84 protein-coding genes, 2 tRNA genes and 2 pseudogenes are annotated in these 102493 nt (G+C 50.0%); 25 read left to right on the forward strand and 63 right to left on the reverse strand.

Features of this window, described 5'->3' with window-relative positions; genetic code table 11:
* Positions 1-504: 504 nt before the first annotated feature.
* Positions 505-1914: a D-alanyl-D-alanine carboxypeptidase/D-alanyl-D-alanine endopeptidase gene (gene dacB, locus CX664_RS09855; RefSeq protein WP_101746574.1), complete on the reverse strand. Its 1410-nt coding sequence runs from the start codon at positions 1912-1914 to the stop codon at positions 505-507.
* A 462-nt stretch (positions 1915-2376) separates the two neighbouring features.
* Here dacB and CX664_RS09860 point away from each other — a divergent pair, with 462 nt between their 5' ends.
* Positions 2377-4710 (forward strand): Lon protease family protein, encoded by a 2334-nt coding sequence (locus CX664_RS09860; protein WP_338063476.1) that lies wholly within the window; start codon positions 2377-2379, stop codon positions 4708-4710.
* A 58-nt stretch (positions 4711-4768) separates the two neighbouring features.
* On the opposite strand, the gene CX664_RS09865 is transcribed toward CX664_RS09860, so the two are convergent.
* The gene (locus CX664_RS09865; protein ID WP_145999928.1) at positions 4769-7594 is read right to left on the reverse strand and encodes a hypothetical protein; all 2826 of its coding nucleotides are present in this window, start codon (positions 7592-7594) and stop codon (positions 4769-4771) included.
* Positions 7595-8061: 467 nt separating this feature from the next.
* Here CX664_RS09865 and tcdA point away from each other — a divergent pair, with 467 nt between their 5' ends.
* Positions 8062-8889, forward strand: coding sequence for a tRNA cyclic N6-threonylcarbamoyladenosine(37) synthase TcdA (gene tcdA, locus CX664_RS09870; protein ID WP_101746577.1), 828 nt, complete (start codon positions 8062-8064; stop codon positions 8887-8889).
* A gap of 10 nt (positions 8890-8899) precedes the next feature.
* Here the strand turns inward: tcdA and CX664_RS09875 are convergent, their stop codons facing one another.
* Positions 8900-10672, reverse strand: coding sequence for a SufS family cysteine desulfurase (locus CX664_RS09875; RefSeq protein ID WP_244910641.1), 1773 nt, complete (start codon positions 10670-10672; stop codon positions 8900-8902).
* A gap of 330 nt (positions 10673-11002) precedes the next feature.
* On the opposite strand from CX664_RS09875, the gene ilvG reads away from it, so the two are divergent.
* Entirely contained in the window at positions 11003-12658 is a 1656-nt protein-coding gene (gene ilvG / locus CX664_RS09880; RefSeq protein ID WP_101746578.1) for an acetolactate synthase 2 catalytic subunit, read from the forward strand.
* Entirely contained in the window at positions 12655-12915 is a 261-nt protein-coding gene (gene ilvM, locus CX664_RS09885) for an acetolactate synthase 2 small subunit (RefSeq protein WP_101746579.1), read from the forward strand. Before ilvG ends, ilvM begins: the two co-directional genes overlap by 4 nt.
* A 59-nt stretch (positions 12916-12974) precedes the next feature.
* Here the strand turns inward: ilvM and CX664_RS09890 are convergent, their stop codons facing one another.
* Entirely contained in the window at positions 12975-13934 is a 960-nt protein-coding gene (locus CX664_RS09890) for a LysR family transcriptional regulator (protein ID WP_101746580.1), read from the reverse strand.
* A 367-nt stretch (positions 13935-14301) separates the two neighbouring features.
* Here CX664_RS09890 and CX664_RS09895 point away from each other — a divergent pair, with 367 nt between their 5' ends.
* On the forward strand, positions 14302-14766 hold the full coding sequence (locus CX664_RS09895) for a hypothetical protein (RefSeq protein WP_101746581.1): 465 nt from the start codon (positions 14302-14304) through the stop codon (positions 14764-14766).
* A gap of 338 nt (positions 14767-15104) precedes the next feature.
* Here CX664_RS09895 and CX664_RS26335 read toward each other — a convergent pair whose 3' ends face one another.
* Positions 15105-17690, reverse strand: coding sequence for a hypothetical protein (locus CX664_RS26335; protein WP_180966445.1), 2586 nt, complete (start codon positions 17688-17690; stop codon positions 15105-15107).
* A gap of 584 nt (positions 17691-18274) precedes the next feature.
* Entirely contained in the window at positions 18275-19600 is a 1326-nt protein-coding gene (locus tag CX664_RS09905) for a hypothetical protein (RefSeq protein WP_101746582.1), read from the reverse strand.
* A 186-nt stretch (positions 19601-19786) separates the two neighbouring features.
* Here CX664_RS09905 and CX664_RS09910 point away from each other — a divergent pair, with 186 nt between their 5' ends.
* The 4 genes from CX664_RS09910 (at position 19787) to pilB (ending at position 25565) form a co-directional block, all read left to right on the forward strand.
* The gene (locus CX664_RS09910) at positions 19787-21145 is read left to right on the forward strand and encodes an ankyrin repeat domain-containing protein (RefSeq protein ID WP_101746583.1); all 1359 of its coding nucleotides are present in this window, start codon (positions 19787-19789) and stop codon (positions 21143-21145) included.
* Between the two features lie 403 nt (positions 21146-21548).
* Positions 21549-23492 (forward strand): DUF1302 domain-containing protein, encoded by a 1944-nt coding sequence (locus tag CX664_RS09915; RefSeq protein WP_101746584.1) that lies wholly within the window; start codon positions 21549-21551, stop codon positions 23490-23492.
* A 101-nt stretch (positions 23493-23593) separates the two neighbouring features.
* Positions 23594-23800 (forward strand): hypothetical protein, encoded by a 207-nt coding sequence (locus CX664_RS09920; RefSeq protein ID WP_101746585.1) that lies wholly within the window; start codon positions 23594-23596, stop codon positions 23798-23800.
* Positions 23801-23852: 52 nt separating this feature from the next.
* A complete protein-coding gene (gene pilB, locus CX664_RS09925; protein WP_101746645.1) occupies positions 23853-25565 on the forward strand; it encodes a type IV-A pilus assembly ATPase PilB in 1713 nt (570 codons plus the stop codon).
* A gap of 225 nt (positions 25566-25790) precedes the next feature.
* Here the strand turns inward: pilB and putA are convergent, their stop codons facing one another.
* Positions 25791-28970, reverse strand: a complete 3180-nt coding sequence (gene putA / locus CX664_RS09930) for a bifunctional proline dehydrogenase/L-glutamate gamma-semialdehyde dehydrogenase PutA (RefSeq protein WP_101746646.1) — start codon at positions 28968-28970, stop codon at positions 25791-25793.
* A 403-nt stretch (positions 28971-29373) separates the two neighbouring features.
* On the opposite strand from putA, the gene CX664_RS09935 reads away from it, so the two are divergent.
* Entirely contained in the window at positions 29374-30693 is a 1320-nt protein-coding gene (locus tag CX664_RS09935; protein WP_101746586.1) for a hypothetical protein, read from the forward strand.
* Between the two features lie 73 nt (positions 30694-30766).
* On the opposite strand, the gene CX664_RS09940 is transcribed toward CX664_RS09935, so the two are convergent.
* A complete protein-coding gene (locus tag CX664_RS09940) occupies positions 30767-31819 on the reverse strand; it encodes a PLP-dependent cysteine synthase family protein (protein ID WP_101746587.1) in 1053 nt (350 codons plus the stop codon).
* Between the two features lie 288 nt (positions 31820-32107).
* On the opposite strand from CX664_RS09940, the gene CX664_RS09945 reads away from it, so the two are divergent.
* Together CX664_RS09945 and CX664_RS09950 are read left to right on the forward strand one after the other, a co-directional pair.
* Positions 32108-33247, forward strand: coding sequence for a tRNA nucleotidyltransferase/poly(A) polymerase-related protein (locus CX664_RS09945; protein ID WP_101746588.1), 1140 nt, complete (start codon positions 32108-32110; stop codon positions 33245-33247).
* Positions 33248-33460: 213 nt separating this feature from the next.
* Entirely contained in the window at positions 33461-36502 is a 3042-nt protein-coding gene (locus CX664_RS09950) for a hypothetical protein (protein WP_101746589.1), read from the forward strand.
* Positions 36503-36593: 91 nt separating this feature from the next.
* Here CX664_RS09950 and CX664_RS09955 read toward each other — a convergent pair whose 3' ends face one another.
* The 3 genes from CX664_RS09955 to tsaD all read right to left on the reverse strand — a co-directional run bounded on the left by CX664_RS09955 (position 36594) and on the right by tsaD (position 38604).
* The gene (locus CX664_RS09955) at positions 36594-36992 is read right to left on the reverse strand and encodes a 2-amino-4-hydroxy-6-hydroxymethyldihydropteridine diphosphokinase (protein ID WP_101746590.1); all 399 of its coding nucleotides are present in this window, start codon (positions 36990-36992) and stop codon (positions 36594-36596) included.
* Positions 36993-36998: 6 nt separating this feature from the next.
* Positions 36999-37367 carry a dihydroneopterin aldolase gene (gene folB / locus CX664_RS09960; RefSeq protein ID WP_101746591.1) on the reverse strand — a complete coding sequence of 123 codons (369 nt, stop codon included), beginning with the start codon at positions 37365-37367 and terminating at the stop codon, positions 36999-37001.
* Between the two features lie 199 nt (positions 37368-37566).
* The gene (tsaD, locus tag CX664_RS09965; RefSeq protein ID WP_101746592.1) at positions 37567-38604 is read right to left on the reverse strand and encodes a tRNA (adenosine(37)-N6)-threonylcarbamoyltransferase complex transferase subunit TsaD; all 1038 of its coding nucleotides are present in this window, start codon (positions 38602-38604) and stop codon (positions 37567-37569) included.
* A gap of 360 nt (positions 38605-38964) precedes the next feature.
* Here tsaD and rpsU point away from each other — a divergent pair, with 360 nt between their 5' ends.
* The 4 genes from rpsU to rpoD all read left to right on the forward strand — a co-directional run bounded on the left by rpsU (position 38965) and on the right by rpoD (position 43955).
* Positions 38965-39180 carry a 30S ribosomal protein S21 gene (gene rpsU / locus CX664_RS09970; protein WP_020582360.1) on the forward strand — a complete coding sequence of 72 codons (216 nt, stop codon included), beginning with the start codon at positions 38965-38967 and terminating at the stop codon, positions 39178-39180.
* Positions 39181-39284: 104 nt separating this feature from the next.
* Entirely contained in the window at positions 39285-39734 is a 450-nt protein-coding gene (locus tag CX664_RS09975; protein ID WP_101746593.1) for a GatB/YqeY domain-containing protein, read from the forward strand.
* A 72-nt stretch (positions 39735-39806) separates the two neighbouring features.
* Complete coding sequence (gene dnaG, locus CX664_RS09980; protein WP_101746594.1) at positions 39807-41807, forward strand: DNA primase; 2001 nt, start codon at positions 39807-39809, stop codon at positions 41805-41807.
* 315 nt (positions 41808-42122) lie between these two features.
* Positions 42123-43955: an RNA polymerase sigma factor RpoD gene (rpoD, locus tag CX664_RS09985; protein ID WP_101746595.1), complete on the forward strand. Its 1833-nt coding sequence runs from the start codon at positions 42123-42125 to the stop codon at positions 43953-43955.
* A gap of 255 nt (positions 43956-44210) precedes the next feature.
* On the opposite strand, the gene CX664_RS09990 is transcribed toward rpoD, so the two are convergent.
* A complete protein-coding gene (locus tag CX664_RS09990) occupies positions 44211-47360 on the reverse strand; it encodes a hypothetical protein (protein ID WP_145999929.1) in 3150 nt (1049 codons plus the stop codon).
* Positions 47361-47740: 380 nt separating this feature from the next.
* Complete coding sequence (gene pnp / locus CX664_RS09995) at positions 47741-49870, reverse strand: polyribonucleotide nucleotidyltransferase (RefSeq protein ID WP_101746597.1); 2130 nt, start codon at positions 49868-49870, stop codon at positions 47741-47743.
* Between the two features lie 126 nt (positions 49871-49996).
* On the opposite strand from pnp, the gene CX664_RS26340 reads away from it, so the two are divergent.
* Positions 49997-50143, forward strand: a complete 147-nt coding sequence (locus CX664_RS26340; RefSeq protein ID WP_163370465.1) for a hypothetical protein — start codon at positions 49997-49999, stop codon at positions 50141-50143.
* 52 nt (positions 50144-50195) lie between these two features.
* On the opposite strand, the gene rpsO is transcribed toward CX664_RS26340, so the two are convergent.
* From rpsO to CX664_RS10045, 9 genes are all read right to left on the reverse strand, one after another.
* Positions 50196-50465, reverse strand: coding sequence for a 30S ribosomal protein S15 (gene rpsO, locus CX664_RS10000; RefSeq protein WP_101746598.1), 270 nt, complete (start codon positions 50463-50465; stop codon positions 50196-50198).
* A gap of 162 nt (positions 50466-50627) precedes the next feature.
* Positions 50628-51704, reverse strand: a complete 1077-nt coding sequence (truB, locus tag CX664_RS10005; RefSeq protein ID WP_101746599.1) for a tRNA pseudouridine(55) synthase TruB — start codon at positions 51702-51704, stop codon at positions 50628-50630.
* A gap of 3 nt (positions 51705-51707) precedes the next feature.
* Positions 51708-52106 carry a 30S ribosome-binding factor RbfA gene (gene rbfA, locus CX664_RS10010; RefSeq protein ID WP_101746600.1) on the reverse strand — a complete coding sequence of 133 codons (399 nt, stop codon included), beginning with the start codon at positions 52104-52106 and terminating at the stop codon, positions 51708-51710.
* Positions 52107-52265: 159 nt separating this feature from the next.
* A complete protein-coding gene (infB, locus tag CX664_RS10015) occupies positions 52266-54869 on the reverse strand; it encodes a translation initiation factor IF-2 (RefSeq protein ID WP_101746601.1) in 2604 nt (867 codons plus the stop codon).
* Between the two features lie 26 nt (positions 54870-54895).
* Complete coding sequence (nusA, locus tag CX664_RS10020; protein ID WP_101746602.1) at positions 54896-56389, reverse strand: transcription termination factor NusA; 1494 nt, start codon at positions 56387-56389, stop codon at positions 54896-54898.
* Between the two features lie 253 nt (positions 56390-56642).
* A complete protein-coding gene (rimP, locus tag CX664_RS10025; RefSeq protein WP_101746603.1) occupies positions 56643-57101 on the reverse strand; it encodes a ribosome maturation factor RimP in 459 nt (152 codons plus the stop codon).
* Positions 57102-57232: 131 nt separating this feature from the next.
* Positions 57233-57309, reverse strand: a tRNA-Met gene (locus tag CX664_RS10030).
* Positions 57310-57568: 259 nt separating this feature from the next.
* Complete coding sequence (locus CX664_RS10040; protein ID WP_101746605.1) at positions 57569-58483, reverse strand: CARD domain-containing protein; 915 nt, start codon at positions 58481-58483, stop codon at positions 57569-57571.
* A gap of 259 nt (positions 58484-58742) precedes the next feature.
* Positions 58743-59819 (reverse strand): hypothetical protein, encoded by a 1077-nt coding sequence (locus tag CX664_RS10045; protein WP_145999930.1) that lies wholly within the window; start codon positions 59817-59819, stop codon positions 58743-58745.
* 106 nt (positions 59820-59925) lie between these two features.
* Here CX664_RS10045 and CX664_RS10050 point away from each other — a divergent pair, with 106 nt between their 5' ends.
* The 3 genes from CX664_RS10050 to CX664_RS10060 all read left to right on the forward strand — a co-directional run bounded on the left by CX664_RS10050 (position 59926) and on the right by CX664_RS10060 (position 65746).
* Positions 59926-62841: a UvrD-helicase domain-containing protein gene (locus CX664_RS10050; protein ID WP_101746607.1), complete on the forward strand. Its 2916-nt coding sequence runs from the start codon at positions 59926-59928 to the stop codon at positions 62839-62841.
* Between the two features lie 188 nt (positions 62842-63029).
* Complete coding sequence (locus CX664_RS10055; protein WP_101746608.1) at positions 63030-64268, forward strand: glycosyltransferase; 1239 nt, start codon at positions 63030-63032, stop codon at positions 64266-64268.
* Between the two features lie 242 nt (positions 64269-64510).
* Positions 64511-65746, forward strand: a complete 1236-nt coding sequence (locus tag CX664_RS10060) for a glycosyltransferase (RefSeq protein ID WP_101746609.1) — start codon at positions 64511-64513, stop codon at positions 65744-65746.
* 51 nt (positions 65747-65797) lie between these two features.
* Here the strand turns inward: CX664_RS10060 and CX664_RS28105 are convergent.
* Both CX664_RS28105 and CX664_RS27415 read right to left on the reverse strand, forming a co-directional pair.
* Positions 65798-65875: pseudogene (locus tag CX664_RS28105) on the reverse strand (SEC-C metal-binding domain-containing protein); the annotation flags it as partial.
* A 213-nt stretch (positions 65876-66088) separates the two neighbouring features.
* A pseudogene (locus tag CX664_RS27415) lies at positions 66089-66853 on the reverse strand (DUF1186 domain-containing protein); the annotation flags it as partial.
* Between the two features lie 550 nt (positions 66854-67403).
* Here CX664_RS27415 and CX664_RS10070 point away from each other — a divergent pair.
* Together CX664_RS10070 and CX664_RS10075 are read left to right on the forward strand one after the other, a co-directional pair.
* A complete protein-coding gene (locus CX664_RS10070) occupies positions 67404-67736 on the forward strand; it encodes a DUF3024 domain-containing protein (RefSeq protein WP_101746610.1) in 333 nt (110 codons plus the stop codon).
* 172 nt (positions 67737-67908) lie between these two features.
* Positions 67909-68334, forward strand: a complete 426-nt coding sequence (locus tag CX664_RS10075) for a hypothetical protein (RefSeq protein WP_101746611.1) — start codon at positions 67909-67911, stop codon at positions 68332-68334.
* A gap of 411 nt (positions 68335-68745) precedes the next feature.
* Here CX664_RS10075 and CX664_RS10080 read toward each other — a convergent pair.
* The 8 genes from CX664_RS10080 to rlmE all read right to left on the reverse strand — a co-directional run bounded on the left by CX664_RS10080 (position 68746) and on the right by rlmE (position 76892).
* Positions 68746-68832: transfer RNA gene (locus CX664_RS10080), tRNA-Leu, on the reverse strand.
* 71 nt (positions 68833-68903) lie between these two features.
* Positions 68904-69311 carry a preprotein translocase subunit SecG gene (gene secG / locus CX664_RS10085; RefSeq protein WP_101746612.1) on the reverse strand — a complete coding sequence of 136 codons (408 nt, stop codon included), beginning with the start codon at positions 69309-69311 and terminating at the stop codon, positions 68904-68906.
* Complete coding sequence (gene tpiA, locus CX664_RS10090; RefSeq protein ID WP_101746613.1) at positions 69311-70060, reverse strand: triose-phosphate isomerase; 750 nt, start codon at positions 70058-70060, stop codon at positions 69311-69313. Before tpiA ends, secG begins: the two co-directional genes overlap by 1 nt.
* A gap of 136 nt (positions 70061-70196) precedes the next feature.
* Positions 70197-71534 (reverse strand): phosphoglucosamine mutase, encoded by a 1338-nt coding sequence (gene glmM, locus CX664_RS10095; RefSeq protein ID WP_101746614.1) that lies wholly within the window; start codon positions 71532-71534, stop codon positions 70197-70199.
* A 598-nt stretch (positions 71535-72132) separates the two neighbouring features.
* Positions 72133-72588: an RING finger domain-containing protein gene (locus CX664_RS10100; RefSeq protein ID WP_101746615.1), complete on the reverse strand. Its 456-nt coding sequence runs from the start codon at positions 72586-72588 to the stop codon at positions 72133-72135.
* Positions 72589-72942: 354 nt separating this feature from the next.
* Positions 72943-73788 (reverse strand): dihydropteroate synthase, encoded by an 846-nt coding sequence (gene folP / locus CX664_RS10105; protein ID WP_101746616.1) that lies wholly within the window; start codon positions 73786-73788, stop codon positions 72943-72945.
* 343 nt (positions 73789-74131) lie between these two features.
* Complete coding sequence (gene ftsH, locus CX664_RS10110) at positions 74132-76090, reverse strand: ATP-dependent zinc metalloprotease FtsH (RefSeq protein WP_219622157.1); 1959 nt, start codon at positions 76088-76090, stop codon at positions 74132-74134.
* 181 nt (positions 76091-76271) lie between these two features.
* Positions 76272-76892 (reverse strand): 23S rRNA (uridine(2552)-2'-O)-methyltransferase RlmE, encoded by a 621-nt coding sequence (rlmE, locus tag CX664_RS10115; RefSeq protein ID WP_101746617.1) that lies wholly within the window; start codon positions 76890-76892, stop codon positions 76272-76274.
* A gap of 140 nt (positions 76893-77032) precedes the next feature.
* Here rlmE and CX664_RS10120 point away from each other — a divergent pair, with 140 nt between their 5' ends.
* Both CX664_RS10120 and CX664_RS10125 read left to right on the forward strand, forming a co-directional pair.
* On the forward strand, positions 77033-77290 hold the full coding sequence (locus CX664_RS10120) for a hypothetical protein (protein ID WP_101746618.1): 258 nt from the start codon (positions 77033-77035) through the stop codon (positions 77288-77290).
* 222 nt (positions 77291-77512) lie between these two features.
* Positions 77513-77824 (forward strand): YhbY family RNA-binding protein, encoded by a 312-nt coding sequence (locus tag CX664_RS10125; RefSeq protein ID WP_101746619.1) that lies wholly within the window; start codon positions 77513-77515, stop codon positions 77822-77824.
* A gap of 50 nt (positions 77825-77874) precedes the next feature.
* Here the strand turns inward: CX664_RS10125 and CX664_RS10130 are convergent, their stop codons facing one another.
* From CX664_RS10130 to rpsJ, 31 genes are all read right to left on the reverse strand, one after another.
* On the reverse strand, positions 77875-78255 hold the full coding sequence (locus CX664_RS10130) for a PH domain-containing protein (RefSeq protein WP_101746620.1): 381 nt from the start codon (positions 78253-78255) through the stop codon (positions 77875-77877).
* Positions 78256-78509: 254 nt separating this feature from the next.
* Positions 78510-82262, reverse strand: a complete 3753-nt coding sequence (locus tag CX664_RS10135; RefSeq protein WP_101746621.1) for a hypothetical protein — start codon at positions 82260-82262, stop codon at positions 78510-78512.
* A 131-nt stretch (positions 82263-82393) separates the two neighbouring features.
* Positions 82394-85246, reverse strand: coding sequence for a protein kinase domain-containing protein (locus CX664_RS10140; RefSeq protein ID WP_101746622.1), 2853 nt, complete (start codon positions 85244-85246; stop codon positions 82394-82396).
* A 357-nt stretch (positions 85247-85603) separates the two neighbouring features.
* Complete coding sequence (gene rplQ / locus CX664_RS10145) at positions 85604-85996, reverse strand: 50S ribosomal protein L17 (protein ID WP_101746623.1); 393 nt, start codon at positions 85994-85996, stop codon at positions 85604-85606.
* Positions 85997-86064: 68 nt separating this feature from the next.
* Complete coding sequence (locus CX664_RS10150) at positions 86065-87066, reverse strand: DNA-directed RNA polymerase subunit alpha (RefSeq protein WP_101746624.1); 1002 nt, start codon at positions 87064-87066, stop codon at positions 86065-86067.
* 31 nt (positions 87067-87097) lie between these two features.
* Positions 87098-87718 carry a 30S ribosomal protein S4 gene (gene rpsD / locus CX664_RS10155; RefSeq protein ID WP_101746625.1) on the reverse strand — a complete coding sequence of 207 codons (621 nt, stop codon included), beginning with the start codon at positions 87716-87718 and terminating at the stop codon, positions 87098-87100.
* 15 nt (positions 87719-87733) lie between these two features.
* Entirely contained in the window at positions 87734-88123 is a 390-nt protein-coding gene (gene rpsK, locus CX664_RS10160; RefSeq protein ID WP_020582394.1) for a 30S ribosomal protein S11, read from the reverse strand.
* 103 nt (positions 88124-88226) lie between these two features.
* Positions 88227-88583, reverse strand: a complete 357-nt coding sequence (rpsM, locus tag CX664_RS10165; RefSeq protein ID WP_101746626.1) for a 30S ribosomal protein S13 — start codon at positions 88581-88583, stop codon at positions 88227-88229.
* 361 nt (positions 88584-88944) lie between these two features.
* Positions 88945-89058, reverse strand: coding sequence for a 50S ribosomal protein L36 (rpmJ, locus tag CX664_RS10170; protein WP_081622108.1), 114 nt, complete (start codon positions 89056-89058; stop codon positions 88945-88947).
* A 45-nt stretch (positions 89059-89103) separates the two neighbouring features.
* Positions 89104-90429, reverse strand: a complete 1326-nt coding sequence (gene secY, locus CX664_RS10175) for a preprotein translocase subunit SecY (protein ID WP_101746627.1) — start codon at positions 90427-90429, stop codon at positions 89104-89106.
* The gene (gene rplO, locus CX664_RS10180) at positions 90430-90864 is read right to left on the reverse strand and encodes a 50S ribosomal protein L15 (protein ID WP_101746628.1); all 435 of its coding nucleotides are present in this window, start codon (positions 90862-90864) and stop codon (positions 90430-90432) included.
* A gap of 1 nt (position 90865) precedes the next feature.
* Positions 90866-91051: a 50S ribosomal protein L30 gene (gene rpmD, locus CX664_RS10185; protein ID WP_101746629.1), complete on the reverse strand. Its 186-nt coding sequence runs from the start codon at positions 91049-91051 to the stop codon at positions 90866-90868.
* A gap of 3 nt (positions 91052-91054) precedes the next feature.
* Positions 91055-91570, reverse strand: a complete 516-nt coding sequence (rpsE, locus tag CX664_RS10190; RefSeq protein WP_101746630.1) for a 30S ribosomal protein S5 — start codon at positions 91568-91570, stop codon at positions 91055-91057.
* Between the two features lie 12 nt (positions 91571-91582).
* Positions 91583-91933: a 50S ribosomal protein L18 gene (gene rplR / locus CX664_RS10195; RefSeq protein WP_101746631.1), complete on the reverse strand. Its 351-nt coding sequence runs from the start codon at positions 91931-91933 to the stop codon at positions 91583-91585.
* Between the two features lie 14 nt (positions 91934-91947).
* Positions 91948-92481: a 50S ribosomal protein L6 gene (gene rplF, locus CX664_RS10200; RefSeq protein ID WP_101746632.1), complete on the reverse strand. Its 534-nt coding sequence runs from the start codon at positions 92479-92481 to the stop codon at positions 91948-91950.
* A 12-nt stretch (positions 92482-92493) separates the two neighbouring features.
* Entirely contained in the window at positions 92494-92886 is a 393-nt protein-coding gene (gene rpsH, locus CX664_RS10205; RefSeq protein WP_101746633.1) for a 30S ribosomal protein S8, read from the reverse strand.
* A gap of 29 nt (positions 92887-92915) precedes the next feature.
* Complete coding sequence (gene rpsN, locus CX664_RS10210; protein ID WP_101746634.1) at positions 92916-93221, reverse strand: 30S ribosomal protein S14; 306 nt, start codon at positions 93219-93221, stop codon at positions 92916-92918.
* A 16-nt stretch (positions 93222-93237) separates the two neighbouring features.
* Complete coding sequence (gene rplE / locus CX664_RS10215) at positions 93238-93777, reverse strand: 50S ribosomal protein L5 (protein ID WP_101746635.1); 540 nt, start codon at positions 93775-93777, stop codon at positions 93238-93240.
* Positions 93778-93787: 10 nt separating this feature from the next.
* On the reverse strand, positions 93788-94102 hold the full coding sequence (gene rplX, locus CX664_RS10220) for a 50S ribosomal protein L24 (protein ID WP_101746636.1): 315 nt from the start codon (positions 94100-94102) through the stop codon (positions 93788-93790).
* Between the two features lie 12 nt (positions 94103-94114).
* The gene (gene rplN / locus CX664_RS10225) at positions 94115-94483 is read right to left on the reverse strand and encodes a 50S ribosomal protein L14 (protein WP_066014875.1); all 369 of its coding nucleotides are present in this window, start codon (positions 94481-94483) and stop codon (positions 94115-94117) included.
* Positions 94484-94610: 127 nt separating this feature from the next.
* Entirely contained in the window at positions 94611-94886 is a 276-nt protein-coding gene (gene rpsQ / locus CX664_RS10230) for a 30S ribosomal protein S17 (protein ID WP_101746637.1), read from the reverse strand.
* Between the two features lies 1 nt (position 94887).
* Entirely contained in the window at positions 94888-95079 is a 192-nt protein-coding gene (rpmC, locus tag CX664_RS10235) for a 50S ribosomal protein L29 (protein WP_020582408.1), read from the reverse strand.
* Positions 95079-95492, reverse strand: a complete 414-nt coding sequence (gene rplP / locus CX664_RS10240; protein ID WP_020582409.1) for a 50S ribosomal protein L16 — start codon at positions 95490-95492, stop codon at positions 95079-95081. The genes rpmC and rplP overlap by 1 nt, the downstream gene beginning before the upstream one ends.
* An 11-nt stretch (positions 95493-95503) precedes the next feature.
* Complete coding sequence (gene rpsC / locus CX664_RS10245) at positions 95504-96211, reverse strand: 30S ribosomal protein S3 (protein ID WP_101746638.1); 708 nt, start codon at positions 96209-96211, stop codon at positions 95504-95506.
* A gap of 11 nt (positions 96212-96222) precedes the next feature.
* Positions 96223-96558 (reverse strand): 50S ribosomal protein L22, encoded by a 336-nt coding sequence (rplV, locus tag CX664_RS10250; protein WP_066014872.1) that lies wholly within the window; start codon positions 96556-96558, stop codon positions 96223-96225.
* A 12-nt stretch (positions 96559-96570) separates the two neighbouring features.
* Positions 96571-96849 (reverse strand): 30S ribosomal protein S19, encoded by a 279-nt coding sequence (gene rpsS / locus CX664_RS10255; RefSeq protein WP_066014871.1) that lies wholly within the window; start codon positions 96847-96849, stop codon positions 96571-96573.
* 21 nt (positions 96850-96870) lie between these two features.
* Positions 96871-97698: a 50S ribosomal protein L2 gene (gene rplB, locus CX664_RS10260; protein ID WP_101746639.1), complete on the reverse strand. Its 828-nt coding sequence runs from the start codon at positions 97696-97698 to the stop codon at positions 96871-96873.
* Between the two features lie 11 nt (positions 97699-97709).
* Positions 97710-98006, reverse strand: a complete 297-nt coding sequence (gene rplW, locus CX664_RS10265) for a 50S ribosomal protein L23 (RefSeq protein WP_101746640.1) — start codon at positions 98004-98006, stop codon at positions 97710-97712.
* Positions 98003-98605 (reverse strand): 50S ribosomal protein L4, encoded by a 603-nt coding sequence (gene rplD / locus CX664_RS10270; protein WP_101746641.1) that lies wholly within the window; start codon positions 98603-98605, stop codon positions 98003-98005. The genes rplW and rplD overlap by 4 nt, the downstream gene beginning before the upstream one ends.
* A gap of 12 nt (positions 98606-98617) precedes the next feature.
* Entirely contained in the window at positions 98618-99262 is a 645-nt protein-coding gene (gene rplC, locus CX664_RS10275; RefSeq protein ID WP_101746642.1) for a 50S ribosomal protein L3, read from the reverse strand.
* Between the two features lie 101 nt (positions 99263-99363).
* Positions 99364-99699 carry a 30S ribosomal protein S10 gene (rpsJ, locus tag CX664_RS10280; protein ID WP_066014867.1) on the reverse strand — a complete coding sequence of 112 codons (336 nt, stop codon included), beginning with the start codon at positions 99697-99699 and terminating at the stop codon, positions 99364-99366.
* A 546-nt stretch (positions 99700-100245) separates the two neighbouring features.
* Between rpsJ and mbhE the strand changes: the two genes are divergently transcribed.
* Positions 100246-102465, forward strand: coding sequence for a hydrogen gas-evolving membrane-bound hydrogenase subunit E (mbhE, locus tag CX664_RS10285; RefSeq protein WP_101746643.1), 2220 nt, complete (start codon positions 100246-100248; stop codon positions 102463-102465).
* The last annotated feature ends 28 nt before the right edge of the window (positions 102466-102493 follow it).

Genomic DNA, 102493 nt, shown 5'->3' on the forward strand with positions numbered 1-102493 from the left:
AGGTATGTTCGCTTGATCAATTAAGCATCTTAAAGTGTTTTCAGCCGAAGCTGATTAACCGATGCAATCGCACAAGCGCCCACACGAATTGTCTGATATCTTGTTAAAGAACTGATTAAATCGTGGTGATTTAATCGCTGATTCAGCAGTCAGTGCCGATCAGCAAGGCCGCCTATCTTACCGTGGCGGCTTTCGTTGTCAAGCGATCATTTTTCAGAAGCTTTCCAACTCGCTAACGTTGCCCGAAGCCCTGTCAGCGGAGGCGCGTATTACCGCGCCAGCTTGATTTGTCAACCGGTTGTTTTTCGTTCATCTCCAAACAACCCATTTTCAAACCGCACTTCCCGGTCAGCAATGAACATTTATTCTGCTGATCTCTGACAATCTTTTGGGAATGCCTTGGGAAGAGCCGCGTATTATAAAGAGAAAACGGACGAAGGCAATACTTCATCCGTTAATTTTCAGAACAATATACGACAACCCTCCAACAAGCTGATGCCTTCTTTATTGTGTGTCCGTCAGTCGCTCAAGAAATGCCCGGTGGAACAGCCTGATTTCATGATGAAAGGCTCTTACCTCTTCATTCGTCGCTGGCTGAACAGGTCTCAGCCCATTCAGCAGTACAGCGAATATCAAAGGTGAGTTATTTTCCGGAAAGGCATAACCCACCATACTGTTTACCCCACTCATATAACCAGTCTTTAGCCAGCTACGCTCATCATCCCGTGAGGCCAGCCAGGGTGCATTCTCCCCCCAGCTTTTCCAACCGGTTTGCAACACTTCAGTAAAGTCATCAGCACTGAGCATGTTATATCGGGACAACCCTGAACCATCCACCAATCGCCCCCTGGTCAAGTCAACGCCCTCTTCCCGTAACATAGCCAGAACCGCCTCTGTGCCTGAAGAGTAAGAGCCCTTTTCACCCTTTACCGACGACCCTATGGTTTTCAGCAGGCTATCAGCGTACAGGTTGTCTGACTTATCCAGCACTCGCTGTAAAAGATCGGGCACCGGCGCAGAATGATGACTGGCCATAAGCCAGGTAAAATCCCCCTGTGGTTTCTCAACCACAACCCTGCCTTCAAGCCTGATGTTGTTTGCCTGCAAAAAAGACTCAACAAACCTTGCGGCAGCCCGCTCCGGATCACGCACTGAAAATGCCATGCGCATGGGTTTGGCATCAGGGGCAATACACCCTTCCAGGCGGTACTCATGGTTTGATGATGGCCACACTTCCTGAACACACCCGTCTGGCTCATGGGCCTGAGGTTTTCTAATCGCTATGCGATTATCAACAGAGAGCTGCCAGTGTGGCTCATCGTAAACCATCTTTGACAACTGCCCCTCTGTTCCAGAAGGCACCAGCCAGCCAAAAAAACAGTTACGATCCAGTATCATGGCACTGACCGGCGCGGCAAAGCAGATATTATGGTCATCCCAACTTGCACCACCAGCTCTTGGATAACCACTATATATAGAACCATCAAGCCAGATATTGCCGCGTATTACTTTTACACCTTTATTAATCAGTTTTCCCAGTAGCTCAGAAAGGTCATGCCTGGTCAGCGATGGGTCGCCTGAAAAGGTTAACACCAGGTCTCCGGCATATTCCTTTGCCCCTGCCAGGGGTTTGTTACCCAGCAAGCGGGTTTGGTACCGATACTCTTCTCCCAACACCCGATAAGCCGAGATAGCCGTGATGGCTTTGACCGTGCTTGCTGGCAGCAAGTTAAAGCGGCTGTTCCGGTCAAACAGCACCTTTCCGGTTTCAGCTTCAATAACTTTTATGGAATGAATATGCCCGGGTGGTAATGTGGAGATCAGTCGATCCAGGTCATCATTGATGGACGCAAAACCCTGGTTAATTCCAAAAGCTATAAAAGTAATAGACAGCCATTTTTTCCAGACGTTCATAAAAAAGCTCTGCAGCCTCTGACCACACTAAAATCACTGTGTAATTTATAGATTCTCAGTTCAACACACTGGTCTCAAGGCCGACAAACCATTCTAATGAGAGTACCATAGGGCCTGTTGACGTTTCGTTTTGAGCTCAGCGGGATGTCCAGGAGGCTGTCCGAGAATAGCGCCCGACTGGGCGTCCCCGTAGCGAGGATTGCGAGAAATTGAGGATAAAAATTTCTGATTCTGAGGAGAATAGCGGGGCTATTTGACGAAGAAGCAGGAATTTTTAGACCAATTTATCGCAACCGCAGTAGGGCAGTCTATTCTCGGTCAGCCTCCTAGTATGGCTCAAAAAGCGTCATTTATATAACAAAAGCTTCACTCCACTCTTATGGTGTAAGCAATTTGCGGGAAATGGCAAGACTTGTGAAAAAACTCAAACTAACAGCGAATCAGCTTATTGCTAAGCAACCAGTGAAGGATTTGGGTTTCAAGTCCACAGAAGAGCTGGAAAATTACGTCGGTATCCTGGGTCAGGAGCGAGCTACCAGTGCGATTCAGTTTGGTGTCGCCATGCACCGCTCGGGCTATAACATCTATGTCATGGGCGAGTCCGGAACAGGCCGGATGTCTTACCTCCGTAAATACCTTGAAACAGAAGCCAAGCGACAGAGCTCCTCGGATGACTGGGCCTATGTCAATAACTTTGATAACCCCCGTGAGCCGAAAGCCCTGAAGTTACCCGCCGGTCTGGGCAGTGACCTGCAGAAGGACTTTGAGAGTTTTATTGATAAACTGCTGATGACCTTCCCGGCGGCGTTTGAAAACCCCACTTATCAACAAAAGAAAAGCGCCATTGAGCGTAGCTTTAATAAACGTTATGACCAGGCCATTGATCAAATTGAACAGGAAGCGCTGAAGCGGGATATCGCCTTGTACCGGGATACCGGTGCCTTGAGCTTCACGCCAATGTCCAGCGGTAAGGCGATGGATGAAACCGAGTTCGCGCAATTGCCGGATAAAAAGCGGGAAAAGTTCAATAACGATATCAGTGAACTGGAAACCAAACTCAATGAGTCTCTGGTGGAACTGCCCCAGTGGAAACGGGAATCCAACGAAAAGTTGCAGGATCTGAATCAGGACACCATTGACCAGGCTCTGGCTCCCCTGATGAAGCCTATGCTGAAAAAATACAGCAAAGAGCAGAATGTTCTGGATTACCTGGAAGCCGTCAAACAGCACCTGCACAGAACGGTAATTGAATACCTGGCGGATGAACGGGCAATGGAGTCCAAAGAAGATGCCAGCAAACGATCAGCATTAGAAGAACTCTACGCCCCCAACCTGGTGGTCGGCCATAAGAACGATGCCGCTGCGCCGGTTATTTATGAGTCTCATCCCAACTACAAGAACCTCTTTGGCCGCATCGAATACGCCAGTGAGATGGGAGCCCTGGTAACCAACTTCCGTCAGATCTGCCCCGGCTCTCTGCACCAGGCCAATGGTGGTTATCTATTGCTGGAAGCCAACAAGCTGCTGGAAGAGCCTTTCGTCTGGGAAGCCCTGAAACGGGCGCTGAAAGAGCGGCAGTTGAAAATTGAATCCCCTTACTCCGAGATGGGGTTGATGAACACCATCACCCTCACCCCGGAAATTATTCCACTGCATGTGAAGGTGATTCTGGTTGGCTCCCGGGATATCTATTACATCCTTCAGCAGCTCGACCCGGATTTCCACGAAATGTTCCGGGTACTGGTGGACTTTGATGACCAGCTGCCACGCTCCCCTGAAACCGTTCAGGCGTTTGCCCAGCTGCTGAAAAACCGGGCAGACGATGAAAACTATCCACCACTGTCTGCATCGGCGGTTGCCCGGATGATCGAACAAAGCTCCCGGATGACCGAAAACCAGACTCAACTGTCGGCAAAAATCGGCGAACTCTTCGACTTGCTGGCCGAGGCTGATTTTATCCGACGCACCGGCAATGGCCGTAAAATCAACCACGAGCACATTGACCGGGCGCTGGATGCTAAGGCCGAGCGTACTGGCCGGGTCAGTAAGCAGATTCTGGATGATATGCTGGAAGGCAGCATTCTGATTGATACTGACGGTGAGCAGATTGGTAAGATCAATGGTTTAACCGTGCTCTCTGTGGGAGATGCCTGTTTTGGCTCTCCTGCCCGGATTACCGCAGCGGTTTATCCCGGCAGCCAGGGTATTGTGGATATTGAGCGGGAGGTCGCCCTGGGTCAGGCCATACACTCTAAAGGGGTTATGATCCTCACCGGTTATCTTGGCAGCCGTTATGCGCAAAAATTCCCACTGGCGATTTCTGCCAGTCTGGCGATGGAACAATCCTACGGTTATATCGATGGCGACAGCGCCTCTATGGCTGAGCTTTGCTGTCTGCTCTCAGCATTGACCAATACTCCGATCAAGCAATGCTATGCCGTCACCGGCTCCATGAACCAGCACGGCGAAGTTCAGGCCATTGGTGGTGTTAACGAGAAAATCGAAGGTTTCTTTGATCTCTGTAATGCCAGGGGTCTGACAGGTGAGCAGGGGGTAATCATCCCTCAGGCGAACGTTCGGAACCTGATGCTGCACAGCAAGGTAGTAGATGCGGTAAAAGCCAAGAAGTTTAATGTTTATGCGGTTTCTCATGTTGAAGAGGCACTTGAGCTGCTGACCGGCCATCGTCCGGGCGTTATGAACAGCAAAGGCAATTATCCAAAAGGCTCCATCAACCAGAAAGTACTGGAACGCCTGAAAGAAATCGCTGATCTGACCAAAGAAAACCAAAGTTAAGCGTACACACTGATACACGGTCAAGCCAGACAGTTGTCTGGCTTTTTTATTGCAAGATTCATTGCGCCTCCCCGGGAAGCTGCAACATTTCAAGCACTAATTTGATCAAGTCCTTCCGTTCGATATCGTCATCACTTTCAGTCTGAATTGTCGGTAGCAAGCCTTTCACTATTTGCTCAAAATCATCACGATAAGCGTGGCTATTCAGTTGCGTTTGCAGAGTTGCAGTGAGTGTATGCAAGCGTTGATATGCTTCTTGAAGCGAGTCAGGCGGTAAGTCGGGTTTGCCTCCAGAAGAGTGCCGGGCAATAAACTCCCTGGCGTAACTCAGGGACATCAGAGCACAGGTAAGCAAGCCATAAATACGCTCATCAGGGTTTTTGGGGTTATTAAAAAGAAGGGTTTCAGGTAATTCATATACTGCTCCTTTTTGGAATTCCACGGTCAGCAGATCAAGGTAATCAACGAGGAATACCAGCATATCGTTCAGGGATCTGGTTTGTTCAGCAAACGACAAATCGCTGAACGTTCTCTCAACACCAGGAGCGGCCATTTGTGCTGCCTTCTCATGGGTCACCCCGGTATCAACACTGATGTGAAGCCCCATTAATTTGGCACCCAGATCACCGTAATTTAGATGAACATTGTAGACTTTTGGTTGCTTAGTCGCCTGACACCCCGGAATTGCCCAAATGACGATGCTTTGGGGAATGTCTGTATCACTGTCGGTGTTGAGTGCCTGCAATTTTTCCAGGAGTTTTCTGGCAGACTCGTCTGACGTGCATTGAATGTCAATATCGATAAATAATGAGCAGCGGTTCTGTAAAAAGCGCGCGTATGAACCGGTAATCAGGATGGGTGGATCAGCATACAAACTATTAACTTCCTCAATAATCTCCAATGCTTTCAGCTTTAGCGCATGTAACCGGGGAAACTGAATGTCGGGGAGCCCCGGTTCGCCGACACTTAACCATTGTTTTGACGAAGATTGCAGAGCCCCACTGCCAGCAACTGCCGCGGCGGCGGAGCTGTGTTGACTGGCAGAGATTGCGTATCGGTAAACACCATCACTGTCCCATCTTGCAGGAACGACAGCTTTCAGGTTGTGGAGTATATTTTCCATTAAATTGGCTTCACAGATGCTTTGTTCAAACCAGAAGCCTAAAGCATGGCGCAAAGCGGTTCCTGCCGGAAAACTTTGCAGGCATTCCAGCACCTGCCCCTTATGGATATGCCGTCCATTAACAGACTGTCTCGTGATATGGCAGTGTGACAGGAAGAAGAAATGCAGGCGTGAATTCTGAAAGGAACTCCGCAGCAGTGTGAGGGATCGATATACCTGTTCTGCTGACACTCTCTGACCATCAATTGGCAGCTCATGGTACATAGCCATGAATTGCAAAAGACATTGAAGTCGATATTGCTCATCGTCTTTGATTGATACGTTGTTTAAGATTTGCCAGGCCGTTTGAAGTATCTCGCGGGCTTCATTGGTTTCATGGTATTGCTCGGGGTGTTTCAACCTTTGTATCAGATACCTGACTTGCCTTGAAGAATTATCCCCGGGTAATTTATTAAATGCTTCCAATACTTTCTGGTTATCCAGAAGGCTGCCATTCAATTCTCTTGCATTCAGCGCCAGCTGGGCATAAAAAATAGCGCGTTCGAGCCACCAGCCACCGCGTTCATAGTCCTTGATTACTGCTTGCGGTGTGACTTGCTGATCGTTCAACAGCAGCCCCGTCAGGCAACATTGTGACTTAAAACGCGCTATGCCCAGTTTGCCCTCCGGACTATCGGGAAAATCCTTAATCACGGCGTCCGGTGTCACCTGCTGGTTATTCAACAGCAAGCCCCTCAGGCAACATTGTTCCTTAAAGCGCGCTATCCCCAGCTTGCCTTCCGGACTCTCCGGAAAAGCCTTAACCACCTCAGCCGGTGTAACTTGCCGATCATTCACCACCAGTCCTCTCAGGCAGCACTCGGCTTTAAAGTGGACCAGTTCCAGAGTTGCCCCGATAAACTGAAAACCCTTAATCACCGTATATGGCGTTATCTGGTGGCCATTCAAGGCAAGACCCTTCAGACAACATTGCTCCGTAAAGTGCACCAGCTCCAGTGTTGCCCTGATGGCCTGAAAATCTTTCACTACCTCATCCGTTGTGACTTGCCCCCCCTTCAACAGCAGCCCCCTCAGGCAACATTTTTCCTTAAAGCGTGCTATCCCCAGTTTGCCTTCCGGACTATTCGGGAAACCCTGAACCACCTCATCCGGTGTGACCTCCCGGCCATTCAACGTCAGGCCCCTCAGGCAACACTGTTCCTTAAAGTGCGCTAATTCCAGAAATACCCCCACCGCCTGAAAATCCTTAACCACCTCATCCGCAGTGACCTGCTGGCCATTCAACGCCAAGCCATTCAGGCAACAGTCCGCTTTGAAGCGGGCCAGCCCCAGTTTGCCTCTCGGATTATCCGGAAAGTCCTTAACCACCTCATCCGGAAGGATCCTCTGGCCATTCACCACCCCCCCTTTAAGACAACATTCCGCTTTGAAGCGCGCCAGCTCTAAGTTTGCCCTGGCGGCCTGATAATCCTGAACCACCTCGTTCGGTGTAACCTGCTGGCCATTCAACGCCAGGCCTCTCAGGCAACATAACTCCTTAAAGCGCGCCAGGTCCAATATTGCCCTGACTGACTGAAACCCCTGAACCACGGCATTCGTTGTGACTTGCTGACCCTTCAGCGGCAGCCCCCTCAGACAACACTCCTCTTTGAAACGCACTATCGCTAATTTGTATTTATAATGTCGATCCGGATCTCGGTTGAATTCTTGAATAACCTCATCCGGGGTAACTTTTCTGTTGTTTAGCAGTATGTTCTGCAAGCAAAGTTTTTGCAGGAAGAACCCACTTCTGAGGGACGTTGTATCTTTTTCAAAGGCTGAAAGCACATCAGCCGAGGTGATTTGACGTCCATGTAATGGTTCTTTATTCCAAAAGGCATCCTCTATAGATTTGCCGCTACCCCGGATGCTGGCTGTGCTTCTATAGGGCCAATTATATGAGACTCTTTTACCATTAAATGCGGTTCCGGCACGGTCAGGAACCACGCCTGGCCCGGCTTGCCGGTCAGCGCGGCGAGCAGGCTCTGAGCGGTGGTGGGTTGATGTTGCTGCTTTCAGAGTTAAGCCCCGCTCACTTGGACAATAAATACCGCAGTTTGACCTCAAAATAATTATTAGGTTCCATTGATGGCAGGTCATTCAGATTCAAAGCAGGGCAAAATTTGATTAAAACAATGCCACTTTGGGTTGTATAATCGGCGGCTAATGTTATATCTCAGTCGTTTCCAATGCCAGCAGCCTCTTCCCCCAGCAACAGCTTCAATGACCGGTTCGGCGGTATTCGCCGCTTGTATGGCAACCGTGCTGTTGAACAGCTTCGTCAATCCCATGTCTGCGTCATCGGTATCGGTGGTGTTGGCTCCTGGGCAGCAGAAGCCCTGGCCAGAACGGCGGTGGGTAACATCACCCTGATCGATCTGGACGACATTTGTATAACCAACACCAATCGCCAATTGCATGCGCTTACGGACACCATTGGCCGCTCAAAAGTTGAGGTGATTGCCGAACGCATTACCCGGATAAACCCCGAGTGTCAGTGTCAGACCATTGAAGACTTTATTACAGAAGATAATCTTCAGGAACTGATCACCAGCGAGTTTGACTATGTGCTGGATGCCATCGACAGCTTCCGGGTTAAGGCGGCGCTGATCGCTCACTGCAAACGTCACAAAATCAAAATCATCACCACTGGTGGTGCTGGCGGACAGATGGATCCAACCCGGATTCAGATCACCGATCTGACCAAAACCTGGCACGATCCTCTGGCAAGAAAAGTGCGCAACCAGCTTCGTGACCGTCATGGCTTCAGCAAGAATACCAAACGAAAGTTTGGGGTAGACTGTGTGTTTTCCACCGAGCAGGCAGTTTATCCACAGGCTGATGGCACCATCTGCCAGACCAAACCCACCGGTGAAGGCTCAATGAAAATGGACTGTGCCAGTGGTTTTGGCGCGGCCACCGCAGTGACTGCGACCTTCGGTTTTGCTGCGGCTGCGCGAATTATTGAGAAGTTGACCAGAACTAGGAGGCTGTCCGAGAATAGACTGCCTGAATAGTCGCTTGGCGCTATCGATAACGATGGGCAACCGCCTGAATCTCCCTGACAATCGCCTTAAGCCCATTGCCCCTGGATGGGCTTAAATGATTGAACAGATCCAACTCACGGAACCACAGGTCAATATCTTCCTGTTCAATCTCTGTCGGTGTTTTCCCTGAGAATACCGCCAGAACAATGGCTATCAGCCCCCGGATCACTCTCGCATCGGAGTCAGCGATAAAGTACAGGCGCATGGTTTCATCGTCATAGTGATGATGCAGCCAGGCGCTGCTTTCGCAACCATGAAGTCGTGCATCATCACTTCTCCATTCCCCCGACAGCACAGGCAGCTCTTTGCCCAGCAGCATGATCTGGCGGTAACGTTCCTGCCAGCCTGAAAGCCCATTCAACCGTTCTGTTATCGTGGCAAGGTTCGGAGCCTGCTGACCAAAGATCTCTGGCAGGTCAGTTGCTGCACTGATCATTGCCTGCGTCTTGCCCGGCTCTTCATCCTGATCACTGTTCATTTCAGGGTGAGCAATATACAGCGGTGAATGGTGGAGCTTGTCCATGGCATCCACAAAAGCCCTGGCTTCATCGATGGTGTTATAGAGCGCAAAAGAAGCTCTGACCGTTCCATTGAGGTTCAGGCCCTCCATCAAGGGCATGGCACAATGATGCCCGGTTCTCACGGCAATCCCCTGCTGGTCAAGCATCAGCCCGATGTCCTGATTATGATGCTCACTGGAGACAAACGACACGACGGGCGCTTTCCACTCTGCCTGACCAATCAGACGGATACCGCTTATCTGGCTTAATCCCTCCTCCACCAGTTGACGCAGCTGATGTTCATGGGCCTGCATGGCGGCAACATCAATATCCGCTAAAAACGTCAGTGCTTTGCCTAAACCAATGGCACCGGCAATATTGGGGGTTCCTGCCTCAAATTTGAACGGCAGGCGATTAAAGCGGGTGCCGGAAAAGCTGACATGCTCAATCATCTCACCACCGCCCTGCCAGGGAGGCATGTTTTCCAACAGTTCCCTTCGCCCGTACAGCACACCGATACCCGTAGGACCGTAGACCTTATGGCCGGAAAACACATAAAAGTCCGCCCCTAGCGCCTGAACATCCACTTTCTGGTGAGCAACAGCCTGAGAACCGTCCACCAGAACCAGGGCACCGGCATGATGGGCAAGCTCAATAACCTCTTTAATGGGGGTGATCGTACCAATGGCATTGGAGGTATGGGTCATTGCCACCAGCCTGGTCTTATCCGACAGCAATTGCCGGAACTGTTGCATATCCAGATTGCCAGCATCATCCAGCTCAACCACCCTGATGGTTGCCCCGGTGACTTCAGTCAGCAGTTGCCAGGGAACGATATTGGCATGGTGCTCAAGGCGGCTAAGGATAATCTCATCGCCAGCCTTCAGCTGGCTTCGTCCCCAGCTGCTGGCCACCAGATTGATGGCTTCAGTCGCTCCCCGGGTCCAGATAATCTCTTCCGTAAAACGGGCATTAATAAAGTGGCGGGTGGTTTCTCTGGCGGCTTCAAACCCATGGGTCGTGCAGGCACTCAGGAAGTGCGCTGCCCGATGCACATTGGCATTCTGCTCCCGATAATAGCGGTCTAGCGACTCAATAACTGACACCGGCTTCTGTGTGGTTGCCGCATTGTCCAGGTAGACCAGCGGATAGCCATGCACGGTCTGTGACAACAGGGGAAACTGCTGCCGGAGATTATCAACATCCAGCACAGTGGATTGAGTGTCGTCATGGCCTTTCATAGTGACCTTCATGGTGATCATGCCTCTGAGTTTCTGGCACTGCAAATAATGCTGTGCTATAAAACCTGTACATTAAACATTTAAAACTGATAAACCTATGACGCCTTCAGCCCTGAACCAACCAGTCATTCTTATCGTGGTGATTATTATCACCGCGGGTGGCTTTGTGGGCTGAATAAACAGCTGTTACAAAACCCCCGCACCGAAAGGTCCGGGGGTTTTTTTATACCTGATAAAGGAGAAAAGTCATGCTTAACCTGATCGTGCTATCTGTCATTATCGTGCCTGTCATTCTATCTACAGCTATTACCCTCAACATCTGGCAGTCGGGGGATCATCGATATGAATGGTGCTAAAGCAATCGTCCAAACCCTGGTTCACCACGGTGTTGATACCGTTTTTGGTTACCCCGGCGGCACCATTATGCCGGTGTATGACACCCTGCTTGACGCCCCTGTTGAGCACCTGCTCTGCCGCCATGAGCAGGGAGCCGGTTTCGCCGCTATTGGCTATGCCCGCTCAAGCCAGCGAACCGGTGTCTGTATTGCCACCTCAGGCCCTGGCGCAACCAACCTGATCACTGCCCTGGCAGATGCCATGATGGACTCTGTCCCCATTGTTGCCATTACCGGCCAGGTACCCACCAGTGCCATGGGTACCGATGCCTTTCAGGAGATTGATATGCTGGGGCTTTCCATGGCCTGCACCAAGCACAGTTTCCTGGTGACAGAGCCGGACCGGCTCTGCCAAACCCTTCATCAGGCATTTACTCTGGCCAATTCCGGACGACCGGGCCCTGTCCTGGTGGATATTCCCAAAGATATACAACAGGCTCCCGCCAGTTGGCAGCCACCACTCGACCTGATTGAGAACAGTTTTCACCCTGATCAGGCAGCCCATAACAGCGTTGATCAAGCGCTGCAACTTATGCGCTCAGCATCCCGCCCCATCGCCTATATCGGTGGTGGTGTGAATATGGCTGGTGCCACACCAGCGTTGCGCCATTTTCTGCAAATGACCGGCCTGCCCAGTGTCTGCACATTGAAAGGGCTTGGTACTGTACCTCCAGACAACGAGGCCTATCTTGGCATGCTGGGGATGCATGGCAACCGGGCGGCGAACACGGCAGTACAACTGTGTGACTTATTGGTTGTTGTGGGTGCCCGTTTCGATGACCGGGTGACTGGCAAGCTGGACACGTTTGCCCCTGATGCAAAAGTTATCCACATCGACATTGATCCGGCTGAAGTGCACAAACGCAGAGCGGCACATGTCGTCTTTCATCAGCCCATGCCCTGGATACTGAAAGAACTGTCCATCGCTTTACCCATCAACGATTGGTCCGGCCACTGTCAGCGACTCAAAGAAGAACATCAATGGCGATACGACAAACCCGGTGAGGCGATTTATGCGCCCCTTATGCTCAACCAGCTATCCCGACAGCTGCCGAATAATGCCATTATCAGCTGTGATGTCGGGCAGCATCAAATGTGGGTTGCCCAGCATATGGCTTTTCACCACACCCGTAATCACCTGACCAGTGGGGGTCTGGGCACCATGGGCTTTGGTCTGCCCGCCGCCATCGGTGCTGCCATGGCACGGCCGGATGATACCGTTATTCTGGTATCCGGTGATGGTTCATTTATGATGAATGTTCAAGAGCTGAACACCATAAAAAGAAGACAGCTGCCGATTAAAATAGTCCTGCTGGATAACCAGAAGCTGGGCATGGTTCGCCAGTGGCAGGCGCTGTTTTATCAGGGCCGTTACAGCGAAACCGATCTTTCCGATAACCCGGACTTTATTTCGCTGGCCAAGGCCTTTGGTATTGGTGGCAGAACCATCACCCATCGGAATGAGGTAACGTCAGCCCTGGATGAGATGTTGAGTGTGAGTGGCCCATGGTTGCTCCATGTGCGCATTGATGCCATGGAAAACGTATGGCCCCTGGTACCACCGGGAGCCGCTAACCATGAAATGTTGGAGCAACACTCATGAGCTTCCAGTTATACCTGCAATGCCATCAACAACCTGATGTAGTGGAGCGGATACTCAGAGTTATCAGACACCGGGGCTTTACTGTGAACACCATGAGCATGACGCCTTCCCGCTGCGGTGGCAAAATTGAGTTATCCATGACTGTTTCCAGCTCACGACCTGTGCATCTTCTGATGACCCAGGTTGAGAAACTCCATGATGTGCTGGCACTGAGATGCATTGATACAACGTCCAATACTGATGTCGGCAGCTATTGATACACCCGGCCAGCCTGGCCAGGAGGCTGGCCGGATGAATCATGCTCTTACCGGCGAGTTCAGTGAGTCAGCACATCCACTTCACCATTGATAATAGCCTCCTGTCGTTCCATCTCTTTCAACTTGAGACGGAAACGATTAATGATGAACTCCCTGAACCAGCGATGCGCCCGGTTATGCTCCCAGTACTCCGGCCACACTACGTAGTAGCTGACTCTGGGAGGTTTACCGGGCAGGGTTTTCATCGTCATATCCTGGACATAAGTATTGTAACGAGCCGCTCTCTCCATTGTGATCAGAATATGATGGGTGTCCTTTACCAGCTGCAAACCGATAGGCAGATTGGGTGTTTTCGCAACCACCCGGATATTCTCACTGAGGCCTTCCAGGTAGTCCCTGATGAAATGAGGACTTCCCATCCACGAAGAGTGGCGAATCACCGGGTACTGTTCAAGGTCTTCAATGGTCACCTCCTGATCAACGAGAGGATGATCCTCATGCACCAGGGCACAGATACTATCCTCCATTAATAGCTCATAACTGAAACCGGCAGGTGGCTTGCCAACGTACCCAAGCACCAGATCGACCTGACCGGCCTCCAGCTTTTTATCCAACTGCGGGCTGAACTGTAACAGTTCAAAATTAAAATGCGGTGCCTGTTTCCAGAACTGGTGCAGGATTTGCGGCAGGATTTGCTCAAGAACAATATAAGTCCCGGCAATGGTAAAGTTTTTTTCGGTAATCCAGGGATCAAACTGCTGGTTCTCAAATATGGTGCTGGCTTCCGTCACCACACGGTTCACGTCGTCTTTCAACGCCAGCGCTTTTTCGGAGAGAAAAATACGGTTGCCCTGCCTGACCAGAATCGGATCATTCAGTGCTTCACGCAACTGAGCCAGGGTCCGGCTCATGGCGGACTGGGTAACATGCATCTGCTTCGCAGCCAGGGAAACACTTTGAGTATCGAGTAACGCCTTGAGGCCCGGCAAAAGGTTCAGGTTAAGTCTGTACAAGTTCATACTTTGCTAACAGGCACCCCAAAGATTGAAAGCACCATCTAAAACAAAAGAGCCTGATCAATCAGCTCAGAGAGAAAAAAACAGCTGACCTGTAAAAGCCCAGGCCAATTTGACCACGAGACTATAGTTATACCACTTTAACTTCATCAGTATTATTCCCTATACATTCATCGCTAATCAGGTACACTGGAAACAGGAATCAGTGTCAGAGGACATTCTCAATCAGGCAAATGGCCATGTCTGAATACACGTTTGAAGTACTGGTCTCATGGCTAATTGAGAACGCCCCGTGGCTCTGGTGAATCTGGCCTTGGCGCCTGACAAACAACGGGTCAGGCATCCGCTGAAACAGCTTTCAGGAGGGTCTATGAGCCAAAACAAGTACAAGAGTATTCAAGATCTGGTAGATAACTACATTGCCTCTGGCCTTTCTGCCAGAGAGTACGTTGAAGCCCGTGTAGATGCCGGAGATCTTAGTGCTGCCGAAGCCCTGAAACTGCTGTCTATTCTTCGAGAAGCACAGTCTATTACCTTTAAACTGGCCGAAGTCAGTGATGACGAGTTTTCCGGCCTGCACATGGTCCTTGTTCGCAAGGAAGAGGATGAGCTTGCGGATGACGCCTCTCCTCTGTTCAGTATTGAAATCGATGAAAGCCTGAACAGTAATCGTGATGATGTTATTAACCTGTTGCAAAAATTTGCCAAAGAGCTGGCTGTGCTGGCGACACGAGGAGAGCTTGAAGAAGCAGAAGCCATAGATACCATTGATGACAACCCTGAAGACTGGCTGGATCATCCCAACATTCTCCCCGCCAGTGAAACCCGTCACTGATAAGGAAGCGGTCTCACCCTGCCCTCTTAACACTTGAAAAAATAAGCCCGGCAAGTTCCGGGCTTATTTTTTGATGGATAAAAGTGAATAACTATTTCTGATTATATAGCTCAATCTTTAGTCATCAACAGATTCATTGATCAAACCATTGAATGACCTGTGGATAACTGACTGCACCGCACTATTTTCAAGCCTCACAAAACTCTGGTTGTTTTTTGTACAGTACAGCCAAATTGATCAGCGATTTCCCTGAAAAACTCCGGAACCCGTTCGCTTAAAACAGCTATTGATCTCTAAGTAAGGGGTATTATAGGGTTACGTTGTAATCACCTCAGCAATCAATCATCCCCACCGAAACCGCCTCCACCAAAACCGCCGCCACCGTGATCACCTCCATCATAATCACTTAGACTGTGCCCACCTCCACTGTACCCACCTCCGCTGTAACCACCTCCACTGTACTCATCTTCACTGTACCCACCTCCACTGTACCCACCTCCACTGTAGCCACCACTGTACTCACCTCTACTGTGCCCACCTCCACTGTTCCCATCTCTATCGAGACTACTTATGCTGAGACTACTTATACCGAGACCACCTCCTGAATCGAAACCAGCAACATCATCTACAACGTCTCCAATGTCTGGCGAAGAAACGACTAATTCAGAAAAGAGATCAACGTTGTCTAATGATAAGCCTGCGCCTATATCAAGTGGCAGGCGGGCAAAATCCCCAACATCAATATCACCTGAAAAGCTGGAAGCGGGTATGGATAAATTTTCTGTACACGTAGACGGAGGAAGATCTACACGCAATTCACCAGAATCAGATCCATAAGCCGTATTGAATGTACGTTCCGGAGTGAGGAATAAAGCAACATACAGATGCGGCATCCAAAAGCCGTCTACCAGAAAATATCTTTCGGTGGGCTTAATTTGAGTCAAGTCAGAGTAATAACTGTCAAGTTGCTGGTGGAACAACTGCAATGAGAGACTTAGTTCTTCCTTTTTCCGTTTCACATTTTCATGGATTTCGCATAATTTATTTGACACCTCAGAGTTTAACTGGGTCTCGAGATTACCAATAGCAGTGGTTTTTATATTCTGATATTTGCATTCTATAGTTTGACTATCTTTGATTTTATTAATGATTTCAACTATTTCACTTGGCTTACGAATCATTTTTTTATAACCACCCCATGCCCTGTGAGCTTTATCAAAATATGAGTTGATCAGTTTTTCACCTTTATCCCTCATTTCGTCTTTGGGCGCTAAGATCATAGCCTCTATGACAAGCCGAATAGCTTTTTTTAAATTTTCTTGAAATTTTTTCATGTAATTATCATCACGACTGCTGACGATAACACCTCTGAAATACCGATCAGCATCTTCAAATGCAGCCTTGGCCTCCATAATTTTTTCATCATAGAGCTTAATTGGCTCATGGATTGTTTCGCAATATTGATTCTGGTACTCGGTTTCGTGTAATTCAACAATCCCCTGAATCTGTGACTGACAATTTTCAATAAAAGCATTTACTGATTTCTCAGCAGCTTTATCAAACTGCTGGAAGATTTTCTTTTCAATTAGATTCTTATGAAGTTTTTTAAGCTCAATATGGCATGGATACTTTGCTAAACCTTCCAGGCATAACTTGCTATGATCTTTATCAAAAGCAGGGTTCAAGGCGAGCTGATAAAAATGATCTGCACTGACAACACAGGACATCACTTTTTCATATAAGCCATCAAAGAACTCCTTACGAATACTGGGGCTTAATTGACTGAATTGCTTAAATGCCTCCAGAGCATCATCAAAGTTGTTAATAGATGCATGCATTTTGCTGAATATTCTTTCGGCTACCTCATCCTGGCCTAGTCCAGCGATATTTACTCTGTAAAAAGCCGCCTTACTATCAACTAATGTTTGGGCCTCATCACACAGTACAGAAAATGCCTTTTTGAGTATTGCTTTTTCATCATCTTTAACAAGGCTTTCCATTTTTTCATTAAGTAAAAATAGTGAATCAGCACGTACCTTCTCTTTTGGTAAACGCTCTACTCTGTTTATCAAATGCTGGACAAGTGCTTTGTGCCCTGAAGTTGACAGAATGCTGATATAACAGTGATTATTTTCAACGAATTTTTTTAATGACTCCGTAGTATCGAGTGAATCAAGATCACAGCCCATAGTCTTGACGGCCATGACACTCAGTATTTCCTTCAATCCCTGTGGAGCACCTGACTCACCATGTTCCCGCACTGATTCCTGATTGATCCGCCAGTAAAGCAGGTATATCAACCGAAGAGTCTCGGCATTACCGGGGTGCTGGCCCTTGTCAAATAACGTTATTAATGATTCCTGTAACGAACTGAACGTATTGGGCAATACCATAAACTCAGACAACTCTGATTCGACGAAGTCAAGCAAGGGAACAATATTGGAAAATGATTGGATGGCACACTTTAAATTATCTTCCAGAAGTGCATTTATTCTCTGTGTTTGCTCTCCAACTCTGGTCTTTAGCGCTTCGTATCTTGTGTTATTATGCCTGAGTATGGGTAACCGAAGATTTTCATTGGTTTTGGACTCCAGATCTCTGAACCTGGATTTGTTGCTACGATAAGTATCTAACGGATTATTCTGATCAGCATAATTTGCAAATTCACGGCGACAGGTATCAATCTTGCGATTATTGTCACTGAGAAGTAAATCCAATCGATAAGGTTTGGTAAGCAGGTATCGCAGGGGAAATTTGTTAACCACTTCTATTTTGGAGCGTCTATGCAGCTCGATACCTTGTGGTGCTGATGTTAATTCCGATGAATCAATGTTCACCAGGGGGAACGTAGGACTGGCCGTTTGTTCTTCTTGCTGTTCTGGATAGTGTGTCGAAAGGGAATTTTCAAATGAAGCGGGTATCATAATAAAATCCAACTAGAGAGGTCAGCCAGGCTTGCACAATGAGTCAGGCAGCTTTACTCAATTATTGTTAATGTAGTAGAGCAGATGTTTCAAAAATTTCTGATCGATTAGTCAGGTTGGACTATGACTTTGCAAGAACGTTCCGTGATTTTCACATTATTTGAAATCTTTGCAGCATTTCTGATAAAAGCTGTCCTTCCAATTGAATGGATCAATGGAAGGACAGCGGCCCCGGAGGTGGCAACGGTATAAAACTCACCGATGTTATAGGGATAAATATCTGCCGACTCAATCCAACCTGGGCTGATCGTTCTAGTGCAGCTAAGGAGTTGTCTGGAAATAACTTCCCTATTTTCATTGCCTGACTCCGTTCGGACTGAGCTTGTCGAAGTTCGGTGGCACGACCCTTCGATACTTCGACAAGCTCAGCACTCAGGGTGAACGGAAATCGGGAACTTATTAAAAGACAATTCCTAAACGTTGATACCCACACCGTTCGTTCTGGGCTTGTCGAAGTACGGTGGCACCATCCTTCGACAAGCTTCAGGATGAACGGGGTGTACGGGCATTAACGCTTTTCTGCACTAGCGTGTATTGGCAGACAGAATAGCCTCCACATAGGAAGCGCCATTCTCAGAAAACCCACCCAGCAAATCGGTGATAACCGCTATCAGCCGGTTATAGCCATCCTCCCCGGAAGTCTTTAACACCGTTGCCTGCAACGAAGATCTGTTATTCAGTTCAGAATATTCCACCATGGGATCATCAACGTAGTGTTCCGGCATGGTCTGCTCCAGCACCTCGTGAATATCATGAGCTTTCTCATAAGCCTGCCTGGAAATGACCGTAACAATATGATCATCCTCATAAACTCTGGCGGTTGTTTGTCTCGTTAATGCCTGAATGGTCGGGTGTTGCTGGTTTTTCTCTGCATAAGCCTGACTCATCACCTGGCTTTGAAAATCTTCAAGGACTGTGTGCCGGTTGGATGCCAGTTGGATCGCCTCTTTCTGCCCTTGTGGGAAACCCACAAGATTCATTAAACCAACCCACAGGGTTGCCACGGTATTATTGCCCGGTACCGGCATCACATGATACGGGTTGGAAAAATCACTGAGATAGTGGAGCCCCCATCCCATAAAACGCCATCCCCAGTAATCATGCCCCTGACTGAAGGCAAACTCGGAAAGCTGCTTAAAGGACTGGATGCGATACTCCGGATACGTCTGCTTTAAAAAACCACCCAGGGCATAAAGCACCGATGACTCATGGTAAAAGCCCATATGGAAAGGTGCCTGTGTACCATATTCCAGGTTTGGATTACCAAACGGCTGCTTACCAAACCCATAGATCTTGCCGTAGTCGGTATTGCTGTCGGTAAACAGGCCTATATCCAGCCCGTGATCCGGTTCGTCCGTGGCCGTTGTGACGATATCAATGGCTGAGGCCTTATCCCCCGGTTGCAGCTGAACCAACTGCACAGACACCAGATGATCAAAATTCTTCAGAGTGCTCACAGACTGCGGCTTAATGGGTGGAGACAATCGTTTTTCCCCGGGAAGAAGCTGTAAATACAGAGGCCATTTGGTATTTGGGTTAACACGAATGGCATGGGCAAAGCGGGTACGAATATCGTCTTTGCTGCCCGTGGCCCTGAAGGCCAGATCTTGCGGACGGGGCGCATAGTGCCATAAATTTTCCTGCATCCACTGCTCCTGCTGATCCAGAAACGCTTCCAGCGCCTCTTCATTAGCCAGCAGAAAGCTTTCCAGACTTTCCACTGTCACCGGGGCAGCATCCCGAACCGGCGGCAGTGTCGCCAGCATCTGGTGAGTGACCAGAGTGTGGTTGGACCAGGAAAACGCCTGGGCAGAGATCAGCAAAGACAGCAGAAAACATAAGGTACGCATAGGCAGGCTCGGTAAAGTAACGTTTTTATTAAATTTATTGCGCGTATACCATAACGATAATGACGGGTTGATGGCAATCAGCTATCGACAACACAATAGGAAAAAAAGTACGGAACTTTAAAACAGTTTTATGGCCTAAGTTATTTGGTGATTGGATATATATGGCATTATCTGATCAATCACTGAATGGCCGAAAAATCCCCAGTTACCCGTATGTATTTAACCAAACCCATCTTCCTCTCTGACTCTGTTGACAGGGTTTATGGTGCTCATCAAAAACATTATGACCATAAACGATTTGCATCCGACGACAGTGAATTCATCCCGGATATAGCAGGCCTTAAAACCACTCTCAACGGTGTATCCGTTCGGGCGATCTATCACCCCCCTCACCTGTATATGACTAAAACGGGTACTTTAAATTCAGTCATCTATGACGGCACCAGTAGCAATAATCCCTATGATTACCACATCGCTAAAGATGCCAAGATAATCATTCCCTCAAGCGTTTTTCCCATGTTCAGAAGTGAAATGAAAGATGGAGACAGACTGGTAATCAGCACCAAAACAATGAAGTACAAATATCAGATTGCTGAAGCAGATCATTCGCCAAAGAAAAAAGAAGTAACCGGGATAGCTGTTCTTGGTTCAGAAGAACCGGCTAACACGACCGAAATTGAATACCTTAAGTCTCTGGTTGAAAAACATGTTTTACAGCCCAGAGATACAGCATTTGTCCCTACCATGCTGCCCATCAGTACCAGGGAACTGATTTATTTTTTTGATAAAGCCTACCGCTGTAAGGATAAATTATTTGACAGTGATTCCGGACAACAAACATTACTGACCATCGTCTCAAACCGCCAGCAGTGGGATGTCTGCTTCAAGCTACTGGAACTGGGGGCCACTCCTGATGCCGGTCATCACGGTGATAGCATGACGCCGCTTCACATGGCGGCAAAAGCGGGACAGTCCGATCTGCTGGAAGCCCTGTTGCTTCATAACGCCAACCCCAACATGACTACCGGGCCCTGGTCCTACAAGGGCGAGTGCAAGAGGATGACGGCATTAAGGTTTACCCTGCTGTATAAAGGCACAGATAAAGAAGAAAGCGCAAACATCAGAAAATCAATGATTCAAACACTGCTGGAAAGCGGTGCCGACCCAATGACCATCGATACGACAGAGTTAGCTGAATTCATTGAACCGTTAGAATTAATGTTAGAGACCCTTCTGGTAGCCCCAACAAACTCAGTAAAACACACCAGACTCCGGCAAAGATACCAACAATATCTGGAAAAATTAGCAGCCGATGGTTCAGATATTCAAAAAAAACTGGGGTCCGGTTGCACGTTTGCGCAGCGGAAATCAATGGAGAATCTATTGAGGTTACTGGATAAGCTGGCCAGCAGGGCAGACACAGTGCCAACACTTCAGAACGTATGCCGTGCCGTCATTCGTCCCGAACTGAATTTCCCAATCCGCAGAAGCATCAAGGACCTCAATCTTCCCGGAAAATTCGAAAAATTCATCTCTGACAGATAGTGAATTCTGATGAAAACCATGTACTCGTTGTCGCATCACAGGTGACCACCAGACAGCTCGCTCTGACAGGAAGAAAAACCCTGTAAAAAAAAGGGGAAAAAGATCAAGAAGGAAATGACCAGACCGGGTATAAATTTCTTGCATACCACTATGCTCTTTAGTACAAATAGACAGGCCGAAACACAGAACAATAAAAATAATACCAAGAGCACTTTCTAAACATCGTCGTATATATAGCCAACTGCGGTGCAAAATATGGTCAGGTAGCCGATGATAGTGGGGACTATTATCAGGTGTTCCAAGGCTGTAAAGGAATCCGGGTTACCAGCGCTACAGCGCCGTTAGAATGCTCCATTGGTGGAAAAAATAACTCTAATAATAAACGGCAAGGACACACCATCTCATGTTGACACCACAAAAACGACTGCAGCTCGCACCTGCAACCGCTGGTTTTGTCTTATCCGGTACACTGCTTTTCGCTGCTTCTACCCAGGCTTATGAGTTTGAGGCAATGGATGGTGAAGTGCAGGGGACTCTCAATACCACAATTACTTTGGGGGCCAAGTACGATCTTGAAGGCTATGAAACGCCAGATGGCTCTGAGAAAAATGAGAACGACGGTGATCGTTCTTTTGATAAAGGCTTTGTTAGCAAGGCTCTCAAGCTGACTTCTGAGCTGGACCTGAAAAAAGATAACTACGGTTTCTATGGTCGTGCTACGGCTTTTTACGACCATGTACTGATGAATGGCAGCAATAAGTGGGAGTCCAATAACGCTAAGGATGTTGCAAAAGGCTTCGACGATGAGACTGGAACATTTAACGGCTGGTCTGATGAAGTAAAAGATAATCAAGGCCGGGGGGTCAAGTTACAAAGCGCTTATTTATACGGTGACTGGACATTTGAAGGCGGTCAGAAACTCAGTCTTAAATTGGGTGATCAGACCCATAACTGGGGGGAATCCATTTTCTACGCAGGTGGTTTGAGAGATCTGAACGCCTATGATGTTGCACTCTCTTCTCTTCCTGGCTCTGATGGCGATCTGAACATTGCCCAGGGCATGCTGATGGCCGATCTCCAGTTCAATGATGAAATGAAACTGTCAGCCTTTGCCCAATATGATTGGGAACGTTCAATTATGTTAGGGCGTGGTACTTACGGTTCTGGCTCAGATCTCTTTGTTCCCGGTTCTGATTTTGCCTACTATGAACTGGCGGACTTCGGGCTGAAAGGCCAGGATGCTGTATTGGAGCAAGCTGGTATCCTGCAAGCTGCCGACTATGGAAAGGTGGCAAATGTAGGCGGTGTCGAAGCAGCCAGGGATTCTGGCCAGTGGGGAGTGAAGTTTACCTTCACGCCAGAGGCATTACCTGATACAGAATTTGCTTTATATTACGCAAACTACCATTCAAGCCTTCCGTTCTTTGAAGCTAAAGTTTCTCAAAGCGAAACTGCACGTGGCATTGGATTAGTTGGCGGTTTCGACCCAATGACAGGCTTTGATATTGCAAACTCAGCTGCAGGAGCGATAAATAGTTTACTTACAACAGTTAGCGGAAATGCATTACTAGGAGGACCCGCTGCAGCTCAAGGACTTGCGGGTGGCATTGCAACTCTTAATATGCTTGCCAATGGAGTTGATGCCCGAGTGATTTACCCGGAAGACATTAAACTCTGGGGTGCCAGCTTTAATACTAAAGTCTGGGGCTATACACAAATTGCCGGTGAAATCACCTATAGAGAAAATGCACCAATCTGGCTTGATCATCCAGACGATATCCTTGGCAGTGCTTCGGATGCTCTTATAAAAATTGCTAACGGTCTGGACTTTGAGGCTTCAAAGTCAACCGGTGCTATGGCGAGTACAGATCAGTGGCATCAAAACATTGAAAGAGTTCCTATGTGGGATGCCTCCTTATCTGTCATCCAACCATTTGGTGCCGTTCTTGGCACAGACCTGATGTACGTTGTTGCTGAAGCTGCGTTTGAGCAAGTAGCGGGTCTGAAGGATGAATACTATGGCAAAATCTTAGGAAAAGGCGCTGAATCAGGCATCAATGCGGAAGAACGCCTCGACCGAAACAGCTGGGGCTACAACATGATGGTTGGTGCCAACTGGAATGATGTCGCAATGCAAGGCCTGAACCTTGAGTCCACTTTCCGCTTTACTCATGACGTTAATGGCAACTCCCATTTTACTGGTCGCTTTGAAGAAGGCGAGAAAAGGATCAACATGGGCCTGACCGCCAAATACGACGATATGATGGCCAAAGTGACCTGGGGTGGCGATGCCGACAACGTTCTGCGTAAAGGCACCATTACCGGAACGGTTGGTTATACCTTCTAGCCTGGTTCCCACAGTCTCCAGTCCACCATTTCAATGAGTTTGATGTGTACAATCTCCGTTCACCCTGAGCGCCCTTCGACTCCGCTCAGGACGAACGGAGTTTGGGCATCATTGATAACCCCATCAACCGTGCCCCCCCATTAAAGCCCCACGATACCCAGCCAACACCAAAGCCGATAAAATCCCGACGATTCCCGGCAAAAACCCAGGCCGATAAAATCCCCCCGCACAAAACCACCCTTAACCATCCGCCATTTATGCTGATATATTACAAAGAGCCTGCTGATGCCCCGTTGCCAGTTCAGTGAAACATCATCAGGCCCTGACAATGAATTCAATATCCAGGGACAGAAACAGGTTATGGCAAACAAACCTCTGACCGGGCTGGCTGCCCGCCTGCTGGCCGATCAATTGATGGAAGAGGCCGACATTCACAACGCTGAAGCCGCTGCAGCCAAGGCCAACAAACCGCTCGCCCGATATCTGCTGGAAAAAAAACTGGTCAACGGTAATGCCCTGACGCTCGCCACTGCCGAAGAGTTTGGCCTGCCAGTGATCGATCTCAGAGCCTTTGACAAAGAGCATTTCGTCAAAGACGTCGTCGAAGAAAAACTGATGCGAAAGCACAATGTGCTGCCGCTGATCAAGCGGGGCTCACACCTGTTTGCCGCCGTTTCTGATCCGTCCAACCTTCAGGGTCTGGATGAAATCCGCTTTAATACCGGCCTGACCATTCATACGGTCCTGTCGGAGCCCGAAATTCTAGAGAAAATGATTGATACTGCCCTGGATGATACCGGTGGCATGTTTGCCGACGACGATGGGATGGTCGGTCTTGAAGATCTTGAAGTCAGTGCGGTTGATGATTCAGGAGATGATGCCCTGGGAACCTCCGGCGGCGACGGAGAGGATGACACGCCGGTGGTGAAGTTCGTCAATAAAATGCTGCTGTCCGCCATCAAAGGCGGTGCATCGGATCTGCACTTTGAGCCCTATGAAAGAACCTATCGGGTTCGTTTCAGAACCGACGGCGTGCTCCATGAAGTCAATCGTCCCCCGGTCAGCCTCGGGTCCAGGATTGCTTCACGACTGAAGATCATGTCGGCCATGGATATTTCCGAGCGCAGAAAGCCTCAGGATGGCCGGATAAAAATGAAGCTGTCGAAAAGCAAGGCCATCGACTTTCGGGTCAACACGCTGCCGACGCTCTGGGGCGAGAAAATCGTACTTCGTATCCTCGATCCTTCCAGCGCCAAAATGGGGATTGATGCCCTGGGCTACGAAGAAGAGCAGAAAGAGATGTATATGACCGCCCTGCACCAGCCACAGGGCATGATTCTGGTTACCGGACCCACCGGTTCGGGAAAAACGGTATCGCTCTATACCGGTTTGAATATTCTCAATACCAATGAGCGAAACATATCCACCGCGGAGGACCCGGTGGAAATTAACCTGGAAGGTATTAACCAGGTTAACGTCAATCCCAAACAGGGTATGGACTTCAGCCAGGCGTTGCGGGCTTTCCTGCGTCAGGATCCGGATATCATCATGGTGGGTGAGATACGGGACCTGGAAACCGCCAATATTGCCATCAAGGCGGCCCAGACCGGCCATATGGTGATGTCCACCCTGCACACCAACAGTGCGGCAGAGACCCTGACCCGTTTGCAGAACATGGGGGTGCCATCATTTAACATCGCAACCTCGGTCAGTCTGATTATTGCCCAGCGTCTGGCACGAAGACTGTGCAGCCAGTGCAAGGTAAAGGTTGAAATCCCGAAAGAAACACTGCTGGAAGAGGGCTTTACCGAAGCGCAGGCGGACTCCGCCGAGATTTTTGGCCCTAAAGGCTGTGACAGCTGCAAGAGTGGCTACAAAGGTCGTGTGGGTATTTATGAGGTAGTGTCGATCACCCCAGGTATGCAGCAGATCATTATGGCCGAAGGTAACTCCCTGGAAATCTCGGAACAGGCCCAGAAAGAAGGCTTTAACAACCTTCGCCAATCGGGGCTATTGAAGGCACTGCAAGGGGTTACCAGCCTTGAAGAGGTCAACCGGGTAACACAGGATTAACCAGGCGCTGCTGGCTTTTCGCTACTCCACGGTCCTTGAGGGTGTTGCGGGAGGTATAAAAGCATTGAACCACAAAGACACCAAGACACAAAGGAAGCCTTTTTTGTTTGCTGAGCGCAGCTCAGGCAAACCCAAAAAACTTTGTGCCTTTGTGCCTTTGTGGTTCAAGGCTTTTTGAGGCCTTTCGCAACACCCTCATAGCATGTGAACGAGGGCTTTCGCCGCTTACAGAGACTCACTTCCCAAAGACAGCAACGTGGCGTTTCCGCCAACAGCCGTGGTATTGATCGACAACGTCTGTTCGGTTGCAAACCGCTGCAGGTAGTTTGGCCCACCCGCTTTTGGACCGGTGCCTGACAGCCCCTGGCCACCAAATGGCTGAACACCGACGACAGCGCCAGTCTGGTTCCTGTTGATATAGATATTACCTACCTTGACCCGCTGCTCAATAAACGTCGCCGTCACTTCGTTTCTACTGTGAATTCCCAGGGTAAGGCCATACCCGGTACTGTTGATCTGCTTAATCACTTCAGGTAACGCTTTTGCATCGTAACGAATCATATGGAGAACAGGGCCGAAGTGCTCCTTCTCCAGTTGGCCAATATGGTCAATTTCAAAGGCAACCGGCGCAACAAAGCTGCCGTTAGCGCAATCTGCTGGCAGTTGGCATTCAAACAGCAGCCTGGCTTCTTGTTTCATTCGTTGGATATGTGCCTGTAGTGACTGGCGAGCCTTTTCATCAATCACCGGGCCAATATCGGTAGAATGAAAACTCGGGTTACCGATAGACAGCTCCTTCATTGCCCCCTGCAACAGAGCGATCACCCGGTCAGCAATATCTTTCTGCACATAAAGTACCCTGAGCGCTGAACAGCGCTGCCCGGCACTGCCAAAGGCGGACAAAAGAACATCATTTACCACCTGCTCAGGCAGTGCGGTGGAATCGACGATCATGGCATTCTGACCACCGGTTTCAGCAATCAGCGGTATCATCGCGCCAGGGCGATTCGCCAGCGTCTGATTAATCAACCGGGCGGTTTCCGTGGAGCCGGTGAAAGCGACACCGGCAATCCGGGCATCAGCCACCAGTTGACGACCCACCGTGGCACCCTCGCCGGGCAATAATTGAATCACATCCCCGGGAATACCCGCTGCCAGCATCAGTTCAACTGCCCTGCCTGCAATCAGGCCGGTCTGCTCAGCAGGTTTGGCAATCACCGTATTCCCGGCACCAAGCGCTGCGGTAATCTGCCCGAGGAAAATAGCCAGGGGAAAGTTCCAGGGGCTGATACAGAGAAAAACCCCGCGCCCACAGAGCCGCAGCTCGTTAGACTCCCCCGTGGGCCCCGGCATCATGATGGACGATGAAAACCGCTCCCGGGCCTGACCTGCGTAATAGCGGCAAAAATCCACCGCCTCCCGCACTTCATCAATGGCATCGTGCACGGTTTTGCCAGCTTCCTGATGGCACAGGGCCACCAGCTCCTCACGATTTTCCTCCAGTAAGTCTGCCAGTTTCTCCAGACAGTCTGCCCGCTGTTCTGCGGGTGTGGAATTCCAGCGTTCAAAGGCCGCTTCAGCAATGCCAATGGCCGTACCGGTCTGGGTTTCATCACTCCATCCCAAGTGGCCTGCAATCTGAGAGCGGTCATAGGGGCAGGTTATTTCAGAGGTCTCTGTTGACGGTACAAGCTGACCATCAATCCATGGCCCCTGAGTCCATTTATGCCCCATAAAGCTCTGTACTTTTTGCTGAAATGGCTGCCACTGACTGTCAATATCCACATTCACACCCAGTGAGTTTTTCCGTGACCGGCCGTAAATAGCCGGTGGCAACGGGATCTGGTCGTTCTGCAAACAAACCCGGCCTGTCAACGTCTCCACCGGATGCTGAACCAGCGCAGCAACCGGGGTTTTCGCATCCACCAGGCGGTGAACAAAGGAGGAATTGGCACCATTCTCAAGTAAACGACGAACCAGATAAGGCAGCAGATCCTTATGACTGCCAACAGGCGCATAAATACGCACCGGACGACGATGGTCACTCAGGATGAAATTATAGAGTGCATCCCCCATACCGTGGAGGCGCTGGAACTCAAAATCAGCGGCACCTTCACGTTCTGCCATGGTAAGAATACTGGCAACAGTGTGGGCATTATGACTGGCAAACTGAGGGTAGAGCGCCGACCTGACAGGCTCGGATAACAGAAACCTGGCGCACACCAGGTAGGCAACATCTGTCGCTTCCTTGCGGGTATAAACCGGATAACCGCTCAGCCCCTGTTGCTGGCAAAGCTTTACTTCACTGTCCCAGTAAGCTCCCTTTACCAGCCGAACCGGGATGCGGTCTCCCTGCTCACGGGCCAGGGCAGCAAGCCAGCACAACGATGGCAGTGCCCGTTTGCCGTACGCCTGGATCACCAGACCGAGCCCACCCCAGCCACGGCAATCCGGGTGTCGGTAAACCCGCTCAAACACTTCCAGAAACAGCTCATGACGATCCTGTTCCTCAGCGTCCATATTGATAGCTACATTGCCCGCCCTGGCTTCGCGCACCAGATCCACCAGTGCAGGTACCAGTTCCCGGAAAACCCGCGCTTTATGGGCCACGTCATAGCGCGGATGAAGCGCAGAGAGCTTGATGGAAATGCCGGCACGGGGGGAGTTTTCGTGATCAGGTTCCGTAGCAACCGCTCTGATCGCCGCCAGGTATTCATCGTGATAACGCCGGGCATCCTCCATGGTCAGGGCAGACTCTCCCAACATATCGAAAGAGTAGGTGTACCCCTTTTCCCGTTGTTTCAGGCCATTCTTTAACGCTTCTGAAATATTCCGCCCCAGGACAAAATGACGCCCCATAATCTTCATGGCCTGGTTAACCGCCTGGCGAATAACCGGCTCCCCCATCCGGTTCACCAGTTTGCCAATAACCCCTCCGGCAGAACCATCTTCCCCGGCGTCAAGGTTGACCACCTTGCCGGTCAGCAGCAACCCCCAGGTGGAGGCATTGACCAGCAGAGAGTCACTTTGGCTCAGGTGTTTTTTCCAGTCAGCCACACTGAGCTTGTCGCGGATCAGGGCATCGGCAGTCCGATCATCGGGAATGCGCATCAGGGCTTCGGCCAGGCACATCAGCAAAATACCTTCCCGGGTATCCAGGCTGTACTGCAATAACAATGCATCAATCATATGAATGCCATTGTCACTGCTCCTGACCTGCTCAATCATTCTGGTGGCCTGACTGGCTGTCTCAGGGTAATCTCCGGACTGTTCATCCAGGATCTGCACCAGTTCCTGTAACCAGGAAGCCTCATCCACGGAGTAATGAGGAGAGATCATCGACCAGAGTTCAGCTGGCTTTTGCCGGACAATACCTTCGTTGAATGCATCTTTCGCCTGGAACATACCCTTCTCCATTGCCTTTCTCCAATTTGGGGCGTGCAGGATGAACAACCAGACTGCAGCCAATGATCCTGACTGGTTATTTAGAATATCTATCGCTCTTCCTGAGTACTTGAATAATACTCACCAGTTCTGCACGTCGATACCAGGTTTACTGCACTCGCAGCAGAGACCACACTCCTTAAATGGTCACCCGGAATCAATCATGGATGTATTCTCATTTTGTAGACTGATAAAACCCTACGATAGTTCACCAAAAAGTGTATATCTTTATAAAAAAATAATTACTAATTGATATAGAACCAATAACACTTCCACTTGTCGAATGTTGTCGCCATATCGGCAAAATGAGATCCGCAAAATTTTTAACCCCCTACTTCTCCATCAATTTAACAAGGATTAAATAATGGCGACCCCATTATCACCATCGGTCACACAACCAATCTACACTCCACCGGCAGCGGGTGGGCTTCAGACCGGACAGCCATCCGGGCCGACTGGCCACTATGTTGGGCATAATGTCGGCACACATGATCCGGCAACTCAATTACACGGTTCCGGAACAGGGGCTCCAGCCCTGCCCTATCAGCAACAGGGCGGTCAGCCCCCCTTCAGCTCTGTTGCACAGCACCCTGCTACCAGTTACATGACGCCTCAATCTCCAGCGGGAGCGCCAACTGCCGCAGAAACTGCCCCTGCAACTCCGGAAGAGGCTAAAACTAACGGCGAGCAGAAAGCTGCTGAAGGTGAAAAGAAAGCTGCCGAAGGTGAAAAGAAAGCTGCCGAAGGCGAAAAGAAAGCTGCCGAAGGTGAACAGAAATCAGCTGGCGGTAAAACCCTTTTTCAACGCTTGAATTTGGGGGATTTCTTTAAGAATACGAGGAATGCACGGGAGTCATCTGAAGCAAAATCATCAGAGCAAGCTGCTGAAAAAGGAAAAACGCCTGACTCGGAAAAGAGTGCTGAGCAGAAAGCGCCGGAAAAAGCCCCTGACCAGGGAGCGAAACAATCTGCAGCACCGCCTGCGCCCGCGCCTGCACCCGCTGCCCATCAGCCAGTGAGCAGTCAATCACCCCATACAGGCCATCAACAAGACCCACACCGTTCGGCAATGCCGCCATATACCCCGGCTCCCACGCACACACCTGCAACTCCCGGGAATGTGCAGACTCCAGCTTATGGGGCGCATCCTCAGACCTCGGTAACCGGGTCAACTCAACATGCTCAATTTGATAGCCGCTCCGTTCCTCCTGACAGCAAAGAGTCTGCTCCAACACCACAACGTTCATTTCTTGAACAGAGAGTTGACAGCGAAATTCAAAACATGCGTAGCTTAGTGGGTGAAGGTGTTTCTCATTATGGCCAGCAGGGACCTACAAGGGATCGGCTGGAAGCCGATGCCCGCCGGGATCTTGATTTCCATCGCGAGCAAGTCGCTAAATGCGAAGAGTTCCTTCAACCTTCTACAAAACCGGAAACACAGCAACGGTTAACTGGAGAACTGGCCAGCCAACAAACGAATGAGGTCAGGACCAGTGAGCAATCCAGAACTCAACAAACGGGCCAGCAATCCGGACTGTCTCCCTCACTTCAGGATGCCATGCAGGAGGTATTTTTAATGGCCAAACGAGGTGCAATTGAAGGTGCTCGTGAAGCCTTAAATGCTCAAGCCAGGGGATTGGAGGAGGAATACGGACCTCTCGGGCAGCGAGGTACCAACGTTTAATCTTCTGACGTTTAACTCTCAACGGTCGCATCTGCGGCCGTTTTATTTTGGAGGCAGCCTAGGAGGGTTGGTATTATTTGCCACACAAGCGACATAAATCGTCTATCCATGGCTGTATATCCCCAACCTGGGCAGCAACCCAGTCAGGGTTATAACAGGTATCCAGATAACGATCACCCGGATCACACAACAGGGTAACGATGGATCCTTCCTGACCATCGGACTTCATCTGTGCAGCAATTTGCAAGGCACCATATAAATTAGTCCCGGTACTCGGGCCAGCCTTGCGACCCAGTATCCTTTCCAGCCAGTGAATGGTTGCAATAGCGGCCACATCAGGCACTCGACGCATGTCGTCAATCACACCAGGAATAAATGATGGTTCGACTCTCGGCCGCCCAATACCCTCTATACGAGAGCCCTGGTCAATCGTCAGGCTTGAGTCGCCACTGGCGTAGTAGTCCATGAAAACAGAGTGATCGGGGTCCACAACACATAACCGGGTATTCAGCTTTTGGTATCGAATGTAGCGTCCAATGGTGGCCGATGTTCCTCCGGTTCCCGGGCTCATGACAATCCAGCTGGGCACCGGGTATTTCTCAGCCCGCATCTGTCGAAAAATGGAATCGGCAATATTGTTGTTACCCCGCCAGTCTGTTGCCCTCTCGGCATAAGTAAACTGGTCCATATAGTGTCCATTCAGCTCCCTGGCCAACCATTGGGATTCGGCATAAATCTCACTGGAGCAATTGACCAGGTGACACTGACCACCGTAAAACCTGATCTGTTGTATCTTGTGCATGGAGGTCGATCTGGGCATTACGGCGATAAATGGCAAGCCCAGCAGCCGGGCAAAGTAGGCTTCAGAAACGGCTGTACTTCCTGAAGAGGACTCAATAATGGTGGTATTCTCATCAACCCAACCATTACAGATGGCATAAAGAAATAAAGATCGCGCCAGACGGTGCTTGAGGCTGCCCGTCGGGTGCGTGCTTTCATCTTTCAGATACACCTCGACACCGTTGATTCCCGGTAATTCAAGCCGTATCAGATGTGTATCTGCACTGCGCTGGAAATCCGCCTCAATTTTGCTGATGGCTTCATTAACCCATTGATGACCACTCATGACCTTCCCCCAAGTCCGTCCATATAAATTTATCGGGTGGGAAAAACGCCTCATCAGGCGCTATTGATATGAATGCTTTCGTACCTTCCTCTATACCCAACACATTGTTAAAGATATTTTATGGCTTTGAACAGAGAAAAGTATTTCAAAAAGCATCAAAAGAACTCTTTTTATAAAACAATATTCTCTTATAGATGAAAAAATTAAAATAAAATTTTAAAAAGAGAAAAAAATACACCATTTTGCTATAAACAATTCTTACTTTTATATCTGGAATAGTCCTCGTTTATGCAAGTCTATCGGGTAGGTGGTGCGGTCAGAGATCAATTACTGGGTTTGCCTGTTAAGGACAATGACTGGGTTGTCGTTGGTGCAACGCCCGGGCAGATGAAGGATCTGGGCTATCAGCCGGTTGGCCGGGATTTCCCGGTTTTCCTTCACCCGCAAACCAAAGAGGAATACGCACTGGCCCGAACGGAACGCAAAACCGGGCATGGTTATGCGGGTTTCAGCTTTCACACATCCGTTGATATATCCCTGGAGGAAGACTTACTGAGACGGGATTTAACCATTAATGCCATGGCAGAGGACCAGCACGGGAACATTATTGACCCATATGGAGGTCAGGAGGACCTGAAAAACCGCCGACTTCGCCACATATCGCCTGCTTTTCAGGAAGATCCTCTTAGAATCCTCAGGGTTGCCCGGTTCGCCGCGAGACTTGCCCCCCTCGGCTTTCTGGTGGCAGAAGAGACGCTGGAATTAATGAGCAACATGGTGAATAACGGCGAAGCATCCCATCTGGTACCCGAAAGAGTGTGGCAGGAAACATCAAGGGCCTTGATGGAACCAAGCCCTTCGGTCTACTTTCAAACGCTGGAAAGCTGCGGTGCTCTTAAAGCCGTACTGCCCGAGTTCCGATCCCTGATTCATAACCAGACCTTATTGCACCTCAACATGGCCGCCCGGGACAACAGCACTGCTCTGATCCGGTTTGGCTGCCTGTTCTCGCCTCTACTGCCTCAGGCCGAAGCGGAAATAACCAATGGCATACTGACGGTTCAGGGTGTTTCATCCAGAATGCGATTACCTTCAGAATATGCCGATATGGCCCTTCTGGTCACAGAGCACGCCCAAAGCGTTACGTCGGTTATTCACCGCAACGATGCAGAGTCCCTGATGTCCCTGTTTGAAGCCACCGATGCCCTGCGCCGCCCTGAACGCTTTATCAGCCTGATTACGATTCTTTCCTACAGCTGCGCAATAGTTAAATTGAAAAAAAGCCAGATCATTGAACTATTAACTGGCTGTTTATCCATTAAAGCCAGAGATTTGATGACTGAAAACATCACAGGAAAAGCCCTCGGCGAAGCATTAAGACAGAAGCGGCTTCAGCAAATTCAATCAAAAATACTTCTTAACGAATAAAATCAGCGATTAAAGCCCCAACAATCTATGATACAGCGTTATGAGCTATTGATAGTAATTTCAATCTCTTAACGCATTCCAAAACACATTCTGGTTACTGACACTTCATTAATTAGTATTAAACTGGAACAAAACTCCAAATAAAGTGTCCAAATGTTCAGTCAATACTTTATTGATGTAATTAATCATACAAACTGAATAAGGACATAAACCATGGCAAACACAGGTCCAGTTGGAACATCACAGGTAACTACGGCTCACATCCCACCGGTACCGCCGCCTCCACCGGGCGTCAAATCGTCTGCGGTTGTTAATGGCCAGCCTGTGGCAACATCCACAACAACCCGGGTAGACAAGCAAACCCAAACATCGCAGCGGCAGCCAGAACCTTTTAAGCTGTCTGACAGAATTAAACAAGGCATCGCTGCTATAGGTGGCACACCGGCAAGGTCTGCGCAAAAATCTGTCCAGACAGAGCCTGCTCCGGTGAAACCTGCTGAGAAGATCCCGGTAGAAAAAACCGCAGATGGCAAAGTCGCTGAAAACCCAGCGAAAACCGCTGAAAAAGCTGCCGGAAACCCAGCGAAAACTGATGAAAAAACTTCCGGAAACCCAGCAAAAACAGATGAAAAAACTTCCGGAAACCCAGCGAAAACCGCTGAAAAAACTGCTGAAAAAAAATCTGAAATAAAAGATCAGCCAATTACTGTCATTCACAAGCTCAGCCTGAGTGAGCGGGTAATTGAGAAGTTGAAAGTCGTGGGCTCATATCTTGTTGCCCCCTTAAAGCTCCTCTTTAACGCTGTTAAATTTGTTACCAAACCTCTGCAAGATTACGTGATTACCCCTGCTTACGAAGGGTTACTCTATGTATTCCATCCGGCCAAGTATAATGCCAGAAAGCTGGAGCAGAAAACCGCTGCACAGCAGGCTGTGGATGCTCTCAAGCAGGAAAAAAATCAGGCATTTGACAAGCTCTGTATGTCAGAGGCCAAGCAACGGCACAACAAACTTCGCGAGGAATTGCATTGCGCAAGGCTGGCCGAGCACTTCGGTGTTACCGACAAGGAAGTTCAAGAAAAGGTAGACAGTCAAAAAGCTCGCGCTGAAGCCAACCACTTGTTCAATAAGCAACTGGCGGATGAGAAGCTGAAGCTGCACAAAGAAAAAGTGCTCCACGAAGATCCAAAAACCGGTGAAAAGTACTACTATACCCCGACCCGGACCCTGACTGTAGCTGATGAAAATAGTCGGGCAACAGTGACAGTTAAAGAGAAGACCCCGGGCGGTAAGGTTGTAGATCATTTACTGGATGCTGACCATGCATCAGTAGCCATGAGACTGGGTAACGACCCTGCGCTGGCCACCGCTCTGTATGATTACAACAAAGAAATGGCAGCTTACGAACAGTTATTGGCAGCCTTCATCAAGGACGATGCAAAATACCAGAAAGCCAAGCAGAAAGCGGCGAAGAAAGGTAAAGCACTTGATCAAAAAGCGCCTGTTCACCCTGGCGAGCCTCCCAAACGTCCTGTATTTAAATGCACTGACGAGAACGTGATCGCAGCATTCAAGCTGGTCAGAGAACAATATCACGCCAAGCTTCACGCAGCAGTACAAACGCTTGACAAAGACGTGGCGACAATGATGGCTGATTTTGATGCGGCCTACCCGAACAACGGGGATACCAAAAAGTTCATCAAAAAAGAGTCGAATCCTGAAGCCTATAAAGCGGAAGTGCAGGCATGGGTTAAACAGTTAGAATCCTCGCTTGGAGAAATGCACAAAGATCTGAAGAAGGCAGAAGAAGGCGGACACCAGTCTTCGGTTAAGTCATTAAATGAGTTCATCAGCAATCAGCAAAAGGATATCGATATCAACAAGCGCCACCTGGCAATCTATGCCAAAGAGTGCGAGAAGGCCTCGATCCAACAAGAGCTTGAATACCTGAACCAGATGTGCCCGAACCTTCAGGAACACCGTGCACAAGACATCGATGACTGGAAAAACGGTGCACTTGTTCGTGACCCTCAAGATCCTGATTTCGATAAAAGGGTATCAGACAAACGCGACAGGCTGGACATTGGTCGTTTGAAAAACTGGGTTTACAAAGATGCCAAGGGTAACGTCCTGGATATCTTCACCAAAGATGCCGGCGGCAATGTCACTGGTGTCGATAAAACCATGTACGCCCAGGTGAACGATGTGATCATCCCCACGCCTGACAGGAAGCTGACCCTGGCTTACAACGGAAGAGTGTCTGCCCCTGATTACCAGAATCAGGAAGGCATGAAGTGGAGCAAGATGAGCCAGGCTTCCTATCAAGGCTATGTTGCCCAGAGAGATGAAAATGGCAAAGTCCTGAAAGACAGTGATGGCAAGGTCAAATGGGAAGAGGCACCTGGCCGACTCAGCAACCACTGGGTGGTTAAGTACAGTGACGTTGATGGCAGGCATGAGGGCTACGATAAGTCCCAAACCATTGTCAAGAACAGAGCACTGGTCAGCCAACCGGAAGCTCCTGTTGTTGAATCCAAAGTTCCCGTTGTTGAACCAGAAGTTCCTGTTGTCATTAAACCCAAAGCTTCTTTTGAACCAACACCGGAACAAGCTGCCAGCCTGGCAGCCGCGATTGGAGAAAAACTCTTCGCTCTGACCGAGGAAAATGTGCATTCTCACAATGAGCTACTGGACGCAAAAAGCAGCAAACCAAGAGCTCTTACAGACGATGGTGATGTCTTCGAATTCTCTGCGAACAGTTCAGAGTCAGAGGCTGACGATGGCAAAAGCCGTACTGTCATGGCCAGAGAATTTTTCAGGCAGATGGAACGAGAACGGCAGATCAGCGAATTAAGGCAGATCAGTGACCAGTGGTTCTCTGAATTGCAGCGAACAAAGCCAACAGTGAGGCCTGTACAAGTTAATCCCGAGCGCCAAGGTTTGCTGCTGGAGGAGATTTTCGATGACTCGCCAGAGGCAGAAGAATTTCTCGCCAACAGTCGGTTCGTTGAAACCACAAAAGCTGAGCTTGATGGCCGCCGCCACAGCATTGATAGTGCACCGCAGTTTGACAATGCTTCTGTACTTAATGACGACGACGATGATGCTTCTTCCGTATATAGTGACCAAGAGCCCTTGGTTGAGCATACCATTTTACCTCAAGCTCGAACACCTGAGCAGTGCATGGTAGCTCACGATCAATTACGTACTTTGACCAAAGGGGAGGAGAGGAGCGCTCAACAAGTTCGCACATAAGCACAGGCTTTTTGCCATGTTTTTTTCAGGCTTACCCCTGAATACTCTGGCCGTCTTTTCAAGACGGCCTTTTTTTATGGTAATTAAGTCGTTAACCAGATGAAATCAGATTCCTGTTTAACAGCTCTGTTACCAGGGGCCGAAACCAGGGTTCTTGAACCTGATCGATCAACTTTTCCACTGCAAGGGCACCAGAACAGTCCAACGCCAGCAAAAGGTCAATATCCGCAGCACAAAGGTGCTGTTCGCGATCCCTTCCCAGTTGCTCTTCAAGCCTCTTGCACCATTGCTGCAATGTCTCAGCACTCATATCTGACTCAACGCAAACCACCCCGTTAATATAATCGGGAGCCTCAAGACCAACTGCTTTCGTGGTCACCAGCTCACTGACCCTGACCTTACCAAATCGCTGCTCCAGCGCAGCGATCATCTGACGACACTGATACTCAGCGTTAATATTGGAGCCAATACCCAGCACATAGACAGTCACTGCCCGCTATTCCTGTCCCATCATCTGTGTACGGGTTCGCTCACACCAGACAGTAGCAAGCGCATTGGTCAAAGCCTTCGGCTTGCGAATGGTGACAGCCACTTTATCCACCGGATAATGCTCCAGCACCTGAGTGATGATACCGCCAGCCAGTGCCTCAATCAGCTGATACCGGGAGGCCTCACAAAATGCCCTGACCTGTCGGGTAATAGCGTCGTAATCCAGCGCATCCTGCAAGTCGTCACTGGTGAACGCGCGGGTAAAATCAGTCGTCAGTTCCAGGTCCAGCACCAATGGCTGCGGTGCTTCATGCTCAAACTCATAAACACCGATGACCGCCCGGGTTTCAATGGCTTCTATTCGTACTTTATCCATGGGAGTCACACTCACGTTCTTTTAATCATGAAAACAGTGGCGCAGAAAACGAAATCTAAAGAGGTTGTCGCTAATAAACATCAAACCACAAAGACACAGAGGCACAAAGGTAAAGATGGGCGCGACCTGCTCGACAGGTAACATCAGAACAAAAACTTTGTGCCTCCGTGCCTTTGTGGTTCCCTTCTTTAAAAGGCTTCTAGCCAACCGGCTCCAGCTCTTCCATAGGCCAGCGGGGCACAGGCACTACTTCAGGCCCATCGCTCTGACCAGCAAGCAGCCGCTGACAGCCAGCATAAGCGATCATGGCACCATTATCCGTACAGAACTGTGGGCGGGCATAACGCAGTACCGCACCTTCTTTTTCCACCATGGATTCCAGGGCAGCCCGCAGTGACTGATTGGCACTGACGCCTCCGGCAATAACCAGCTGCTTCATACCGGTCTGCTGCAGGGCACGGCGACATTTGATGGTCAGGGTTGCCACCACAGCCTGTTCAAAGGCACGGGCAATATCCGCACGATCCTGATCCGAAGGCTCTTTGGCTATCGCTTCTTGACGGCATTTTGCCACGGTATTAAGGGTATAGGTTTTCAAGCCACTGAAGCTGAAATCCAGTCCCGGGCGATCGGTCATGGGCCGTGGGAAACGAAAACGCCCTTCCTGCCCCTGTTCTGCCAGCCGGGCAATGGCAGGACCGCCAGGGTAATCCAGACCCAGCATCGCGGCCACTTTATCAAAAGCTTCTCCGGCGGCATCGTCAACCGACTCGCCCAGCAGGGTGTAACGACCAATACCAGCCACCTGCACCAGCTGAGTGTGGCCACCGGATACCAGCAGCGCCACAAATGGAAACGCTACGGGTGTTTCTTCCAGCATGGGTGCCAGCAAATGACCTTCCATGTGGTGAACCCCCACCGATGGAATGCCCCAGGCCCAGGCCAGTGCCTTGCCAATACAGGCGCCCACCATTAGGGCCCCCACCAGCCCGGGGCCACGGGTGTAGGCTATGGCATCGATCTGATCTTTATTGATGCCTGCCTGCTCAAGCACCTGGTTAATCAGGGGCAATACTCTCTGGATATGGTCTCTGGAAGCCAGTTCAGGTACCACACCACCGTAATCGATGTGCATATCAATCTGACTGAACAGGGCATCGCTCAGCAGACCTTTCCCGCTGTCATAGAGGGCAATGCCGGTCTCATCGCAGGAAGTTTCTATCCCGAGAACAATCATTCAACCAACCTGTGAAACAATGTGTGCAAAAAAGAGTCAGTGAAATTCCCGAATCCGGGTATTTCATAAAGGGGAAGAATCATACGTTAAGTGGGCGTTTTTTGCATTTTTGCTGAATAAGCTTTAAAATTCGCGCCCTTGAAAAACTGCGACTAATCTGTCCTGTTAGTGTGAGTATTAACGTACTGCTTTGGGTAAAGACCTGTCTTTTCAAAGCACGATACTGGTAATCACAGAGGTGATTTATCGCATTCGCGCAGCATTGGCTGTAATCCAGCCGTGAGTTTTTTAGCCTTCAGTCGCACTGACCGGGGCGGATTCATGGTCAACATTTGTTATTAAAAGGAAGGTGATCTCTGCATGCCTGCTGTTAAAGTTAAAGAGAATGAACCGTTTGACGTAGCCCTGCGCCGTTTCAAGCGCTCTTGTGAAAAAGCTGGTATCCTGGCTGAAGTTCGTCGTCGTGAGCACTACGAGAAGCCAACTACCGTTCGCAAGCGCAAGGCCGCTGCTGCTGTTAAGCGTCATCTTAAAAAACTGCAGCGCGAGCAGCGTCGTCGTGAGCGTCTGTATTGATCAACTGCCCCTAACGTCGGTTGCTTCAATCCGGTGATTTACGCGTTGACTACCATTGAGCTTTGAACCCACCAACCTTAACATCAGGTAAAAAGGAACGTGTCATGAGTGATTGCATTGTCAGGGATCAACTGACAGAAGCCATGAAGGATGCCATGCGCAATCGCGACAAACCACGACTGGGTACTATCCGTTTGGCTCTGGCCGAACTGAAGCGAATTGAAGTCGATGAAAAATCACTAGACGATCAACGCGCCCTGGCAGTGCTGGACAAAATGGTAAAGCAGCGTCGCGATGCCATTGAACAGTTCGAGTCTGCCGGGCGCACCGATCTTGCCGAACAGGAAAAGCTGGAACTTGAGGTTCTTGCTGACTTTCTCCCCACCCCACTATCAGAAACAGAAATCTCCGAACTGGTCGACCTCGCCATTAACAGCACCGGTGCCTCCGGCATGGCCGACATGGGCAAGGTGATGGGCATTGTTAAACCACAGGCGCAGGGTCGGGCGGACATGTCATCCATCAGCAAAATCGTTAAATCCCGGTTAAGCTGACACTCACCCTGACGGGTGATAGTATCTATCCAATAGTTATTTTCTTTTCTGTTTCAGGCGCAGCACTCCACCATGGCCGGACGGATTCCCCAGTATTTTATTGATGACCTCCTGACCCGCATTGATATCGTCGATGTTATCGATCACCGGGTTAAGCTGAAAAAAACCGGTCGCAACTACTCTGCCTGCTGCCCTTTCCATAAAGAAAAGACCCCATCCTTTACGGTAAGTCCTGACAAGCAGTTCTACTACTGCTTTGGCTGCGGAGCCAGTGGCAACGCCGTTGGCTTTGTTATGGACCACGACCACCTGGACTTTCCTGAAGCGGTTGACACCCTGGCAGGACAGCTGGGCCTGGAAGTCCCCAGGGAAGAAAACCCGCACCGGCAACGGGGCCCGGACCACAGCGAACTCTACAATCTGCTGGATCGCGCAGTGGACTTCTATAGCCGCCAGCTGAAACAGCATGAACAATCCCCAAGGGCATCCCACTATCTGAAAAACCGGGGGCTTGATCCACAAACCTGCCAGCACTTTGCCATCGGCTTTGCACCGCCGGGCTGGGACAACCTGAAAAAAGAGCTGGCCACCTCACCAGAAAAAGAGCAACAGCTGATCACCACCGGCATGCTGGTCAAAAATGAAGACCGCAATACGGTGTATGATCGCTTCCGGGAACGCATCATTTTCCCTATCCGGGATAGCCGGGGGCGCTACATTGCGTTTGGCGGCCGGGTTCTGGGCGATGAGAAACCCAAGTATCTGAACTCTCCCGAGTCCCCGGTTTTTCACAAAGGCAAAGAGCTTTACGGGCTGTTTGAAGCCCGGCAGGCCAACCGCAAGCTGAGCCGGATCCTGGTGGTTGAAGGGTATATGGATGTGGTGGCACTGGCCCAACAGGGAATCACCAACACGGTGGCAACCCTTGGCACAGCCACCACCCCTGACCATATGCAGCGACTGTTCAAAGTGGTGCCTGAAGTTATTTTCTGCTTTGATGGCGATGATGCCGGTCGACGGGCGGCGTGGCGTGCACTGGAATCGACACTGTCCAACATGCAGGATGGTCGTCAGGCCCGTTTCCTGTTTCTGCCACAGGGCGAAGATCCGGATAGCATGGTTCGCAAGGAAGGCTCCGAAAGCTTTATTGAGCGAATCAAGAGCCAGGCCATCAGCCTGGATAACTTACTGTTCCGGGAACTGGAGTCAGAGCTGGATCTGACCACCATGGATGGTCGTGCCCGTTTGGCCAAACTGGCTCAACCTTATCTTGATAAACTGCCGGAAGGCTTGTTTCGTCAGTTGCTGGTGAAAAAGCTCTCAGACCGAACAGGACTGGATACACACTACCTGGAAGCTCACTTTCAGGAAAGTGCCCGCACCAGAGAGTTATCCACAAGCCGACCAGAGCCGGAAACACGCAACGTCAGCCAGGAAGCACAGGTGCATCATGGTCATTATGAGCCAGCGCCTTTCTACAATGCAGACTACGAAGAAAGACAGTACGCACCAGAAGAACACCCGAGCTATAACACACCTGAGATTTCACGCAGGCCTTCAACCCGCCATCTGACCAACTCAGCCAGACTGGTGACCTGCGGTTATGCCATACGACAGTTATTGTGTAATCCGGAGTTTGCCCGGGAAGTTTCCGAGCCATTTGACCACCTGAAACTGGAAAACGACAGTGACAGTCAATTACTGATCGACCTGTTAACCATCCTGAAAAAAGAGCCGTCACTGAAAGCCAGCACGCTTATTGCCCAATGGTACGACACAGAGAAAGGACAACGCCTGCAAGCCCTCGCAGCCCTGGATCACGGCACCACCGCGCACCGGGATGAGTTTCTGGAAACCCTGGCCAGCATTCGCAGGAAAGCAGGATTAAACCATCAGAAGAACCTGTACAAATCACTTATCCAGAGCTTCCAGAACAAAAAGCCGGGACAAATTAACGAAGAACTTCGCCAGCAGTTCCGTCAACATCAGGAAGCGTTCAGAGAGCAGATGACCCAGCAGCAGGCAACCGACAAATCACCCGGCAACCACCACGAAAAAAATGGGGAAAGTTAATCTTTTTTTGGTAGTGTCAGACAAATGCAACCGATTCCTCGAATCCATGCATAAAAAAATAACTGCACAACAAAAAATATTAGGTATACTTGAATTTCACTGTGTCCCGTGGAACTGCATTATTGGCCACATTTCTAATTCAAACCCGGTCTGAAAACACCAAGGAAAGGTAACCCGCGTCATGGAATGCATTCCGGTACCTCGTCCAACCAAGTCGGGCCGCTGCCCTGTGGTACTATACCCAGTTTATGAGCTATAATTGCCTGCTTACGTTTTTTTGTCCGGTTCGTCAATATCCGCTGTTGAAGGGTTGATATGTCAGCAAATTCGCAACAACAATCCAGATTAAAAGAGCTTATCGCCCGTGGTAAGGAACAGGGGTACCTGACTTACGCGGAGGTTAATGACCATCTTCCGGAAGATATTTCCGATCCTGATCAGGTGGAAGATATTATCCGCATGATCAATGACATGGGTATCAGCGTCTACGAGACCGCTCCCGACGCCGATACCCTGCTCATGGCTGAAGCCGACACCGATGAAGCTGCCGCCGAAGAAGCAGCCGCAGCGCTTGCCGCCGTCGAACAGGAAGCAGGAAGAACCACTGATCCTGTCCGCATGTACATGCGGGAAATGGGTACCGTAGAGCTGTTAACCCGTGAGGGCGAAATCCAGATTGCCAAGCGCATCGAGGAAGGCTGGCGTGAAGTCATGTCGGCACTGGCTCAATTCCCCGGTTCTGCCCAGATTGTCCTCGACGAGTATGACCGCCTTACCGAAGAAGAAGGTCGCCTCACCGACGTTATCAGCGGCTATATAGATCCCGACGACAATACTGAGATCACCAATACCGATGATAACGATATCGAAATCGACGATTCACTTGATGACGATGATGGTGATGGTGATGGTGATGAAGATAGCGAAGAAGAGGGCGATAGCGGACTCGACCCGGAAGAGGCCAGAGAGCGCTTCACCCTTCTGAGAGATGCCCTGGAAAAAGCCACCAAGGCTATTGCCACTCATGGTCGTGATAACAGCCAGGCAGCACTTGAAGAACTGGCCGAAGCTTTCATGCCGCTGAAGCTGGTGCCACGCATCTTCGACATGCTGGTGTTCCGAATCCGCAATGCCGTGGAGCGCATCCGTGATAACGAACGCGCGGTCATGCAGCTGTGTGTTCGCAAATCCAAAATGCCCCGCAAGATCTTCCTTAAGGCATTTCCGGGCAACGAAACCAACCTTGGCTGGATCGATGAACTGGCCGCTGGCAGCGGCGGTTACATAGATGCTTTGCAGAACTATCGCGAAGAGATTGTTCGTGCCCAGAAAAAGCTGGCCAATATTGAGAAAGAGTTTGATCTTTCCCTGGTCCAGATAAAAGACATCAACCGTAAAATGTCCCTTGGCGAAGCCCGTGCCCGCCGCGCCAAAAAAGAGATGGTTGAGGCCAACCTTCGTCTGGTTATTTCTATTGCCAAGAAATACACCAACCGCGGCCTGCAGTTCCTTGACCTGATTCAGGAAGGCAACATCGGTCTGATGAAGGCGGTGGACAAGTTCGAATATCGCCGTGGTTACAAGTTTTCGACCTATGCCACCTGGTGGATTCGTCAGGCGATTACCCGATCGATCGCAGACCAGGCCCGCACCATCCGTATTCCGGTTCACATGATTGAAACCATCAACAAGCTGAACCGGATCTCACGACAGATGTTGCAGGAGATGGGCCGGGAACCCACACCGGACGAACTGGCTGTACGCATGGATATGCCCGAAGACAAGATTCGTAAGGTACTGAAGATCTCCAAAGAGCCTATCTCCATGGAGACACCCATTGGTGATGATGAAGATTCGCACCTGGGTGACTTTATTGAAGATGCTACCATGCAGTCGCCTATCGACCGGGCAACCGGTGAAGGCCTGAAGGAATCTACCCGCATGGTTCTGGCTGGCCTCACCGCTCGTGAAGCCAAGGTACTGAGAATGCGCTTCGGTATCGATATGAACACCGACCACACGCTGGAAGAAGTGGGCAAGCAGTTCGACGTTACCCGTGAGCGTATTCGTCAGATTGAAGCCAAGGCCCTGAGAAAACTGCGTCATCCAACGCGCTCGGATCACCTCCGCAGCTTCCTTGATGAGTAATCATCAGCCATAAAAAAAGCACCACACGGTGCTTTTTTTATGGCTTGCACCTAGGAGGCTGTCCGAGAATAGACTGCCCTACTGCGGTGACAGCAAATTGGTCTAGAAAGTCGGAAATTTTTAGTAAATAGAACCACTATTCACTAAAAATTTCCGACTTTTTATCATCAATTTTCTGCCATCCTCGCTATGGGCGCTATTCTCGGACAGCCTCCTAGTGTGACCAAATGCTCAATGAGTGGAATCTAGCCGCTCTTATGCAGGCTTCATCAGCGTAAGCAGTTCCTCGACAGTCTCCTTCCTCTTGACCTCACACTCATTCACAGGCCGGGTTGTTGATAACCAGTCGTTAACTCTGTGCTCAAAATCATGACGGCAAACATGGTGAGCCAATTTCATTTGCAGATGCTCAGTCAGCGCATGAAGGCGTTGATATTCTTCCTGAAGCTGGCTAGGTCGGCAGCCAGGTTTTCCTTCAGAGTGCAGGGCAATAAACTGTTTGGCTTTATTCAGGATAAGCAGACAGCCTATCAGCAAACCATAAATACGCTCCCCGGTGTTTTGGGGGTTGTGAAACAGAATGGTTCGAGGCAGGTCGAATGCTGCGCCTTTGTGCAATTGCTCTGTCAGCTGATCAAGGTTATCCGTGAGATATTGCAGCGTATCGTTCAGCAATCTGGTCTCTTCAGCAAACAACAAACACCATACCGGCCTCTCAACGCCAGGAACGAGAACGGGCAATCGTGATGCCTTTCCATCGGTTACTCTGGCGTCAACATAAACCTCAAAACCCATTGCCTTTATCCCCAGATCACCGTCTTTAAGATGAATACTGTAGGCCTTTGGCAATTTCATCGCCTGACATTCCGGGACAGGCCAGATGATGACACTTTGAGGGATGTCTGACTCACTGTCGGTATTCAGTGCCTGCAGCTTGTCAAAAAGGGTTCTGACAGATGCTTCTTTCGTGCAGATAATGTCAATCTCATCAAATGATGAGTGGAGATTCTGTAAAAAGCGTGCGTATGAACCGGTAACCAGAATGGGAGGGTCGGTATAAGAATTATTGATTTCCTGAATAATCTCCAGTGTTTTCAGCGTTATTGAATTTAAATAAGTATCCTGACAAGGAAGTGGGCCTCCTTTGTCAAGATTGGCTGAACACCCGTTTCCATCTGTGGAAAAACAGTCAAGCCAGGCGTTGTCAGTATACTGTTCAGGTGATCCGGGGTGCTCTCTACTGACAGCAACAGAAGCCTCAGCTTGACTGACACAGGCTGAGCATTCTTGATGACTATCACGACCACGGACAACGGTATTTTCTCGTTTAAACAGCATATTATCCATTATATTGGCTTCACAGCTGCATTGTTCAAACCAGAAGCCCAGAGCATGGCGTATCTTGCTTCCTTCAGAAAAACGCTGAAGACACTCCAGAACCTGATTCTTATGGACGTATCGCCCATTAACCGACTGTCTTGTAATACAACAATGCGCCAGGAAGAAGAAATGGATGCGTGAATTCTGAAACGAGTTTCTCAGTCGTTTGATGGATTGCAATACCTGCTCTGCTGACACTCTCTGATGATCAATTGACAGCCCATAGTGCATAGCCATGAATTGCAATTGACATTGCAGTCGTTGTTGCTGGTCGTCTTTATGGGATGCGTTGTTTAAGATTCGCCAGGCCTCTTGAAGCATCTCCTGAGCTGCATTGTTTTCATCATAATGCCTGGGTTGTTGCAACTTTTGAATCAGATACCCGGCTTGCTTTACAGCATGACCGCCGGGTACTTCATTAAATGCTTCTAACACTTGCCGGTTATCCAGACAGGCACCGTTCAATTCTCTTGCCGTCAATGCCAGCTGTACATAAAAAAAAGCTCTTTCCATTAACCAGCCACCGTCTTCATAATCCTTAACCACTGCCTCCGCTTCAACCAGTCGGCCATTCAACGCCACCCCCCTAAGGCAACATTCCTGTTTGAAGCGCGCTATCCCCAGCCTGCCTCTCGAATTGTCCGGGAAATCCTTAATGACCGTATCCGGTGTAACCGGCTGGCCATTCAACGGCAGCCCTCTCAGGCAGCATTCCTCTTTGAAGCGCGGCAGCTCCAGTGTTGCTCTGGCCTCCTCAAACCCCTTAACCACCTCATCGGGTGTGACCTGCTGCCCCATTAACGGCACGCCGTTCAAGCAACATCGCTCTTTGAAGCGCGTCAAATCCAATGCTGCCTTGGCTGCCTGATAACCGTTAACGACCGCCTCAGGTTTGACCTGCTGGCCTTTCAACAGCAAGCCCTTCAGGCAACATGCCTCTTTGAAGCGCGCCTGCTCCAATGTTGCACTGGCAGCCTGATAACCCTTAAACACCACATCCGGTGAGATCCGCTTGCCATTCAATCGCAGGCCTCTCAGGCAACACTCCGATTTAAAGCGAGCCAGCTCCAGTGTTGCCTTGATTGCCTGATAATCCTTAACCACCGCCTCCGGTGTGACCGGTCGGCCATTCAATGGCAACCCCCTCAGGCAACATTCCACTTTAAAGCGCACTATCCCCAGCTTGCCTTGCGGGCCACACGGGAAAGCCTTAACCACTTCATCCGGTGTGACTTGCTGGCCATTCAACGGTAGTCCCCTCAAGCAACACTCCGCCTTAAAACGCGCCAACTCAAGTGTTGCACTGACTGCCTGATAATCCTTAACAACCGCATCCGGAGTGACTTGCTGGCCATTCAATAACAGGCCCCTCAAGCAACATTCCGCTTTGAAGCGCGCCAGTCCCAGTTTGCCTTCGGGACTACCCGAAAAATCCTTAGCCACTGCATCCGGCCTGACCTGATGACCATTCAATAGCAACCCCCTCAGGCAACAGAGTTGCTTGAAACGGGCCAGTTCCAGTGATGCTTTGGCTGCCTGATAATCTTTCACCACCACATCCGGCGTGACCTGCTGGCCATGCAATAGCCGCCCCCTCATACAACATTCCGATTTGAAGCGCGCTATCGCTAATTTGTACTTATTTAAATCTGGCTTCCGGTTGAATTCCTGAATGACCTGATCCGGGATAACTTTTCGATTGTTATAAAGAGTGTTCTTTAAGCAAAGCCTCTCAAGGAATAACCCCCCCCTGAGAGACGTTGTATCATTGCTATAAGCTGTGAGCACATCAGCCGGGGTGATTTGACGTCCTTGCAATAGTTTTTTTTGCCAAAAGGCATCCTCAATATCCTTGCCATCATTCAGCGTTGAGGCTGCATTTTTATGAGTCTGATAGACTCTTTTACCGTTAAATCTGTTTCTGGAGCTTTCAGGAATACCGCTTGAACCGACTTGCTGGTCAACTCTAGCTGCTTTTGGATGGGGGTCGGTTGATGATGATGCCTTCAGAATAAAGCCCTGCACGCCTGGACTATAAATACCGAAGTTTGACCTCAAGAGGATTATTAGGTTCCACTGCCTGTGGGTTAAACACAGGCAGACTAACCTTAGTCGGGGAAAAAGTGACTCTCATTTTTCTCGCGGGTCACAGAATAATACCAATTCCGCCTTCTAAATATGAGATCGAGCAAGTCATTTTGGACAGCTGGGCAAGGCGGAATGACGAGTAATAGCAGAGCTATTGCGAGGAATTCCAACGAAGATCCAGCTGTTCAAAATGGCTGCGCAGTTCATATTTAGAAGGTGGAATTGGTATAACCCCATCAGGGAGCAGGAGAAAATTCTAATATGTAACCAGAGATTGAGAGAGACTGGCACTGAGGCCAGCCTCTTTGCAGCGGTGATTACTCAGCCGCTGCAGCCTGCTGCTCTTTAATACGAGCAACTTCTTTCATGCTCAGCTTAATACGACCACGGTTATCCAGATCCATCACAACCACTTCAAGCTTCTGTCCCATCTTGACGTAGTCAGCAACGTTCTCAACCCGATGATCAGCAATCTGGGAAATATGCACCAGACCATCCTGACCTGGCAGGATATTAACAAAAGCACCAAACTCGACAATGCGAGTTACCGTACCGTTGTAAATCTTGCCGATTTCCGCTTCAGCAGTGACGCCGTAGACACGGTCATAAGCTGCCTGACAGGCTTCCCGGGTCTCACCATAAATTTTAACGGTGCCGTCGTCAGCAATATCAACCGATGCACCGGTATCTTCACAGATAGAACGGATAGTGGCACCACCCTTACCAATAACATCACGAATCTTGTCCTGATCAATCTTCAGGGTCATGGTCATTGGTGCGTTTGGCGACAGTTCACTGCGGGAACGGGCGATGACTTTATTCATCTCGGCCAGGATATGCAGACGCGCATGCAGAGCCTGGTCAAGGGCGATATCCATGATCTCTTCAGTGATACCGGCAATCTTGATGTCCATCTGCAGCGCCGTAACGCCGTGGGCAGTTCCGGCCACTTTAAAGTCCATATCACCCAGGTGATCTTCATCACCCAGAATATCGGTCAGAACTGCAAACTGCTCGCCTTCCTTAACCAGACCCATGGCGATACCGGCAACCGGTGCTTTCAGCGGCACACCGGCATCCATCAGCGCCAGGGAAGAGCCACAGACGGAAGCCATGGAGCTGGAACCATTGGATTCGGTAATTTCAGACACCACACGGATGGTATAAGGGAACTCTTCTTCACCGGGCAGTACTGCCTGAATACCACGACGGGCAAGACGACCATGGCCGATTTCACGGCGTCCCGGAGGACCCATACGACCAGCCTCGCCTACAGAGTAGGGAGGGAAGTTGTAATGCAGCATGAACGGGTCACGGCTTTCACCTTCCAGGGCATCGATAAACTGCGCATCACGGGCAGTACCCAGCGTGGTGGTGACGATAGCCTGAGTTTCACCACGGGTGAACAGGGCGGAACCGTGGGTCTTTTTCAGAACGCCCACTTCGACTGTGATCGGGCGAACGGTTTTGGTATCACGACCATCGATACGTGGCTGACCGTTAATGATGTTGCCACGGACGACGGACTTCTCCAGTTTGCTGAAGTAGGTCTGAACATCATCCGCACTGAATTTGCCCTGGTCTTCGCCAACCAGCTCAGCTTCAGCTTCAGCGCGCAGTTCCGCCAGCTTGTTGCTGCGCTCCTGCTTGATGGTGATGCCATAGGCCTCTCGAATTTTCTGCTCAAAGCCAGCAGCAACGGCTTCTTTCACTGCCGTTTTTTCTGGCTCTGGCTGCCAGTCCCAGGTTGGCTTACCGGCTTCTGCAGCAAACTCTTTAATGGCAGCAATAACCGCCTGATACTCCTGCTGGGCAAACAGAACCGCACCCAGCATTTCATCTTCTGTCAGTTCCTGCGCTTCGGACTCAACCATCAGCACAGCTTCGCTGGTACCGGCAACCACCATGTCCAGCTCAGACTTTTTCATCTGCTCGAAAGATGGGTTGAGAATGTAACCGTCGTCTTCAGTGAAACCAACACGGGCAGCACCCACAGGACCGGCAAAGGGAATACCGGAAATAGCCAGGGCCGCAGATGTGGCAATCATGCCCAGAATGTCAGGATCGTTCTTTTTATCCACCGACATTACCGTGATGATCACCTGAACTTCGTTCATGAAACCTTTCGGGAACAGCGGACGGATAGGACGGTCAATCAGACGGGAAGTCAGCGTCTCTTTTTCGCTGGCCTTACCTTCACGCTTCAGGAAACCGCCGGGAATTTTACCCGCCGCGTACACCTTTTCCTGGTAGTGAACGGATAACGGGAAAAAGTCCTGACCATCACGGGCACTTTTAGCGCCCACTACCGTTGCCAGAACCTGCAGCTCACCCATGGTTGCCAGCACGGCACCGGTGGCCTGACGGGCAACCCGTCCAGTTTCCAGCGTCACGGTGTGTTCACCGAACTGGAAAGTCTTTGTCAATGCTTTTGGAGCAATACTCACGTTATTTTCCTTTATTACCAAACGATATCACCCCACCTGCATCCACACTGTCATAGAGATGGATGCAATTCAGAGACCTCTGAATCGAAGTCTCTGAATTGCACCCCATGCAGACAGAGTGCAGGCATGAGTAATTCTTGTCCAAGACTACCAGAGAAAACAGAGCCCGGCAGTCGCAACCCGCAGAGAGATAATGCCCGGGCTGACAACATTCTCAACCCGCAAATAACAAAACACCGCCAGCCACAGATAGTGCAGCTCGCGGTGCCTTGACTGTGGGAGGTGATATCAAGACACCACCACCCAATATGACTGTATCAAACGATTAGCGACGCAGACCCAGAAGCTGGATCAGGCTGCGGTAACGTTCAACATCCTTACGCTTCAGGTAGTCCAGCAGGTTACGACGCTGGTTTACCATGCGAATCAGACCACGACGAGAGTGATGATCCTTGTGATTCGCCTTGAAGTGTCCCTGCAGACCTTCGATGTTAGCGGTCAGCAGAGCCACCTGAACTTCAGGGGAACCGGTGTCGCCTTCAGTGCGAGCGAATTTCTTCAGGATTTCAGCTTTCTGTTCAGCAGTCAAAGCCATTGTTCAATCTCCAGATAATATGCAATACAGATAACCGGCATGACCGTGCATATTTACAGCCAGCCATTTAAACAAGCGACGAATTCTATCACTATGTTGTGAACGCGTCCAAAAAAACTATTTAAGTAGTGGGGCAAATGGAATCGCGTATTTCAGGCTGAATCAGCCTTTGACCAGACGCTTGGGTGCGACCAGGCCATCATCGGTAATTTCGCCAATACCCAGGAACACCACGCCTTCAACACCTTCAGCAACGCCATAGATGCGGACATTGCCGGATGTCGGCGCCTGAGGCACCTGGACCGGATTCCCCTGGGAAACATAATAACTGCTGGTTGCACCCAGTTTGACCTGCGGCCAGTCACTGACAGCGCTGTCCTGAGGCAACAACAGGTCATCAATAACACGATCACCGGCCTTATTGCGGATTTTCGACAACTCCCTCAGGCGCTCTGACTGCGCTGGTTCCAGCTTGTCACGACCCAGCTCCTCCGCCAGTCCGGACAGCTCGGCAAACTCAATACGCTGATCAACATCCAGGGCCGACTCACGGGCTTCATCCCGCATGGCCGCCAGCTCATCCAGGGAGTGCGCCTGATGCTCAGTGTAAGGGCCTGCCTTGAGGCGCTTCAGCTCAGCAACATGACCAAGGCAGCCCAGGGCCTCACCAATATCTTCAACCAGCGTGCGGATATAGGTTCCCTTGGTGCAATCCACCTCGAAGACACACTCATCCCCATCAAAGTCCAGCAGCTCCAGACGATGAATGGTAATGGTGCGCGAAGGGCGCTCAATTTCGATCCCTTCCCGGGCATATTCGTACAATGGTCTGCCGTTGTGCTTGAGCGCAGAGAACATGCTGGGTACCTGCTCAACGTCACCCCGGAACTGGTGCAGAATGGCCTCTACATCAGAACGGGTAACCGTCACCGGGCGCTCTTCGACGATCTCCCCCTCCCGATCACCCGTGGTGGTTCTCACTCCCATTTTCATGGTGGTGCGGTAGGATTTATCAGAATCCAGCAAATACTGGGAAAACTTGGTAGCCTCCCCCAGACAGATGGGTAAAACGCCCGTTGCCAGCGGATCAAGACTGCCGGTATGGCCCGCCTTGGCGGCATTAAACAACCGCTTCACCCGCTGGAGCACCTCGTTGGAAGAAGCGCCATACACTTTATCAACCACAATAATGCCGTCCACCGGACGGCCACGATTAGCGCGTCGACCTCTTCTGGCCATGACTTACTCCTCGGTACCTTCTTCTGAGCCTTTATCCGCTTTAGCGTCTTTGGCAACTGCCTGATCGATCAGCGAGGACAGATAAGCCCCGCGCCGCAGACTGTTGTCATAGTAAAAGCGGAGTCGCGGGGTAAACCTCAGCTTGATGGCCCTGGCCAGCTGAGAACGCAGAAAACCCGCCGCCTGACTTAATATCTCCAGGGATTGATCAATTTTTTCCTGGTCATCCACCCCAAGAAACGAGACATAAACATCTGCAAAGGCGAGATCCCGACTCACTTCGACCACACTGACCGTGACCATGCCAAGACGAGGATCTTTCATTTCCAGCTGAATCAGCTGAGCCAGTTCTTTCTGAATCTGGTCGGCTACTCGCTGGGTACGACTGTACTCTTTAGCCATTGAATACTCACTCCGAAAACCACAATACCCAAAAGGCACAAAAGGCACAGAGACACAAAGCAATCCTTCCCTTTGTGACTTTGTGCCTTTGTGGTTAAAAAAGCCTGCGGGAAAAACCGCAGGCTCTGGCGTCTATTTCACATTCACACGCGTAACGAATTAAAGCGTACGCTGTACTTCAATCGTCTTGTAAACCTCGATCTTGTCACCAGGCTTAACGTCGTTGTAGCTCTTAACGGCGATACCACACTCCATACCGTTACGAACTTCGTTGACATCATCCTTGTAACGACGCAGAGACTCCAGCTCACCTTCGTAGATCACCACGTTATCACGCAGCACGCGGATACGGTCGTTGCGGTACACGGTACCTTCAATAACCATACAGCCAGCCACAGCGCCAAACTTCGGTGAACGGAATACTTCACGAACTTCGGCAGTACCCACGATCTGTTCACGGGTATCGGAGCCCAGCATACCGGTCAGCGCTTTCTTAACGTCATCAATGATGTCGTAGATAACACTGTAGTAACGCAGATCCAGCTCTTCAGTCTCTACCACTTTACGGGCAGAAGCATCGGCACGAACGTTAAAGCCGACAATAACGGCGTTGGAAGCCAGGGCCAGGTTAGCATCGGTTTCGGTAATACCACCAACACCGCCAGAGATAACCCTTACTTCGACCTCATCGTTACCCTGCTCTTCCAGAGAAGCGGTCAGCGCCTCCAGGGAGCCTCGTACGTCTGCCTTGAGGACGATGTTGAGCGTCTTCTTATCTTCAGTACCCATTCTGGAGAACATATTCTCCAGCTTGGAAGCCTGCTGACGAGCCAGCTTGACTTCGCGGAACTTGCCTTGACGGAACAGGGCGATTTCACGGGCTTTACGCTCATCGCGAACCACCAGCATTTCATCACCGGCATCCGGCGTACCATCCAGACCCAGAATCTCTACCGGGATAGAAGGACCTGCTTCCTTGATAGGCTGGCCGTTCTCATCCAGCATCGCACGTACACGACCGTACTGCTGACCCACCAGGATATTATCACCCTGATTCAGCTTACCGCCCTGAACCAGAACGGTGGCCACAGGACCACGACCTTTATCCAGTCGGGACTCAACAACGACGCCACGGGCAGGACCTTCATCCGGAGCGGTCAGCTCAAGCACTTCGGCCTGAAGAATAACCGCTTCCAGCAGATCTTCAACACCTTCACCGGTCAGGGCAGATACTGGCATAAACTGCGTATCGCCACCCCACTCTTCAGGAATAACGTCACGGGCAGACAGCTCGTTTTTCACCCGATCCGGATCCGCTTCCGGCTTATCCATCTTGTTCACGGCAACCACGATAGGTACGCCAGCCGCTTTCGCGTGTTGCACCGCTTCTTCGGTCTGCGGCATGACACCGTCGTCTGCTGCAACAACCAGGATAACGATATCCGTCGCCTTGGCACCACGGGCACGCATGGCGGTAAACGCCGCGTGTCCAGGCGTATCCAGGAAGGACACCATGCCACGATCTGTTTCTACGTGGTAGGCACCAATGTGCTGGGTAATACCACCGGCTTCGCCAGCCTGAACGCGACTCTTACGAATGTAGTCCAGCAGCGAGGTCTTACCGTGGTCAACGTGACCCATAACGGTCACTACCGGCGCACGGGGCCTGGCTTCGTAAGCAACATCTTCCAGCTGATCATCCACCAGGGTATCTTCGATGGCGTCCGCCTTGGTCAGCTTGTATTTGTGGCCCATTTCTTCAACCACGATACTGGCAGTATCCTGATCGATAACCTGGTTGATGGTTACCATGGAGCCCATTTTGAACATGGCCTTGATAACGTCCGCCGCTTTGATGGCCATCTTGCTGGCCAGCTCTGCAACCGTGATGGTTTCCGGGATGGAAACTTCACGAACAACCGGCGCTGTTGGCTTGGTAAAGCCGTGAGCCGCCATGGACTCAGGTGCCATGGTACGGGCAAACTTGCGACTGCCGCCACGGCGATCATCACGCTCGTTGCGACCACCTTTACCACGGCGCGGCAGATCGTCATTGTCATTACGACGATCTTTACCCTTGCTGCCACGCTTGTTGCGGGACTTGCGGTCATCTGCCGGCGGTGGTGTATCACCAAAAGAAGGTGCTGCCGAAGGTGCCGGAGCGCCACCGGTGCGCTGACCTCGATCACCACCCGGACGTGGTCCACGGTCGCCACCCGGACGTGGGCCACGATCGCTGCCAGAACGCTCACCACCCTGGCGGGCACTGCGCTCACCGGAACGGGAGCCACGGTCATCACTGCGCGCACCGCGCTCATCTTTCTGACCACGATCATCCCGGCGTGGGCCGCGATCATCTTTACGCTGAACACGGTCATCCCGACGCTGGCCACGCTCTTCCTGCTTTTCGGGACGAGCCGCCGCTTCATCAGCTTTTGGTGTTTCTTCAGCGGCTTCGCGCTTGACGTAAGTGCGCTTTTTACGCACTTCTACGTTCACCACTTTGTTTTTGCCTGAACTGCCACCAGACACTTTCATGCGGCTGACCGTCTTACGCTTCAGCGTAATCCTGGTCGGTTCAGAACCGGTACCGGCATCACCATGAGTTCGCTTCAGGTGGGCCAGCAGCTGCTGTTTTTCTGCATCGGACACAGACTCTTTGGCGCTGCTTTTGGTGAGACCAGCGTCTTTCATCTGCTGCAACAACCGCTCCACTGGAGCGCCGACCACTGCTGCGAGTTGCTCTACGGTTACATCTGCCATTCACACTTCTCCTCTCAGTGGCCCGCTCAGTTACCCGCTTCTTCAAACCACGGTTTTCGTGCCGTCATGATCAGCTCACCAGCCCGATCTTCATCCATTCCGTCAATATCCAGAAGGTCATCGATCGATTGTTCAGCCAGGTCTTCCATCGTAACGACACCGCGACTGGCCAGCTCATAGGCCAGTTGCTGCTCCATACCTTCCATATTCAGAAGGTCATCAGCAGGCTGGGTACCATCGAGCTTTTCTTCCTGGGCAATGGCCTGAGTCAATAACTGATCCTTGGCCCTTGAGCGCAACTGTTCAACGATATCTTCATCAAAGCCTTCAATGGCCAACATCTCCTCAAGAGGGACGTATGCAATCTCTTCCATGGAGGTAAAACCTTCTGCCACCAGCAGTCCAGCCAGATCATCATCGACATCCAGCTTTTCCCTGAAGGTCTGAACCACACGACCGGCTTCCTGCTGCTGTTTGGCGGCGGCATCCTCTTCAGTCATGACGTTCAGGATCCAGCCCGTCAGCTCACTGGCAAGGCGGACATTCTGGCCACCACGGCCAATAGCCTGAGCCAGATTATCTTCACTGACCGCAATATCCATCGTGCCTTTGTCTTCATCGACAACGATTGAAGCCACTTCGGCCGGCTGCATGGCATTAATCACGTACTGCACCGGGTTGTCATCGTAAAGCACGATATCAACACGCTCATTACCCAGCTCACCGGAGACCGCCTGAACACGGGCACCACGCATACCGACACAGGCACCGACCGGATCAATCCGGCCATCATTGGTTTTCACGGCAATCTTGGCCCGTGAACCCGGATCTCTGGCAGCACCTTTGATCTCAATCACTTCTTCGGAAATTTCAGGAACTTCAATACGGAACAGCTCAACCAGCATCGCTGGCGCTGTTCTTGACAGCATCAACTGCGGACCACGCCCCTCGGTGGACACTTCATGGAGCAGGGCCCGAACATGGGCGCTCATTCTGAAGTTCTCGCGAGGCAATACCTGATCTTTCTTTAAAACCGCCTCAGCGTTATTGCCAAGATCAACAATAATGCTGTCACGGGTTGTCTTCTTGACGGTACCGGAAATCAGGGTGCCCATTTTGTCACGGTACTGCTCAACCATCTGCAGGCGCTCGGCTTCACGCACCTTCTGGACAATCACCTGCTTGGCTGTCTGAGCGGCAATGCGGCCAAAGCCTACCGACTCAACCGGCTCTTCCCAGATACCACCAATTTCAAGAGACTCGTCGTGCTCCTTGCCTTCATCCAGAGTCAGATGCATGCCGGGAAACTCAAAATCCTCGTCAGCGACCACAGTCCAGCGACGGAATGTATCGTATTCCCCATTAGCCCGGTTGATCGCAACCCGGATATCCACTTCGGTTTCGTACCGTTTTTTGGTCGCTGTCGCCAGAGCGGTTTCCAACGCCTCAAAGATGACCTCGGGCGGTACTCCCTTCTCATTGGATACGGACTCTACGACCAACAGAATCTCTTTACTCATGCTCTGCCTCGCCTATGCTGAACCAGTCCATGCCTATGGAGCCTGCCGGACTCACTTCTGACCTGCGGCGAAAAGCCTGATTTGGTCACGATCCATGCTGCTTTTGGTCAAATAGCCCTGCTATTCTCCTCAAACCAGCATGAAAAATGTCTCAAACCAGGCTTTTCTCTCTATGGTCAGCCAAGTCCGACAGGCTCCTGCCAACACATCCCTGGCTGCTAAACCGGGATATCCGCCCGGCCTGAAGGATAATTCAGTCGAACTGTGGTATCACCTGCGCCTTATCGATGCTTTCGATTGGCAACAGAAGCTCATGGCCATCGGCCTCTATAACAACATCCTGATCTTCAATTCCCTTGATGATGCCCCGATACTTTCTGCGCCCTTCAAAAGGCACCCTCAGGCGTATACTGACCGTATGGCCAGTCATCATCTCGTACTGCTCAAGCCGGAACAGCGGCCTGTCCAATCCCGGAGAAGATACTTCCAGGGTATATTCGTCCGCAATTGGGTCTTCTACATCCATAACGGCACTCACCTGGCGACTGACCTTTTCGCAATCTTCCAGGGTGATGCCATCTTCTGCGTCGATATAGACCCGAAGCAGCGAATTCCGCCCACGGGAAACAAACTCAATACCCCAGAGACGGTAATCAAGCGACTCCACGATCGGCTCGATAAGTGTCTCCAGCTGCGACTGCTTACCTGCCACGACTGAATACCTGCCAAAAAAACAAAAAAAGGGCTATAAAGCCCCATATATTCGCACAATGACCAGAACGGCCATCACACATAATTACTCGCTACCTAATAAAAAACCCCGCAAAGGGGGTTTTCAGGATTTGGTAGCGGGGGCTGGATTCGAACCAACGACCTTCGGGTTATGAGCCCGACGAGCTACCAGGCTGCTCCACCCCGCATCAAATTGTTCATCAGTATACTTCGGCAAGAGCCAGCTGACAACCTCTCCACAATATCAAATACACTGACCCTGAAGCGAAGAATCAGCACTGAATTTGACTCACTAATCGTTACAAAAGCTGGCTACAAAACAGTAATGGTAAAACTCTACACCACAAAAACCGCTCTATTATCTACCTTTTCCCAGTGCTGTCAACTCGCCCGAAGCACTCCCTGCCATGGATGGAGAATTTTACCAATTCATCAGATTATCACCGGTCATGGGTAAAACCGGAGTGGTGCCTGCAATGATGGCTGTTGTGGTACTGAAGTTTCCTGAACAGGAAAACTGTCTTTCACATTGGAAAATTTGTTGTTTGTATCATCTTTTGGACCTTTACCGTCTTTCTTCAATAATCCTTGATCATCATGCTCACAGCCTTGTCTTGTTTCACCTCTGTACGCACATCCCCGTCCTGCGGCTGCATACTGTGCATTACGCCTATCCACAGACGCTGATCGTTGATTACCAGATGAAGTATTGGATTTAAGACTGCCGGGATGGGTTTCCAGATATTCCTTGTTGAGACAATCCTGCAAGAATGACTGGTGTTGACCGAGGGCTGTAAAAATTGTTCCCAGAATTTTCTCCTTAGTCAAACCAAAAAGGCCAGGATTTTTGTATTTTTTTTCTAACATCTGAACTAATGTCTCGGCTCTGGGTCTTCGTATACGTAATGCTCTTAATTCATGCATTTCATCCTCCTTTATAACACCCTCCTGAAATAAGTAGCTCCAGTATTTTTTTGGCAAAAGATTTTCTAAGAGATACTCCATTTTATCTTTTTGATACCAGTGATCTTCAATTGGCGGTTTATCCCGCTCCGAGGTAACTTTACCTGCCGAAGCAAGGCTGGTTTGAGAAACAAAATCAAAAGTGCCGGAGCCTGAAAAATGAGCAGGACCAGGTATATTGGGGATAAATGACTCACTATCAGTCTCCCGGGGTTGCACAGCAGGACCAACCGCTCCTGGCTGGAGAGAAGCCACATGCCTGCACATCCGGGAAAATGTGCCAGAGGCGTTGTTTTCATCAGGACTATCGGGACGCTGAGGTCTTACCGGGTTATTCAAATCATTCGAGCCGTTGAAACCGTTCAAATTGAAATCGGCATACACATTTATTGAATCCATAGTTTTAACTACTACACATATACACAGCTACTTTAACCGGGTGGTTGCCAGCAAAAGAAGGAGGGTTGGACAGATCAGAGATGTTCCTGCGAATAATCTGTCCACAGGAGCAATCTCCGGATTAGCGAATAAAGCTTTAGTCAACAATTTCTGCATAAAGTTCCCAGCTGTAAACATTAATCTGGCCAAATAGTCAGGAACTAATAGCGACAATCCAAAACAGCTTGCTCAAAACGCTCTTCAGAAGGCGGAGTTGGTATTACTTTATCAGTACACACAAAACCAATAGCGCCATTGCCATCATCCCCAGGGCAACGATTAATCCAGACAAAAGTTCCGAAGCCGAAGGGCTGGCGAAAGAGACCGAACCACGAAGACCGGTAAAGGCTTCCAGAACGGTAATAAGAAGAAAGAATAAAAACAAAGCGGTTAACAGCTTGATGCTCCAAAATCCGATCCGGAATTTTCTGAACATAACACCACCGGAATCGCCGCCCTTGCCATAAAAGTAAGTGCCATTGAAAAGGCAGGGATGCTTCCCCGGGCTCTCGCATTGCCTTCCCGGCCCCTCTGGCAAGCATCGGCCAGAGCATTCCTCAGGGCAGTCCATTACCTGACCATATGCATGGTCACCACAGGACAGATCACAGTACGGTCGGTGTAGCGGATCATATTGGGAGTGTGCCCCGGGCTGGGCTGAATAATTTGCGTTTTTGGCGTAGTTGGCATAGTAGTCAAGACACAACTGAAAGAAGACCAGATCACTGTCCGGAAAAATGGCTTTACCGCCGACAATCTTACCGTGACCAACTTGCCAGGCTGTCTCTTTCGTGACAGTTTTTTTTGTGGCTTTCCAAAACCGCCTTTTTCTGGCAACTGCCGGGAACCCTTGCATGACCCTGCCAGTCTGCCCAAAAACAACCACACCACCCATCGTTTGAGGATAGTGGCTGCTGAATGGTGGTCGATGAGCCGGGTAACTGTTCGGCCAGTAGCGCCTGCGAAGCTTATGAGGACGGAATAAAAAAGGATGAAATAAAAAAGGGCGAATAACACTCTGCAGAGGATATATACGACGAGACCTTAATGACCGGTGAACAATCTCATTCTGCCCGGGCAGATCTTTATTGTTATCCTGCTCACCCTGCCTGGCAGGAAGCGCCAGAGACCGGCCACGCCCTTTATAACGCGCAATTGCAAACCCGGTAAAGCCACCCCGTTTGCCAATAACGGGAAACCCGGAAGAATAGCCCTGCCCTGAACGGTCAATTCCGTCAACCGCATAAAACCCTGACAGGATTTCTGATTTACCACCAACACCAATCGAATTAGACATCTCTGAACATTTGCTGGCCAACGGCCACCCATTCATAATACTGCCATCTACTCATCAGAGCATTCGGAGCTCGCAAAAGCACATCAGGTTTTCTACCCTATTGCCCATGAATATACTTTTATACAACGATCTCAATGCAGATCAGATACCCGGCTTTGCCAAAGTTCGCAAAGCTCTTGAGAACAATAATTTCCAGCAGGCGGATGTGCGCAAGATCGGGGATAACCTTTACCGCGCACGGCTGAACCGTAACGACCGGCTGTTATTCTCCCTGCACCGATACAACGGCGAGCCCTACTGCCTGATTCTGGAGTATATCCGCAATCACGCCTATGAAAAGTCCCGTTTCCTGGAACGGGGCGTAACCATTGATGAGGAAAAAATTCCGGCGATTGATGCTCAGGAAACTGAGTCCTCACCAGAACTGACTTATCTCAATACCGACCACGACCGCTTTAACCTGCTGGACAAGATAATCTCCTTCGACGGCGAACAGCAGTCCGTTTATCAGCTACCGCCGCCCCTGGTGATTATCGGCAGCGCCGGTAGCGGCAAAACCGCCCTGACCCTGGAGAAAATGAAACAAGCGACGGGCGACGTACTCTATGTCAGTCACTCCCCCTTTCTGGTACAAAGCGCCCGTAATCTTTACTACGCTCACCACTACGATAATGAAGAACAGAATGTGGAATTTCTCTCCTTTCGGGAGTTCCTGGAAAGCATTCGGGTACCCGCCGGTCGGGAAGTAACGCTGAAAGACTTTGAAGGCTGGTTCCAGCGCCATAAGGGCAACAGCAAACAGAAAGACCCTCACAAACTCTTTGAGGAGTTCCGGGGCGTGCTGACCGGCCCTTCCACCGAGTCACCCTGGCTCTCCCGCGAGGAGTACCTGAAGCTGGGGGTGAAACAATCCATCTTCAGTGAAGAAGAGCGTTCGGGCGTTTACGACCTGTTCGATAAATACCGGCAGTTCCTGGAAAAGGAACAGCTATACGACACTAACATTATCAGCCACCGCTACCTGGCCAGCGCCGAACCCCAATACGACTTTATCGTGGTGGACGAGGTGCAGGACATTACCAACATTCAGCTCTACCTGATACTGAAGACCCTCAGGTATCCGGGCCACTTTATTCTCTGTGGTGACTCCAACCAGATTGTCCACCCGAACTTTTTCTCCTGGTCCAAGGTCAAAACCCTGTTTTTCGAGCAGCAGGGCCTGACCGGCGAGGGTGAGATAATCCGGATACTCCAATCCAATTACCGCAATGCGCCGGTGATCAGCCATATTGCCAACCGGATTCTGAAACTGAAGCATGCCCGCTTTGGCTCCATCGACAAAGAGAGCAACTACCTGGTCGACAGCATTGGCGAACACCGGGGGCAGTTGCAGTTGCTGGCCAACAGCCAAAAAGTCAAACAGGATCTGGACAGCAAAACCGCCCGCTCTACCCGCTTTGCCGTGCTGGTGATGCACCCGGACCAGAAAGCCGCCGCCCGTCAGTGGTTTAATACACCGCTGGTCTTCTCCATCCAGGAGGCCAAGGGGCTGGAATACGACAATATCATTCTTTACAACTTTATCAGCGATGAAGAAAAGAGCTTCCGGGATATTGCCGCAGGTGTAGACCCCGCCGCGCTGGAAAAAGAGACACTGGAATACGCCAGGGCGAAAAACAAACAGGACAAATCCCTGGAAGTCTACAAGTTCTATATCAACGCCCTCTACGTTGCCATTACCCGGGCGGTGAGCAACCTCTACATTATTGAAGCCAACCAGAAGCATCCGTTAATGCGGCTACTGGACCTGGAACGATTTACCGGTGACCTGCAGATGGATAAGCAGGACTCCAGCCTGGATGAGTGGCAGAAAGAGGCCCGCAAGCTGGAACTGCAGGGCAAGCAGGAACAGGCCGATGAGATCCGCAGCCGGATACTGCAGCAAAAGCCGGTACCCTGGCCGGTACTCGATCGCAGCGCCTTCACGGAACTGCAGAAAGAAGCCACAAGCGGTAATAACAAGAAAAAGCAGCTGCTGGCTCTGGAATACGCCCTGATCCACTGGCATCAGCCCATGCTCAATCAGTTGCTCACCAGCGGCTTTAAACCCGCCACACAGACGGAAGAAAAAGCGGTCAAACAGCTGCATCAAAAGCACTACATGACCTACGACCTCAATAACCCCGGCAGTGTACTGCGCGACACGGAGAAATACGGCATCGACCACCGCACCATCTTCAACCTGACCCCGTTGATGGTCGCCGCCCGTCTTGGCAATGCTGGCCTGGTCAGGGAACTGATGGAGCGCGGTGCCAACCCGGATCTGTCTGGCAGCCATGGTCTCAACGCCCTGCAGATGGCACTGGAACAGGCACTGATGGATGAGCGCTATGCCCGCCATAAACTGGCACCGGTCTACAGCAACCTGGAACCGGACAGCCTGTCCATCCAGACCCAAGGCCGTTTGATCAAGCTGGACAAGCGCCTGATGGGACTGTTTGTACTGAACCTGATGTTTGCCATGTTTTATCGCAAACTGGGGGAACTGGCAGGCAGAGGCGAGGGTTTCTCGGCCAAAGACATTACCGAATGGGTGCAAACCTTGCCGGACGAGGTCTTACCGGAACGCCGGAAAAAGCAGAGCTACATCAGCAGTATTCTCTCCGGCAATGAGGTCGATCGGGACGCACCCTATAACCGCAAGTTATTCAAGCGCATCCGTCGCGGCCATTACATTATCAACCCCGGCATGAAACTTCGCCAAGGCGAAGAATGGGTTGCTGTGCACGACCTGTTAAACCCGGAAGACCTGGGTTTCAGACCAGGCTGGATGAACCTGGGCAAAGAGGATCAGCTGATCTTTAAACATCGTTTTGAACAATTCGACCAGAACCGCAGGCAAAATCTGACGGCCTATTGTGAGTACATTGGAAAACTGCAAGAACAGGCAGAAAAAGAACTGGAAGAACGCCGGGTGAAGTCCCGGCTGGACATCCAAAGTGAGGAAGTTACCACCGGATAGGTGTTTTATCGCCTGTGATCTGCTGTACGTTACCCGCACAACCAGAACAGTTTTTGCGGGTAGTGCTCTTTTCTCATCAAACTTATGGAACTTTTTATTGACCACACACTCTAAACTGATGGCTAGTTAGAATTTAACAAATTTAATTCTTTATGATCAAAGGATTTAAATAGTTAAACGGAGTTTTTATGAACATTTCTTCCACTCAAGCTTCACCTACAAAAAATTTTATCAAAGAGCTAATACAAAAAGATGCTGAAATAAAGAGTGCATATCAAGAATTTACCAGTCAAACACATGGAGAATTAATACCAAGAAACCATTTTTTTGAATGGGTTGGCAAGAAAACTCTCCCTGAGAGGCAGGTACAAATAGTTCACCATTTTAAGAGCCTTGGAAAGTTCAATGATTTTCATGTTTGTATTCTGACTGATAAACCAATGAAATATATTGCCGCGGAATCCAAATGTGATGGTATATCCGGCACGGTGGAAATCATTACTGTCGACAAACTGAATGAAGACTTTTATAAAGCATTAAAAGATTCTAACGAGCCTGACTGCGATAAGCTTCATAAAGACTTTGTTAACATTACGCAACTACACAACGTAGGACTGGAAAATCAAGCATTACGAAGTGATTATTATCGGCTAGCACTCCTCTATACATACGGCGGCATTCATAGTGATATAAATATACCTTTAAAGGGACTTGACTCATCGGCAAGTGCATTACAATATCCATTAATACCACTTAGGGGAAAGAATGGTCTACTAATACGCACTATTGATTTGCCAGTTGTTGGATCTGACAAGAAATTACCCCATTGGGATAACGCCCTCATCGCTTCCAAAAAAAACAATCAGATTATTCTTTCCATGATTAAACATATGCTTAATCTAGAGAATAAGCTGAAAGATATACTAATAGAAAACTCAAATAAAAGTGAGATCAAAAAGACCTTGTCTTTACACGATGCAATGCGATTATGGCAATGCAAGGAAGAATATTATATCAAAGCATCTATTGAACTTACTAAAAATTCAATTAGTATTGCATTTCCTGATTCATCTGAAGAATATTTAAACTCTCTGGCATCTCCAGTAAAAGATCATGTCGTTTCAGCTTTGCAATCCACAGAACATGCAGTAGCTAAACAACAGGGACGTTTAACTGCCAGGCACTGTATTGTCACAAGAATGCTAGGAGGTGGTACTGACGCACTAACTCCTATACTTAGAGAACAATTAACTAGAAAACAATATAACGGAGCAGAAGACTTCGCTAAATCTTTAAGCTTTCCATTACCAGACGATCAGCCATCTTACGCAAATATTAAGCCATTACACGATGAGCGTGACCACAAGGGACTTGGCAGCTGGTATGGCAAACCAAACCCTCATTATGTCGATGATAGTAACATGTAAATGGCGGACTCAGTTGAAAAGCATTGAATATCACTGGTATCGCACTCCCACGGTTCACCCCGTGGGAAACGACTTTTTCTCACCCGTCAGCTGCAGCACTTTTTATACTTGCTCTCGGTTCCACTGGGGCAGGGGGTATTCCTTCCTACCTTCGGGAGTACATTCGAAAAACCATAAAAATTCGAAGCTGAAATTCATAATTTCACATAATGGCTGAATATCGATAATTAATTGGAGTACTTATGCACATCTCCCCTCAGGCCCTTCCTGCAAGCAATCTTTTCCAGGAGTTGGTACAAAAAGATTCTGAAATAAAGAGTACATACCAAAAATTTAAAAGTCAGATACATGGTGAATCAATACCAGGAAACCATTTTTTTGAATGGGTTGGTAATAAAACAATCCCTGAGCGACAAGTGCAAATAGTTCACCATTTCAAGAGCCTTGCAAAGTTCAATGATTTTCATGTTTACGTTCTGACTGATAAACCAATGAAATTTATTGCGGCAGAATCCAAATGTGATGGATTATCAGGGGAGGTGAAAACCATTACTGTCGACCAATTAAATAAAGACTTTTATAAAGCATTGAAAGATTCAGGCGTATCTGATTATGACAAGCTTTATAAATATTTTATCCACAATACGCAAAGACATAACGTAGGACTCGAAAATCAGGCGTTACGGAGTGATTATTATCGACTGGCACTGCTTTATACGTACGGTGGCATCCACAGTGATATAAATATATCGTTAAAGGAACTTGACTCAACAGCAAGTGCATTACAACACCCACTAATTCCGCTAAGGGGAAAAAATGGACTATTAATTCAAACTCTTGATTTAGATGTATATGGCACAAAAATTTCTCTTCCCACCAACAGCCTCATCGCTTCTAAAAAAAACAACCCAATTATTCTTTCCATGATTCAACATATGCTTGATGGGGAAAACAAGCTGAAAGAAATAGACGCACCAACCGAAAAAAGTGATGTCAAAATGACCTTGAAATTACATGACACAATGCGATTATGGCAATGTGATGAGAAACATTTTCTTGAAGCTGCATACGAATATGCCAAAGTTTTGTTAAAAGAATCGAACCCTGATTTATCTGAAGAAAGTTTGAATGCTATATTGCCTGGTCTTTACTACCATGTAGCTAAACAAATCAAAAGAAAAGAAGATTATGAAGTACTTAAACAACAGGGACGTTTAACTGCCAGACATTATGTTGTCTCGAAAATGTTAGGAGGTGGTACTGATGCACTAAATATTTTAATGACAGGAATAGATAAGCAAATTAATAAGCAATATGACGGACCAGAAGACTTCTTTAAAGGTTCTGGTTTCCCATTACCCGATAATAAGCCATCATACGGAGATATTAAGCCATTAGGTGATCCGAATATCTTGCGGGGGCTTGGCAGCTGGTATGGCAAACCAAACCCTCATTATGTCGATGATAGTAACATGTAAATGGCGGATTCAGTTCAAAAGCATTGAATATCACTGACCTTTTCTCACCCATCAGCCGCAACACTTCTTATACTTGCGCCCGCTACCGCAGGGGCAGGGATCATTTCTTCCCACCTTCGGGTGTTGTCTGACCAGCGGCTGTGCAGGCTTCCTGGGAGAGGAAGGTGGAAAGGGCCGTTGCTGACCTGGCAACCGCTGAGCCCCCGCACGCGTGCGAACCGGTGGCTTGGGCTTTCTGGCAGGCCAGGGTCGCATCACACGCTGAGCGCCCTCTGGCTCCGCGTTGCTTCCGACAGGTGCTCTTTCAGCGGGCTTCTCCTGCGTGCTGTTAAAGCTGGCCCAACCTTGCAACTCAGCCACGCAGTCATCAATCAGGGCAGAGCTTTCATAGGATGGAAAGCTTACCTCGCCGGAATGCTCCTGTAACATCGTACTTAACCGCTCCCTGCCCATAAATGAATCGGTCAGCAGTCCCCGGTCAAACACGTTCAAAACAGAAGTTTCCAGCTCGGCGGCTCCGGCAATGATGCAGTTAGAGACCAACCCGTCCCAGACCGGACTCCGCTCCTGCTCAAGTCCACCACTAAACAGCTGCTGAAAGTAGCCGACCAGCACCTCACGGGGAAGAAACCCATGGAAAACCAGAATCGTCAGGCAGGTCAAACAGGAAGATCGAACGCAAGGATGGACCGCTGTGTTTTCAATCAACTGCTTCAGTGACTCCACGTTACATCCGTTACTGGCGTCACTTTCGCTGATTACTTCACCAGCGATCACCGATGCCAGTATTCGAGCCAGGCTCTCACTGACCACATAACCAAGCAGTCGATTGACCGTCCGGGGTTTGGCAGACACTATCCGGAGCATCACCGGCAATGCCTTTGACTCACGGAACTGAGCCAGCAGGTAAAAGGCAAAAAAGACCAGATCCACACGCTGGCTTTCGGGTATCTCATCCCCCTGCCCGGCAACGCCTTCCAGATAGTCAAGCAGGCGCGGAATCAATTCCGTCCGCTGCTCACTGGCCGCCAGCAGGGTTTCCCTGGGCAGCTCACCCATCACATGGTTTGATAACCGGTTGATAACATCGTCAATATTCACGGGCACTCATCCTGTCTCTTGTCGCTATTTTTGTATAAGGATAGCGTTTAAACAGGCTGTGAGGGTTTGTCCCGGAAGAACTTACATATTTCCACTTGTTTCTAATACCTATCGCAGGATATTACCGAGTGGATTGCCGGGGTTGACCTTTTTCATCAATTGATTGCCATGTCTGAGCAGGAAGCTTTGCCAGTGTACCTTTCGGGTGCTAATGAAGAAGTAATCTCTGCGTGACTGTGTGCTGGCTTATAAATTCAAGGGCAGACGTTTTGACTGTGGCAGTATGAAGGTTTTAACGAAGCGACCATATTGCTACGATAAGCTTTATGGCCTTTAAAGAACGCTTCCCGAAAAAAGCAGCTTTTCTTTTACGGGAAGCGGGTAGCGCTCTTGAAAAGAGAACGGGGATATCCTGGCCAATAGCGTAGGAATTTTGGGTCACCTTGGATTGTATGCAATGTATCAGAGCAGTATCTGGCAGCAGAGAGATTTATGAGCAGTTATATGTGGATGCCCGCAACCAAACGGGCATCCAACCCCAAAGACCAAAGCGGCCCTGAAAGCCCGGGTCGACCGCTGGGTAGAGGAATACCTGAAACCGGCAAATGTCCAGCCTCCGCCAGAGGACCCGAGGTTCAACTATCTGGTGGATATCTTTACCAAATGGCATGGCAGTTTTTTCTATTTCTGCGCCACTTACCACTGTCCATCTCCCGATGCCATCAGCCCGTCCTTTGAACGGAAGTTTGCCAGAATGACCTACAGCGGTAATAACACCTATACGCTGTCTTATATGCGGCACACCGATAAGTGGCACGAAGTCTTTTATGATCAGGATATAGAGCAGTGCTTTGAGCTGATTGCCCATGAGCCCTGTTTTTTGCCCTAATGCATGGTTCAATGAGTTTGACGTGTACAATCTCCGTTCACCCTGAGCGGAGTCGAAGGGTGCTTGGCACGATCTATTAGAGTCTGGAGTTTCCTCCCTTCGACAGCCTCAGCACGAACGGTGTGGGTATCTTAGCTGCACCAGTAGGCTGACCGAGGATCAATCGTAGAGTATGGACGAACGAACGTTTATGGATACCGAACAAACCCTTGAGAATATCACCGCAACCAACAGTATCAGTGCCCTAAGATCATTGTGCCAGTTCCTGCGGGACAAGTGGGTTTATTTTTATGTCATCGATGATGGCAGCTTTGTGGATGGCGAAGGGATTGAAGAGCTGGTATTCACTAAAAAGCGCCCTGTGAACATTCCCAGCGTTTATGTAAACGACCTTCACAATGCCGTCCTGTACATTCATAAGTCAACAGCCATTGACCGTATCCAGCCTGAATACCGTATTGGCCAGATGAAGGGGGACAAAGCGTACAAAATGTTTCTTGGCGTAAAATCGATCACAGGTATGATTATCCAGGGGCAGGATGCCTGGGTTTCATTTCCTGTTTCCTATCTGGAAGAGCTGCAACCTGCTGAAGCCTGACCTGAATGATTGTTATCCATCAGATTGACCTGTTCATTTCTGATAAAGATCGGATTGGGCTGCATGCTCTGTCTTTTTAGGTTTCATTGTCAGGATCAAATTGCAAGGTTTGAATGATAACCCAAATCTTGCAATTTTTATCCTGCGTTTATGGATAAAGCCCTGAAACATCCATAGGTTGAGAGTTCTTCAGGTTCGACGAGCTGCATCCAGAAAACAGGAAATACAGATACAAAAAAACCGGGAATAAACCCGGTTTTTTTCAGCCTTTTAAAAGGCTAATCAAGCACTGATGTACACTGAAAAACCGACAATCCGACGTCTATCTTTTCAGTATCGCTTTTGTAGGATTTTTTTAGGAAACGACAATGTTTGCCTACCCTTTAACTCCCACTGAGCACTTGATTTTATTGGTGCCGAAGACGAGACTCGAACTCGTACGCCCATACAGGCACTGCCCCCTCAAGACAGCGTGTCTACCAATTCCACCACTTCGGCCTTAACTGTCGCTCTCGGCGACAGCAAAATTATTTCTGAAAACTCTTTATAAATCAATAAGATTTTAAATCTTACTGAGCGTTTTCAGAGCTGCTGGAGCCGCTGTTCTCAACGGGCTGAGACTCTAACACAGGCGCATCGCTTCCGATAGTGTTTTCTAATGAATCAACCGAAAAAGGCGCATCATTGACCGGCACACTCTGTTCAATCTGAACAGATGGTAAACCAGCATCAGCAACACTATCAGCTTTCTGCCTGGCCATCATCGCCAGACCGATACTGGTGACGAAAAAGATCGTTGCCAGAATAGCGGTTGTACGGCTCAGAAAGTTTGCTGAGCCCTGGCTTCCAAACACCGTTTGCGAAGCCCCCGAGCCAAAACTGGCTCCTGTTTCTGCACCTTTGCCCTGCTGCAACATGATCATAGCGATCACGCCAACAGCTACCAGCACGTGCACAAGAAGAATAATGGTTTCCATTACTGTCCCGCAGCGTGACAAATCACCTTGAAATCAGCAGCTACCAGCGAAGCACCACCGATCAGACCACCATCAACATCAGGTTGGCTCATCAGTTCTGCCGCATTGTCAGCCTTCATGCTTCCACCATACAGAACACGGGTTCTGTCCGCCATGGACGGATCGTTTTCTGCCAGCAGCGCACGAATTTCAGCATGAACTTCCTGCGCCTGTTCAGGGGTTGCGGTCAGACCGGTGCCAATAGCCCAAACTGGTTCATAGGCAATTACATAATTAGCCAGACGCTCCGGACCAGCAGCCCGAAGCACAGTATTGATCTGATGAGCCACTACTTTCATAGTGTCACCAGCTTCGCGCTCAGACAGAGTCTCACCAACACAAAGGACTGGTACCAGACCCTGGTCAACCAGAGCACAGAATTTCGCAGCCACATCGGCATCGGTTTCGCCATAGAGGGAACGACGCTCAGAGTGACCAATCAGTACATATTCACAGCCAAGGTCTTTGGCCATCAGAGGAGATATTTCACCCGTGTAGGCTCCTGACAGGTTATCAGAGGCATTTTGCACACCAAATTTAACCGCAGAACCCTTCAGCAAGTCGCGTACCTGCTGAACGTATACGCTAGGTGGAAAAACGAGCACCTCAGCCTTGGTTTCAAGTCCTGAAAGGATTCCATCAACAAGCTCACGGATACTGTCAGAAGAACCATTCATCTTCCAGTTTCCGGCTACCAGTGGCTGACGCATACCGCTTACCTCTTTGATCGCGAGGCCGGAATACTAACCCGAAAGACACCAACATACAATAAGTCAAGCCCTGCGAAGCTATTGAAATCAAGGCAAGACAACTCCGGTGCAGGCCGATACCTGCACCGGACGTCATTCAGCACATTTCCTGTTCAACCACTTTTGCCAGCTTTTCCGCCTGGGCCTTTACCTGAACGCCGTCTTCACCTTCTACCATCACCCGAATGACTGGCTCAGTTCCTGAAGCCCTCAGAAGAACGCGGCCTTTTCCGGCCATCTCTTCTTCTGCTTTTTTTACCGCCTCAACAATACCTGGAATGGTGTCGGTGTCCCGCTTATTCTGCACCCGGACATTGATCATGACTTGTGGATAAAGTGTGATCGCAGCCACCATTTCAGACAGTGACTTACCTGCTGCCTGCATGGCTTTTAACACTTTCAATGCCGAGACAATGCCATCACCCGTGGTCGATGCATCACGACAGATAATATGGCCTGAAGACTCACCGCCGAGCTGCCAGTCATTGGCTATCAGCAGTTCATTGACATAACGGTCACCGACATTGGCCCTGGCAAAGGGAATGCCGGCAGCTTCCAGTGCTTTCTCCATTCCCAGGTTGGTCATCAACGTGCCCACGACACCACCCTTCAAGATCCCCCTGGAATGGCGATCCATGGCAATAATAAACAGCAGCTGGTCGCCATCGACGATCTCACCCTGATCATCCACCATAATGACCCGGTCACCATCACCGTCCAAGGCAATTCCCAGATCCGCACCGGTTTCCCTGACTCTGGCAGCCATGCCTTCCGGGCTGGTAGCGCCTGCGTTCTCGTTAATGTTGACGCCATCCGGATGGATGCACATCGGTATCACTTCCGCACCCAGCTCACGGAAGACCGCAGGACCAACCTGATAGGTTGCACCGTGGCCGGCATCAATCACAATTTTCATGCCACGCAGATCCAGCTGCTGGGAAGTGCTGCCCTTGCAGTACTCAATGTACCGGCCAGCAGCATCATTCATCCGGGTCACTTTACCCAGGCTCTGGGAATCCACTACCTCAATCTCTGACTCAAGCAATGCTTCAATCTTCAGCTCAACCTCATCGGATAGCTTGGTGCCGTCGCCTGCAAAAAACTTTATACCATTGTCGTAAAACGGGTTATGGGAGGCGCTGATCACAATACCCGCCTGCCCATTAAAGGTTCGAGTCAGATAGGCAATGGCCGGGGTTGGCATTGGCCCGGTTAGGACAACATCAATACCGGCAGCAGAAAGACCGGCCTCAAGCGCGGACTCAAACATGTAGCCGGAGATGCGGGTATCTTTGCCAATAATGACTTTCCCTTCACCCTGTTCAGCCAGCACACGACCCGCTGCCCAGCCCAGCTTCAGGACAAAATCCGGGGTAATCGGAAAATCCCCCACCTTCCCACGAATTCCGTCGGTACCAAAATATTTGCGAGCCATAGCCGTTTACCAAGAATTACTGAATGAAATGACCGGTGATAAGTAGTTGGCCAAATGGAGTCGTATATTACTGCGATGTGGACAGTTACTATGCAAGGCACAGCGCAGGGAGCATAGCTGTAGCCAGGAGGCTGCCCTGTGCGGCAACTGCTCCTGCGTTGCTCTACCTCCTGCATCCATGCAGTCGTACGGTGGCAGCAATTATGATTTCATTTGGTTAACTACTTCATCATCTCACTCATTGAAATAAACCACCAGTGCCATCAAGTTAAATGGCTGGAGTCAGGGAATCCAATTGCCCTGTACTGTTGATGAATGCAGAGGTGAAAATTGACGGGCATCCGGGGAAGTTAATATCGCTTATTTGAAGACCATGAAATAAGGATTTTATATTTGCCAGGATGCAACAGACGTTCAGGCAACGGGAAGTGGAGATGGCCCCCTCTCTCAAAGCAGGAAGACCGTTGGGATACCATAGTAAGGTAACGAAAAATGAGCCTCTGACACATAAGTTATCAGCAGCTTCTATCACTACATTTAAACCATTCAAATGACTTTATTCTCGGACAGCCTCCTGTCTATCGATTTTTCAACCCATTTACAGCAGCCGATTTTTCAACCCATTTACAGCAGCCGAAACTTTTCCGTCTGCGTCTTGGCGCACCACGTGCTCTAACAATAACAAGCTATTCACAGCAGCCGAATCATTTTCGTCAGGGTTCACCCCGGCTACCGCTATCAACGCATTCACAGCCGCTCCACCTCTTTCATATACCGCCACTTCCAGGAGAGTCCTGACGTTTCGCATTGTCTCGTTAAAGACTGAGTCTTCTGGCTGGGTTGCCCTTTCCTTGAGAGGCGTTCTGCACACAGGACAGACGTCACCGTGCTTAAGCCAAGTCTCTAAACAGGATGTGTGATAAAGGTGGGCGCATTTGGTAACCGATACTTCTTTTCCGGCAAAATCTGAATAACAAATAATACAACCGTCGTCTTTCTGATACTCAGTAGTGGGCTGATAATATCGGCAGGAAGCGTTTGAGGTTCCGTTCATAATATTCTCATCTACTTGATTGATAGTAAATTATTTGATTTGCGTTATCTATTTTAGTTCTTTGTATTTTTTTGAGGTCATTAAATAGCCGTAACTGGAATTGCAATACCAATCATGATTGCTGACGCCCATGATGAGCATGAAGATTTGAGCCTCAAGACAAGGCTGCGTGAAAGCTAGGAGGCTGACCGAGAATAGCGCCCGTCTAGGCGACCCCGTATCGAGGATGACAGAAAATTGAGGATAAAAATTCGGTTTTGTGAGGTGAATAGCGGGGCTATTTGCCGAACAAAAGCGGATTTTTAGACCAATTTGCTGCCACCGCAGTAGGGAAGTCTATTCTTGGACAGGCTCCTAGGCCTCGTCAACAGCCTGAAGCAAACGCAGGACGTCAACCGTCTCCCTGACATCATGCACACGGATGATATGAGCACCTGCCTGTGCCGCCAGCATGGCTGCAGCGAGACTGCCCGGAAGCCGGTCTTCGGTATCCCGATCCAGGGTTGCCCCAATAAAGGACTTTCTGGACATACCCGCCAATACCGGCAGACCCGGTTCATGGAAGCGGCGAAAACCCTTCAGCATTTCAAGATCGTACACCGGCGTTTTACCAAACATACCGCCACCAAAGCCCGGGTCCAGGATCAAGCGCTCCCTGGCAATTCCGGCATTCTCGCAGCGCTCCACACAAGCCATCAAATACTGGCTGACCTCTTTAACCACATCACCATAGACCGGTACAAACCCGGGCTCAGGTTGATCAACAAGAGAGTGCATCAGAATAATGGGAACCGTCGTTTCCGCTGCTGCTTCCAGCGCCCCCTCACGGTGCAACGCCCGAACATCATTAATAATCCCCGCGCCCGCTTTTACCGCCTCTTTCATCACCAGAGGAGAGCTGGTATCAATGGAAATAATGACGTTGAAGCGCGACGCCAAACCTTCAATAACCGGCAGAACCCGCTCTAACTCCTGCTCCTGGGCTGGCGCACCGGAAGCACCGGGGCGTGTCGACTCGCCACCAATATCCAGAATATCCGCCCCGTCCTTGATCATCTGTTCAGCAACATTCAGCCAGTTATCAGCACAGCGGCTCCCTTGATAAAAAGAGTCCGGTGTAACGTTCAAAACCCCCATCACCCTGGGCCTGTTCAGATCCAGCATTTTCCCTGCACAGTTCAACTTGAATTCGTTGCTCATGAATACTCCTCAGATCCCGTTCAGTCATTTTTTCTGATGGCCACCCTGACCAATCACTCCCCCTGAAGCGGGTAAGTAGTTGGCCAAATGGAATCGTATATTTCTGGCTAAGTGGGCAGTTACTATGCAAGGCACAACGTAGGGAGCATAGCCGTAGCTATGTGACCGTAGTTGTAACGCCGCAGAGTGACTGCCCACTTAGTCAGAAAATACGATTTCATTTGGTTAACTACTTATACCAACCGTGGCCAAAAAACCGATAACCATGATTCATCGACAAATTGGCAGATACAAAAAAGGGCAGGATAAACCTGCCCTTCATCATCATAGACCTGACTGACGATCAGTGCTCCCCAGCTGGGCCACCAATCGAACCGCCTGAATCTTTTTTATCACCATCTTCCGCCTTTACTTCAGACTCATCAGCAGCAGCCTTTACACCGCTGTCATCGTTATCACCAGAATCCTTGGGAGGGCGAACTTCACGGCCAGCCATGATGTCATCAATCTGATCACTATCAATGGTTTCGTACTGAATCAGTGCCTCAGCCATTTGATCCAGCTTGTCGCGGTTATCGACGAGAATCTGGTTGGCGCGGGAGTAACATTCATCGACAACCCGACGAACTTCCTCATCAATGATCTTCGCCGTTTCACCGGAGACATTCATCCTGGAACCACCGCTGCCGTAGTTTTTACCCAGGAAAACCTCACCCTCATCCTCATCGTAAAGCAGTGGACCGAGCTTTTCAGACAGGCCCCACTTGGTCACCATGCTTCTGGCAATCTGGGTAGCACGCTGGATATCATTGGAGGCACCGGTGGTTACCCCATCTTTGCCCAACGTCATCTCTTCAGCGATACGGCCACCAAACAGTGAGCATATCTGGCTCAGCAGTGCCTGGCGGCTCTGGCTGTAGCGGTCCTCTTCAGGCAGGAACATGGTCACCCCAAGTGCCCGGCCTCGCGGGATAATACTCACTTTGTAGACTGGATCATGGTCCGGAACCAATCGGCCAACAATGGCATGACCGGCTTCGTGATAAGCCGTATTGCTCTTCTCCTTATCACTCATGACCATGGACTTGCGCTCAGCGCCCATCATGATTTTGTCTTTCGCCAGATCAAACTCTTTCTGGCCAACGGTGCGCTGGTTAGCCCGTGCCGCAAAGAGTGCCGCCTCGTTAACCAGGTTAGCCAGGTCGGCACCGGAGAATCCGGGAGTACCACGGGCAATAACCGAAGGCTGCACATTGTCAGAAACCGGAACCTTGCGCATATGCACTTTAAGGATCTGCTCACGACCACGGATATCCGGCAAGCCAACCACCACCTGACGATCAAAACGACCGGGACGCAATAACGCAGGGTCAAGAACATCAGGACGGTTGGTAGCGGCAATTACAATAATACCGTCGTTCGCTTCAAAACCGTCCATCTCAACCAGCAGTTGGTTGAGGGTCTGTTCACGTTCATCGTGACCACCGCCCATACCGGCACCACGATGACGACCGACCGCATCAATCTCGTCAATAAAGATAATGCAGGGGGCCTGCTTCTTGGCCTGCTCAAACATGTCACGGACACGGGAAGCACCAACACCCACGAACATTTCAACAAAGTCAGAACCGGAGATGGTAAAGAACGGAACCTTGGCCTCACCGGCAATCGCTTTGGCGATCAGGGTTTTACCGGTACCCGGCGGACCCACCATCAGAACGCCCCGGGGAATACGACCACCCAGACGCTGGAATTTACCGGGATCCTTCAGGAAGTCGACCAGCTCCTGAACATCTTCCTTGGCCTCTTCAACACCGGCTACATCGGCAAACGTGGTTTTGATCTGATCTTCAGACAGCAGGCGTGCCTTGCTTTTGCCAAAGCTCATCGGGCCACCCCGGCCTCCGCCGCCGCCCTGCATCTGACGCATGAAGAACATAAATACCGCAAGAATCACCAGAATCGGGAAGCTGGCCACCAATAGCTGTGTCCAGATACTCTGCTTTTCAATAGGCTTGGACTCAACCTGTACCTTGCCCAGCAGGAGTTCATCCATCAGTTTGTTGTCTGGCACCGTGGGCGGCAGATTGGTTTCAAAACGTTCACTGTTGTTTAACATGCCGGTGATGGTAAAACCATCAATGACAACCTTACTGACCTGGCGATTTTCTACCATGCTGATGAAGTCAGAATAGGCAACCTTTTGGGTAGACGACTGCATGCCATCAAAGTTTTTAAAGACGGTCAATAGCACCAAGGCGATTATGACCCAGAGAATCAGATTTTTTGCCATATCATTCAAGGGGCTAACCTCTCTTGAGCGTACTTAAGCCTCAGGTAATCGTTTATATTGAGCACGTTCCCCTGGCTCGCTGTGATTATGTATTAATGCTTATCTGCAACGATACACGATCAGCGGACGGTGTGACAGTGATTGTCTTCTATCATGCTGATTAATGCATCCTATTATTCAACGCCCGGTATTATCCCCTGAAGCCCGAGGCCAGCAGATATACTTCTCTTGAGCGCGCCCTGGAAGCCGTCGGCTTGCGAGTCTGCACTTTGTCAAAGCTGGTTTTCATATCTTTCAGACAGGCATCAAAGCCTTCACCCTGAAATACTTTAACCAGGAAAACACCTCCTTTACGCAATACCTGCCTGGACAGATCCAGTGCCAGTTCCACAAGGTACATGGCATTGGGCTGATCAACAGAGAGTGCTCCACTCATATTGGGGGCCATATCGGAAATTACAAGGTCTACCCGGTCCGAACCGATGGTTTCGAGTATTTGTTCCAGCACCGCGTCTTCTGTAAAGTCACCCTGAACAAAGTCAACCCCGGCGATGGGATCCATTGGCAGAATATCAGAAGCAACCACGCGCCCCTGATCACCCACTAACTCAACCGCTACCTGAGACCAGCCACCGGGTGCAGCACCCAGATCAACCACCCGGATACCCGGGCGAAAGAGTTTATCCTTCTCCTGAATTTCCAGAAGTTTATAACTGGCCCTGGATCGCCAACCATCTTTTTGCGACTGCTTTACATAGTGGTCATCAAAGTGCTCTTTTAACCAGCGACCACTACTTTTGGATCTCGCCATAATCTTTTTGCAAACTGCCTGTAAATTAAGCCTGAACGTTGCCTGAAAAATATTTGGTTAACTACTTAAAGTAAAAGTCATGGCGATAATATCTTATACAGCATGGCTGTGACAGCAGAAGACAATAAAAGATTAAGCGAATGATTAGGGGTTATTACGCACCACAAGCCAACACTTTCCACACACTTGCGCTGGTCAAACGCTTTGGCAAGTTTATTATTGTGGAGTCAGTAATCACCGACAGCCGTAACACCATCAGCATAATACGTATTGTTCAATCACTGCCGAAGAGACAGGTCACCACTTATACGGGCAGCCTCGAACAGCAGGCACACTTCCCTCAGCAGCCAGAAAGCGATAGCATGCGCCACCAGAAGCTTGAATATGCTGTCGAGTGACTTATATGCTGCCAGCCTGAGCCCCATTCCGCAGTCCACGGCGCTGGACATTAATTCGCTCTCTTCGACACCCAGTCAATGACCGTTAAGCGCTCCATGAACAGTACTTTTCTGTCCCCAACCTGCATTAACGAAAACTTCTCTGGAAAAATACGGTCATACCCATCATCAGATATCGTGTATGACGATTCGTTATTAAAGAAATTATCAGGAATAGCAAACATGAGCTTGAATGCAGCCAAAAAGAAGCATTTCCGTACCATCGGCCACAACCTGAACCCTGTCGTCATTGTGGCAGACAAGGGGCTGACAGATGGCGTGGTTGAAGAAACATTACGCGCACTGAATGACCATGAACTGATCAAAGTGAAATTCGCCATTGGCGACCGGGAAACCCGCCAGCAACTGGTTAGCGAACTGATCAGCGCCACAAACTCTGACCTCATTCAAACGATTGGCAAAATCGCACTGATTTTCAAAGCCGCCGACAAACCCAATCCGGCACTCTCAAACCTGCTGAGAGTCCAGGGCTAAACCGAACAGGCCACGATGGTGGCCTTTATCAACGATTGGCTGGCAAGCAATTATTGCCCTGCCACTTTCGCCGCCAGGATTGCCTGAAGCTTATAAATATTGGTTTTGCTGTTAAATTCCATCTGCATTGACTCTGGCTGGCCGGAAATCCATATTTTCAGTTCAGCATCCAGATCAAAATGGCCTACGGACTCCACGGTAAACATGGTGATCGACTTATAAGGTATTGAGCGATATTCAACCTTGCGTCCGGTAAGCCCCTGCTTGTCGATCAGAATCAACCGGTGATTGGTCAAAACCACCATATCCCGCACCAGCTTATAGGCCAGCTCTATGGACTCCGACGGATTAAGAATGGTTGCCAGATCCTCCATTGCTTCCGTATTGCTCATCTCACCTGCATTGCCCAGTAAGGCATCAAACAGACCCATAGCATTTCTCCTTAATTTTTCACAGGTTATCAGCAAGCATCATTTTTCGGGGATAAGTAGTTGGCCAAATGGAATCGTATATTTCTGGCTAAGTGGGCAGTTACTATGCAAGGCACAACGCAGGGAGCATAGCCGTAGCTATGTGACCGTAGTTGTAACGCCGCAGAGTGACTGCCCACTTAGTCAGAAAATACGATTTCATTTGGTTAACTACTTACCAATGATCATGTTCAATGCGTCGAGTCTACCTGATCTTATTCAGGATTCATCATCGCCAGCAGCACTTTGACAAAATCCTTCCTCTTGAGCTGGTAATCATTAACGAGCTGAGTTGTCGCCAGCCAGCCGTTAACCCTGTGCTCAAAATCATCACGGCACACATGGGTGGCCAATTTTATTTGAAGATTCCCAGTCAGTTCATGAAGGCGATGTTGTTCCTGTCGAAGCCGGTCAGTCCGGCAGTTTGGTGTTTCGGGTTCTTCCTCACAGCGCAGGGCGATAAACTGCCGGGCTTTATTCAGGGTAAGCAGTGAGCGTATCAGCAAGCCATAAATGCGCTCATGGGCGTTTTGAGGATCGTTAAAAAGAAGGGTTCGAGGTATGTCAAATACAGCCCCTTTTTGTAATTTCCTTGTCAGCGGATCAAGGTTCTCAACAAGGTATTCCAGCGCATCGTTCAATAATCTGGTTTCTTCAGTAAACGACAAACACCATACAGGCCTTTCAACACCAGGGACGTGAACGGCCAGTCGTGCTTCATTCGTATCAATGACTCTGGAGTCCACACTGACTTGCAGCCCCATCGTTTTGATCCCCAAATCACCGTATCTAAGATCAATATTGCAGGCCTGTGGCAATTTAATCGCCTGACACCCCGGGACCGGCCTGAAGGTGATGCTTTGTGTGATTTCTGAATCCTCATCGGTGTTCAGTGCCTGCAACTTCTCAAAGAGTATGGTGGCCGATTTTTCTGTCGTACAGATAATGTCAATATCATTAAATGCCGTGCAGAGGTTCTGCAAAAAACGGGCGTATGAACCAGTAATCAGAATGGGGGGATCGGCATAAGAGCGATTGACGTCCTGAATAATTTCCAGTGCTTTTAGCGTCAGCGCATCTAACCGCTGAGCTTGCTTGTCCTGGAAACCTGGTCCCCTTGTTTTTGCCCATTGCTTCCGGGCTTGAGCCACAATGGTGGAAAATAATGCCTGAGCAACCGATGCATTATCTGGTGCATTCCTGAACTCCTTAACCTGAGGAGGGGAAAGGTCTTCCTGGCCAGGATTGGTATCGGATACCTCTAACGGTTTTGCTACCCGGCCATAGTTGTCAATACCACTTCTGGGGATAACCGGCTGAAACAGCCGCTGATCAGATATATTGGCTTTGGAGCTGTATTGTTCAAACCAGCAGCGCAACGCATGGCGCTGCTTACTTCCTTCAGGGAAACTATTAAGGCACTCCAGCACCTGATCCTTATGGATTTGTCGTCCATCAATAGGCAGTCTCTTACTGTAGCAATGAGCCAGGAAGAAGAAATGCAGGCGTAAATTCTGAAATGAGCGCCTCAGTGTATTGATGGATTGCAATACCTGTTTTGCTGATACGCTCTGATGATTCATTGGCAGCTCATGCTGCATCGCCATGAATTTCAGGATACATTGCACTCGATGCTGCTCATCGTCTTTGACCGATAAGTTGTTTAAGGTTTGACAGGCTTCTTGAAAAATGTCCTGAACCTCGCTGGCTTCATCATACGGCTGACATTGTTCCAGCCGTTGAATCAGAAACCTGGTTTGTCTTGAAGAATGATCCCCGGGCACTGTATTAAACGCTGCCAATACTCTCTGGTTATCCAAACAGGAGCCATGCACTATTCTTGCATTCAATGCCAGCTGGGAATAAAAAATAGCCCTTTCCAGCAGCCAACCACCACGGACATAGTCTTTAGCCACCTCATCCGGGTTGACCTGCTGGCCATTCAACAACATGCCCCTGAAGCAGCATTCTGCCTTGAAGCGCACAACCCCCAGCTTGCCTTCCGGACTGTCCGGGAACGCTTTAACCACCGTATCCGGTGTCACCGGCCGATCCTGTAACGGCACCCCCCTCAGGCAACATTCCGCTTTGAAGCGCCCTATCCCCAGTTTGCCTTCCGGACTCGTCGGAAAATCCTTGATCACCTCAGCCGCTGTGACCTGCTGGCCATTGAGCAACATACCCTTCAGGCAACATTCCGCTTTGAAACATGCCAGCGCCAGTTTTGCCCTGATTGCCTGAAAACCCTTAACCACCTCATTCGGTGTAACCTGCTGACCATTCAGTGCGATGCTCCTCAGGCAACACTGCGCTTTGAAGTGTGCTATCGCCAGTTTACTGTCCGAACACTTCGGTAAATCCTTAACCACCATATCCGGTTTGATCTGCCGGCCATTCAACGCCAGGCCCCGCAGGCAACACTCCATTTTGAATTGCGCTACACCCAGTTTGCCTTCCGGGCTTGCCGGAAAATCATTAACCACCGCAGCCGCTGTAACCTGCCGGCCATTCAGCAACATACCCCTCAGGCAACATTCCGCTTTGAAACGGGCAAGCCCCAGTGCTGCCCTGGCTGCCCGATACTCCTTAACCACCTCATCCGGTGTAACCTGTTGACCATTCAACAGCTTCCCCCTAAAGCAACATTGTCCCTTAAACTGCGCCAGATCAAGTGTCGCTTTAACGGCCTGATAATCCCTGACCACCGCTTCCGGTATAACCCGTTGGCCATTCAACGGCACCCCCCTCAGGCAACATTGCGCTTTGAAACGTGCCAGCGGCAGTGTCGCGTTAATGGCCAGATAATCCTTAACCACCGCATCCGGCGTGACCTGCAGGCCATTCAATAGCAGCCCCCGCTGGCAACATTCTGCTTTGAAGCGTGCCAGCTCCAGTGGGGCTTCGGCGGCCTGATAATCCTTTGCCACCGTTTCCGGTGCCACCTGCTGGCCATGCAATAGCAAGCTCCTCAGACAACATTCCGCTTTGAAGCGTGCCAGCGCCAGTGGCGCCCCGACTGCCTGATAATCCTTAACCACCTCATCTGCTGTGACATGCTGGCCATGCAATGGCAAGTTGTTCAGGCAACATTCAGCTTTAAAGCGCGCTATACCCAGTTTGCCTACCGGACTATCCGGGAAATACTTAACCACTTCATCCGGTGTCACCTGCTGACCATTCAGCAGCCAGCCCCTCAAACAACATTCTTCGGTAAAGCGCGCTATCCCCAGCTTACCTTCCGGACTATCCGGGTAATCCTTAACCACTTCCTCCGGTGTGATCTGCCGACCATTCAACGGCAGGCACTTCAGGCAACATTCCGCTTTAAAACGGGCTATCCCCAGTTTGCCTCCCGGACTATCCGGGAAATCCTTAACCACCTCATCCGGTGTAACCTGTCGGCCATTCAACAGCAGATACCTAAGGCAACATTCCGACTTGAAGCGCGCCAGCTCCAGTGTTGCCCCGATGGCGTGATAAGCCATGACCACCGAATCCGGAGTGACCGGATGACCATTCAAGTACAGGCCCATCAAACAACATTCCGCCATGAAGCGTGCTATCGCTAATTTGAACTTATGATTTCGATCTGGCTGTCGGGAGAACTCTTCAATGACCTGAATCGGGGTAACGACTCTATTGCCATGCAGAATGTTCTGTAAGCACAGTTTTTGCAGGAAAAAGCCGCTTCTGATAGAAGATGTATCATGTCCATAGGCTGTAAGCACATCAGCCGAAGTGATTTGACGTCCTTGTAATGGTTTTTGTTCCCAAAAAGCATCCTCAACACACTTGCCATTATACAGAGCGGTGCCTGTGACTCTTTGGGAACTAAGGTTTGAGACACTTTTACCGTAAAATGCACTTACGGAAGGGTCAGAAACCCTGCTTGAACAGGCCTGTTGATCAACCCAGCAAGCAGGCTTTGAGTGGGCGATTAATGCTGCTTTCAGAATAAAATCCTGCACTCATCAATAACGCCGTTCGACCTTAAAACAATGATTAAGTTCCATTCAAAAGGTGCCAGGCCGAGAGATAAACCTCAAACCGAAAGGCAGGTGCAAGTGGTAGGATCACGGTCAGATCCGGGTAACTGACACTAAAAAACAGAAAAATCTGCCGCGAACTTTTTATGCAAGTAATCCTTGTAGACTGCAATATTTTCCTCTGACTCCAAAAGTGCTGTCACTTTATACTTCAGATCATTTTGAGAACCTTGAAGTTCATGCTGGTATTGAACGGGAGAGAAGTTCACCAGGCGACTCTCCGCTAATTTTTTAACGGTCAGCGAATCCAGTTTCTGCCCTATTAATGGATTTAAAACCTCAGCATAAGCAGATCGCAGCAAAGCAATATGCTTCATTTTGGTTGCCGATGGCGAATCAATATCCTGACGAATAAGTTTCTCTCCAACGACACTTTCACACACAAATTCAGCAAACCAGGTGACAGTGTCCTGCGCCCCTCTGGTATATGCGTCCGGCCTGGTGAGAATAGACAAAAACTCATTCTCTAAAGCATCAAAATTTGCCACAGGTCCTTTAGCTGCGAGCATAGCCAGCAAACTCCTTGCCGCACTGGCTTCATCCATTTTTTCCAAATCCGCCATATAAACTGCCAGTTGTTTGCTTTTACCGGGGTCACCTTCCCTGCCATCTTGAAAATAATGAGAGAGGTAAGATTTCTTAAACTTTGCCACATTTTCTGACGTGAACTGATATTTTGAAATTCCGGGAGTGGAGGCCAGCAGTGATTCAGCCCAGCCATTGTCTGCTGTTAAAGCATCTGTGACCTGAACCCGTGTAGCAAAACCTTTGGTTAAAAAATCGCACGCCTGCCGCTTACTTTCTTCGTTACCTTTTAACATCTTTTCTGCCAGCGCTTTAGCCTGGGATGAAACTGCCTCCAAATGAATTAGTTGAGTCTTCGTGAAATCAGACTGCCGACGGGGATATAAGGAAAAAGGCCTTAAATTGGACTTATGGGTATAGGTGGCTCCAATATTGCAAAAAATAAATATTCCAATCTCTTCCAGTAATCTGATCTGCTCAGAATTGGATAGCTGGGTTTCTATAATACCAGGCAATATCGTACAAAAATCAGCTTTATCTATATCACCCCGATTACTTGCTACCTTTTTCAACCTATCCAAAGGTGCCTTTAGATTTTTAGACAGCTTACTCGAAAGTTCCTTTACTTTCGTCTCTTGAGAAGCTTTCTCAGCCAGCAGTTTTTGCTCATTGATTTCAAATTCTTCCAATTTAGACGTTGCAAGCTTTTGATCATTTTCCACTTTTCTCAGCTTTAGTTTATATTGAGAATTTCTATTTTGTGCCTCTGTGAGTGCCTGCTCAGCCTCTATACGCGCTGCCTCCGCCTCGTTACGCGCTATATCCACCTCCCGATTCTGCTCCTCTGCCTTGGCAACCTCTTCTATCAACGTCTCCAATTCTTTTTCTTGATTGAAAAGGACTCCTTTCATCTTTTTTACTTCTTCTGTCTGCGCTTCCAGTATACGAGATTTCAGCTCGACATCACTTTGCGCACTTTTTGCCACAGCTTTATAATGAGCAGTTTGTTTTTCCAGCGATTCGGTTTCTTGCTGCTGTTTTTCAAACTTCAGCTGTTGTACCTGCATTAACTTTTCCAATTTCTGGTTCTGCTCTTCTTTCATCTTATCGATTGCAATCTGCTGCACTTCCAATTTCATCTGCATTTCATATTCTTTCGCAGCACCTTCTTCTTTTAGTTGTTTGAATTTCTGTTCTGTTATACCCTGTCTTTTAACTAAACTACGGCTTTGTTCTATCAACGTTAGTTCCTTTTTCAAACTTTCAACGCTATCTTTGGCCAACTTCAATTGACTAGCAGCTTCTTCAATGATTTTGTATCCACTGGAAAAAGCGGTCATTTTCCCCAGGCATTCGTCTAAGTCGGGACGAGAGGCGCTGTTTGTCGAAACCATCTGAGTTAAGAAACCTGACAGCTGCTGGACGAAATCATTACTGTCTATCCTGAGTTTTGGAAGAAATTTCGCCAGATTTAGTTTTAAGTCCTTACGCTGAACAGTCCGAGACTCGGCAACTTTATATTTACCAGGTTCATCAGAAAATAAATTCAACAAAATAATTCCAAGGGAAAACACCATCGACTTGGCTGTAATTTCTGATTTCTGGTGTTGGTCAGGCTCAATAAAAAACGGTGTCCCCACTAGATTCTGGGGCCTGGGCACTGATGGATCTTCAAGATCAAATACATGGGCATTGTCAATAAAAAAGATCTCTTTATTAACCTCATCATACATCATGTTGGACGGTTTAAGATCAGGATGAACTAACCCCCCAGCCACGAAAGTCTTAGCACAAATCAACATAGCCACAGCACAGTCAAACCTGTCTTTCAGTGGCCATTTTTGATCATCAAAATACTTCTGCAAACATTCTCCGGGAATGCGTAGTTGATCCAGATATTGGTAACCTTTAAATTTTCCAGCACCTAACGATCCGGGCTGAACCGAATGAAAATCCATTTCACTCCGGGCAACTTCAGTGTTTCTCTGGATCTTCATAATTCTGTTATATTGCTGCCCTTGAGGAACTCCCCAACATTTCTCTGACTTTCGGACCAAATGACTACTTTCATAGACTTTTCCAAAAGCACCTTTGCCTATATATGAACTGTTTTTATCGTGAACCTGGATAATGAAAGGTTTCTCTCCAGCCCTTTTAAAGCCAACTAGTCGATCAAAATAACTGAACTTCACTAAACAATGACAGGAGTGATCTGAGCTACTGTGATGACGTACTTTAAGCTGACCATATAATTCTTCAGCCATTCTGGCTTCCTGGGGGGACAATTCACGAATGAACTTAATCTCCTGGGCATTTCGTTGCTTGCCACCGACTGACTCCGTCTGACGCGGTGGGGTTGCAAAGGATGGAGGGTAAAGCATAACTCATTCCTGCAATTAAAAATTTGATTATGAAGATTTGATCATTAAAAGTTTAAATAGTTCTTTATCGTTGTTAATTAACCTGACAGAAAGTCAAATCAAAGTTCCATAAAGTGATTCGAGATACTAAATATTATTTTCCATTTGTTTTCACATAAATCACTAACCAATTGGTAAGCGTTTATAACATCCCGACTCATCTTCTGAAGTAGAATGGCCAATGGATAGAATATATTCGATGACAGTTGGTTAACTGATTATGAAGGGCAAGATGCTAAGAACACACAGAGAAACAGTAAAAGAACTTTATGGCAGGGTGAAAACAAAAAAGCCGGGATAACCCGGCTTTTTTCTGACTTATTCTTCGTCAGCGGACTCTACTGCTGCAACAGCAGGACGGTCCAGCAACTCGACATAAGCCATAGGCGCGTTGTCACCATGACGGAATCCGCACTTGATGATACGGATGTAACCGCCTGGACGCTCTTTGAAACGCGGGCCCAGATCAGTAAACAGTTTGCCTACCGCAGCCTTGTTACGGAGACGATCGAACGCCAGCCGACGGTTAGCAACGCTGTCTTCCTTAGCCAGGGTGATCAGCGGTTCAGCAACACGGCGCAGCTCTTTCGCTTTTGGCAGTGTTGTCTTGATTACTTCGTGCTCAACCAGGGAAGCAGCCATATTCTTGAACATCGCTTTGCGATGAGAACTGTTCCGGTTAAGCTTGCGGCCACTCTTACGATGACGCATGGCACAAACTTCCTCTTCTTACCAGGAACCGCTTCTGTTTCTGCAACAGTGGCGGCTCCTGGCTGCAATTAAGCAGAAACCTTATCGTCGCTCTTCAAACTGGCAGGTGGCCAGTTATCAAGACGCATACCCAAGCTCAGACCACGGGAGGCCAGAACATCCTTGATTTCAGTCAGGGACTTCTTACCCAGGTTCGGGGTCTTGAGCAACTCAACTTCAGTGCGCTGGATCAGGTCACCAATGTAGTAGATGTTCTCTGCCTTCAGGCAGTTAGCACTACGTACGGTCAGTTCGAGATCATCAACCGGACGGAGAAGAATCGGATCAACCTCGTCTTCTTCCTTCACAGGCTCTGGCTCGGACTCACCTTCCAGATCCACGAATACCGCCAGCTGCTGCTGCAGAATAGTAGCAGCACGACGGATGGCTTCATCAGGATCCAGAGTACCATTGGTTTCCAGATCGATAACCAGCTTGTCGAGGTCAGTACGCTGTTCTACACGAGCACTTTCTACGACATAGGAAACACGGTATACAGGGCTATAGGTGGCATCCAGCTGCAGACGGCCGATAGCGCGAGTTTCCTCTTCATCCTGACGACGGCTGTCGGCTGATTCATACCCACGACCACGAGCAACCTTCAGCTTCATGTTGAGCTTGCCCTTGTTATTCATGTGGGCAATAACATGATCAGGATTCACGATTTCAACATCATGATCCAGCTGGATGTCAGCAGCAGTGACGACACCCTCGCCTTTTTTGCTCAGAGTCAGAGTAACGCTGTCACGGCCAGTCATGCGAATAGCCAGGCCTTTGAGGTTGAGCAGGATTTCAATAACGTCTTCCTGAACACCTTCAATAGCACTGTATTCATGCTGCACGCCATCAATCTCTACCTCAGTCACGGCACAACCGGGCATTGAGGAAAGAAGAATGCGACGCAGGGCATTGCCTAAGGTATGCCCAAAACCACGTTCCAGCGGCTCCAGGGTGACCTTTGCCCGTGTCAGACTGATTTCCTCAACATCAATGTGTCGAGGAGTTAGAAATTCAGTAACCGAATTCTGCATGGATGTTACACCCCACCTAACTGTCTATCCCTTACTTGGAGTACAGCTCGACGATCAAGCTCTCGTTGATGTCGGCCGCCAGATCACTCCGCTCGGGCAGCGTCTTGAAGACACCTTCTTTTTTGCTGGCGTCCACTTCTACCCAGATGGAGAAACCACGTTGGGCAGCAAGTTCAAGCGCTGCATTGATGCGCAGCTGGTTCTTTGCCTTTTCACGGATAGCAACAACGTCACCAGGCTTAACCTGATAAGACGGGATGTTTACAGTCTTGCCATTAACCATGACAGCTTTGTGGCTGACCAGCTGGCGTGCTTCTGCACGGGTAGAACCGAATCCCATGCGGTAAACCACATTATCAAGGCGAGACTCCAGAAGTTGCAACAGGTTTGAACCGGTTGCACCCTTCAGACGGTCAGCTTCCTTGTAGTAGTTACGGAACTGCTTTTCCAGTACACCGTAGATACGACGAACTTTCTGCTTCTCACGAAGCTGAACACCGTAGTCGGAAAGACGACCACGACGCTGGCCATGCTGGCCAGGAGCATTTTCTGCCTTGCACTTTGACTCGAGCGCACGAACACCACTCTTCAGGAAGAGATCAGTGCCTTCACGACGAGACAGTTTGCACTTAGGACCTATATATCTAGCCATTTACCGGTCTCCTGCTTATACACGACGCTTCTTGGGCGGACGACAACCATTGTGTGGGATCGGGGTAACATCAGTGATGTTATTGATCTTGAAACCACAAGCGTTGAGCGCGCGTACAGCGGATTCACGGCCTGGACCAGGCCCTTTAACATTCACGTCCAAATTCTTCAGACCGAACTCAGCGGCGGCACGTCCGGCACGCTCAGCTGCAACCTGCGCAGCAAATGGCGTGCTCTTACGGGAACCACGGAAGCCGGAGCCACCTGCGGTTGCCCAGGAGAGTGCATTACCCTGGCGGTCGGTAATTGTCACGATAGTGTTGTTAAAAGAGGCGTGAATATGGGCGATGCCATCCACAACCGACTTTTTAACTTTCTTACGTGTACGAGTACCTGGCTTTGCCATATCAGAACAAATCCTGTATTTAAAAGTTCGTTAATCTCTGCAAAGAAAAGCATTTAATAGAAAAAAACTATACAAAGCGTTTCTTCAGAGAAATGCAACGATCTTATTTACGAATCGGTTTGCGCGGACCCTTACGAGTACGGGCATTGGTCTTCGAGCGCTGACCACGAACCGGCAGACTGCGACGGTGGCGAAGGCCACGGTAGCAACCCAGGTCCATCAGGCGCTTGATGTTCATGCTGATTTCGCGACGCAGGTCACCTTCTACGTTGAGTTTTGCAACTTCAGTACGCAGGGATTCCAGCTGATCTTCGCTCAATTCAGATACTTTGGCAGACGGGTTAACGCCAGTAGCAGCACACAGCTGCTGAGCTGAAGTCTTACCGATACCAAAAATGTAGGTCAACGAGATAACGGCATGTTTGTTATCTGGAATGTTGACGCCAGCAATACGGGCCATTCAATCGTCTCCGTTATTACATTTAACCGTGTAACAGCTATTCAGTTGATCATTCCTGATTGCTCAGCAAAACCAAATTAAACTGAAACACGTCACCATATTGAAACGCCGGAAAGAACCATTGTTTCAGAAATGGCTGCTTTCATCCTGAAGAAAACACCTGGCCAACGGAGCAATCAAGCAAAGCTAAAACACTCACGCAGCAAAGGGCATTTCCAACAGGTCGAAAGGCGGAAATTGTAATCCCCCTTTCGATAAAACACAACCGCTCATGAACAATTTCATGAGCGGTTGGCTTTGCCTGAGGTCACATTAGACCAGAGTCCTGCTATCGCGAGAATCCGTAGATTCCCAACAATGATTAGCCCTGACGCTGTTTGTGACGCGGCTCCTGACAGATCACACGTACATTACCCTTACGCTTGATGATCTTGCAGTTGCGGCAGATTTTTTTAACCGACGCGCGTACTTTCATAACTAACTCCACAACCGTTGCAGAACTATTCTCAATGAGAGTGGCTTAGCGGATCAGACCGCCAGAGCCATAGCCCTTAAGATTGGATTTCTTCAGCAGCGACTCATACTGATGCGACATGAGATGCGACTGCACCTGAGCCATGGTGTCCATCACCACGACCACCACGATCAACAGGCTGGTACCTCCCAGATAGAACGGCACATTGGCCGACACTACCAGGAACTGAGGCAACAGACACACTGCTGTCATATAGAGAGCACCGAACATGGTCAGGCGAGTCAGGACACCATCAATATAACGTGCAGACTGCTCGCCCGGACGAATACCGGGGATGAATGCACCAGACTTCTTCAGGTTATCTGCCACGTCTTTTGGATTAAAGACCAGGGCAGTGTAGAAGAAGCAGAAGAAGATGATGCCTGCCGAGAACAGTATGATGTTCAGTGGCTGACCCGGACCCAGCGCCAGAGCAATGTCCTGTAGCCATCCCATGCCTTCACCCTGGCCGAACCACTGCGCAATGGACGCAGGGAACAGCAGCAGGCTGGAAGCGAAAATAGCTGGAATAACACCGGCCATATTCACCTTCAATGGCAGATGGCTGCTCTGGGCCGCAAACACCTTGCGCCCTTGTTGACGCTTGGCGTAGTTTACGGTTATCCGGCGCTGACCCCGTTCGATAAAGACCACAAATGCGATGATCGCAATTGCCAGAAGGGCAACGGCGAGCAACATCAGGATGTTGATATCACCCTGACGTGCGGACTCGAAAGACCGCACAATCGCACTTGGAAGACCAGCGACAATACCTGCAAAAATGAGAATCGAAATACCATTGCCGATTCCCCGTTCAGTCACCTGTTCGCCCAGCCACATCATAAAGACGGCACCGGTGACGAACGTGACCACAGCGACAATATAGAAGCTGAGGTCAGTGCTGAAGGCAACACCCTGATTGGCCAGACCGACAGTCATGCCAGTACCCTGGACCAGGGCAAGGGCAACGGTCAGGTAGCGGGTGTACTGGCTGATCTTGCGACGTCCGGACTCACCTTCCTTCTTGAGCTGCTCCAACTGCGGACTCACCACGCTCATCAACTGAACGATAATGGACGCCGAAATATAAGGCATGATACCCAGGGCCAGTACCGACATTCTCTCCAGCGCACCGCCAGAGAACATGTTGAACAGACCCAGAATGGTGCCTTCATTTTGTTGAAACATCCGAGCCAGCGCATCAGGGTTGATGCCCGGCACAGGGATGTGCGCACCGATCCTGTAAACCAGGATCGCCAGAAACACGAACTTAACGCGAGACCAGAGCTCGTTTAAGCCGCTTTGATTCCCAACAGGTAATGTCTTAGCCATTTAGTCCTCGATCTTACCACCGGCAGCTTCAATCGCAGCACGGGCGCCTTTGGTAACAGCCAGACCTTTGATGGTGACTGCTTTAGCCAATTCGCCAGACAGTACCACTTTGGCGCGCTGGATGCTACCGCTGACCAGGTCAGCTGCTTTCAGCGCTGCCAGATCGATCACGTCAGCTTCGACCTTGTTCAGTTCGTGCAGACGAATCTCAGCAGTAAAACGCGCTTTGCGTGAAGTAAAGCCAAACTTTGGCAGACGACGCTGCAGTGGCTGCTGACCGCCTTCGAAACCTGGCTTGACAGAACCACCGGAACGGGACTTCTGTCCCTTGTGGCCACGACCACAGGTCTTGCCCAGGCCGGAGCCAATGCCACGACCTACGCGCTTACCCTCTTTGCGGCTACCTTCAGCCGGGCTCAGAGTATTCAAACGCATGTTATTCTCCTTCTACCCGGACAAGGTAGGCTACCTTGTTGATCATGCCACGAACTGAAGGAGTGTCTTCCACTTCAACAGTGTGGTTGATACGACGCAGGCCCAGACCCCGTACGCAAGCCTTGTGGCTTTCGAGGCGACCGTTAGTGCTCTTCACGAGCGTCACTTTGATCATCTTCTCAGCCATGACTTACCCCAGGATATCCTCAACAGACTTGCCACGCTTGGCAGCAACGCCTTCAGGAGAACGCATGTCGCGCAGACCGTTAAAAGTAGCACGAACCACGTTCACCGGATTGGTAGAACCGTAGCACTTGGCCAGTACGTTGTGTACGCCAGCCACTTCAAGAACGGCACGCATTGCACCACCGGCGATAACACCGGTACCAGCAGATGCTGGCTGCATGTAAACCTTGGAAGCACCGTGACGGGCTTTAACCGGGTACTGCAGGGTGTCACCGTTCAGGTCAACATGAATCATGTTGCGACGGGCAGCTTCCATAGCTTTCTGGATAGCGATTGGCACTTCACGGGCTTTACCGCGACCAAAACCAACCTTACCCTTGCCATCACCAACGACTGTCAGCGCTGTGAAGCCGAAGATACGACCACCTTTCACCACTTTGGCGACACGGTTAACCTGTACCAGCTTCTCAATCAAGCCTTCGTCGTTGTTAGGCTTACGCTCATCTCTTTCTCTTGCCATGACGTTCTACCCTTAGAATTCCAGTCCGCCTTCACGGGCTGCATCGGCAAGCGCCTTGACACGACCGTGATATTTGAAACCAGAGCGGTCAAACGCCACCTTGGTCACACCCGCCGCCTTGGCACGCTCAGCAACCAGGGCACCAACTTTCTTGGCCGCTTCTACGTTACCGGTAGCGTCGCCACGCAGTTCTTTTTCAACAGTGGAGGCAGATGCCAGCACTTTGTCGCCGTCAGCGGCGATAACCTGCGCATAGATGTGGCGAGGCGTACGATGGATGCTCAGACGAATGGCACCCAGCTCACGCATCTTAACCCTTGCACGAAGGGCACGACGCAGGCGAGAAGATTTCTTGTCCATCATGATCTCACCCTACCTTACTTTTTCTTGGCTTCTTTGCGACGAACGCGTTCGTCAGCATAGCGAACACCCTTGCCTTTATAAGGCTCAGGACGACGGAATTCACGAATTTCCGCAGCAACCTGTCCAACCAGCTGCTTGTCGATACCGCGAACCAGAATTTCAGTCTGGGTCGGAGTTTCACAAGTCACGCCTTGTGGCAGTTCGTATTCAACCGGATGGGAGAAGCCCAGGTTCAAAGTCAGGCTATTACCTTTGGCCGCTGCACGATAACCAACACCAACCAGCTGCAGCTTCTTCTCGAAGCCAGCGGTAACGCCGGTTACCATGTTGTTAACCAGGGCACGGGTAGTGCCGGCCAGAGCACGGGAGTGCTTGGCACCATCACGTGGAGCAAACGTCAGAACGTTTTCTTCCTGTCCAACTTCGACATTGTTGTGAACAATAAGTTCCAGTTGACCCTTGGAACCTTTGATCACCAGGATCTGGCCATTGCGCTTGATCTCTACACCAGCAGGGACAGCAACAGGGCTTTTGGCTACTCGAGACATAATACCCCTCCCTTAGAACACAGTGCAGAGAATTTCGCCACCAACACCGGCTGCACGGGCAGCGCGATCGGTCATAACACCTTTGTTGGTGGAAACGATAGCGATACCCAGACCGCCGTTCACTTTAGGCAGCGCTTCCTTGCCAGCGTAAGAACGCAGGCCAGGACGACTGGTACGCTTCAGGCTTTCAATAACTGGCTTGCCTTCGAAATACTTCAGCTCGATGGCCAGTTCAGCCTTGGCTTCGCCAGCGACTTTGTAGTCAGCGATGAAACCTTCGTCTTTCAAAACCCGGGCTACAGCAACCTTGATTTTGGAGGACGGCATGGTGACAGAGGCGTGCTCTGCCATCTGGGCATTACGGATACGAGTTAGCATATCTGCTAACGGGTCCTGCATACTCATTATCTATATCTCCCGAAGATGAAATGCGCTTACCAGCTGGCTTTAACCAGACCTGGAACATCACCACGCATCGCTGCTTCACGCAGCTTGATACGGCTCAGGCCGAATTTGCGCAGTACGCCGTGTGGACGGCCAGTGATGCGGCAGCGGTTACGCAGACGCGCCTTGCTGGCATTGCGAGGCTGCTTCTGCAGAGCCACCAGGGCATCCCAACGCTCATCTTCAGTGCTGTTAGGATTGTTAATCACAGCTTTCAGCTGTGCACGCTTTTCAGCATACTTGGCAACGGTGCGCTGACGCTTCAGTTCCCGCTGCTTCATGGATACTTTTGCCATAAAACTCGTACCTGTATCAGTTACGGAATGGGAAGTTGAAAGCCTTCAGCAGAGCACGGCCTTCTTCGTCATTCTTGGCGGTAGTGGTCAGAGTGATGTCCAGACCGCGCAGAGTGTCGATTTTGTCGTAATCAACTTCAGGGAAGATGATCTGCTCTTTAACACCCATGCTGTAGTTACCACGGCCGTCGAAAGACTTGGGGCTCAGACCACGGAAGTCACGGACACGTGGCAGAGCGATGTCAACCAGACGCTCCAGGAACTCATACATGCGCTCACGACGCAGAGTCACCTTAACTCCGATTGGCCAGCCTTCACGGACTTTAAAGCCAGCAACGGATTTGCGGGCCTTGGTCACGACAGCTTTCTGACCGGCGATTTTTTCCAGGTCAGCAACCGCGTGCTCGATGACTTTCTTGTCACCAATCGCTTCACCAACACCCATGTTCAGGGTGATTTTGGTGATGCGTGGCACTTCATGAACGTTTTTCACACCCAGCTCTTCTTTGAGCATGGGCAGAATTTCTTCACGATATTTGGTTTTAAAATTTGCCATCACTCTCCCCTTACGCGTCAACAGGCTTGCCGTTAGACTTGAATACGCGCTGCTTTTTGCCATCTTCGATAGCAAAGCCAACACGATCAGCCTTGTTGGTTTCAGGGTTCAGAATCGCAACGTTAGAAGCTTCGATAGCCGCTTCTTTTTCTACGATTCCACCAGGAGTGCCCAGCATCGGGTTAGGCTTCTGATGTTTCTTGATCATATTGATGCCAGAAACAACCAGCTTACCATCAGCACGAACGGTCTGCACTTTACCGCGCTTACCTTTGTCCTTGCCGGCAATTACGATGACTTCGTCATCACGACGGATCTTTTTCATTACCTGCTCCCGTTACAGTACTTCTGGGGCCAGTGAGATGATCTTCATGAACTGCTCACCGCGCAGCTCACGAGTCACTGGTCCAAAGATACGGGTACCGATTGGCTGCAGGTTGGCGTTCAGAAGAACGGCTGCATTGCCATCGAATTTGATCAGGGAACCGTCTGGACGACGAACACCTTTTTTGGTACGCACGACAACAGCGTTCATCACCTGGCCTTTTTTGACCTTACCGCGGGGAATCGCTTCCTTCACGGATACTTTGATGATGTCGCCAATGCCAGCGTAGCGGCGGTGGGATCCACCCAGCACCTTGATACACTGAACTCGACGGGCGCCGCTGTTATCAGCGACTTCGAGTTGACTTTCTGTCTGGATCATTGCTTATTCTCCAAGCCCAAACTGCAGACGGGTACTCGCCGGCTTGCACAAAAACAACCGTTCCGACAGATCGTTTAAAAGCCTGTCGGAACGGCCATTAGTCACTCAAGCCCAAAGCACCGTAGCCTTAGATCTGAGTAGCACGCTCGTCAATGGATACAAGCGTAAACGTCTTGCTCTTTGACAGAGGACGCGTCTCTTTGATGGTAACAACGTCACCCATACGGCAGTCGTTGTTTTCATCATGAGCGTGCAACTTGGTGGACCGCTTCACGATTTTACCCAGAAGCGGATGTTTTACCCGGCGCTCGATGAGCACAGTGATGGTTTTATCCATCTTGTCGCTCACGACCTTACCGGACAGTGTACGGATCTTTTTTTGACCAACCAGTTCTTCAGCCATCTTATGCTCCTGCCTTTTGGTTCAGGATGGTTTTCACACGAGCGATGTCGCGCTTAACCTGCTTCAGCAGATGGCTCTGACCCAGCTGGCCAGTAGCTTTCTGCATACGGAAGTTAAACTGATCCCGCAGCAGAGAGAGCAGCTCAGTATTGAGCTCCTCTACAGACTTTTCACGCAGTTCAGCAGCTTTCATCACATTACGCTCCGCTTAACGAAGGCAGTTTCCAGCGGCAGCTTGGCTGCTGCAAGAGCAAAGGCTTCACGAGCCAGCTCTTCGGACACACCTTCCATCTCATAGAGAACGCGGCCTGGTTGAATCTGGCACACCCAGTATTCCACGTTACCCTTACCTTTACCCTGACGCACCTCAAGAGGCTTACCGGTGATCGGCTTGTCAGGGAAGACGCGGATCCAGATTTTACCGCCACGTTTAATGTGACGGGTCATGGCACGACGAGCCGCCTCAATCTGGCGAGCTGTTATACGTCCACGACCGATTGCTTTCAATGCGTATTCGCCGAAGCTAACCTTGGAGCCGCGGAGTGCCAGACCACGATTGCGGCCTTTTTGCTGCTTACGAAATTTCGTACGCTTAGGCTGTAACATTTCCGCGCTCCTTAACTCTTAGCCTGACGCTTCTTAGGGCGACGAGCTGGCTGTTCTTTATCTTTGGAAGGCTCAACAGTAGGCGCCATGCCACCGATAACCTCACCCTTAAAGATCCAGACCTTGACACCCAGAATACCGTAAGTGGTCAGTGCTTCATAATGTGCATAATCGATGTCAGCACGCAGGGTGTGCAGTGGCACACGACCTTCGCGGTACCATTCAGTACGCGCGATTTCAGCACCGCCAAGACGGCCACTCAGTTGCACCTTGATACCCTTGGCACCCAGACGCATGGCGTTCTGGACAGAGCGCTTCATGGCACGACGGAACATCACACGACGCTCCAGCTGGCCAGCGATGCTCTGAGCGACCAGCATGGCGTTCAGTTCAGGCTTGCGGATTTCTTCAATGTTGATGTGCACAGGCACGCCCATCATTTTGGACACTGCCTGGCGCAGCTTCTCAACGTCTTCACCCTTCTTGCCAATCACGATACCCGGACGGGCAGTGTGAATGGTCACGCGGGCGCTTTGCGCTGGACGCTGGATTTCAACATGGCTTACAGAAGCGTTTTTCAGCTTCTCTTCAATGAAACTGCGCACCGCCAGGTCAGCATTCAGTTTGTCAGCGTAATCGCTGCCATCTGCAAACCAGACTGAACGGTGGGGCTTAACGATGCCCAGGCGAATTCCATTAGGATGTACTTTCTGACCCATCTGACCGCTCCTTAGACCTCTGCAACCTTAACCGTAATATGGCAAGACCGCTTCAGAATGCGATCAGCACGACCCTTGGCACGTGGGCGAATACGCTTCATAGTCATGCCTTCGTCAACGAAGACAGTAGAGACTTTCAGCTCATCGATGTCCATGCCGTCATTGTGCTCAGCGTTTGCAATAGCAGACTCAAGCACTTTCTTAACCAGAACTGCAGCTTTTTTCGGGCTGTAGCTCAGGAGATCCAGGGCTTCGCCAACTGCCTTGCCGCGGATCTGGTCAGCGACCAGACGCGCTTTCTGGGCAGAAATGCGAGCGCCTTTATGCATAGCAGCAACTTCTTTCATTTCTATACCCTCTTAGCGCTTCTTGGCCTTCTTGTCTGCTGCGTGACCGCGATAAGTACGGGTTGCAGCAAACTCACCCAGCTTGTGGCCAACCATATCTTCGGTAACGAAGACAGGAACGTGCTGACGACCGTTGTGCACAGCCAGAGTCAGACCAACCATGGTTGGGATAATCATGGAGCGGCGAGACCAGGTCTTGATCGGACGCTTGTTGCCGCTTTCAGCCGCTTCTTCGACTTTCTTCAGCAGGTGAAGGTCGATAAATGGGCCTTTTTTCAATGAACGTGGCACTATCGTATCCTCTCTCTAGGCTTACTTCGCGCTGCGACGACGTACGATCATTTTGTCCGTACGCTTGTTGGAACGAGTCTTGCGACCCTTGGTCGGAACACCCCATGGCGTCACAGGATGACGACCACCGGAAGTACGACCTTCACCACCACCATGTGGGTGATCTACCGGGTTCATGGCAACACCACGAACGGTCGGACGCACACCACGCCAGCGCTTAGCACCCGCTTTACCCAGAGAGCGCAGGTTGTGCTCACTGTTAGAGACTTCGCCCAGAGTGGCGCGACAGTCAGCCAATACTTTACGCATTTCACCGGAACGCAAACGCAGGGTAACGTAAGCACCGTCACGAGCGACCAGCTGGGCAGAAGCACCAGCACTGCGAATCATCTGAGCGCCTTTACCAGGCTTCATTTCTACACAGTGTACGATGGAACCCTGTGGAATATTGCGCAGAGGCAGAGTATTACCAGCTTTGATCGGGGCATCGACACCGGAGAACAGCTCATCACCGGCTTTCACACCTTTAGGTGCGATAATGTAACGACGCTCACCATCCATGTATTTCAACAGGGCGATGTGCGCAGTACGGTTTGGATCGTATTCCAGACGCTCAACAACAGCTGGAATGCCGTCCTTGTTGCGACGAAAGTCTACGATACGGTAGTGCTGCTTGTGACCACCCCCGCGATGACGGGTAGTGATACGACCAGCATTGTTGCGACCACCAGTTTTGCCTTTCTTTTCCACCAGGGGCGCGTAAGGGCGACCCTTGTGGAGGTCAGGGTTAACTACCTTGACAACGAAGCGGCGACCTGGAGAAGTCGGCTTGCATTTGATTACTGCCATTCTCTAGCTCCTTATTCCGCGTCCGCGAAGTCAATTTCCTGACCTTGCTCCAGGCTGACGTACGCCTTTTTCCAGTCTGAGCGCTGGCCCATACCGAAACGAGTACGCTTGGTCTTGCCCTTAACAACGGCAGTCCTGACAGCTTTAACGCTGACTTCAAACAGCTGCTCAACAGCTTTTTTGATTTCGAGCTTGGTTGCGTCCCTGGCTACCTTGAAGACGTACTGATTGTGCTCTTCAGCAACGACAGTGGCCTTCTCGGAAATGTGCGGACCAAGCAGAACTTTAAAAATACGTTCCTGGTTCATCCCAGCATCTCCTCGAACTTCTTGATGGCAGACACGGTCATCACGACTTTATCGTGAGCAACCAGGCTAACCGGATCAATACCCTGAACGTCACGAACATCCACGTGAGGAATGTTGCGAGCGGCCAGATAAATGTTCTGATCCACTTCATCAGCAACGATCAACGCGCCGTTAGCGTTCAGTTCATTCAGCTTGGCTACAACCAGTTTGGTCTTTGGTGATTCAACAGCGAACTGCTCAACCACAATAAGACGCTCTTGACGAACCAGCTCGGACAAGATGGAACGCAGCGCTGCGCGATACATCTTCTTGTTCAGCTTTTGAGCATGATTCTGTGGTTTGGCAGCAAATGTCTTGCCGCCCCCGCGCCACAGTGGGCTGCGGATAGTACCGGCGCGTGCACGACCGGAACCTTTCTGACGCCAGGGCTTACGACCACCGCCACTTACGTCGCTGCGGTTTTTCTGAGCTCTGGTGCCTTGACGCGCACCGGCCATGAATGCAACAACCGCCTGGTGAACCAGGGTTTCGTTGAATTCAGTGCCAAAAGTCACGTCTGAGACCTGAACGGCATCTGCACCGTTTACCTTCAGTTCCATCGTCTAATCCCCTCAGGCGTGAGCACGTGCTTTAACTGCTGGACGAACAATAACGTCAGCACCGGTTGCACCGGGTACTGCGCCTTTGACCAGCAGCAGGTTACGCTCGCTATCAACGCGAACGAGTTCCAGGGACTGTACGGTCACGTTTTCAGCGCCCATATGTCCAGCCATTTTCTTGCCTTTGAAGACACGACCAGGAGTCTGACACTGGCCGATAGAGCCAGGTGCACGGTGAGACAGAGAGTTACCGTGAGTCGCGTCCTGCATACGGAAGTTCCAGCGCTTGATAGCACCCTGGAAGCCCTTACCCTTGGACTGACCGGTAACGTCTACTTTCTGACCTTGCTCAAACAGGTCTACACCGATAACGTCGCCCGCTTTATATTCAGCGTCAGCGTCGATACGGAATTCCCAGAGACCAGAACCAGCTTCAACGCCTGCTTTGGCGAAGTGGCCAGCTTCCGGCTTGCTCAGACGGCTGCTTTTCTTGCTTCCGGAAGTTACCTGAATTGCAGTATATCCGTCGGCTTCCAGGGTTTTCACCTGGGTAACGCGGTTTGGATCTACCTCAATTACGGTAACCGGTATGGAAACACCGTCTTCGGTGAAAACACGGGTCATACCGCGTTTCTTGCCGACTAATCCGATAGTCATTTCAACCTCTCTCGTGTACGGGGCTATTACCCACTATGGCCGCTCACTTCAGAGCTGTTACACAAAAGTGTGCACACTTTGATGGAGAGCCCATGGCCTCATTAACCGAGACTGATCTGCACTTCGACACCGGCTGCCAGATCCAGTTTCATCAGTGCGTCTACAGTTTTTTCGGTGGGCTCGATAATGTCGAGAAGACGCTTATGGGTACGGATTTCATACTGGTCACGGGCGTCCTTGTTGACGTGTGGAGAAATCAGTACGGTAAAGCGTTCTTTTCGTGTTGGCAGAGGGATTGGACCACGAACCTGCGCACCAGTTCTTTTTGCAGTATCAACGATTTCCTGCGTAGACTGGTCAATCAGGCGATGGTCAAAAGCCTTCAGGCGAATACGAATTTGCTGCGCCTGTGAGGACTGCTTTGATTGTTGGCTCATTTTGTTCTAACCATGGCATCTATAAAGAACAAAGTCTGATGAACTATGTCACCTAGACAAAAGGACGCAAAATTCTACTAACCACAAAACTTGCTGTCAACACAAGCTTCCAAACAAGTTTTTGTTATATGGAAGAGCAGAGGGTCATTTTATCAGGCAGGCATGATACATGGCCGGAGGGGGTTCGCTGAATAGGGACAATATGAAGTCGGGCTGAGTAGTCGTCACGCTAGGTTAGTGCACCGCCCCGATATTTCATTATTTAAAGGGCATTTATGAGTTTCGCATGGCCACATTTATTTTGACTCCCCCTGAATTTTGTAATCCCCATGAACCCGTCATTCTTGATCATTATTCACGCGTTATATCTTTACTATCAAAGTAAAAAGCTGTTAATGAAACATCAGATCACTCCAATACCACCCTGCACACACACCCCTTATAGGTGACATAACTTTTGTCTATATAGTAAAGCGAAAGTGCCATTATAATGTCCCACCTTAAATCACGGCTTTCTCATCCAAACGATATTTACGGCCTTATTTCATGCAAAATCCAACACTTAAACTCTGGTTGGCGTTCTGCGCACTGCTGCCGCTGGGGATTTTTCTGCTGATCAGCGCCAGCTATCAACCACCGGAGTCTCTGCTGCATTGGCCCTGGATTCCGTCACTGGGTATCGATTTTTCACTCCGCCTTGATGGCCTCAGCGTCCTGTTTGCCAGTTTAATCAGTGGCGTCGGGTTTCTGGTCCAGCTCTACGCCATCGCTTATATGAAACCCTATAAAGGCCGCGGTGCGTTTCACCTCTATCTGACCCTGTTTATGCTGGCCATGCTGGGTCTGGTGCTGGCCGATAACCTGCTGTTGCTGTTCGTATTCTGGGAATTAACCACCCTCACCTCCTATCTGCTGATTGGCTTTAACCACGAACAGGAAAAATCCCGCAAGAACGCCCTGCAAGCCATGCTGGTCACCGGCAGCGGAGGTCTGGCACTGTTGGCGGGCCTGATTATGCTGGGTGAAATGGCGGGCACCTACAGCCTCAGTGCCATCATCACCCAGGGTGCTTCGCTGTCTCAGCACGCCTGGTTTACACCATCACTGTTGCTTGTTTTGCTGGGGGCATTCAGCAAATCGGCGCAGTTTCCCTTTCATTTCTGGTTGCCCGGTGCCATGGCCGCACCAACCCCCGTCAGTGCCTATCTGCACTCGTCCACCATGGTCAAAGCCGGTGTTTACCTGCTGGCACGACTGCTGCCGGTGTACGGTGACAGCACGTTATGGTTCACGCTGCTGTGCAGTGCCGGTGCTTTTACTGCCCTGTGGTGCGCCCTACAGGCTTACCGTCAGACCGACTTAAAGCTGATGCTTGCCTTCAGCACCAATGTCATTCTTGGCCAGCTGGTGATGCTGATCGGCATCGGCAGCAGCTATGCCGTCACTGCCGCGTTACTGTTGATTGCCGCGCACTCCTTTTATAAGGCCGGACTGTTTATGGTGGTCGGCAATATCGATAAGGCCACCGGCACCCGGGAATACCATGAACTGGCGGGCCTGCGTGCGGTGCTGGCCATCAGCTTTACTGCCGCTTTGGTGACCGCTGCGTCCAAGGCGGGTCTGCCACCGTCGTTTGGTTTCCTGTCCAAGGAATACCTTTATAAAGCAGGACTGGAATTTGGCTGGGTACTTTCCGGCACCATGCTGCTGGCCAATGCCATTATGGTGGCGCTGGCATTGCTGATCGTCATCAAACCCTTTTTACGGCCTCACCATGCCAAGGCCGCACCAATGAAAGCCGTTGAGCATAATCCGCTGCTCTGGTTGCCCCCCATCGTTCTGGCACTGTTGTCAATCATTGTGCCGCTGGCTCTGTTGAACTGGTATCAGGGTCTGGTGATTGATCCCGCTGCCACGGTGATGCTGGCTACCCCGAAAACGGTGAAGCTCTGGGAAGGGTTAAACCTGCCACTGCTGCTAAGTGCACTCACGTTGCTACTGGGTATCTTGCTCTATGTGGGCTATCCACGCCTGAAGCCCCGGCTCGACCAGCTTATGTCCGGCCTGCCGTCCGGCCCTGCTGTTTATCAGTCCCTGCTGGATGCAGTGGTCAAACTGGCAAACTGGCAAACCCGTCTGTTACAGCACGGTCAGCTCACTCAATACAGCCTGCAGTTTTTCCTGGTACTACTGGCCTTTCTCGGCACCGTACTCTGGCAAATACACCCCCTGCCACCGATTGATTGGGATCTGAAGTACTACGATATTCTGCTGGCACTGTTTCTGGTCATCGCCGCTGTGGTGGTGGTCAAGGCCCGCACCCTGCTGTTGGCGGTGACCGCACTGGGCACCATTGGCTTTCTGACCACACTGGTTTTCCTGGTGTACAGCGCCCCGGATGTGGCCAAAACGCAGTTGCTGGTAGAGACCCTGTTGGTGGTCTTTATCGCCATCGTGTTACGCCATCTATCGGCTGCCAACACGGTTCCCCGGCATTCAGCGGTTCGCCGCCTGGTACACGCCGGCGTTGCCGCAGGCATCGGGATCAGCATCACTCTGGCTCTGTGGATTATTACCGCCGAACCCATGAATCAGGCAATCTCCGAGTTCTATGCCCAAACCAGTGTCAGCGGAGGCCGAGGGCGCAATATCGTCAACGTTATCCTGGTGGATTTCCGGGCGTTTGACACCCTCGGCGAAGCCGTCGTGGTGGTGATTGCCGGATTGGCAACCGTTGCGGTACTGGCTGGCAAACGAGTTAAATGACTTCCGGCATAGCCGGAAGCTTATTAGG

Origin of the sequence: Endozoicomonas acroporae, from assembly GCF_002864045.1 — a bacterium.
Classification (GTDB): Bacteria; Pseudomonadota; Gammaproteobacteria; order Pseudomonadales; family Endozoicomonadaceae; genus Endozoicomonas; species Endozoicomonas acroporae.

Coding starts and splice junctions, on each gene's coding strand:
- rpmJ (WP_081622108.1), bottom strand. CDS start 89,058: ATGAAAGTACGCGCGTCGGTTAAAAAAATCTGCCGCAACTGCAAGATC.
- CX664_RS10150 (WP_101746624.1), bottom strand. CDS start 87,066: ATGCAGAATTCGGTTACTGAATTTCTAACTCCTCGACACATTGATGTT.
- infB (WP_101746601.1), bottom strand. CDS start 54,869: ATGGCAGATGTAACCGTAGAGCAACTCGCAGCAGTGGTCGGCGCTCCA.
- rplN (WP_066014875.1), bottom strand. CDS start 94,483: ATGATCCAGACAGAAAGTCAACTCGAAGTCGCTGATAACAGCGGCGCC.
- rpsJ (WP_066014867.1), bottom strand. CDS start 99,699: ATGAGCCAACAATCAAAGCAGTCCTCACAGGCGCAGCAAATTCGTATT.
- CX664_RS09910 (WP_101746583.1), top strand. CDS start 19,787: ATGGCCGAAAAATCCCCAGTTACCCGTATGTATTTAACCAAACCCATC.
- rbfA (WP_101746600.1), bottom strand. CDS start 52,106: ATGGCTAAAGAGTACAGTCGTACCCAGCGAGTAGCCGACCAGATTCAG.
- CX664_RS09875 (WP_244910641.1), bottom strand. CDS start 10,672: ATGAAGGTCACTATGAAAGGCCATGACGACACTCAATCCACTGTGCTG.
- rpsK (WP_020582394.1), bottom strand. CDS start 88,123: ATGGCAAAGCCAGGTACTCGTACACGTAAGAAAGTTAAAAAGTCGGTT.
- nusA (WP_101746602.1), bottom strand. CDS start 56,389: ATGAGTAAAGAGATTCTGTTGGTCGTAGAGTCCGTATCCAATGAGAAG.
- rpsM (WP_101746626.1), bottom strand. CDS start 88,583: ATGGCCCGTATTGCTGGCGTCAACATTCCAGATAACAAACATGCCGTT.
- rplE (WP_101746635.1), bottom strand. CDS start 93,777: ATGGCAAATTTTAAAACCAAATATCGTGAAGAAATTCTGCCCATGCTC.
- rplW (WP_101746640.1), bottom strand. CDS start 98,006: ATGAACCAGGAACGTATTTTTAAAGTTCTGCTTGGTCCGCACATTTCC.
- rpmD (WP_101746629.1), bottom strand. CDS start 91,051: ATGGCTGAGAAGATGATCAAAGTGACGCTCGTGAAGAGCACTAACGGT.
- secG (WP_101746612.1), bottom strand. CDS start 69,311: ATGGAAACCATTATTCTTCTTGTGCACGTGCTGGTAGCTGTTGGCGTG.
- folB (WP_101746591.1), bottom strand. CDS start 37,367: ATGGATAAAGTACGAATAGAAGCCATTGAAACCCGGGCGGTCATCGGT.
- rpsE (WP_101746630.1), bottom strand. CDS start 91,570: ATGGCAAGAGAAAGAGATGAGCGTAAGCCTAACAACGACGAAGGCTTG.
- CX664_RS26340 (WP_163370465.1), top strand. CDS start 49,997: ATGAGTAATTCTTGTCCAAGACTACCAGAGAAAACAGAGCCCGGCAGT.
- CX664_RS10040 (WP_101746605.1), bottom strand. CDS start 58,483: ATGGATTCAATAAATGTGTATGCCGATTTCAATTTGAACGGTTTCAAC.
- ilvG (WP_101746578.1), top strand. CDS start 11,003: ATGAATGGTGCTAAAGCAATCGTCCAAACCCTGGTTCACCACGGTGTT.
- rpsC (WP_101746638.1), bottom strand. CDS start 96,211: ATGGGTCAGAAAGTACATCCTAATGGAATTCGCCTGGGCATCGTTAAG.
- CX664_RS10045 (WP_145999930.1), bottom strand. CDS start 59,819: ATGTCTAATTCGATTGGTGTTGGTGGTAAATCAGAAATCCTGTCAGGG.
- CX664_RS09915 (WP_101746584.1), top strand. CDS start 21,549: ATGTTGACACCACAAAAACGACTGCAGCTCGCACCTGCAACCGCTGGT.
- CX664_RS09935 (WP_101746586.1), top strand. CDS start 29,374: ATGGCGACCCCATTATCACCATCGGTCACACAACCAATCTACACTCCA.
- CX664_RS26335 (WP_180966445.1), bottom strand. CDS start 17,690: ATGATACCCGCTTCATTTGAAAATTCCCTTTCGACACACTATCCAGAA.
- CX664_RS10140 (WP_101746622.1), bottom strand. CDS start 85,246: ATGCTTTACCCTCCATCCTTTGCAACCCCACCGCGTCAGACGGAGTCA.
- CX664_RS09895 (WP_101746581.1), top strand. CDS start 14,302: ATGAGCCAAAACAAGTACAAGAGTATTCAAGATCTGGTAGATAACTAC.
- tcdA (WP_101746577.1), top strand. CDS start 8,062: ATGCCAGCAGCCTCTTCCCCCAGCAACAGCTTCAATGACCGGTTCGGC.
- rpsH (WP_101746633.1), bottom strand. CDS start 92,886: ATGAGTATGCAGGACCCGTTAGCAGATATGCTAACTCGTATCCGTAAT.
- CX664_RS10050 (WP_101746607.1), top strand. CDS start 59,926: ATGAATATACTTTTATACAACGATCTCAATGCAGATCAGATACCCGGC.
- CX664_RS10055 (WP_101746608.1), top strand. CDS start 63,030: ATGAACATTTCTTCCACTCAAGCTTCACCTACAAAAAATTTTATCAAA.
- tpiA (WP_101746613.1), bottom strand. CDS start 70,060: ATGCGTCAGCCACTGGTAGCCGGAAACTGGAAGATGAATGGTTCTTCT.
- rplC (WP_101746642.1), bottom strand. CDS start 99,262: ATGACTATCGGATTAGTCGGCAAGAAACGCGGTATGACCCGTGTTTTC.
- rplO (WP_101746628.1), bottom strand. CDS start 90,864: ATGCGTTTGAATACTCTGAGCCCGGCTGAAGGTAGCCGCAAAGAGGGT.
- CX664_RS10125 (WP_101746619.1), top strand. CDS start 77,513: ATGAGCTTGAATGCAGCCAAAAAGAAGCATTTCCGTACCATCGGCCAC.
- secY (WP_101746627.1), bottom strand. CDS start 90,429: ATGGCTAAGACATTACCTGTTGGGAATCAAAGCGGCTTAAACGAGCTC.
- CX664_RS10075 (WP_101746611.1), top strand. CDS start 67,909: ATGGACGAACGAACGTTTATGGATACCGAACAAACCCTTGAGAATATC.
- rplQ (WP_101746623.1), bottom strand. CDS start 85,996: ATGCGTCATCGTAAGAGTGGCCGCAAGCTTAACCGGAACAGTTCTCAT.
- rpsN (WP_101746634.1), bottom strand. CDS start 93,221: ATGGCAAAAGTATCCATGAAGCAGCGGGAACTGAAGCGTCAGCGCACC.
- glmM (WP_101746614.1), bottom strand. CDS start 71,534: ATGGCTCGCAAATATTTTGGTACCGACGGAATTCGTGGGAAGGTGGGG.
- truB (WP_101746599.1), bottom strand. CDS start 51,704: ATGGCCAGAAGAGGTCGACGCGCTAATCGTGGCCGTCCGGTGGACGGC.
- rpsO (WP_101746598.1), bottom strand. CDS start 50,465: ATGGCTTTGACTGCTGAACAGAAAGCTGAAATCCTGAAGAAATTCGCT.
- ilvM (WP_101746579.1), top strand. CDS start 12,655: ATGAGCTTCCAGTTATACCTGCAATGCCATCAACAACCTGATGTAGTG.
- rplV (WP_066014872.1), bottom strand. CDS start 96,558: ATGAAAGAAGTTGCTGCTATGCATAAAGGCGCTCGCATTTCTGCCCAG.
- CX664_RS09945 (WP_101746588.1), top strand. CDS start 32,108: ATGCAAGTCTATCGGGTAGGTGGTGCGGTCAGAGATCAATTACTGGGT.
- rplX (WP_101746636.1), bottom strand. CDS start 94,102: ATGAAAAAGATCCGTCGTGATGACGAAGTCATCGTAATTGCCGGCAAG.
- dnaG (WP_101746594.1), top strand. CDS start 39,807: ATGGCCGGACGGATTCCCCAGTATTTTATTGATGACCTCCTGACCCGC.
- dacB (WP_101746574.1), bottom strand. CDS start 1,914: ATGAACGTCTGGAAAAAATGGCTGTCTATTACTTTTATAGCTTTTGGA.
- rplF (WP_101746632.1), bottom strand. CDS start 92,481: ATGTCTCGAGTAGCCAAAAGCCCTGTTGCTGTCCCTGCTGGTGTAGAG.
- rpsQ (WP_101746637.1), bottom strand. CDS start 94,886: ATGGCTGAAGAACTGGTTGGTCAAAAAAAGATCCGTACACTGTCCGGT.
- CX664_RS09905 (WP_101746582.1), bottom strand. CDS start 19,600: ATGCGTACCTTATGTTTTCTGCTGTCTTTGCTGATCTCTGCCCAGGCG.
- tsaD (WP_101746592.1), bottom strand. CDS start 38,604: ATGATTGTTCTCGGGATAGAAACTTCCTGCGATGAGACCGGCATTGCC.
- rplP (WP_020582409.1), bottom strand. CDS start 95,492: ATGTTACAGCCTAAGCGTACGAAATTTCGTAAGCAGCAAAAAGGCCGC.
- CX664_RS09950 (WP_101746589.1), top strand. CDS start 33,461: ATGGCAAACACAGGTCCAGTTGGAACATCACAGGTAACTACGGCTCAC.
- rplD (WP_101746641.1), bottom strand. CDS start 98,605: ATGGAACTGAAGGTAAACGGTGCAGATGCCGTTCAGGTCTCAGACGTG.
- CX664_RS10060 (WP_101746609.1), top strand. CDS start 64,511: ATGCACATCTCCCCTCAGGCCCTTCCTGCAAGCAATCTTTTCCAGGAG.
- rplB (WP_101746639.1), bottom strand. CDS start 97,698: ATGGCAGTAATCAAATGCAAGCCGACTTCTCCAGGTCGCCGCTTCGTT.
- mbhE (WP_101746643.1), top strand. CDS start 100,246: ATGCAAAATCCAACACTTAAACTCTGGTTGGCGTTCTGCGCACTGCTG.
- rlmE (WP_101746617.1), bottom strand. CDS start 76,892: ATGGCGAGATCCAAAAGTAGTGGTCGCTGGTTAAAAGAGCACTTTGAT.
- CX664_RS10100 (WP_101746615.1), bottom strand. CDS start 72,588: ATGAACGGAACCTCAAACGCTTCCTGCCGATATTATCAGCCCACTACT.
- putA (WP_101746646.1), bottom strand. CDS start 28,970: ATGTTCCAGGCGAAAGATGCATTCAACGAAGGTATTGTCCGGCAAAAG.
- CX664_RS09975 (WP_101746593.1), top strand. CDS start 39,285: ATGAGTGATTGCATTGTCAGGGATCAACTGACAGAAGCCATGAAGGAT.
- pilB (WP_101746645.1), top strand. CDS start 23,853: ATGGCAAACAAACCTCTGACCGGGCTGGCTGCCCGCCTGCTGGCCGAT.
- CX664_RS09890 (WP_101746580.1), bottom strand. CDS start 13,934: ATGAACTTGTACAGACTTAACCTGAACCTTTTGCCGGGCCTCAAGGCG.
- CX664_RS10130 (WP_101746620.1), bottom strand. CDS start 78,255: ATGGGTCTGTTTGATGCCTTACTGGGCAATGCAGGTGAGATGAGCAAT.
- rplR (WP_101746631.1), bottom strand. CDS start 91,933: ATGATGGACAAGAAATCTTCTCGCCTGCGTCGTGCCCTTCGTGCAAGG.
- rpmC (WP_020582408.1), bottom strand. CDS start 95,079: ATGAAAGCTGCTGAACTGCGTGAAAAGTCTGTAGAGGAGCTCAATACT.
- rpsD (WP_101746625.1), bottom strand. CDS start 87,718: ATGGCTAGATATATAGGTCCTAAGTGCAAACTGTCTCGTCGTGAAGGC.
- CX664_RS10120 (WP_101746618.1), top strand. CDS start 77,033: ATGATTAGGGGTTATTACGCACCACAAGCCAACACTTTCCACACACTT.
- rpoD (WP_101746595.1), top strand. CDS start 42,123: ATGTCAGCAAATTCGCAACAACAATCCAGATTAAAAGAGCTTATCGCC.
- rpsU (WP_020582360.1), top strand. CDS start 38,965: ATGCCTGCTGTTAAAGTTAAAGAGAATGAACCGTTTGACGTAGCCCTG.
- folP (WP_101746616.1), bottom strand. CDS start 73,788: ATGAGCAACGAATTCAAGTTGAACTGTGCAGGGAAAATGCTGGATCTG.
- CX664_RS09940 (WP_101746587.1), bottom strand. CDS start 31,819: ATGAGTGGTCATCAATGGGTTAATGAAGCCATCAGCAAAATTGAGGCG.